This is a genomic window from Streptomyces sp. NPDC003943 (assembly GCF_053605265.1).
Window position 1 is genome coordinate 1 of the sequence record NZ_JBSGIW010000024.1, and the last position, 81366, is coordinate 81366.

Consider the following 81366-nt stretch of genomic DNA (forward strand, 5'->3'; position numbering starts at 1 on the left):
ATGGACCTGGTCGACTACCAGGAGTCCGTCTTCGCCGCCATCGCCGAGGAGTTCACCACCTACGCCTCCGAACTCGGCGTCCCGGAGATCACCGCCATTCCGATCTCCGCGCTCCTCGGCGACAACGTGGTCGAACCGTCCACCGCCATGGACTGGTACGCGGGCCCGACCGTCCTGGAGCACCTGGAGACCGTCGAGATCAACCACGACGTCGCCGGCCGGCCCGCCCGCTTCCCCGTGCAGTACGTGATCCGCCCGCAGACCGCCGAACACCCCGACTACCGCGGCTACGCGGGCCAGATCGCCGCCGGGATCCTCCACGTCGGCCAGGAGGTGACCGTGCTCCCGTCCGGCAGGACGTCGACGATCACCGCGATCGACCTGCTCGGCACGCGCGTGGAGACGGCCTGGGCACCGCAGTCGGTCACGCTGCTCCTCGCCGACGACATCGACATCTCCCGCGGAGAACTGGTCGTCCCGGCCGACGCCGTGCCCGACAGCAGCCAGGACGTCGAGGCCACCGTGTGCCATGTGGCGGACCAGCCGCTCACGGTGGGCCAGCGTGTACTGCTCAAGCACACCACCCGCACCGTCAAGGCGATCGTCAAGGACATCCCGTCCCGGCTCACCCTTGACGACCTCTCCCAGCACCCGAACCCGGGTCAGCTCGTCGCCAACGACATCGGCCGCGTCACGGTCCGCACCGCCGAACCGCTCGCGCTCGACTCGTACGCCGACTCGCGCCGTACCGGCTCGTTCCTGCTGATCGACCCGGCCGACGGCACCACGCTCGCGGCCGGCATGGCGGGCGAGTCCTTCTGATTCCGACCTGATCCCGACGTACCCGCCCTCGGACCGGGCGGCGAGCAATGAGCCGAAGGAGAGTGTGTGTCCAGGATCTTCGGGGCGTTCGGCGCACCGAACAGCGCGGTGGAACTGAACGCGGTCGCCGGGCGGCAACTGCACGGCGGCCGCGACGGCACCAGCGTGCTGCGCGGCGACACATGGTCCCTCGGCTGCAACAGGCTCGCCGTCCTGGATCCGTGCGGCGGGGCCCAGCCGTACCGGTGTCCGCGGCTCCCGGGCATCGCGGTGGTCTTCGACGGCGAGATCTACAACCACCACCAGCTGCGCCGCCGGCTGCGGGCCCGGGGGCACGTCTTCACCGACATCTGTGACGGTTCCGTCCTGCCGGCCCTGTACGCCGAGCACGGCACGCGTTTCGCCGAGCACCTGGAAGGCATGTTCAGCATCGCCGTGATCGACCTGCGCCGGCGGCCCCGCCTCGTGCTCGCGACCGACGACCACGGCATGAAGACGCTCTACCACCACACCGCTCCCGACGGTTCGGTGCGCTTCGCCTCCGAGCTGCCCGGCCTGCTCGCCTTCGGCCAGGTCCCCGCGGTGGAACGGGCCGCCGCCCTGGACGAGTACCTGTCCGTGGGCACGTATGCCGACGACCGCACGGCCCTGGCAGGCATCAGAACCCTGCCGCCCGGCACCACGGCCGTCGCGAACGGATTCGACGGGCTGCACCTGCACCGTCGTACGCCCCCGGCACCGGCCCCGGCCGCGGCGCAGCCCCCCGGCGGGGCGGCGGACCTCGGCGACATCCTGCGCGGGGAGATGGCCCGGCTCACCCGCGCCGACGTGCCCGTGTGCGGCGTCGTGACGGAAGGCGCGGACTCCCATCTCGTCAACGCCATGGCGACCCGCCAGCTCAGGGAACTGGACGGCGGCCCGCTGCACAGCTTCCACGTGGTGTACCGCGGCCGCTGGCACTCCTCCGTCTGCGCCGCGGCCCGGCGGAGCGGGACCCTCCATCACGACGTCGTCCTCGACCCCGACGAACTCGTGGAACTCCTGCCCCGCACCATCTGGCACCTGGGCCAGCCGCACGCGGATCCCGCGGCCCCCGGCCGCTACGCCCTCTTCCGGGCCGTCCGCGGCGCCGGCTACACGGTCGCGCTGACGGCCGCCGGAGCCGGCGAGCTGTTCGGCGCGCACGAGCGCGTGCGGCACGCCCTCATGACCCCACCGGGCCGGCCGTGGATCGGCCCGTACCTGGACTCCCTCGCCGGCGTGCCGCGCTCCCTCCGGACCTCCCTCTACAGCGCGGACTACCGCGACTACCTGCGCTTCCGGGGCACCGCCGCCGACCGGCTCGCCGAGATCCTGCGCGCCGGAGGCGAAGACCGGCTCGGCACCCTGGCCACCGTGGAGACCGGCTGGCGGCTGCCCGCCCACCAGCTCCGCCAGATCGACCATGTGAGCACCGCGTGGTCGGTGGAGGCCCGCTTCCCTTATCTCCAGCCCGCCGTCTCCGCTTTCGCGAGAAGCCTCTCCGCACACCCCGCAACGGGCGATGACCTGATTTTCCAGACAGCGCAGCGCTATCTTCCGGCGAGCACGCTCCGCCGCAGCGCGCGCAGCACCGACGTCAGCGCGGACGAGCTGCTGCGGCCCGGCTCCGCGCTGATGGACCTGGCCCAGGACATCCTGCGGGAGACCCATCTCGACGAACGCTGGGACCCCGCCGCCGTCTCGAACCTGATCTCCACCCAGGCGAGACACCCCGCCCCGGACACGGCCGCCGCCCTGTGGGCGGTCCTGGTCCACGAGCTCTGGCGCCAGGAACTCCGCGTCCTGCGCCCGGCCGCCGTGCACCACCGCGCGCTGCCGGAGCCGGTCGCGGCGTAGCGTCACCCGGCACGTTCCTCACGGACGCGATCGCCTGGCGTGCGGTCAGACGCCCGTGCCGTCCGGTTGCGTTGGGGTGCGGAGGGCGAGGATCGCCATGTCGTCGTGGCCGTCGCTGGGGTGGTGGTCGGCGAGGGTGTCGACGAAGTCCTGCAGGGGCAGGCCGATGTAGGTGAGGGCGAGTTCGGCGAGCCGGTCCAGGCCGTCGTCGACGGAGTGTGCCGGGTGCTCGGTGAGTCCGTCCGTGTAGAAGACCACGGTGGCTCCCGGCGGCAGGGCCTGAGTGTGGTCGGGGCGGGGCAGTTCCGTGCTCACGGCCAGCGGCAGGCCGGGCTCGGCATGGAGGTATCGCGCCTGCCCGTCCGGGGTGATCAGGAGTGGGGGAAGGTGGCCGGCAGTGCTCCATTGCAGCGTCCAGCCGTTCTGCGCGCGTTCGATGCGAGCGAGACAGGCCGTGGTGACGGGCAGGTCGGTGATGGCGTGGAGGGTGCGGTCGAGCTGGTGGAGGATGGCGCTGGGCGGCGTGAGCCGGTCGTAGAGCAGGGCGCGGAGCATGCTGCGGGTCTGTGCCATGGCGGCGGCCGCGTGCAGGTCGTGGCCGACGACGTCGCCGATGACCACGGCGCAGGCGTTGTCGGGCAGCCAGATGGCGTCGTACCAGTCACCGCCGAGGTGGCCGGGGGCGGTGGCGGGGCGGTAGACGGCGGCGCCGGTGAAGGGATGCAGGTCGGGCAGGGTGGGCAGCAGCAGGCGCTGGAAGCGCTCGGCGCTGCCACGGACCTGTTCGAGCAGACGGATGTTCTCGATCGCGATGCCCGCGGCGCCGGCCAGGGTGACGATGACGTCCTCGTCCTCGTGGTCGAAGGGCCGCCCGTCACCGCGTTCGGAGAGGTACAGGTCGCCGTAGATCGTGCCCCGCACGCTGATGGCGACCCCCAGCAGCGTGCGCATCGGCGGGTGACCGGGCGGGAATCCGACGGATGCGGGGTGGGAGGCGATGTCGTCGACCCGCAGCGGCTGAGGGTTGTGGATCAGGTGCCCGAGAACCCCGCGCCCGTGCGGCAGGTCGGTGCCGGCCAGGTCGGCGCGCTCGGATTCGGACAGGCCGACGGTGATGAACTGCTCCAGCGCCTCACCGGTTTCGTCCAGGACGCCCAGCGCCCCGTAGCGGGCACCGGTCAGGTCCATGGCGGTGGCGACGACGCGGTACAGCACCGCGGGCAGATCGTCCTCCCGGCTCAGGGCCAGCACCGCGTCCAGCAGGCCCTGCAGCCGGTCCTTGGCCGTGGCCAGCTCTCGCAGCTTCTCGGCGATCTCGTCCAGTTGAGCGTCCAGCCGTTGTCCGGGCGGCACGTCAGGAGTCCGCGCCTGCCCCGATGGCTCTTCGCCTCCCGCGGTCACGGGCGCCCGCCTGCCCCGTCTCCGGCCGCGGCGACACTCGGTACGGAATGCATGAGGAGCATCGTGCCAGCCCGGACCCCCGGGGCCGGGCGTTGGCACGAAGCGTGTCTCGGCGTGATCTCAGCGACGCCCTGCCGGAAGGTGCTGCGAGGCGCCAGGCGTGGCAACCTGGATACGGAGCCTCCGACCAGGTCGCCCGATGTGGCGACGGCGTTCTTCTCGAAGGAGCCCGAACCATGGCCAGCAACGTCAGTGCGCCGAGAGGGGCCCGGACCACTCGAAGGCCGTTCGTCACCGGCTGGACGGTCTTCGCAGCCGTCATGATGATCTTCGGTGGTGCCATGGCGATATTCGAGGGGATCGCCGCCATCGCCAAGGACGACCTGATCGTCATCACCCGCGACTACACCTTCAAGATGAACACCACCGGATGGGGCTGGATCCACCTGATCCTGGGCATCCTCATCGTCCTGGCGGGCATCGCCCTCTTCTCCGGCGCCATGTGGGCGCGCGTCGTCGGCATCGCCCTCGCCGGACTCGGCATGCTCGCCAACTTCCTGTGGATTCCCTACTACCCGTTCTGGGCCATCATGCTGATCGTCATCGACGCCATCGTGATCTGGGCTCTGTGCGCCGGAATGACCAGAACGGCCGGACACGACTGATGCGCAGCCGCCGGCCCGCGACGCACGGAACCGGCGGCGCTTGCCGGCCCATCACGGTGTCCCGGTCGTGGAGGAGTTGACGTACCGGAGGGTTCGCCTCCCCACGGACGCCACCGATTGGGCACCCGTCAGAACTCATGCGGCTCCTTCCGTCGTCGGCCCCTGGATCACGGCGTGCCGGCCGAAGCTCGGGCCTCCGGTGTCTCGGCCGGTCCCTCCCGGAGGCCGGGCCGCCGGGCGGCCGCCTTCCGGTGCCAGGCGCCGTACCGCTCCGCCAGGAAGACGGCCGAGCCACCGTGCAGCAGAATGCTCAGCGCGATCGTCACGGCGACCACTCGCCCGAGAAGCGGGACCCCCGGCACGTGCTCCTCCACCACGAGCAGCCCGAAGACCACGGAGGCGAGCCCGCGCGGCCCGAACCATCCGACGTAGGCGACCGTGGGGAGGGCCAGACCGCTGCCCGCCAGGGAGAGGGCGACCGGCAGCATCCGGACCACGGTGAGGCTCAGCAGGGCGTAGGTGATGACCCGCCAGTCCAGCTGCTCCAGCGCCGGACCCAGCAGGACGGCCCCGAAGACCAGGAAGCTCAGGCACGCGAGCAGCTCCGCGAGGTGGTCGCCCAGGTCGGCGGTGTCGTCCTCGGCGGGCGGCGGCATCGCCGCCCTCGCCTCCTGCCGGAGAGAGTCACCGAACGCGAAGCCGGCCACCCACGCCGCGATGAACCCGCTCCCGTCGGCGGCGACCGCGAGCGTGTACGAGCCCGCCGCCACGGCCAGGACGAACACCTGCCGCCAGCCGTCGTCGACCCACCCGTTCCTGCGCGCCCGGCGCAGCACCCACCCGCCGATGCCGCCGACGGCCAGGCCCAGCGCGGTGCTCAGGAGCAGCGCCCGCAAGAAGACCCCGCCGGTTCCCTCCTCCGCCGCCGTCGTGCCGGGCAGGCCCGCGAGGAACAGGACGAAGAAGGGCAGCGCCATGCCGTCGTTGAGACCACTCTCGACGTTGAGTCCCTTGCGGACGAGCGGCGGAACGCTCGGGCTGGAAACCGCCGTCTTGCCCAGAGCCGCGTCGGTCGGCGCCAGGATCACACCGACCAGGGCGAGTTCCCAGGCGGTCAGACCGGGCAGCAGAGGCCATGCCAGGAGCCATCCGGCCCCGATCGTCAGGGGGAGGCCGATGCCCAGCAGGCGACCGGGCAGGAACCCGCCGAGGCTCAGATCCCTTCGGCGCACCGACATCGCGTCGGTGAGCAGGACGAGCGTCAGAGTGGCCTCGACCAGGCTCAGCACGGGCCCCGCGTCGTGTCCCAGATCGAGAAGGCCGAGCCCCAGCGGGCCGATCGCCACTCCGCAGGCGGTGAACACCATCGGCGCGGACACGACGGTGGTGGCCAGCCGCCGTGAGACGAGCGCGTACGCGGCCGAGACGGCGGCCACGGCCGCACCGGTCCACGCGCTGCCGCTCACCTTGACCTCACCAGCGCCGCCGGGCACCGGTCCGGAGACGGCCTACGGCACAAGGCACCTGACACGGTCTCTGGCACTCGACCACCCATCGGTGAAGAACTCAGGAGGCCATTCATCATCGGACAGCGGCTGCTCCGCGCACGGCAGCGACATTCCAGCTCGGCGCGTCAGGTCTTCGCACCGTCCTCCACGGCCCCTGGTGCAGCCGACATGCGAACACTCGGCCGATCGGACCAACAAGCGCTCCGGCACCGGGCCGCCTCCGATGAGCTCTGGCAGAGTCGAAGGGTGTGCAGCGAACCCGGTGAACCGGGGAGATGCCATGAGTGAAGCAGGAGACGGCACCCGCCCGAATGGGGTCGCATGAGGCGGCCCGAGCAGCACGCCGAGGGCGCTGGACCGTTCACCACGCGGCTCACCTGGCGGCCTCCCGACGGCGGTACCGCAGTGTGGGAGTCCCGGCCCGCCCGGCGTCGCGGAATCATCGCGGTCCACCCGCCCGGAGCGGCCACCGCCCGGCACGCCGGCGCGGACGACACCGCGCTCCGCCGCCTGCGCAGGCTCAACGCCGTCGCCGCCACCGCCTTCGTCGTCGGCGGCATCCTCTTCGCGGCGGGTGCCGCCGTCGCCCAGTTCGGCTCCGGCGACGCCACCACCAGCGCCTGCGTCTACTTCGCCGGTGGTCTGTGCTTCAACACCGGCGGCTACGTGTCCCTGCTCCAGGTGATCAACGCCCCGCGCCACACCCCCGGCGGCGCAGGCGCCCTGGTCACCCCGCGCTGGCGGTGGTGGAGCTACGAGCCCGCACGGGTCGACTGGCTGAGCACGTTCGTCCTGTTCGCCGGCACCCTGGTGTTCGCCGTCGACCTGCTGGACTCCTTCCTGCAGGGCCTGACCGTGCAACAGATCAACCGGCTGATCTGGGCGCCCGACGTGATCGGCTGCGTGCTCTTCCTGATCTCCGGGCACCTCGGCCTCGTCGAGGTCTCCCACGGCCGGCCGCGTCTGCTGCCGCACGACCTCGGCTGGTGGATCGTCGCCGTCAACCAGCTCGGCTCCGTCCTCTTCATGGTCTCGGCGCTCGCCGCCTTCACCCGCCCCGCCACGGGCAGCCTGGTCAACGCCGACATCGCCAACTGGGGCACTCTCACCGGCGCCCTCTGCTTCTCCGCCGGCGGCGTGCTCCAGCTCTTCGAACGGCCGTGAGGCGTTGAGGTGACACGGTGACACGGTGACACCAACGACGCGTGACGCGTCCGCGCGAGGGTTTCCAGGCGATCATCGACCCAGGGTCATTGCCGGAAGGATGCATCATGCGGTCGAGGGGCAGATCCCGAGGTGATTCGGGCGACAACCACGTGCCACGGACCACCGCTGAGAGCGCGCCGCCGAGCAGGAACGCCCGGCGTACGCGGCGGGCCGCCGAGTGGGGCAAGGCGAAGTACTCCGGGTCCTGGGCGGAGAACCTGTGGCACCGGCTGGACGCGGTGGATTTCCTGAACCGGGCCATGCTGCTGGCGGCCACGCTGCTGTTGTGCGCTGTCCCCTTCATGCTGATCGTCGCCGCTCTGGCCGGGCGGTCGGCGGTGTCGTTCCTGAGTGAGCGGCTGGGCCTGAACCACGAGGCCGCCGCCGAGGTCGGTCACCTGTTCACCTCTTCCACGGCCACCACCTCGGCGGTGACCGGCATGTCGTGGGTCTTCTTCGTCCTCGGCGGCGTCGCATCAGCCTCCGCGTTCCAGATCCTGTACCAGCAGGTGTTCGAGGTCCGTCCGCACGGCGCACGGGACAGGCTGCGCGCGGTGGTCTGGCTGGCCGGGGTCGTGGCCTGGACCGCCGTCGGCACCACGGCCGGGCACGAGTTGCACTCCGCCGCACCGGCCGCGTGGTGGGTCGTCAGCATCGCCGCGACCATCGGATTCTGGTGGCTCACGATGTGGTTCCTGCTGGCCGGCGAGGTCGCCTGGCGCAGGCTGCTGCCGTGCGCCGTCGCCACCGGCGGGTTCTGGGTCGGCATGCTGGTGGTGTTCCACTTCGTCTTCTCCGGCATGGTCATCAGCTACGACCAGAAGTACGGGCCGATCGGGGTGGTCTTCGCCCTCATGTCGTTCTTCATCGCGATCGGAGTGGTCATCACCCTGGGCGCCGCCGTCGGCATGATGTGGCACGACCGCGGCCTGTCCTTCCGGGCCGCGCTCAAGAAGATGCGGCGGGCATCATGACCTCTGCCCCCGGCCCGGCGGGCCCGGCCCAGGCCGGCGCCCGGCCCTCGTTCCGCCGCATCACCTGGACCGTGCTCCGTGTCGTCGGCACGGTCGCGGTGCTGGTGACCGCGTACTACCTGCTGCCCCTGGACCGCGGCTCCATGGCCGCCGCCCTCGCCACCCTCCTGACCGGGCTGGCGGGCTTCGTCGTCCTGGTCGCCGTGCAGGTCCGATCGATCCTGCGCTCCCCGCACCCGGGGCTGCGCGCCGTCGAAGCGCTGGCGACCTGTGTCCCGTTCTTCCTGCTGCTGTTCGCGGGCGCGTACGTCGCGCTGGCAGCGCTGTCGCCGGGCAGCATCGAGGAACACCTCTCCCACACGGACGGCCTCTACTTCACCGTCACCGTGTTCACCACCGTCGGCTTCGGCGACATCACCGCCAAGAGTCAGGCAGCACGGCTGCTGGTCACCGTCCAGATGATCACCAACCTGATCGTCCTCGGCCTGGCCGTCAAGACCATTCTGGCAGCGGTCCGCCAGGGTCTGGACCGCAGGACCTCACCCCCGGACGGCCTCCAGGACGGGGGCAATGGACGCTGACGCCGGGTCCGGGCGCGGGTTCACGCCGGTCGCGACGGCGCTTTGGCAGTGCGCTCCCGCCGGCAGGGTGACCGCGAACGCCGCCGGCGACGGCCGGCCCCATGCCCCCTCCCCCCGTCGACGGATACGACTGGCGCCGGCGCCGGCCCGCGTCAGGCGCGGGCCCGGCGCCTGCCCCGGACGCGGCGCGGGTACGGGAAGAGCCGCGGCGAGCGCTTCGCGGCCACGTCCTCGACCCAGCCGAAGGTCAGCACCAGCAGTGCGATCAGTGGGATCGCCACCATCAACGGAAACCACTCGCTGGTCAGCAGCCACTGGAGGTGCTCGTAGAAGAAGCCGACGGACCAGAGGGGGTCGATCAGCGGGATGGCGGCCACCAGCGCGGTCTCGTGCCAGAGGTAGACGCTGACAGCGCGTGCGTTGAGCAGGCTGACCAGGCCGTTCCAGCGTTCCAGCGGTCGGGGCCACTGTTCCCAGGACGGACTGACGTGGAGCAGGATGGCGACGAAGCCGAAGGACCACAGGGCCTGGGCTATCGGCCAGCTCTCGATGTCGGTGGGGACGGTCGGATCGACCGGTCGGGTCTCCAGGTACCACAAGCCGGCCACCATGATCAGCGGCGCGACGGACGGCACGACGTACTGCGGGATCTTCTTGAGCAGGCCCTCCTGGTGAGCCATGCCGAGGACCCAGCAGGAGCCGAACGTGGCGAAGTCGCTGACGGTCTCCCAGACCCGGCTGTAGACGAACTCCTGGTCGACGAAGAACGTGTTCATGACGATCGCCAGCGCGAGCGGCACGAACAGCGTCACCACCGGCATCCGCCGCAGCGCCCACAGCATCAGCGGTGAGAGCAGGACGTACCAGAGGTACGCGCGGAGGTACCAGAGCGGGACGATGACCTGCACCGCCCAGCCGTGCCCCACAAGATGGTCGAAACCGTTCAGTGATTCGGCGTACGGCGGAGTGCTCAGCGGCACGAGCCAGAACAGCAGCTTGCCCCACCACCAGTTGGGGTGCCCCTCGGCGTCGGGTCCCCAGCCGTCGACGATCTCGAGGGTGAGCATGACCGCGCCGAACAGCCACATCGGCGGCAGCAGCCGACGCAGACGGCCCCGGATGACGCCCAGGGCGGGACGGCTGAGCGAACGTGCCATCAGCGACCCGGCCAGCGCGAACATCACTCCCATCGACGGGAAGACGATGGGCAGCCAGAACCAGCCGAAGTTGTGGTAGAGCACCACGCGCATCAGCGCCAGCGCGCGCAGCAGGTCGAGATAGCGGTCCCGGCCGCCCTTGCGCGGGGACGGTGGCGACGGCTCGGCCGCCGGCTCCGGCTCCGGCTCCCGTCGCAGAACGGCGGGGATGCGCAGCTGCACGGTGTCCTGGGTACTTCCGAACCCGAAGGATGCGGTCACGGTCGGGCCTCCACTGGTGCGGCGACCTCGCCGGTGCGCCGGAGCTTCTGCCAGCGCAGTCGGCCACCGGTCAGCGCCGTGATCGTGGACTGCAACAGGACGATGTACATCAGCTGCCGATAGACCAGCTGCTGGATCGGCAGGCTGATCAGATGCAGGGGCTTCTCGCCGTCGAGCCGGAAGGCGTACCAGGACAGCGCGGCCTGGAGCAGGATGAAACCGCCCCAGCTGGCGAGGGTGATCGGGGCGTCCGCGAACAGCACGCCGTACAGCAGGAACATGTCGACCAGCGGCGCGAGCAGCGGGGCGACCACGCCGAACAGCACGACGAGGGGCAGCCCGATCCGGCCGAAGCGCCCGGCCGGACCCCGGGAGGTCACGGCGCGCCGGTGCTTCCACATCGCCTGCATGCTGCCGTAGCTCCAGCGGTACCGCTGGGACCAGAGCTGCTGGATGCTGGCGGGGGCCTCGGTCCAGGCGCGGGCGCGCTCGGCGTAGACGATCCGCCAGCCGTCGCAGAGCAGCGCCATGGTGATGTCGGTGTCCTCGGCGAGGGTGTCGTCGCTCATCCCGCCGACCCGCTGCAGGGCCTCCTTGCGGAAGGCGCCGACCGCGCCCGGGATGGTCGGGATGACGTTGAGCATGTCGTACATCCGGCGGTCCAGGTTGTGGCCGAGGACGTACTCGATGTGCTGCCAGGCGCCGATCAGGCTGTCGCGGTTGCCGACCTTGGCGTTGCCCGCGACCGCGCCGATCCCGCGGTCGGCGAAAGGCTGGACCAGCTCGCGCACGGTGGACGGCTCGAAGACGGTGTCGCCGTCCATCATCACGATGATGTCGTGCGACGCGGCCGCTATGCCGGTGTTGAGGGCGCTGGACTTGCCGCCGTTGACCTTGCGGATCAGCCGGACGAACGGCAGGTTCATCTCCTCGACGATGTCCGCGGTGCCGTCCGTGGAGCCGTCGTCGATGACGATCACTTCGATCGGATGGTCACTGACGATCAGGGAGTTGAGGGTGTTCGCGATGCACTCGCGCTCGTTGTAGGCCGGGACGAGGACGGTGACCGGCTCGGTGACGGGTGGTCCCCCCGTGTTCCGCCGCCGGTGGCGCCGGGCGTGGAGCGGGGCGAGGACGAGCATCAGCGCGAAGCGGCCGAAGTTGAGGAAGCCGACGACGGCCAGCAGCGTGACCAGCACCGGCAGGGTGAGCACGGCGGCCTCGCTGGCCCAGATGAAGCACTTGCCCGCCCACAGCTGGTAACCGCGCACCGGCACGGTGGCGTTGGTGGCGCCGAGCGCCTCGGAGACGGTGGTGAAGCGGTATCCCTCGCCCTGCAGCTTCACGATGATCTGCTCGAGGGCGGCGATGGTCTGGGTACGGTCGCCACCCGCGTCGTGCAGCAGGATCAACTCGCCCGCGCCAGGCTTGCGCGGCATCGCCGCCTTGACGATCTCGTCGACGCCGGGACGCTTCCAGTCGTCGGTGTCGCGGTCGATGAACGCGGTGAGGTAGCCGTGCGCGCCCACGTACTTGATCACCGGGTAGTTCCAGTCGTCGAGCGCCGAGGCGTCGGAGGAGTACGGCGGACGGAACAGCGCGCTGTGGACGCCCGCGACGCCGGCCAGCGCCAGTTGCGTCTGCGCCAGCTCCCAGCTGATCCGGGCGTGGGACTGGAACGCCAGATCGGGATGGGTGAAGGTGTGCACGCCGATCTCGTGGCCGTCCGCGACGATCCGCCGGATCAGCTCCGGGTGGCGCGTGGTCATCGCGCCGGTCACGAAGAAGTCCGCGCGGACGTTGTAGGCCGCGAGCAGGTCCAGGATCTTCGGGGTCCAGTCCGGCGAGGGGCCGTCGTCGAAGCTCAGGACGACGGTGTGGTCGGGGATCCGATAACTCACCGGGCGCTCGTTCTTGGTGCCGCGCGCGTCGATGACCGGGCCGCCCTTGAGCAGGTTCTCCGGCACGGTCGTCTTGTCCACCGACGTCGCGATCCGGGTGTCGTGGAACGCCTCGTTGGTGGCGAGGCCGCGCAGCACGAGGAGTGCGAGCAGGCAGGCCAGCAGGGACAGCGGCATGAAGAAGCGCAGCGGCGGCGCAGCCAGTCGGCGCGGCCTCAGCAAGGACTGCCGACGACGCTGGTGGCGGGACAAGGGCGCTCCTGGAGATGGGTGGTGCGGACGATCAGGCACGCTCGGCCGCCCCGCAGGCGTTGCTCAGGGCGGCACGATGGTCGCGGTATGTCGTGGAATGTCGCGAGGTTCGGCGTGCTGGCCGAACTCTTCGCGTGAGGTGTCGCAGACCGCGCCCTCTAGGGCCAGGAGGGTGACAGGGGGCCCCTGGTGGGCAGGTACGAGGGTTTCGGCGGTATCCCCATCGCCGGGGCCTCCGACTGCATGCCGATCAGGCTGCTGCCCATGGCGGCCGCCAGGATCGCGCCGACCACGGAGACCGGCCAGCCGAAGCGCCGCAGCAGACGGCTGCGCAGACCCGACTGGTCGACGAACACCGGTGCCGGAGCAGGCTCCCCGTGTCGTGATTCGGCCATGCCGGGCTGTGCTGAGTAGACCGATCCACGCCCGGAGGATGTGGCGACTTGGCGCATGACTTGTGGCCTTTTTGTGCAGGGTGGGGAGACCGCTGAAGCGTAGAGCGGACCGTAGCGAATCGCCTGAATCGATTGGTGAGCGATGTACGTATTTGGCACAGTCCGATCAGACGTCGTAACCGGATCGGTATCTCAACGGTCCGTGCTGGACCCTCGGATGGCCGGGTCGCGAGCGCGAGACGGGATGGCTTGAATCCTTCGCTAGGATGACCGCTCGATTCATGCGATCAGCGATGGATCCGCATGCAACGGGCGTGTCCAGTCACCGCCTCTACGCCCCAAGGAGCCCGTGTGAGCCAGCCCCGCCGCACCTCTCGTCGCCGAGCGTGGACCGCGCTCACGCTGCCCGCCCTCCTGTGCGTACTCGCCGCGTGTTCCGCCGACCCGGCGACCGGCGGGGGCGCCGACGCCGCCGGGCCCGCGCGGGACGCCTCGCCGACGCCCACCGGACCGCCGGGAACCCTGTTCGACGACTTCGACTACACCGGCGCCGACGACCCTTCCTTCGCCGCGCACGGCTGGGAGGTCCGTACCGGCGGGGGCGGCCCGGGGATCAAGGGCACCTGGAGCGCCGACGGCGCCGCCTTCCCCTCCGACCCGACGGCCGAGGGGGGCAAGGTGCTGCGACTGCGTTCCTCCACCGACGGCACCGGGCAGGGCACCACGCAGGTCGAGGCGCAGACCACGAGCCGGAACTTCTTCAGGGGAACCTTCGCCGCCCGGGTCCACCTCAGCGACAAGCCCACGAACGGACGCGACGGCGACCACCTCGTCCAGACCTTCTTCCCGATCTCGCCGTCGGACTCCTCGGAGAACTACAGCGAACTCGACTTCGAGTACATGCCGAACGGCGGCTGGGGTTCGGTTGGTCCGCAGCTCGACAACGTCAGCTGGTACAGGGCCGACCCGCCGGACCGGGTTCACGACACCCTCAAGCGGCGCCTCGATGGCTGGCACACCATGATGATCACCGCCATGGACGGAAAGGTCACCTACTCCCTGGACGGCAAGGAGCTCTTCACCAGCTCCGGCAAGTACGTCCCGCGCGAGCCGATGGACATCCACTTCAGCAGCTGGTTCATCGACCTCCCCTTCACCGGCGGGCCGCGCGACTGGGACATGAAGGTCGACTGGGTCTACTACAAGGCCGACGAGGCCGTCTCCCGGGCGGACCTCCAGAAGACGGTGGACGGCTTCCACGGCACCGGCACCGACTACGTCAACACCGTCCCGAAGCCCTGACCCCACCTGCCGCACGGTCGTCGGGGGGGCGGCCATGTCGCTTCGCGGTGCGTGCCACCCCGGCCCGGTCGGCGACAACGAGGGGCCCCTGCCCTGACCTGCGGTCATGTTAGCGTCAGGCCGTAAAGCGAGGGGTGTTCTCAGCCGGGCGACGGTGTGCTGGGGGACCAGGCCGCAGGCCGCCCTGGAGTGATGTCATCCGCGCCCGAGCGGCCGACGCTCTCCCGGTGGCGACATTGGACGGAGACGAGTTGTACGGGCGTGATGGTGAACTGCGGTTCCTGTCCGACTTTCTCTCGCGATGCTTCGATGGGGCGGGTGACGCCCTGCTGCTGCGCGGCGAGGCCGGTATCGGGAAGACCGCCCTCCTCGGTGCCGTCAGGGACGTCGCCCTCGCACGTGGCGGCCGGGCCTTGTCGGCGCTCGGCGTGCAGTCCGAAGCCTCCGTTCCCTACGCCGGGCTGCACCAGCTGCTCGCTCCGGTCCTGTCCGAGCACGCTCCGTCCCTCCTGGAGCCCCAGCGGCGAGCCCTGTACGCGGCCTTCGGCATGAACGACAGCGCCGCCCCCGGGATGTTCTCCGTCGGGCTGGCCTCACTGGAGCTGATCAGCAGCCTGGCGGACGAAGCCCCCGTCGCCCTGCTGGTCGACGACGTGCAGTGGATCGACCGAGCGAGCAGCGAGGTGCTCGCCTTCGTCGCCCGCCGCCTTGAAGGGGAGCGGGTCGCCCTGCTCGTGGCCGTCCGTGAGGGCCACGAGAGCGTGCTGAACGACGCCGGCCTTACCGATATGCAGCTCCACCGGCTCGATGACGGCGCGGCGGCGGCGCTCCTGCAGGCACGCGCACCCGGGCTCGACCCTTCGGTGCGCCAACGGATCCTGGCCGAGGCCGCCGGCAATCCGCTGGCACTGGTCGAACTACCGACCGCGCTGCGCGGGGACGGCAGCGCCCCACCGTCGCTGCTGCGCTTGGTGCCGACCACGCGCCGCCTGGAGCGGTCCTTCCTCTCGCGTGCCTCGGACCTGCCCGAGCTCACCCAGACGGTTCTGTTGGTCACCGCCGCCGACGACGTCGGCGACCTCGCCGAGATCATCGAGACCGCGAAGGTCCTGGTCGGCGGTGACGTCTCGGTCGCCGCCCTGGAGCCTGCCGTCGACGCAGGGCTGCTCGAGATCCGCAGGCACGACGTGCACTTCCGCCACCCTCTGGTCCGCTCAGCCATCTACCACGCCGCCAGCCCCTCCCGTCGGCTGAGCACGCACGCGGCACTGGCGAAGACACTGGCCGGACAGCCCGAACGCAGGGCTTGGCACCGTGCGGCCGCGACCCCCGGGGTGGACGACGACGTGGCGCTCGAACTCGAACAGGCCGCCCTCAGGGCACTGACGCGAGGTGCCCCGCGTGCCGCGGCCGAGGCGCTGCGGCGGGCGGCACTCCGTAGTCTCCCCCAGACGCACAGGGGCCGGCTCCTGTTGCGGTCCGCGGAGATCAACTTCGAACTCGGCGAGGCCGCCACGGCACACCAGCAGCTTGCCGAGGCACAGTCGGCGGAACTGCGGACCGAGGAGAGGCTGCGCCTGATCCTGTGGAGCGAGGTACTGAACCACGAGAGCTGGCTCAGTACCGAGCGGGTGAGGGCGTTCGCCGACGTGGCGGACCAGCTGGCCGGTGCCGACACCGCAGGCGCCGCACTCGCGCTCAACGCGCTGTGGCCCCTGTCCATCAGGTGCTGGCACGACAATCCGACGCAGGAGACCCGCGACCTCTTCGTCCAGGCGGCGCGGCGGCTGCAGCGGCACGACAGCGACCCGATGGCCCTGTCCGTCGCCGCCTTGGGCGACCCCGTCGGTGAAGCGGCCCGGATCATCGACACGACCACCCGGATCGCTCCGGGGGTCGTGAACGACCCGGCCGAACAGCATGCCCTGGGCTCCTCGCTCACCGGGATCTGGGCGCTCGACCTGGCCTGGCCCTACCATGGCGCCGCCGTCGACGGCCTGCGCCGGCAGGGACGCCTGGGGCTGCTCGGCGAAGCCCTCGTGTGTCAGGCGTGGGCTGCGCTCCACCTCGGCAAGCACCGGCTGGCGCGCACTGCGGCGGACGAGTCCCGGCGGCTCTCCCGCGACACCGGCCGCCCCCTGTGGGCGTGCGCCGCCGACCTGGTCCTGGCCACCCTGGCGAGCGAACGCGGGGAGTCCGACACCGCGGACGAACTCATCCGGACGGCCGAGGCGGAACTGCTCTCCGCCGGAGCGCACTCGATGCTCGGTTTCGCGCAGTTCGCCAAGGGGCGCCACGCCATGGTCAACAAGCAGTACAACGACGCCTACGAGCAGTTGACGCGGGTGCTGGATCCGGCCGACATCACCTACCACCCGGTCCTGGGCGCCTTTGGCACCGCGGACCTCATCGAGGCCGCGGTCCGCACCGACCGCACCGACGAGGCGGCGCACCATCACGCCCAGCTCAGTGCGCTGGCCGAGAAGACGACCGCCTCGCTCCTGAAGGTCATGGCCATCTGCACCCAACCCCTGGTCGTCGCCCCCGGCCAGGCGGAGGCCTGCTACCTGCGGGCCCTCAACGACAGGCTGCTGGTCAACTGGCCTTTCCACCGTGCCCAGTTGCAGCTGTCCCACGGGCGGTGGCTGCGCCGCCGGCGCCGCATCCTGGAGGCCCGCCGACCCCTGCGGGCGGCCGTGGAGAGCTTCGACGCGCTGGGCGCCACCGTGTTCGCCCAGGACGCGCGGTCCGAACTGCGCGCGGCGGGCGAAGCAGTCCGCAGGGCCACACCGTCCACCGCGGACAGCCTCACCCCGCAGGAACTGCAGATCGCCAGGATGGCGGCGACCGGTATAACCAACCGCGAGATCGGGACCCGCCTGTTCATCTCCCACCGCACGGTGGGCCAGCATCTTCGCCGCATCTTCCAGAAGCTCGACGTCACCTCCCGCGGCCAGCTGCACCTGGCCGACCTCGGAGGCGAATAGCTCTCCCCCGTCTACGGGACCCGGTTGCGCCTCTCGGCCGCACACCGACAACACCGCGGAGCTCGTCGCCCCGCTATGCCGCCGGGCGCGGGAAACCGTGCCCGGAGTGCACGCCACTAAGCGTGTTGCGGTCGCGGCCACTCGTGATCACGACAGGTCCTGCCATTCGCGGGGACTCATACCGTATTCGTGCCGGAAAACGCGGCTGAAGTGCGAAGCGCTGGTAAAGCCCCAACGGTTCGCCACCGCCGACACGGTGACCCTTCGGTTCGGTGTTCGGGCCAGGTCGCGCCTGCAGGATTCCAGCCGGCGCTGCCGCAACCACTGACTCACCGTGGTGCCGTCGTGCTGGAAAATCCTGTGCAGGTAGCGGACCGATATGTGGTTGGCGCGGGCGATCGACTGAGGTGAGAGGTCCGGATCCGCCAGGTGATTCTGGATGTAGTTCTGGACCCGCGCGAGCATCTCGCTACGGGTGGCTGTGGTACCGGACAGGTCTTCTCGCTCCGTCGGGAGAAGTTCCATGACAAGAAGGACGAGCAGGTCCGCGGCTGTGCGGGTGAGCTGGTGGAGGACCCTCGGTCTGTGGCACTGCGCCCCGGTGACCAGCCCGGCCAGAAAGCCCGACACCAGAGCACCCAAACCGTCACCGCCACTCGAGGTCATCCCCGCGAGGCGATCCCGGTCCGCCTCCGACAGGGCCAGACAGCAGTGGGGCAGACGGAAGACGGTCACCTGGCCGTCATCGCCGAACCGCGGGGAGCGAGGCCGGCCTGGATCACAGAAAACGAGGTCACCGGCCTTCAAGGGGACCTCGTCCCCATCTGCGGTGATCAGCATCGTATCGGCGACCGTCAGTGCCAGATGGACGAATTCCTCATTCCCCGGAGACAGCGGGGAGACGGCCTGGATCTGCCAGGAAATCGTGGTCATGCGAGTTTCTCCGGTTGGTTCGAATCGCGGCCCGGAAGGAAGCGGGACCTGCACCGTTCGGTGCGGTCGAGGTCCGTTACCTTTCGGCGACCCCGTCGAGAATCGGTGTGACGGTGGGCAAGGCCTGCGGTCGTTCCCAGGATCAGGACACGCGCCACAGGCGGCCTCATGTCCTTCACTATGGCGGGAGCCTGACGTACAGGCATGCGTCACATGACCGTCGATACGACTACGCTCGTGGCCGCGTTCATCCACACCGAGACCGGCCCGGCCTTCGGCGGCCGCGGGGCGCAGAGCCCGCGGACAGGGCCGGGCCAGCCGCCTCGACGTAGACCTGCGCCAGTACCGGCCGGGCCAAGTGGACCCTCGACGTCACCGAGAGCTTGCGGAAGATCGACGTCAGATGCGTGTTGACCGTGTGCGGAAACACGACAAGGGGCGCGCACAGGTGGGCACGCCTTCGCCGCGCATCCGCGGGCCGGCTGCGCGGCGACGCGCAGGGGACCCGAGCCGCTCCATGATGTCGCCGAACGGTCGGCCGAGCCCGACGTCCGGCAGATCACCGCAGCCGGCGCCGCACCGGCCGGCCACCTCAGCGCGTTCCGTGCGCCCCGGCCCCTGCCGAGCCCGATCGTCATGGCCCGCTGACGCGGTCAAGGGGGGGTGATCCCCAAGTGGTCCCGGGAAACGATCAGGGGCCGTTTCAGATTGCTCTGAAACGGCCCCTGATCTGCGACTCTTTCGAGTCGGGACGACAGGATTTGAACCTGCGACCCCTTGACCCCCAGTCAAGTGCGCTACCAAGCTGCGCCACGTCCCGGTGCCCGTCTGACCTGGGGTTTCCCCGGCCGAACGCGCATGAGAACAATACCGCACTTCCGCGTGTGCTCACGAACCCGTTTACCGCCGGCCACTGCAGCGTGCGCCCGCGTGCACGCTCCGTGACATCGGCCCCTCACTCTCCGTAATACGCCTCCGCGCCACCCCCGCGCTCCCACGCGCCCCCGCCGGGCTTCCGACGAAGGATCCGCGGCCCCGGAATCCCCGCGGTTCCGGGGCGCGGAGGTCCGGGCACGCTTCCGGAATGCCACCCGTTCGGGTGATGAAGTGGCGTATGAGGCGACTGAGACGCCCTCGGCGCCATATGCCCAGGAATCTCTTGCCGTTGGCATGTGGCAGAAAGAAGCTCCTGGGGAATGCCCTTCCCGCCGGACCGAGCAGGCCAAGACCACGCGAAACACAGTCGGAATCAAACGTCAACCAGTCCTGTTTCGGACAACCTTGGTGGCGATATTGATCCGCCCCGTAAAGATCAACACCATGAAGTGTCGGCCTGTTCGGGACGGGACCACTGCCGATGCTCCACCTGCTCGGACCACTCGACGGGCAGGCATTTCGCAGGGGAGGACTCGAATGGACGGCTACTTCAGCAGTCGGCTGCATCATCAACTCCGGGAGGAGGTCCGCGACTTCGCCGAGCGTGAGGTTCGGCCACGGATACCGGAGATGGAAGCGTCGCGCACCGTGCACCACGAGCTGTCCCGGCTGATCGCCGAACAGGGCTGGCTGGGTGCGACGATCGGCCACGAGTACGGCGGCATGGGCGCGGGCCATCTGGCCAAGACGATCATCATCGAGGAGCTTTCCCGGGTCAGCGGCGCGATGGGCGCCATGGTCCAGGCCTCGCAGCTGGGCACCGCCAAGATCGTGCACTTCGGCAGCGACGAGCAGCGCAAGACCTGGCTTCCGGCCATCGCCGCCGGCGAGTGCCTGCCGACCATCGCGGTGACCGAGTACGAGTCCGGCGGCCACGTCCTCGGCATGGAGGCGAGCGCGGTCCGCGACGGCGACGACTACGTCCTCAACGGCCGCAAGGTGTACGTCGGCAACAGCCACGTCGGCGACCTCCACGGTGTCGTGGTCAGGACCGGTCCCGGTTCGAAGGGACTGACCGCCTTCCTGGTCGAATCCGATCGCCCGGGGTTCAGGACCGGTCCGCAGCAGACCTCGATGGGTCTGCACGGCTTCAGCTTCGGCGAGCTCATCTTCGAGAACTGCCGGGTGCCGGCCGCCAACCGGCTCGGCGACGAGGGCGACGGCCTCTCCGTCGCGTACTCCTCCAGCGTGCTCTACGGCCGGGCGAACCTCACGGCCGTGTCCCTCGGCATCCACCAGGCCATCCTGGAGGAGACCACCCGCTTCGCCACCGAGCGCATCCGCTACGGCGAGCCGCTCGCCGCGCTGCCCACCGTCAAGCTGAAGCTGGGGCAGATGCAGTCGCGCCTGATGACGGCCCGGCTCGCCGCCTACCACGCCGTGCATCTGCTCGACCAGGGCCTGTCCTGCGACACCGAGCTGATGAACGCCAAGCTGGTGAACGTCGAGTCCGCGATCGACTCCGGGCGCAACGCCATGGAGATCCACGCCGCCGCGGGCCTCTTCACCGACCGGCCCATCGAGCGCTACCTCCGCGACGCGCACCACATCTTCGCCCCCGCCGGCACCTCCGACGTCCAGCTCCTCCGCCTCGCCGAGGTCGCCCTCGGCCAGGACAAGGGCAGCTGGTCCGAGCGGCTCTCCGACCTGGTCCGCACGCCGGCCCCGGAGCCCGTCCACGCCTGACGGCCGCCCCTCGCCGTCAGCAGAAGCACCGTGCCCCGGAAGTCCGGCGACGAAGCCGAACCCCGGGGCACCTGTACGACGCCTGCGGGACAGCCTCAGATGAGGCCGTCCTCGCGGCGGTTGATCTGCTCCACCAGCTCCGCCGCCATCGCCTTGATCGTCTCGAGACCGGCCCGCCCCCACGGCCGCACGTCCGTGTCGACGACACAGATGGTGCCGAGCGCCACACCCGTGCGGTCTATCAGCGGGGCACCCATGTACGAGCGGATGCCGATCTCGTCCACGACCGGGTTGCCCGCGAAGCGCGGGTAGTCGCAGACGTCCTCCAGGACGAGGGCCTTGCGGCGCACCACCACGTGCGGGCAGTAGCCGTGGTCGCGGGCCATGAAGCGGCCGACGCCGCCGCCCGCCGCGTTGGCGCCGAGGTCGGAGCCCGAGTGCGTACCGGCCGGGGTGTGCAGGCCCGCGAAGAACTGCCGGTTCTCGTCGATGAAGTTGACCATCGAGTACGGGGCGCCGGTCACCTCCGCGAGGCGGTGGGCGAACTCGTCGAACGCCGGGTCCGGCTGCTCGCCGAGGCCCAGTTCGCGCAGCCGGCGCACCCGGGCGGGCGCGTCCTTGTCGATCGGGGTCAGCAGCATGTGGCCGGTCGGGTCGTAGGTCATGTGGTGACTCCGTAGCTCGGCACGGCGGCCGGGATGGTGGTGAGCAGATGCTGGACGAGGGTCAGCAGGGTGCGGATTCCGGAGCTGGAGATCCGGGCGTCGCAGAGCACGACCGGCACGGTGGGCTTGAGGTCGAGGGCGGCCCGTACCTCGTCCGGTTCGTAGCGGAAGGCGCCGTCGAACTCGTTGACCGCCACCACGAAGGTGATGCCCCGCCGCTCGAAGAAGTCGACGGCGGAGAAGCACTCCTGGAGGCGGCGGGTGTCGGCGAGGACGACCGCTCCGAGGGCGCCCTCGGAGAGTTCGTCCCACATGAACCAGAAGCGCTCCTGGCCCGGGGTGCCGAACAGGTAGAGCACGTTGCGGTCGTCGAGCGTGATGCGGCCGAAGTCCATCGCGACCGTGGTCGTGGTCTTGGACTCCACGCCCTCCAGGCTGTCGGTGGCCGCGCTGACCGAGGTCAGCAGCTCTTCGGTGCTCAGCGGTTCGATCTCGCTGACCGCGCCCACGAAGGTGGTCTTGCCCACCCCGAACCCGCCCGCGACCAGGATCTTCAGCGCGGTGGGGAAGGGATCGGCCGCGAAGCCGCCGGGAGCGTCGGGACCACGGTCGTGGCGCTCAGAGCCGTTGTCGTAGGCCATCGAGCACTGCCTCCAGCAAGGAACGGTCGGTTGGATTGGCGTGGAAGCGGGGCGCTCGGGCGGTGAGCGCCCCGCAGTCCACGAGGTCGGAGAGCAGGACCTTGGTGACGACGGCCGGGAGCCTTAAGTGCGCCGCGATCTCCGCCACCGAGGTGGGTCCGCCGCACAGCCCGAGGGCCAGGCTGTGCTCGGGACCCATGTGCGGCTGCGGTGCCGTGCCGGTCGCCATCACCATCGAGAGCAGGTCGAGCGCGGCGGTGGGCTTGGTGCGCCCACCGCTGACGGTGTAGGGACGGATCAGCCGGCCCGCCGCGTCGTCGAGCCAGGGTCCTTCCTGGTGGGACCCGATCGTCACTGTCCCGCGCCGCCCACCATGCCCGCGGCCTGCCGGGCCGGGGTGACCAGATACGGCCGGACGCTCTTGACGAGCATGGCCATCTCGTAGCCGAGGACGGCGGCGTCGGCCTCGCGGCCGGCGAGGACCGCGAGACAGGTGCCGGAGCCGGCGGTGGACACGAACAGCAGCGTGGAGTCCAGCTCGACCACGACCTGGCGGACCTCGCCGCCGTCGCCGAACCGCGCGCCGGCGCTGCGGCCGAGCGAGTAGAGGCCGGAGGCCAGTGCGGCCATGTGGTCGGCCGCGTCGGGGTCGAGGCCGTGGACGGACTTGACCAGGCCGTCGGAGGAGAGCAGTACGGCGTTGCGGGTGTAGGGGACTCGCTGGACCAGGCCGCTCAGCAGCCAGTCGAGATCCGCGGAATGGCCGTTCGGCGCATTGCTCGCCATGGTGCATCTACTCCTTGTGCGCGTCACCGGGACGCAGCGATTCGCGGGGGGCGGGGGGCTGGGATTCTGCGAGGCCGATACCGCGCTGGAAGGCGGCCATCAGACCCGGGTCGTGCAGGGCGTGCTCCTCGGGCTTGCGGACCGCGGGCTCGTCGCGCAGCTGCGGGACGAGGTGTTCCTGGGCGCGCCGCTTGGGGAGGTCGGGCCTGCCGGGTGCTCCGGAGCGCGGGGCCGGGGGGACCTCGCCGGGGGCCGGGGCGGGATGAGCGGTGCCGGGCCGGCTGGGCTCGGCGGGGGTGGGGGTGGGCTGGGACGGTACCCCGGACAGGCCAGGTCCGCCGTACGGGGAGCCGGCGTGGGCCGTGAACGGGGCGGTGAGCGGAGCCGCGGCGGGGGCGCCGGCCGGCTGGGGGGCCGGCGGGTGCGCGGGGGTGCGCGGCTGGTTGTGCTGGGTGTGCGACGGGTTGTGCGAGGTGTGCGAATGAGCGTGGACCGGTGCCGGCGCGTGGCGCGGGGCCTGCGCCGGCGCGTGGCTCGGTGCAGGCGCCTGCGCCGGTACGGGGTTGGCCGCGGGGGCGGCCGGGGCGGCGGGCGCCTGGGGTGCGGGCTTCGCGGCCGGGGCGCCGGCGAGCGGGACGGCCTGGGGCTGGACGCCCTGCATCTGCGCGTGCACCTGCGCCTGGTCCTGGGCCTGGCCCTCGCGGCGGGCGAGGCCCTCCGGGTCGGCGCCGAGCAGGCCCTGCGGCAGGACTAGCACGGCCTGCACGCCGCCGTAGATGTTCGACTGGAGGCGTACGGCGATGCCGTGGCGCCGGGCGAGGGCGGAGACGACGAAGAGTCCGATGCGGCCGTCCTGGAGCAGGTGCGCCACGTTGACCTGGTCGGGGTCGGCGAGCAGCGCGTTCATCTTGTTCTGCTCGTCGACGGGCATGCCGAGGCCGCGGTCCTCGACCTCGATGGCGAGGCCGGCCGTGACGTACTGGGCGCGCAGCAGCACCGTGGTGTGCGGCGCGGAGAACAGCGTCGCGTTCTCGACGAGTTCGGCGAGGAGGTGGATGACGTCGGCCACGGCATGGCCCCGCAGCGTACCGTCGATCGGCGGCACCAGCTTGACGCGCGGGTACTGCTCGACCTCGGCGATGGAGGAGCGCAGCACCTCGGTCATGGTGACCGGGTTCGACCACTGGCGGCGGGAGATGGCGCCGCCGAGGACGGCGAGGTTCTCCGCGTGCCGGCGGATGCGGGTGGCGAGGTGGTCGACGTGGAAGAGGCCCTTGAGCAGCTCGGGGTCCTCGACCTCGTTCTCCAGCTCGTCGAGGAGCTGGATCTCGCGGTGGACGAGGGACTGGAGCCGGCGGGCGAGGTTCACGAACACCTCGACCTTCTGCTCGTTGCCGACGCTGCTGGACAGCTGCGACGCCTGCACCACCGAGGCCACGGCGGCCTCGTGAGAGCGGGTCAGCTCCTGCGCCAGCTTGTCGAACTCGTCGTGGGCGCCGCCGGAGGGCAGCGCGGGCCGGGGCGCGAGGCTCTCGCCCCTGCGCAACTGTTCGACGATCGTGCGCAGTTCGCTCTGGTCGCGGGCGGTGGTGCGGCGCAGGGCGGTGGCCCGGTCGAGCACCGCCTTGGCGGCCCGGTCGGCGCCGAGCGCGGCGGCGGTCACCGAGGCGACCGTGAGCGCGGCGGCGCCGGTGAGCGCGGCCCAGAGGCCGGGCGTCAGGTGGGCTCCGGTGGACCGGATCGTGAACAGCACGGCGGCGGCGCCGCCGAGGGCCACCGCGACCGCCGGGAGGACGGAGGTACGCAGGAGTTGGGGGCGTATGCGCGCCTCGGTCGGAAGCGGCGCGGACTGCTGAGCGGGGCCGGCGCCGGTCGTGCCGGCGGCGGCGCGGGCGCCTGACCGGCCGTGCCGCCCGCCCTCGCGGCGGTCGGACCGCGCGGCGGGTGCGCGAAGTTGAGACATGAGTGTCCTTGGTACGTGCCCAGGATTCGGCGTACTACGGGGGTGCACTTCGGGGGAGGTGTCGTACGTGGGTGTGATGAGCCTACCGATGATCACCGAGCAGTCACTGTAGTCGTCAACCGTTCGGGTGCGGTGCGCAGTTGGCAAACTTACCCGTAGACGGCGGGAGTCTGGTATCACCAACCCCTCGCCGGTCCGAGAATGATTGGCCGAAACTCGCCGCCCCGACCCGCCCGCCGGCCTTCGCGGAACCGGAGCGGAGCCTCCTCCTACCGCCCGCACGCCGCCTCAGGGAAGCGCCGTCCCTCCTGAGCGGAATCCCCTCGCGCGAGCGTGCGCGAGGGCGCGCACCGCACCCTCGCCGCACGCCGCCCGGCGCCTTCGCGCCGCCTGTCCCCCCACCGCTCCCGCGCGTACGCGCGCGCTCCTTCGCGTTCGTTACGGACGCGCGGCGGGGCGGAGATCGGCCTTGCCGAAGAGGAGCGCGTAGCCGGAGGGGAGCTGCCGGATGACGCGGTCGGTGAGGTCGGGGCCGGCCAGGCGGGAGACGGGGGCGAGGACCGCGCCGACATCCCAGCGGGTCGTGGCGAGGCCGCCGCCGGTGCGCTCGGCGAGGTCCTTGATGAACTCCCAGCCGGTGAGCGGGGTGACGGCGGGGACCTGGGCGGTGAGGACCAGGGCCGCTTCGAACGGAAGCCGGGCGGCGAGCTCGACGCGCTCGTCGCCGACGAGCTGGCGTCCCAGCGCCGCGAGCACGGAGCGGACCGCCTGCTCGGCGCGTTCGCGGGTCGGGTAGGCGCCCTCGTAACGGACGCGTTCGAGCAGGCCTGCGTAGGAGGGTCCGCCGTGGCCGTTCACGGACACGGTGGCGGTCGTGGTCTCGGTCTGCGGGGTCATGGCGGTCAGTCGCCGTTCTCTTCGGGCCCGGCGGTCGGGGCCGGGCGGAGCGAACAGGTGTCGACGGGACGGGCCGGGCTCACCTGGGCAGGTTCGGCCGGCCGAAGAGGAGGTCGTATCCGGGTGGGAGCTGGAGGAGCACCCGGCCGGTGAGTTCCTCGCCGGCCGCGTCGGCGACGACGCTGAGCACGGCGCTGACGTCCCAGGCCGCCGTCCGTTCGGTGGCTCCCTCGATCCAGGCGGCCGTCGCGCGTACGAAGCGTTCCGGCGAGAGTGGTTCGCGGGCCTGGAGCGGGTTGAGCAGGATGACGGCGAAGGTCTCCGGCAGGCGGGCGGCCAGCGCGGCCCGCACGTCGCCGACCAGGTGGGCGCCGAGGAGTGCGAGCACGACCCGGGAGGCGCGCTCGGCCTCGCGCTCTGTCCCGTAGTCTCCGCGTTCCCGCACCTGGTCGAGGAACGTCTGCCATCGCAGTCTCATGACGCGGCCCCTTCCTCCGGGGGGTGACGGCCGGGGCGGAGGGACGGCGGAGGGGGAGACGACCGCCCTCCGCGCCCGGCCCGCTGTGTCGGCTCAGCCGCTGATCTCCCTGCGGCTGCCGCCGTCGCTGATGGTGATCTTGCGGGGCTTCGCCCGCTCCGCGATCGGGATGCGCAGGGTGAGCACACCCGCCGTGTAGTCCGCCGAGATCTTCTCGGTGTCGAGGGTGTCGGCCAGCATCAGCTGGCGCGAGAAGACACCGAGAGGCCGCTCGGACAGTTCCATCTGGACGTCGTCGCCCTTCGCGACCGGCCGGCGCTCGGTCTTCACCGTCAGCATGTTCCGCTCGACGTCGATGTCGATCGCGTCGGGCGAGACACCCGGCAGATCCATCATGATCACGTACGCGTCGCCCTCGCGGTAGGCGTCCATCGGGACGGCGGCGGGACGTGACCACGTGCCGGTCGTGCCCAGCATCTGCTGGGTCAGGCGATCGAGTTCGCGGAACGGGTCGGTGCGCATCAACATCGTGAAACACCTCCATAGGTCCGGGCTTTGTTGCCAATGCGCTTCACCTGACACCGTTGTAACATGTCAACGGATGGACGACAACTGGTGTCGTCAACGGAATGACGACGCACCCGGAGTGTGATCCGTATGACCGAAGGCGACGACCCCGTCACCTTCCGCGCCGCCCTGGCGGCCCTCGCCGCGATCGACGAGACCGTCCGCGCGGCCCGGTCCGCCGACGTCCCGGCCGCGTCTCCGAGCGCCTCCTCCGAGGAGGCGCTCGCCGCGCTGCTGCTCCTGCGGGAGCTGCGCGAGCAGCTCGCGAGCTGGGAGCCGGGCCTGATCGAGGCCGCCCGCGACGCGGGCGCCAGCTGGGCCGAGCTCGCCGAGCCCCTCGGCGTGACCAGTCGGCAGGCCGCGGAGCGCCGCTATCTGCGGGTCCGCCCCGGCCGCCCGGGCGCCACCGGCGAGCAGCGCGTCCAGGCGACCCGGGACCGCCGCGCCGCCGACCGCACGGTCACCAGCTGGGCCCGCGACAACGCCGCCGAGCTGCGCCTGCTCGCCGCGCAGATCAGCTCCCTCGACAACGTCGCCGGCGCCCTGAGGCGCGACCTCAGCCGGGCACTGGCGGACATCGACCCGGCCGGCCTCCTGGAACCCCTCGCCCGCGCCCACACCGCCCACCCCCCGCTGCCCCCCGACCTGGCCGCGCGCGTCGACTCCCTGACCCGCCGCACCACCGACCTCCGCAACGAGAGCGACCAGCGCCGCGGCGGCACCGCACAGCCCTGACCGCACAGCCCGCGCCGCGCCGCCGCGCGGGGGCCGCGTGCCACAGGGTTCTTCAGGCCTCCCGATCCTGACCGGAGGACCATGGGGGCATGAGGGGCCTCCGGGCGCCGATATGGCCTAATGGAGGGCATGACTCTGGACGAGGGCCGGCGCGTGCGGCTGACGAGCGAGCTGAAGCTGCCCCTGGCCGGCGACTTCGGCGGGCCTTCCTTTCTCCTCGCGGCGGGCAACGAGGGCACCGTCGAGCGCGTCACCGAGCACCTCCGCGAGGAGACTCCCGAGGCGCGCGAATACCTCCGGCTCGCCTCCCTCCTCGACGCCTACGGCGCCCAGATGCCGCCCGCCAGCAGGCAGCAACTGCAGGAACAGGTGGGGGCGCTGGAGCCGGATTGGCGCGCGTACGAGCAGCGCCGCACCCGGGTGACCGTGCGCGTCCGTCTCGACAACGGCTTCCTCCTCGACGACGCGGACGAGGAGCTCTTCGCCCCGCTCACGCCCTGACCCGCAGCCGCTCTACGCCTCCGGCAGGCCGGGCCGCGGGGCGGCGGCCCCGGGCGGCTCCAGCTGGCGGCGCATGTCGAGCAGGTGGTGGCGCAGCTCGTGGAGGGTGTGCACGGCGAGCCAGCGCACGGAGCGTTCCGTCGGCTCGGGGTAGGTGTAGATCAGCGTGCGCTCCCAGTCGGCGGCCGGCAGGCGGTCGAGGGAGTGGGCGAACAGCAGGGCCGCGTCCCGGAGCTGGCGGGCGACGTCGGCCGGCCGCTGCTCCGCGTATCCGTCGTGCTCGACGCGCTCGTCACGCCCCATGGGCTCGGCGACCGGCGTGTCGTACCGTCGCGCGGCCAGCAGGCGTTCCCGTTGCACGAGCAGCACGTCGCGCATGTGGCAGGCGTACTCGAGAGGCGCCCACACCTCCGGCGCCGGCCGCCGCCGGAGCACCGCCGGCTCCGCCCGCAGGAGCTCGGCGTACGCGTCCGCGAGGCTTCTGGCGAGCGCTGGGACCGCGGGGCCCTGGGCGAGGTCGTAGACGAAGTCGCATTCCGAGCAAGCCGTCACACGCCGACGTTAGCAAGCGGGGGAAACCCCCGAGGACCTTTCTTTCGCTCCGTCGGCCCATCAGGGACGATTCCCGGATGGCGCAACGTGCCGAACTGCGCAGTAGTGGTGTCCACGTGGGCGTTTCTTCGACGCGTCACGAGCCAGTCACGTTGGACGCCCTGGCTGGGTGTCCACGAACGGAGCACCACCATGACCCCCGACCTCTTCGACAGCGATCCCGCGGACCGCGGCCCCCGGCCGTTCCCCCTCCGCGCACCGGCTCCGACCTCCCCGACCACCCCCGCCCCGCCGCCGATACCCCCGCACCCGCCGGAGCAGGCCGCGACGGCCCCGGTCGAGTCCGCCCCGACCGCCTCGGCCACACCGGCCGCACCGGTCGAGTCCGCCCCACCGGTCGAGTCCGCCCCGACCGCGCCCACGGACGGCGCACCGCTGTCGGTCTCGCCCCTGCCGGCGGCCCCGTCGACGGCGGCACCGGAGCCCGTACCGCCCGCGGCCCCGCCTCCGGGCACGCCCGAGGCTCCGGCCCCGGCGCCCGCGACGCCTCCGAAACCGTTCCCGGGAGCGGCTGCGGAACCGACCGCTGCGGAACCGACCGAAGAGCCGGCGGCAGAGCCGGAGTCAGCGTCGGAGTCGGCTCCCGAGGGGGCGACCCAGGACGAGGACGGCGAGGAAGCCATCCACACGCTGCTGTGGACGGCGGCCACCGAGCGTCCGGTGACCGAGGTCGCCGCGCTCGTCGCCCAGCTCAAGGAGTCCGGTGAGGTGTCCTCCCCCGCCGACGTGGCGCTGCGCGCCGCGGCGGTCTCCCGCCCCCTCGACGAGGTGCGGCAGCTGGTCGTGCTGCTCAACGAGTCGGGCTACGACCTGCACCAGGCCGAGACCACGCTGCGCGCCGCGGCGCTGGGCCGGCCGATCGAGGACATCGTCGCGCTCGTGAACATCATCGGTGCCGACGGCAGCAGTTGGCGCGCCACCGGCACTGGGACCGGCGCAGGCACCGGCTCGGCCGCGGGCGCTGAGGCGGATGCCCCGGCGCGGGCGGCCGCCGGACCCGCCGGAGCCGAGCCGCCGGCGTCGCCGTCGGACGGCAAACCGGCACCTGGCACCGCCACGCCCACGAGGAGGGCGCGCAAGGCCCTGCTGTCGGCCAGATCGCCGCTGGACCACGCGCTGGCGGCGGGTCCGGGCAGCCACACCACGTCCCCCGCGCTGCGGTCGGCATTGCGCTGGCCGGCGGCGGCCGCGCTGTTCGCCTGCGGCCTGATCCATCTGCCGACCGACCTGGCCGGACTGCGCTCCGGCGGCACCGCGGCGATGGTGTCGGTCGTGGTCACCGCGTGCTGTCTGCTCGCCGCGTTGTGGGTGGCCGTACGGGACAGCGTGACCGCGTGGGCCGCGGCGGCGGCGGTCGCCGTCGGGATCGTCGGGCTCCACGCGCTGGCCGGCGTGCGCGCCGTCGACCTCCTCGCGAGCAGTCTCGGTTCCCGGTTCGCCTGGGCGCAGGCCCTGGCGGTGCTGAGTTCCGCGGCGGTGATCGCCCTGGCCGCCACGGCCCTGCTCCGTCATACGAGGACGACCGGCGCGGCCGACGGCACCTGACGGCCTCCCGGCCCGGACGCCCGGAGGCACCGGTCCCCTCGGGACCGGTGCCTCGCCGCACCCCGGCCCGCCCCGGCCGTACCTCGGCCCGCCCCGGCCGTACCTCGGCCCGCCCCGGCCCGCCCCCTCCGTCGTGCCTGGGCGGGCTGGGCGGGAGAATGCGGACCGTGAGGATCAGCGCGCGGGAACTCAACAGGGCCACTCTGCACCGTCAACTGCTCCTTGAGCGGGCCCCGTTGGGGGTCGCCGAGGGCGTGCGGCGGGTGGTCGCGTTGCAGGCGCAGCACGCCGGCTCGGCGTACGTGGCGTTGTGGAACCGGCTGGCCGGGTTCGATCCGGCGGCGGTGGACGCCGCGTTCGGGCGGCGCGAGGTGGTCAAGGCGACGCTGATGCGGATCACGCTGCACGCCGTGCACGCCCAGGACTACCGGGTGTTCCGGGAGGCGGTGCAACCGACGCTGTACGCGTCGCGGCTCGGCTCCCGGACCGGGTTGCCGCCCGCCGAGGTGCAGGACCTCGTGCCGGGGCTGCTCGCGTTCGCCGAGGTGCCGCGGGGCACCGCGGAGATCAAGGAATGGCTCGCGGAGCGGGTGGGCGAGGCGGCCCGGGACGGGGCCTGGTGGGGGCTGCGCGGGTACGCGCCGCTGCACCACCATCCGACCGGCGGGCCCTGGTCGTTCGGGGAGCGCCCGTCGTACGTGACGGCCGGGGGCGATCCATTGGCGGCGGGGCGCGAGGGGGCGCCGGGGGCGCTCCGGCAACTCGTCGTGCGGTATCTGGAGGGTTTCGGGCCGGCGTCGGTGGCGGACGTGGCGCAGTTCGCGATGGTGCGGCGGGGTCCGCTCCGGGAGGCGTTGCGGGAGCTGGACGATGCGGTGGTGCGGCTCGAAGGGCCGGACGGCGGCGAGCTGTTCGACCTGCCGGGGGCCGGGCGGCCGGCCGGGGACACGCCCGCGCCGCCGCGGCTGCTCGGCATGTGGGACAGCGTCCTGCTCGCGTACGCGGACCGGGGCCGGGTGGTACCGCCGGAGTACCGGCGGGCGGTGATCCGGGTCAACGGTGACGTGCTGCCGACGCTGCTGGTCGACGGATGGGTCGCGGGAGTGTGGCGGCCCGTCGAGGGCGGGATCGAGGCGACGGCCTTCCACGACCTGCCGGAGCCGGTGTGGGACGCGCTGGCGGAGGAGTCCCGGGCGCTGTACGCCCTGCTGGCGGCGCGCGATCCGCGGCTCTACCACCGCTACGCCCACTGGTGGCCCAAGCTGCCGGCGGGGCACCGGCGGATGCTGCCCGGTTGAGCCCCTTCGACCCGGGCACGTGGTTCCCTGGTCGTCCGGAACCACGAGTCCACGTCGTCCAAGTCGTCCAGCTCGTCCAGGTCTGAGGAGCAGCCCATGACCAACGTCCCTGTCCCGTTCCAGGTGTACGTGGCGGGCACCTACCTGCACGGTACGAAGGCCGATCTCGCGCCGGGCGACCTGCTGACCCCCGGCCGCTCGTCCAACTACGAGGAGGGACGCACCTCCCGCCACGTGTACGTGTCCGAGACCCTGGACGCCGCCGTGTGGGGGGCCGAACTGGCGGCCGGCGAGGGCCCGGGGCGGGTCTACGTGGTCGAGCCGACCGGTGAGCTGGAGGACGATCCGAACGTCACCGACCGCAAGTTTCCGGGCAACCCGACCCGCTCCTACCGCACCCGTGAGCCGGTCCGGGTCGTGTCGGAGCTGACGGACTGGGCCGGGCACTCGCCCGAACAGATCGAGGCCATGCGGAACGGCCTGGACGACCTCCGTCGGCGCGGGATCGCCACGATCCTGGACTGACCGGCGGCAGATCCGCCAGGAACGTGGCGAGCGCCTCGTGCGGTGAGCGAGGTGGACGGGTGCCGAAGCCGTGGAGGTCGAGGTACAGCTGTCCGTCGGGGAAGCGATCGCGCAGCGGGTGCGCGGCGTGGACGGCCAGTGCGCTCTTGCCCACGCCGCCCACGCCGGCGACGGTCACCGCGTGCGGGCGGCCCGGGTGGGTGTCGTCCGTCAGGGCCTCGCAGAGCCGGTGCAGCTCCAGCCTGGTGCCGGGCGTAAGCGCATGCCTGTATGCCGACCTCCGACGCACTGCCGCCGCACCGTAGTCCGCAGGATCGCCAACTCGGTACCGCCGAACTGGCACGACGGGCCAGGCGAGGATGGGAGAGACGTGGAGTGCAGGCTGGCGGACGAGCGTGAGCATTGGCAGCAGCTCCGGCCGGAGCGCCTCCCTGCAGGTCCAGGTGTGACATGTGAACGTCCGGCCACCAGCCCGGCAGCGGCCCATATTCCGTGTGGTTCTCGGACATATGTTGCTCCATCGAGCGCCAGAACCCCGGCCGCACGCCGCGTTGGCTTCTCGCGAACGACGCGATCGTTGCCGCCCAACGCAGGGAACGCGCCCGCATCCGCAGCGAGAAGGGCATCCGTTGGGGCAGACGCCCCCTCAACGCCGCAGCCTGGCCGGCCTCGAACCGCAGCCCCGGAGTGTCGAAAGGGACAAGTTCACGAGAAGAACAGCGACCGAGGGACGACTCAGGAGGGGAACGGCTCGATCTCCCCCGCGAAGACGATGACCTGGTCGATGAGGCTCCGCCGCAGATGTACGACGTCCGTTCCCGCCAGGCGGGGGCCTCCATCCGGCGTGGTGAAGACCCACTGGTACCGGGCCCACTCGTCAGGCATGTCCACCGCTGAGCAGCGCACCATCGTGCCGGTCCCCGCCGGGTGGCGCCGGATGTCCAGCACGAACCGCTCGACCGCCGCGATTCCCTCGCTGCGACCCAACGGCCCCCAGAAGACCACGTCTGAGGTCAGCGCCTGGGAGAGCAGGGCAGTCACATAGCTGTCGTCCGAGGCGTTGAACGCGGAGATGAACGTGTCGATCGCGGCGCGTGCCGTCTCTTCCTGCATGCCCCAGTAATACCAGCCGTTGCGCGTGCGCTCGTCCCGCGAGCCGCCTTCCGATCACGGTGGACCATCCCGGTCACGGCACTTGGATGACGGCGCCCCGACTGGAACCCCACGCCACCGGAGCTTCCGATGCCGACCTCGACGTGGCGCTCGCAACGGCGGCGCGGGAGCCGCCGTTGCGACAGCCGTCGCGGTCAGTACCAGCGGTCCCTTGGAGGCAGCGGTGCCCCAGGCTACGTCCGCGCAACACTGCCCCTGGATCTTCCGCCGACCCCGCAGTGGGGCCGGACTGGCAATGGAAGACGCCGATCCGGGCGCCCCTGACCGACACCGCGGCGTGACTCACCCTGCCGACCCCGGAACGCCGGCGTTTACCTCGTCACGTGAGGTATTGGCCGAGTGTTTCACCTGCCCAGTGCGAGGAGACGCACCGGTTCGTTGAGATACTCAAGGGCTTGCTCGAAGTCTTCGAGACCGTCGGGATTGTCTCTCGTGAAGTCGTTGAGTTCCGAGAAAAGCGCGGTGAAGGCTTGCCACACTGCGGCATAGCGAGAGCAGATAGGATCGGTGGTGAGGTCGGAGAGAGCGGTAAACCCGGAGGAGGCGCAGGCCTCGATTTTCCGACGCAGCTCGTTGCTGCGGCTGATCGGTGACGATCGCGCTTCTTCTTTCACGAGGACGTGAAGACGATGAAGTTCCGTGTCCAGGTGATGTGGAAAATCCCACAGCTTGTCACGGGTGTTGGCCGGTTCGGTCCACGCGTTGTCCGATTGATCCATATGAGAAGCGAGCAGTTCGTCGAACTCAGGGAGGGCTGCTGGTAGTTCGATACGCGATTGGAGTGCGGCGTCAGCGGCGTTCTGGACTTCCTCGAGGAGCTTCCTGCGGTTGAACCAGGTTCGCGCCTCGGCCGCCGAGACGGTGTCCACACGGTTCCACACTTGCAGTTCCTTGGCGAGCCACTCGCGGACCGTGTACAAGTTGGCGGGAGCCTGCATGCTTCTGCGGTGCCAGACACGCTCCATCACCGTGCCGATCTTCTCAAGGAGTTCACGGTCATAGGCCGCCATCTCGATATCGGTCGGTGCGGGCTGGGCCTTCCGGTCTTCCCCTGCGGCCTCTTCCTCATAGCTGGGGAGGTCGGGTAGCGGGTGCGGGAAGACTTCCCGGCCGAAGCGAACAAAGCTGTTCGTCTTCCGTAGCTCGGTCAGGTCCGGGTCATCGAACAGAAGCCACGTCCGCCGGATGGTCGTGTACCCGCTCTCCGCTCTACGTATGGCCTCCTTCAACTCGTGGCAGGCCTCGTCTGCGAGATCCTGCCGGTATTCCCTACTGCAGGTTCTCATTGCCACCGCGTAGGCGCAGGCTGCGTTGTAGCAGCCCTGCCATTCCTTGAAGCCGTAGCGCTTCGCCCTGCGCACGGTCTTCTTCAGGGCATTTGCATCGCCCGGTTTCTGGACCCATTCGCGTACCCGAGCGGCGGCTTTGTAGACGCCGTTGCGCCAGCGCAGGGCTGCCCGAGGAGGCAACATTTCGACCTGCACAGGCGCCGCCTGGCTCAGTCGCAGTGGTGCCCACACATCCCGGCTGATCCGCAGCGCGGAGCGGGTGAGAGACGTCTCGTCGTGGCGGAAGCGTCGGAAGATCCGTCCGATCGGGTAGTCCTCGGTCAGTCGGCACAACTCCAAGGCGCTTGCACGCTGGAAGATCAGCTCAACCGTCTTCCTCTGATTCTCGTCGGCAACCTCGGTGATCTTGAGTGTCTCGTCGAGCCAGGTCTTCACCTCGTCATCGGACCCGTCGGGGCGCATGTCTGTCACGGCACGCCAGTACCGCTCGACCAGCGCTGGCCTGAGGGTCTCTCGGATCCGCTGACGGGCCAAGGTACGCGCCTGCGAGGGGGTTTCGGTCTTGCACCACTGTTTGGCGGTCAGCTCCGACGTGCCGAGGACGACGGCAAAGCGGTAGCGGGCCTGCAGTGCTCCGGGCTGGCCCCACAGGAACCACTGATAGAGGATCCGGCGCCAGTTCCACGGCCCCGCCCAAAGCCGCGCGATGTCCTTCCTGCTGCCCTGCCGGCCGATTGCAAGAGCTCCGTGATAAGTCTCCAGCGCATCGAGGTACAGGCCCAGTTTCTCCTGAGTGGCGCCGATCTGGTTCCGTATCTGCACATTGGCCGGGTCGATGTGCACTGCTCGGTAGTAGCTCTCCAACGCGCCGTCGAAATCGCGCTTCTTACTGAGTTCGCGCGCCTGCTGGTAAGCGGCGAACAACTCGCGCGGAAGGTCGCGGCCGCGCCAGTCGCGCCACGGCGCTCTTCGGCCAGCCCGGGTCACCGGCAGTAGTGCAGAAACCACCCAGTAGCCGGCCGTTCGGGTCGCCCGCTCCCAGCTCGTGTCCCAGAAGGTCTCGGACCGACTGCCCCGGATCGCGTATGAGGTGAGGGTCACAGTGAGTCCGAAGCCGGGACTCTCGTCGCGAGCGGCCAGCACACCGCCGACCCGATAGGCGATCCGGGGCCGGATACGGCTGCTCAGTCTCAGCAGGCTCGTCGGCAGGCTCGCGGGTTCGAGACTGACGTCACCGAGGAGATCCAGGAAGTTGTCGGCCGGGGTCTCGGCAGGAAGATTGGTCGGTGCGTACAGTTCGGTCTTCGACAGCTGCATCCGGAACTGGGCAGTGAGATCCTCGACTTGAGGGCTCGGCTCCTTTTCCGGCGTACCGTTGACCAGGGTCTGAACGTCGACCGGACCTGGCTTGTACGCATTGCGCACGAACATCGCCCGGCGCCATACCCATAGAACCAGAACGAACCCGATCAGCCAAGCGCACCGGATCCCCCATAGTTCAATGCTGTTGTCACCGGCCACCAGCCGCCCGAGCCCGCCCACTCCCTGCGCGAAGAACCACGACAGCCACTGGCCCAACTTTGGCAATCCATTCGAGGTTGTCCAGGCGTTGTGGCCGTTCCCGATCCACCACAGCGATGCGAGCAGGCCCGTGGCCAGCACGAGAGTCGAGACGTACCAGCCCGCTCGGTGCGGGTAGGGGAGGGACGAGCGATCCGCTCTGCTCAGCCATCCGCGACGGATGGGGAACATACCCGATCTCCCTCCGCTTCCTGCGGATCCCGGATAACTCCACCCTCTCACTCCTTCGCCGCCGTGTCAGAACCTGACGGCTCGTGGGGCTACGCGTCCTGGAGGACCAGGTGCAGGTCCTGGCCCAGGCCGTCAGAGCATTGACCGAAGGGCTGAAGGACATCCCTTCGCAGGGCACCAAGAGGGAGATGCAGTCGTCTCACGGCGGCCGGCTGTCGCACGAACTGCTGCTGTCCCAGGGACCATACTGGCCCGAAGATGTTGCCCTATGGGGCGATGAGGCGTCCGGCGGTGTCCGCTTCCGCCGGGACACCGCTGCGAAGAGTCGCCCGAGTGATTGGCCGAGTACGGGGTCGGTTCCGTGATCGTCACCGAGGGAGAGGCCCTCCCCAGCATCGTCACCGACGGCGACCTCGCGCTGGCCGCACTCGTGCGGGGCCTCGACGCGGACGACGTGATCGATTCGCTGATGACCTCGCCCGTGATCACGGTGGACGTCACCGACGACATCCACGTGGCCTACCGGACCTTCCGCACGGCCGCGACCGCAGTCTTCCCGGCCGTTACTCCCCCCCCGTTACCTTTTTCGTGGATCCGCAATGGGGCCTCCGGCCTTCGGTTCCGGCATGACTTCCCCCCTTGTTGTCCATGATCCGGGGGGGGTGGTGTCACCGGGCCCGGAGGCATCGACAGACCGCTGAAGAGGGGCTTGAGCACCGGCTTCACCCAAGGCCGGAAGAGCTCTCCGTAACGTGGATGTGGCAGCTCGGTGCCCAGGCAAGGCCGGACGAAAGCGTGATGGAGGGGCCTGCACGTGATCGACACCGGCAACATCGACGTCTTCCTCGGCCTGGACGTCGGCAAGGGCGAACACCACGCCACCACCGTCACCCCGGCCGGAAAGAAGGCGTTCGACAAGCGCCTGCCCAACACCGAGCCCAAGCTCCGCGAGCTGTTCGCCAAGCACGGAACCGTGCTGGTCGTGGTCGACCAGCCGGCCTCCATCGGTGCCCTGCCGCTGGCCGTCGCCCGCGACATGGGCTGCCCGGTCGCCTACCTGCCCGGCCTGACGATGCGGCGGATCGCCGACCTCTACCCAGGCGAGGCCAAAACGGACGCGAAGGACGCGTTCATCATCGCCGACGCCGCCCGCGCGATGCCCCACACGCTGCGGGCCATCGACGGCGAGGACGAGACCATCGCCGAACTGGAGATGATCGTCGGCTTCGACGACGACCTGGCTGGCGAGGCCACCCGGGTCGCGAACCGGCTGCACGGCCTGCTGACGCAGATCCATCCGTCGCTGGAACGGGTGGGGCCTCGGTTGCAGCACCCACGCTGATGGAACGGTTCGGGTCACCGGCCCAGATACGCAAGGCAGGACGGCGGAGGCTGGTCACCCTGCTGCGGCCGAAGGCGCCGAGGATGGCCGAGCGGCTGGTCGAGGAAATCTTCGTCGTCACCGTTCCCGGCACCGAGGCGGCCGCGCTGATCGTCCCGAGCCCGGCCGGAACCCTGACGAGCCGCCCTTGACCGGCGGAAACTCCTGGCCGGGCGGATCGAGGACCTCCTGGAGGTTCACCCTCTTTCGAAGGTCCTGACGTGCATGCCGGGCATCGGCGTCAGGACCGGAGCCAGGATCCTGATCGAGGTCGGCGACGGCAGCACCTTCCCGACCGCCGGCCACCTCGCCGCCTACGCAGGACTCGCCCCTGCGACCCGCAGTTCCGGGTCATCGATCCGCGGCGAACAGCCCTCCCGGAGAGGAAACAAGCAGTTCAAACGAGCCTTCTTCCTCTCCGCCTTCGCCGCCCTGGGCGACCCGGCATCGCGGGCCTACTACGACAAGAAGATCGCCCAGGGCAAGCACCACACCCAAGCCCTGCTCTGCCTCGCCCGACGACGGGAAGATGTCCTGTTCGCCATGCTCCGCGACGGCACCTTCTACGAACCCCGGCCCACGGCCGCGGTCACATGACCAGCGGCTCAGCCAAGAGGACGACCCGGTCGGCCTCGACATCGAAGCCGAGTACCGGATGGCCGGCATCGCCCTCCGGATCCATCAGCACCGGCTTGCCCAACCGCCGCCCGATCTCCCGAAGGAAGCCGCAGAACACATCAAGCCGCTCCTGCCCCTGCAACTCCCGCACATCGACGTCGAAGTCGACTTCCTCCTCGACAAGGAACCGGAAGATCACCAGAACATCGGGAGCCGGCCAGACCCGCAAGTACGGGCACTCAGCGTCCGCCGGGCGGGACAGCACGGTCTCCGCCCGGGGCACCGGCAGCACCGTCGCCTCTTCGGAGTACTGGCACTTCCAGCCCTTCTCCGCGACAAGATCGAGGACGGCCTGCCAGTCCTCCACCGAGGCATCCGGGACCCGCACGTCCGGCAGCGACCCCATCAAGTCCGGATCGAAGAAACAGCTCACGTCATCCCACAGCAGATCAGCCACTCCGCCATGCTGCCCTGCCCCCGGCCCAACGCAGCCCCGTTTCCCTTGACCGAAGGGATAGGGGCACCCCCCGTCGAACTCCGGCAGCTAGCTGACAGCCGCCGACTGTCAGCTATCTCGGCGTCTCCGGCCGCGCCGCCAACACGGCCACTCCGGTGGGCACATATAGGGGACGTCACCCTGGCATCACCGCAGAGGACCGCACCGCCGAGGCTAACGCCCCGTTCAGGCCAGCCAACAGCCCGGACCGGCGTCCTCGACGCAGGAGACAAAAGGGCCAACCGTCCTGCTCGGTCACACGTTGCGACCGAGCGTTCGATCGGCTCAGTCCGGCCAGGTAGGAGCTCAACGATGCCTGCCGCAGCGGGCAGCTCGGCGCCCGAGACTCAGCGTGCGTCGTGCCTCCGCTTACGCCGTCCACGACAGATGCGGGGCGACGGCCACGGTCGCCAGCTGGCCGCCTGCGGTCCGGCCGAGCCAGACAGTAGTCGTGCCCGCTCCAGCACCGCTTCAGGTACGCGTGGATCATCAGAACGACACCAAGCCGCTCCCCCACAGCGAAGACGGCCGCCAGATAGACGGACCTCTCTGGTCCAGCCTCACTACGGCGCTCACACCTTGCCCAGATCCCCCTCCCGACGATCAGGGGCAGCCCCAGACGGCACGGCACCCAGGCCACGGCTCCCGGCCCGCTCCACGCAGCCGTCGAGTGCACCGGCCAACCACGGCGCTCAGTCACATTGCTGTGACGAGCAACGCCAGGTGCCCTCTGGACAACTTCGATGCTCAGGAGCCGCCCGTACGATCAGGATGTGGTGCCCAGAGGCACCACACGATTGCGCTCTTCGCCCGGAAGACGAGCCAGCAGTCGCGTGACCTGGCTGAGGTCATCCTCGTTCACCGTCACCTCTCACCCGCGAGGTCGAGATCACGCCTGGGGGCCTCGGCAGGATCCTGCGCCGGCTGGAGCCGACGCCACGGGTCCGCGATCGGATGGGACGCCTCGCGCCACCAGGCATCCGCGGGCACCTTCCCCGCCGGCTCGAACGGCTCACCCGGCCGCGGCAGCGCCACCGCCTGGCCGGCCTCCTCGGCCTCGTACTTCGTCCACTCCCCCGGCTCGGCCCACGGGTGCGGGGCCAGGTTGAAGGTGCCCCAGTGGACCGGCAGCAGCACGCCGTGCGGGCTGCCGCCCTGCAGGTCGAGGTGGGCGAGCAGGCCCTCGGCCGGGGTCATGTGGATGTCGGGCCAGTACTCGGAGTAGGCGCCGATCTGGATCATGGTGGCGTCGAAGGGGCCGTGGGCCGCGCCGATGTCCTTGAAACCGGAGAAGTAGCCGGTGTCGCCGCTGTGGTAGACGCGGTGCGCGGGGCCCTCGACGGCCCAGGAGGCCCACAGGGTGTGCTGCTGGTTGCGCAGGCCGCGGCCGCAGAAGTGGCGGGCGGGGGTCGCGGTGAGGCGCAGGTCGCGGACGGTGGTGGACTCGGTCCAGTCGAGCTCGCGGATCCGGGCGGCGGAGACGCCCCAGCGCTCCAGGTGGGCGCCGACGCCGAGCGGCACCGCGAAGACGGTGTCGGTGCCGGCCAGCGCCTTGATCGTGGGCAGGTCGAGGTGGTCGTAGTGGTCGTGGGAGATCACCACGACGTCGACCGGGCCGAGGGCGGCGAGCGGCACGGGGACGGGGTGCAGCCGCTTGGGTCCGACGAAGGCGAAGGGCGAGCAGCGGTCGCCCCAGACCGGGTCGAAGAGCACCCGGTGCCCGTCGATCTCGGTGAGGACGCTGGAGTGGCCCATCCAGGTGAGCCGCAGCCCGGTGGCCGGCGGCCGGGCGAGGTCGGCCAGGGTGGTGGGGTGCACGGGGATCCGGCCGGCCGGGGCGCGCTTCACCCGGGCCTCCTTCTCGAAGTACACCTTGGCGAACTCGACGGCCCCGCCGGACGGCCGGTGCCGGGCGGGCTCGGGGTTCACGAAGACCCCGTCGGCGAAGTTCGGGGAACGGAGGATGCGCTCCCAGCGCTCCCCCGCCGCGTCGGCGCCGAAGGCCGCGGGGCGCAGCGCGCGCAGCCGTGCCCGCAGCGTGTGGTCGGAGCCAGTGCCGGTCACGAGACCTCCTGAAGTCGAGGATCTCCCCATTATGAGCGGCTCGCGCCGTCCCGCGCCGGGGCCGGGTCCCAGTGGGGTGCCTTTCCGGGATTTGCCCTGGTCACGCGCTGTGCAGGGTTGTGCCGGAGGCGGCGAGGGCGCCGTGGGCCCTCGCCGCGAGCTCGGGCTGCCGTGACCGTCGTGGCGCGCGCGGGGTCGGCCCGGGGCCGTCGCGGCGCGAGGCCGGCTCGTACGTCCAGGAGCAAGCGGCGGGCCCCCTGGCCCACGTCAGCAGGCCAGCGCGAGCGGCGGGCGCCAGACGCGGCCGTCCCCCGCGATGCCCTGCGTCGGCGTGTACGACAGCGGTACGACGTGGGTGGCGGCGGCGGCCTCGTTGCGGGTGCCGAGCCAGAGGTCGATGATCTGCCACGGGCGGCCGTCGAGCACGACGACCGTCCTCGGCTGGCCGCCGCAGCTGTTGCCGTTGAAGATGCGGCGCCCGTACGCGGGTGCGTTCCAGCCGACGTTGCCGGGCGCGGTCCAGCCGGAGTAGAGCGAGGGCGCGGTGGCGTAGCCGATCGGGGTGCCGGCGCAGTATCCGCAGGCGGGATCGGCGTACGTGAGGACGTAGTGGCGCTGTACGGCGTCCCAGTAGCCGCCCGGCCCCTCGACCTGGCTGAGCCCGGCGACCTTGTGCACCCCGACGCCGTGGCCGCCGGTGCCCAAGAGGTCGACTTCCTCGATGTCGATCTGGGCGCTGCAAGCGTGCGTGCAGACGAGGGCGGGGCGGCCGCCGGGGGCGCCGGAGGCGATGAAGCCGAAGTCGCCGTTGCCGGTGCAGAAGGAGAGCGCGCGGGAGCGCGGCGAGGAGCGCGGTCGCGGCGAACAGGAGGCTGAGAAGGGCGACATGGGCGCGACGTACATGCACGAGTGATGATTATCAGACAAACCATCAGATTTCGTTCCGGACGCGCGTGTCGTGGGCCGCCGCCACCGTCCCCCCGGGGCCGCCGACGGGTGTTGTCAGTGCCGCTTGGTACAAATTCTCGCGTCAGCCGATCAACGCCGTCCGGCCTCAGGTCCGGTGTCTGGAGCAAGACATGACCATTCGGGATTACCTGCGCGAGTTCCACGGCCTGCCCGTGTTCCAGTTCCCCGTGCCCGGCGTGCCGGCCGAGCTGCCCGACCCCGACGCGGTGGCCTGGCGGCTGTTCGCGGCGACGTACGCCGAGGACGACGACGAGCTGTGGCAGCCGCTGTTCGAGCGCTTCCTCGCCACCGTCGACACCACGCGGGTGCGGGCGATCGTCGTCGGCGGCTGGGACGAGGCGTACGACACCTCCTCGGCCGCCATCGTCGAGGCGCTCGCGGGCGCGAAGGACCGACTGCCGGCGCTTGAGGCGGTGTTCCTCGGCGACATGCTCTCCGAGGACTGCGAAATCTCCTGGATCATGCAGTCGGACGTCACCCCGCTGCTCGCCGCCTACCCCGGGCTGCACACGCTCGCCGTCCGCGGCGCGAGCGGTCTGGAATTCCCGCCGCTGCGGCACGAAGGGCTGCGCCGCCTGGTCCTGCAGACGGGCGGACTGCCGGCCTCCGTGGTGCGGGACATCGGTGCCTGCGACCTGCCCGCCCTGGAGCACCTGGAGCTGTGGCTCGGCCGGGACGACTACGGCAACGACACCACGCCCGCCGACCTGGAGCCGATCCTGGCCGGCACCCGACTGCCCGCGCTGCGGTATCTGGGGCTGCGCAACAGCGACACCCAGGACGACGTGGCCGCCGCCGTCGCGAGCGCCCCGGTCGTGTCCCGCCTGGCCGAACTCGACCTGTCCATGGGCGTGCTCACCGACAAGGGCGCCGAGGCACTGCTCGCCGGCCAGTCGCTCACCCACCTGAAGCGGCTCGACCTGTCGCACCACTACGTCTCCGAGGAGACGGCCGAGCGGATCACGGCCGCGCTAGCGCCGCACGGCGTCGACGTGGACGTCAGCGACCGGCAGGTCCCGGACGAGTACGACGGCACGCTCTACCGGTACACCGCGGTCGGCGAATGAGCCCCGCCGCGAGCCTCCGCCCCGTCGTCGTCGGCAATCCCGGCAACCGTCGGGTCCGCCTCTTCCAGGACGCGGTGCGCGCCGCCGGCCTGCCCGCGGCGCGCGTCGTGCCCTGGCTCGACGTGCTGCGCGGCCGCGCGGGGTTCCGGGCCGGGGAGACCGTCCGGGTCGACACGCCCGGCGACGACGAGGCGGTCGACCGGCTGCTGCGCGGCGCGGACGACCCGGCCCGGGTGGAGGGCTCGCGGCGCTGGTACGAGCGGTTCACGAGCGAACTGTCGGCGCTCGCCGTCCGGGTGGGCGAGGCCGGGGCGGCCCTGGTGGACGATCCCGCCGAGACGGCCGTCCTCTTCGACAAGCGGCTGACCCATGGACGGCTGCGGGCCGCCGGGGTCCCGGTGCCGGACTCCCCCACCTCGGGCCCGGCGGCGCCGGCCGTACGGGGCTGGGCGGACGTGCGGGCGCTGATGGCCGAGGCCGGGCTGCGCCGGGTGTTCGTGAAGCTCGCGCACGGCTCCTCGGCCTCGGGCGTCCTCGCGGTCGAGACGGCCGGCGGCGGCCGGGTGCAGGCCACCACCTCGGTGGAACGCGACCCGGACGGCCGCCTGTTCAACTCGCTGCGGGTGCGGCGCTACGGCACCGAGGGCGAGGTCGCGGCGATCGTGGACGCCCTCGCCCCCGACGGCCTGCACGTCGAGCGCTGGCTGCCCAAGGCCGCACAGCACGGGCGCGCGGCCGACCTGCGGGTTGTCGTCGTCGACGGCCGGGCCACCCACGCCGTCGTCCGCACCAGCCGCTCCCCCATGACCAACCTCCATCTGGGCGGCGCCCGCGGCGACCTGGCCGCCGCCCGGGACGCGATCACCGCGGCCGGCGGCCGGTTCCAGGACGCGCTCGCGGTCTGCGAGGCGGCGGCCGCGGCCTTCCCCAGCACCGGCTGCGTGGGCGTCGACCTGCTGCCCGGCACCGGCTGGCGCCGCTTCGCCGTCGGCGAGGTCAACGCCTTCGGCGATCTGCTCCCCGGGCTCACGGGCCTGCCTGGCAGCGGCGCCGAGGGCCTGGACACCTACGCGGCCCAGGTCGCCGCCCTGCTCCGTACCCGATCCACAGAAACCAGCACGCCGTGAACACCATGAACACCACCGAGCGCGCCCCCGACATGAACGAGATCGTGGGCAGCCACGACCTGCTCCTCGTCACCCTCGACACCCTGCGGTACGACGTGGCCGCCGAGCTCGCCGCCGCGGGCCGCATACCGAACCTGGCCCGGCATCTGCCCGGCGGGGCGTGGGAGCGGCGGCACGCGCCCGGCAGCTTCACCTACGCCTCCCACCAGGCCATCTTCGCGGGCTTCCTGCCCACTCCGGCGGCGCCCGGCCCGCATCCGCGGCTCTTCGCGGCCCGGTTCGCGGGCAGCGAGACCACGGCGGACGGCACCTTTGTCTTCCACGACACGCCCGACCTGGTGTCGGCGCTCGCGCACGAGGGCTACCGAACGGTGTGCGTCGGCGGGGTCGGCTTCTTCAACGGGCAGCCGCCGCTCGGCTCGGTGCTGCCCGGTCTGTTCCAGGAGAGCCACTGGGAGCCGTCGTTCGGAGTCGCCTCGCCGACGTCCTTCGAGTCGCAGGTGGCCCGCGCGGAGGAGGTCGTGGCTCGGCTTTCCCCGGACCGCCGGCTGTTCCTGTTCGTGAACGTCTCGGCGCTGCACCAGCCCAACTGGTTCCATCTGCCGGGCGCGACCCGCGAGGCCGGCGACTCCCGGGCCACCCACGCCGCCGCCCTGGAGTACGTGGACCGGCACATCGGACGCCTCTTCGCGGCGATGAGCAGCCGCCGCGACTGCTTCGCGATCGTCTGCTCGGACCACGGCACGGCGTACGGGGACGACGGCTTCACCGGCCACCGGCTGGGCCACGAGTCGGTGTGGACGGTGCCGTACGCGCAGTTCACGCTCCCCGGACCGGCGACCGGTGACTCCGCTCGCGCCGGGGACGCCAGTCGCGCCGGTGACTCCGCTCGCGCCGGGGAGGAGGCCGCGTGACGACTCCGACCGACACCCCGCGCCCGTACCGCAGTTACGTCTACGCCTATCCGCACAAGACCGCGTACCGTCCGCTGCCCGAGCGGCCGCCACTGGCGGCGCTCTGGGCGGACGAGCCGAAGGACGCGCTCTCCCTCTACGCGCACATCCCGTTCTGCGAGGTCCGCTGCGGCTTCTGCAACCTCTTCACCCGGATCGGCGCCCCGGACGAGCTGACCACCCGCTATCTGGACGCCCTCGACCGGCAGGCGACGGCGGTGCGCGAGGCGCTGGGCGACACGGCGCCGGTGCGGTTCGCCACGGCCGCGTTCGGCGGCGGCACGCCGACCTTCCTCACCGCCGGCGAGCTGGAGCGGCTCTGCGACATCGCCGAGCGGCGCATGGGCGCCGACCTGCGGGCGGTGCCGCTGTCCGTGGAGACCTCGCCGGCCACCGCGACCGCCGACCGGCTCGCCGTGCTCGCCGAGCGCGGCGCGACCCGGCTGAGCATCGGCGTGCAGAGCTTCGTCGAGGCCGAGGCCAGGGCCGCCGTGCGCCCGCAGCGCCGGGCCGACGTCGAGGCGGCCCTCGGCCGGATCCGCGACACCGGCGTGCCGGTCCTCAACATCGACCTGATCTACGGGATCGACGGCCAGACCGAGGAGTCCTGGCGCCGCTCGCTCGACGCCGCGCTGGCCTGGCGGCCCGAGGAGCTCTATCTGTATCCGCTGTACGTGCGTCCGCTCACCGGCCTCGGCCGCGCGCAGGACCCGGCGGCGGCCGACCGGGAGTGGGACGAGCGGCGGCTGCGGCTCTACCGGCACGGCCGGGACCATCTCCTCGCCCACGGCTACGCGCAGGTGTCGATGCGCATGTTCCGGCGCGCCGACGCCCCGCCGCTCGGTCCCGACGACTACGCCTGCCAGACGGACGGCATGATCGGCCTGGGCTGCGGCGCCCGCTCGTACACCTCGGCGCTGCACTACTCCTTCGACTACGCGGTCGGCATGCCGGAGATCCGCCGGATCATCGACGCGTACACGGGCACGGTGGACTTCTCCAGGGCCGAGGTGGGCCGCCGGGTCGACGCGGCCGAGGCGCGTCGCCGCCATCTGCTCCAGTCGCTGCTCCAGGCCGAGGGCATGCCGCTCGCCGACTACACGGCCCGGTTCGGCGGCTCGCCGTTCGAGGACTTCGCCGACGAGCTGGCCCGCTTCGAGAAGTGGGGCTGGCTGGACACCGGCGCCCCGGCCGGGCTGCTGCGGCTCTCGCCCGAGGGCCTGGCGCACTCGGACGGGCTCGGACCGGAGCTGTTCTCGCCGGCGGTCCGGGCGGCGATGGCCGCGTACGAGACGAAGTGACCGGGGGACGCACGGCATGGACCTGACCCTGCTCTACCGGGGGCCGCTCGCCTCCTGCGACTACGACTGTCCTTACTGCCCGTTCGCCAAGCGGCGCGACAGCACGGAACAGCTGCGGGCCGACCGGGCGGCCCTGGAGCGCTTCGCCGGCTGGGCCGCCGGGCAGACCGGGGACCGGCTGCGGATCCTGTTCACGCCGTGGGGCGAGGGCCTGGTGCGGTCCTGGTACCGGCGCACGATCGTCGAGCTGTCCCGGCTGCCGCACGTGGAGCGGGTGGCGATCCAGACCAATCTGAGCTGCCGCACGGAGTGGCTGGCGGAGGCCGACCCGGAGACGGTGGCCCTGTGGTGCACCTACCACCCCGGGCAGACGCCGTACGAGCGTTTCCTCGGCAAGTGCCGGACGCTCGCGGCGCGCGGCATCCGCTTCAGCGTCGGCGTCGTCGGGCTGCCCGAGCACCGCGAGCACGCCCGCCGGCTGCGCGCCGAGCTGCCGGACGAGGTCTATCTGTGGGTGAACGCGGCCGAGGGCCACACCTACACCGACGCGGAGGCCGCCGACTGGACGGCGCTCGACCCGCTCTTCCCGTACAGCCGCCATCCGCACCGCTCGGCCGGGCTGCCGTGCCGCACGGGCGAGTCGGTCGTCTCGGTGGACGGCGACGGGACGGTGCGGCGCTGCCACTTCGTCCGCGCCGAGCTCGGCAACCTCTACGACGGCTCGTACCGCGCCGCGCTGCGCCCCCGGGCCTGCCCGCTCGCGCGGTGCGACTGCCACATCGGCTACGTCCATCTGGAGACGCTGCCGCTGTACGACGTGTTCGCCGGGGGCGTCCTGGAACGCGTCCCGGCGAACACGGCATGGCGGGACGCCCCCTAGAGGGGCGTCTGCAGCGGCATCAGAGCGGCAGCAGGTCGGGGCGCTTGGCCTCGACGTGGTCGCCGGAGCTCTCGCCGCGCAGCCGGCGCCCGATCCACGGGACCAGGTGCTCCTTGGCCCAGTGGATGTCGTCCTTGGTGACCTCGAGGGCGCCCCGCGGCGGCAGCGGCGGCCACGGCTGCTCCGGGTCGGCCGGCACCGGCAGGCCGAGGACCTGGGCGGCGCGCAGCGCGACCCGGGTGTGGCCCTCGGGCGAGAGGTGCAGCCGGTCCTCGTCCCAGGCGCGGCGGTCCTGGACGGACCTGAGCGACCACAGGTCGAGCACGGGGCAGCCGTAGCGGTCGGCGATGGCCCGGACGTGCCCGTTGTACGTGGCGATCTTGCCGCGCAGGTGCTTGAGGAGCGCCACTTCCTTGGTGTCGAAGCCGGTCGTCACCATGACGGTGCCGACGGCGGAGGTCAGGTCGGCGACGGCGCGCTCGAAACGCTCGGCGACGTCGTCGGGGTCGGTCCCGGGGCGGATGATGTCGTTGCCCCCGGCGCAGAAGGTCACCAGGTCCGGGGCGAGTTCCTTCGCCCGTGGGACCTGTTCCGTGACGATCTGGTCGAGAAGGCGCCCCCGTACGGCCAGGTTGGCGTAGCGGAAGGCGTCGTGCTCAGGCAGCTGGTCGGCGAGCAGGACCGCGAATCGGTCCGCCCAGCCGACGAAATTCCCGTCGGGCCCGGGGTCTCCCACGCCCTCGGTGAAGCTGTCACCGATCGCCGCGTACGACCCGAATGCGTTCTTGTCTCGTGATCTCGAATCGTCTGCCACGGGAACTCATCTTTCCCTTATGGATGTGACCTACGCGACCGTAAGGAGGGGTTGACGGCGGGTGACATATGCCACCTGGTAAAGATCGCGCCAATGAGGAATAAGCGAGGCCCCGGCACGTGCTCGTGCCGGGGCCTCGTCACTGACGTTTCGTCAGCGGCGTCAGATGTTGACGCCGTGCTGGCGCAGCGCGGCCAGCGGGTCGATGTCGGAGCCGTAGTCCGGCCCGGTGCGCATCTCGAAGTGGAGGTGCGGGCCGGTGGAGTTGCCGGTCGAGCCGGAGAGGCCGATCACCTGGCCGCCGGTGACGGTCTGGCCGGCGCTCACCGAGATCGAGGAGAGGTGGCCGTACTGGGAGAAGGTGCCGTCGGCGTGCTGGATGACGATCTGGTTGCCGTAGGCGCCGCCCCAGCCGGCGGAGTAGACGGTGCCGGGGCCGACGGCGTGGACGGCCGTGCCGGTGTCGGCGATGAAGTCGACGCCCGTGTGGTAGCCGGAGGACCACATGGAGCCCGGCTGCTTGTACGGGGTGGAGATGCCGCCGTTGAGCGGGACGACCCAGCCGGAGGAGGAGGTCGTCGCGGCCGAAGCCGGGGCGGCGGCCGGAGCGGAGGTGGTCGCGGCGGAGCGCTCGGCGCTGCGCGAGGCGCGCTGCTCGCCGCCGGCCTTGGCCGCGTGGGCCTTCGCCGGGTGGGCCTTCGCCGGGTGGGCCTTGGCGTGGCTCTTGGCGCCGAGGGTCAGCTTCATGCCGGGCAGGATCAGCGAGGGGTTCTCGCCGATGACCTGGCGGTTGTCGCGGTAGAGCTTGTGCCAGCCGCCGGCCAGGTGGTGGTCGGTGGCGATCTTCGACAGGTAGTCGCCGCGGACCACGGTGTACGAGACCGGGGCGGCGGCGTGGGCCTGGGCGGGAGTGACGGCGGCGGGAGTGACGGCGGCGGGGGCCACGGCGGCGACCCGCTGGGGCGTCACGGTCGGGGCGGCCTGCTCGGCGGCGTGGGCGCCGGTCGCGCCGATCAGCGGGAGCGCGACGACGGCGCCACCCGCGCCGGCGGCGACGAACCCGCGGCTGATCGGGTTGGCCTTGGGACGGCGGTGCTTACCCTTCGCGGGCATGGCGAGTTCCTCTCCGTCGCCTGCGAGGTGAGCTGTCGGGTTCGGACTGGAGATGTCCGGCCGCGTGGTCGCGGCTTCACCCCGAGCCGTCCTTCGTGGGTGCTGCATCGAGGGATCGGCAAAGTACCTGGGTCCCCCGCTCCTGCCTGACACGGATGGGTGCGGATTCCGGGCGGCGGCAGGATTCGGCGGTCCGTCCGGATTGAGCGCGACGCTAGACGAGCCGGGTCGACGGGAACAAGCCACGGTTTTTCGGCCACTCTTGATCGAGCGATATCCGGCCGGAATTCCGGTCACCCTGCGTCGATGACGGACCCTCGATTTCCCTTTCCGCGAGGGAATTTGAAAAAGACGATCAGCCACGGTCCGTCACGTTTATGACGCTGCTCACGCTCCGATTCCCATCTCCCCTGCAACCAGGGCGCGTTATCACCAAACCCGCAATACGGACAGATCGCCCATTCCCGCCCGAGGGGGTATGCCGGGGGCGGTCGACCCTGGATGATTGCCCCAGGAGCCGATCTCGAGAGACCAGGAGCAACCTTGACGCAAGCGACCACCGAGCCCGAGCTCGCCGGCGTACGCAACTTCCGTGACCTGGGCGGGCTGCCGACCACGGACGGCCGGGAGGTGCGCCCCGGGCGCCTCTTCCGCAGCGGTCACCTGGCGCACGCCACCCCGGAGGACACCGCGTTCCTCACCACCCTGGCCCTGCACACGGTGTTCGACTTCCGCAACGACGCGGACCGGAAGGTCGAGGGACCGGACGTGGACCTTCCGGGGACACGGAACGTGAACATCCCGCTGAGCGATCCGGCCGACGGCAAGGAGTTCTGGAAGCTGGTGCGCACGGGCGACCTGGCGCAGCTGCGCGAGCTCCTGGCGGACGGCAAGGCCGCGGCCCGGATGTCCGGTTCGTACCGGAAGATGATTGTCGAGAAGACGGCTGAGCACAGCCGGATCCTGCACGCGATGGCCGAGGACAGCGTCCCGGTCCTGATGCACTGCGCGGCCGGCAAGGACCGCGCGGGTCTGGCGATCGCGATATCCCTGCTCGCGCTCGGCGTCGAGCGGGAGGCGATCGAGGCGGACTACCTGAAGTCCAACGCCCCGCACCGCCGCTACAAGGTGCAGCGCAGCTCCACCGCCCCGGACGCCATGTCGCCGGAGGTGATGGAGCTGCTCGCGCCGCTCTTCGACGCGCGGGTGGAGTACCTGCAGGCCGCCTTCGAGGCGATCGAGGCGACCTGGGGCTCGGTGGACGCCTATCTCGCCGAGGGCCTGAAGCTGGCCCCGGAGACCCGGGAGCGGCTGCGCGAGCGGATGCTCACGGAGGCGTAGGGTCCGCGGTTCCGGTCCCGCTACTTCGCCCCCATCGCGAAGAGCAGGTAGAGGAAGGCGGCGAAGAGATGGCCGGCGACCAGATAGGCGAAGAGCCGGAGCACCAGGCCCTTGGGGAACTTGCCCTCACCGCGCTCCTCGCCGGTGACCGGTACGGACTTCTCGGACATGTCGGTCCTTTCTAGACCTAGCGGCGGTGCGGGGTCCCGTCGCCGAGGCACAGCTCGGCGACGGGGCTCTGCATCAGGGTGTGGACGAACAGCAGCTCCGTCCCGGCCTGGGTGGCGGCACCGATCCGGTGCGGGGTGAGCGAGTCGAAGTGGGCGCTGTCCCCGGGATCGAGGACGTGCACCGCCTCGCCGAGCGCGAGCCGCACCCTGCCTTCCAGGACGTGGATCCACTCCTCGCCGGGGTGGACGCGCACGATGTCGGCGCGGGTGGCGTACGGGACGTGGACCCGCAGGCACTGCAGGGCGCGCCCGGCGCCGCCGGCCTGGCGGTAGATCCAGCCGTCCGCCTCGACCGGCTCGGAGCGCCCGGCCCGGACGACCGGGTCGCGCTCCGGCGGCGCCTCGCCGAGCAGCTCGGAGACCGTCGTACCGTAGATACGGGAGAGCGCGAGCAGCATCGGCAGCGAGGGCTGCCGGTTCCCCGTCTCGAGCCTCGACAGATGGGCCGGTGAGAGTCCGGCGCGCTGGGCGGCCGCCTCCAGGGTGAGCCCGCGCCGCCGGCGCAGGGCCCGCAGCTGGGGGGCGACGTCCGGTACGGCGTCGGTGACGTGGTCCATGTGTCCATTGCGCCAGGCTTGTGCCTCTGAGGCAACTTTCTTGCCTCAGAGGCAAACCCCGCTCGACGCGATCCGGTCAGTGCCCGTTCAGCGCTGGGCCACGGCCTGCTTGACCAGCGTCTTTCCGAAGTCCCACATCAGTCCGCCGCCCCCGTGGGCGTCGTCCATGACGGCCGTGAAGGCGGTCACGAAGCGGTCGACGTCCGTCTCGTCGACGATCAGCGGCGGGATGAGCTTGATCACCTCCAGGTGGTCGCCGGACACCTGGGTCAGGATGTGGTGGCGCTGGAGCAGCGGCACCACGACCATCTGGGCGAAGAGTCCCTTGCGGGCCGCCTGGAGCATGGTCCAGCGGCTGCGCAGGCCCAGCGAGGACGGCCGGCCGAACTCGACGCCGATCATCAGTCCGCGGCCGCGGATCTCCTTCAGCAGCTCGTAGCGCGGTACGAGCTCGCGCAGCCGGGAGGCGAGCAGGTCACCCATCCGGCGGACGTGCGCGACGGTGTCCTCGGCCTCCATGACCGCGAGTACGGCGAGCCCGGCGGCCATGGCCTGCGCGTTGGAGCCGAAGCTGGCCGAGTGGACCAGGACCCGGTCCATCGAGGAGTAGACCTTCTTGAAGATCCAGTCCTTGCCGAGGGTGGCGCCGACCGGCACGTAGCCGCCGGAGAGCGCCTTGGCGACGCACACCAGGTCGGGCTCCACGCCGTCCTCGTGCTGGTACGCGTAGAAGTCGCCGGTGCGGCCGAGGCCGGTCTGCACCTCGTCGGCGATCAGCAGCGCGCCGTGCCGGTGCAGGAGATCCTGGGCGGCACGCAGGAAGCCGGGCGGCGCCTCCTGCACCCCCTTGCCCTGGATGGGCTCGACGACGAAGCCGGCCACGTCGCCCCTGCGCAGCTCCCGCTCCAGGGCGTCGAGGTCGCCGAGCTCGATCGCCGTGTCGGGCAGCAGCGGCGCGAAGCCGTCCCGGAAACCCTTCTCCCCGTTGACGGAGAGGGAGCCGGTGGTGAGGCCGTGGAAGGCGTGCGCGCAGTAGACGATCCTGGGCCGCCCGGTGGCGTACCGGGCGAACTTCAGGGCCGTCTCGACGGCCTCGGTGCCGCTGTTGCCGAAGAAGACCCGGTCCAGGTGCGGGCTGTGCGCGAGCAGCCGCTCGGCGAGCAGTCCGGGCAGCGGCGGGCAGTCGAAGCGGGTGAGGTCGGCGAGCTGGGCGTCGAGGACGTCGTGCAGCGCCTTGCGGACGACCGGGTGGTGCCGGCCGAGCCCCATGACACCGAAGCCGGCGAGCATGTCGAGGTAGTCGTTGCCTTCGGCGTCCCAGAAGTGCGCGCCCTCGGCCCGTACGTACGTCCGGTCGAAGCCGATGGTGTGGAGCATGCGCGGGAGCTGGTGGTTGAGGTGGCGGGCGTGCAGCTCGTAGCGCTCGCCGCCGCGCTCGGCGAGCAGCGCCCGCAGGTCGAACTCGCCGGTCATGAGGTGCTGTTCCCGTTGACGGTCTCGCGGATCGCGCGCAGCGACTCCTTGAGGGAGCCCATGGTGGCGAGGACGGCGGTGGGCTCGTAGCCGCAGTGCGCCATGCAGTTGGCGCAGCGCGGGTCCTTGCCGCGGCCGTACTTGTCCCAGTCGGTCTCCTCGATGAGTTCGCGGTACGTGGGGACGTAGCCGTCGCTCATCAGATAGCAGGGGCGCTGCCACCCGAAGAGGGAGTAGTTGGGGATCGCCCACGCGGTGCACGGGAAATCGGCCTTGCCCTCCAGGAAGTCCAGGAAGAGCGGCGAGTGGTTGAGCCGCCAGCGCCGCCGGTTTCCGCCCGCGAACGCCTTCCTGAAGAGTTCCCTGGTCTGTTCGACGCCGAGGAAGTGCTCCTGGTCGGGAGCCTTTTCGTAGGCGTAGGCGGGCGAGATCATCATTTCGTCGACCTGGAGGTCGTCGTTGAGGAAGTTGAGCACCTCGATGACGGTCTGCGGGGTGTCGGTGTTGAAGAAGGTCGAATTGGTGGTGACCCGGAAGCCGCGCCGCTTGGCCTCCTTGATGGCCGCCACCGCCTCGTCGAACACGCCCTCCTTGGCGACGGATTCGTCGTGCCGCTCGCGCAGTCCGTCGATGTGCACGGCGAAGGCGAAGTACGGGGAGGGGGTGAATTCGTCGAGCTTCTTGCGCAGCAGCATCGCGTTGGTGCACAGGAAGACGTACTTCCTCTTGGCTACCAACTGGCGCACGATCTCGTCGATCTGAGGGTGCATCAGCGGTTCGCCGCCGGCGATGGACACCATCGGCGCGCCGGACTCCAGGACGGCGCCGACCGCCTGCGCGACCGGCATCCGCTGCTTGAGCACGCCCGCCGGGTGCTGGATCTTGCCGCAGCCCTCGCACTTGAGGTTGCAGGCGAACAGCGGCTCCAGCTCGACGATCAGCGGGAACTTGTCCCGCTTGCGGAGCTTCTGTTCGAAGAGATAGGTCCCGACCCGGATGGACTGACGGAGCGGCATGGCCATGACTCGGCTCACCTCCTGGGGAGCAGCAAAGAACGGTGCCATTCGAAGAAAGCGGGAAGGACGGCACGGAGAACGCGGAACGCCGATATTCCCCCGCGTACGGTGCCGATCCGGACCAGTTCATGTTCTGGAGCGTCCACGACCACCCGGACGGCCGCAACCGGGCGGGCTCCGGCGCCGGTCGCGGCGCGCAGCGTGGCCGCGGACTCCATGTCGACGGCGATGGCCCCGCCGGCCCGTAGCGCGGCCCGCTCGGGGCCGCGGACCACGTGGTCGGAGCCGGTCAGCGGGCCGGTGTGGACGGTGCGTCCGGGCAGGGCGCGGGCGAGCGCCTTGACGAGCAGCTCGGTGCCGACGCAGGGCGTGGAGCCGTCGGCGTCACGGGTCTCCTCGGCCACGACGATGTCACCGGGGTGCATGCCGGGGGCGAGCCCCGCGCAGAAGCCGGAGGCGATGACGGCCGCGTCCCGCCAGGGCTCGCGGGCCAGCGCCCGGGAGACGCCCCGGCGCGCGTGCGCCGGACCCATCCCGGTCCGCACCACCGCGAGCGGCGCGGGCGCCCCGGCCCGGTCGCCGCTGCGCAGCGCCAGCTTCTCGATGCCGAGCGCACAGGCGACGACCAACGGCGGCACGACGAGCCCGGTCCGCGGCGCGCGGCCGCCCGCCCCGCTCCGTACGGGATCACCGAGCCTGGCCCGGACGGGGTCGCCGTCCCCGGCTCGTACGGGATCGCCGGCCTCGGCCCGTACGGCATCGGCAGCCCCGGCCTGCACGGGCTCGCGAACCCCGGCCTGCCCGGGATCGCCGGCCCCGGTCCCTGCGCCGCCGTCCCCGGCTCGTAGGGGATCGCCGGCCCCGGCCCGTACGGCTCCGGATTCGGCCCTGGGCCCCGGGGCGGCCTCGGCCGGTCCCGCGGCGCCCTCGGCGCCTCTGGGGCCCTCGGCGGCCGGGTCCCGGGCCATCAGGCGCCCTCCCGGCCGTGTGGGCCGGGCAGGCCGTGCAGGACGGGCTCGCCGTTCACGTAGCGGCCGAGCGCGGTGAGCGGGAAGACCTGCCGGTAGAGGTGGTAGTTGATGGAGAAGTCCCACGGGAAGCCGGTGCCGGTGAAGTACGGCTCGTCCCAGGAGCCGTCCGCGCGCTGCCGCTCGACCAGCCAGGCGATCCCGCGCCGGACCGCGTCGGAGTCCCGCTCGCCGGCCGCGAGCAGGGCGAGCAGCGCCCAGGCGGTCTGCGAGGCGGTGGAGGTGCCGTGGCCGATCCACTGCGGCATCCGGTACGAGCGGAGGTCCTCGCCCCAGCCGCCGTCCTCGTTCTGCACGGACACCAGCCAGCCGGCCGCGCGGCGGATCGCGGGGTGGTTGCGCGGCAGCCCGGCGGCCACGAGGGCCGGGACCACCGAGCCCGTACCGTAGACGTAGTTGACGCCCCAGCGGCCGAACCAGGCGCCGTTCGGCTCCTGTTCGGCGAGCAGCCACTCGACGCCGCGCCGGGTGCGCGGGTGGTCGGCCTTGCCCTCGTAGGCGAGCATCTCCACCACATGGGCGGTGACGTCGGCGGACGGCGGGTCGATGACCTCGCCGAAGTCGCAGAACGGCAGCCGGTTGGGGAAGGCGCTGGTGTTGTCGGCGTCGAAGGCGCCCCAGGCGCCGTTCTTCGACTGCATGCCGGCCGTCCACCGTGCGCCGCGGCGGACGGCCGCCTCCACGCGGTCCGGTTCGGGGTGCTTCACCCGGCGCAGCGCGAGGATGACCTCGGCCGTGTCGTCGATGTCCGGGTAGTTGTCGTTGTGGAACTCGAACGCCCAGCCGCCCGGCGGGAGTTCGGGCCTTCGCACCGCCCAGTCGCCCTTGCGCGTGATCTCTTCGCCGAGCATCCAGTCGGCGGCCCTGACCAGCGCCGGGTGGTCCGGCGGCACGCCCGCGTCGGCGAGCGCGATGGTGGCGAGGCAGGTGTCCCAGACCGGGGACTGGCATGCCTCGACCATGCGGGCGCCGTCCTCGCGGGTGACCGCGAACCGGTCGAGCGAGGCGAGCCCGGCCCGCATGACGGGGTGTTCCAGGTCGTAGCCGAGCAGGTGCAGGGCGATGACCGAGTAGACGGCGGGCGGCTGGATGCCGCCCCAGCAGCCGTCGTTCTCCTGGCGTTCGACGATCCAGCGGGCGGCCACGTCCATGGCGATCTTCCGCAGCCGGCGCGGGGCGACCTTGCGGTAGAGGTGCAGGCCCTTGTCGACGCGCTGGAAGAATCCGTCCCAGCTCGTCAGCGGGGCCTGCGGCCTGACCGGGTTCGGGCGGGCCGGGTCGGTGTGCAGTTCGTCGAGCGGGAAGGGGGCGGGGCGCACCGGCCGCTTGGCGGAGACGACGGTGAGCGGCACGATCGTCTGCCGGGCCCAGCAGCCGAAGTCGTAGAGGTTGAGCGGGAACCAGCTCGGCAGGAAGACCAGCTCGGGCGGCAGCTCGGGCAGGTCGTCCCAGCGCCACCAGCCGAAGAGCGCGAGCCAGATCCGGGTGAAGACGCGGGCGGCGGCGATGCCGCCCCGGTCGCGGATCCAGGCGGCGGCGCGGGCCATGTGCGGGGCGTCGGGGAGGTCGCCGGCGAGGCGCAGGGCGACGTACGCCTCGACGGTGGCGGAGAGGTCGCCGGGCCCGCCGTAGAAGGTGGCCCAGGTGCCGTCCTCCTGCTGCCGGCCGCGGATGAAGAGGGCGGCGGCGCGGGTGGTGTCGGGGTCGAGGATCCCCAGGAACTGCCGGAGCAGCAGGTCCTCGGCGTCCATGGTGACGTTGGTCTCCAGGTCGCCTTTCCACCAGCCCTCGGCGTCCTGGCGGCCGAGGAGGTGCTCGACGGATCGTTCCGCCGCCCGCTTGGCGGCCTCGTCGAGTCCGCCGGTGAGGGTGTCGGTGGTCGTGTCGCTGGCCGCGGCTGCCGCCCGGGGTCCCATGGCCCCGGCGCTTCCGTCGGTCGTCGCTGTCATGGCTTCCCCTTCATGCAGTCGGTAGTGCGTAACGCGTACTTCTGCCTTCTCGGGTCTGCCGTCGGCCGGTGCGGGCGGCACCGGCCGGCGACTGCGCAGCTATATCAGAGCGATGGTGATCATCTCTTCCGTACGACGACGAAATCGGCCAGTGCCGTGAGCTGGTCCCGGACCCTGGCCGGCATGTCGACCTCGTGCAGGGCCCGGATGGCGACGGCGTGCTGACGGCGGGCCTCCTGGGAGGTCCACTCCCGACCGCCGGCCGCCTCGATGAGGGCGGCGCGGGCGGCGAACTCCTCCTCCGAGAAGGAGTCGAAGTCCGTGCTCTTGGCGTCGGCCGCGAGCAGCTCGCCGAGCTCCTCGGAGGCCGGTCCGCCGGCCGCGAGGGCGGCGACGACCGGCAGCGACTTCTTGCGCTGGCGCAGGTCGGACCAGGTCTGCTTGCCGGTGGACTCCGGGTCGCCCCAGATGCCGAGCAGGTCGTCGACGGCCTGGAAGGCGAGGCCCAGGTGGTAGCCGTACTCCTCCAGCTTGTCGGCCGTCCGGTCGTCGCAGCCCGCGAGGACGGCGCCGATGGAGGCGGCACAGGCGAGCAGGGCGCCGGTCTTGTTGCCCTCCATCTCCAGGCACTCCTCGACGGTGACCCGCTCGCGGTGCTCGTAGGAGATGTCCTGCGCCTGCCCGTCGATGAGCTTGCGGTTGGCGGTGGTGAGGCGGCGGGTGGCGCGGCCGGCCTCGGCGGTGCCGAGTTCGAGCAGCAGCTCGTTGGCGAGGGCGGAGAGCGCGTCGCCGACCAGGATCGCCTGGGCGGGGCCGTGCACCTTCCACACGGTGTCGCGGTGCCGGCGCTGCTCGTCGCCGTCCATGAGGTCGTCGTGGAGCAGCGAGAAGTTGTGCACCAGCTCGACGGCGACGGCGCCGGGGATGCCGACCTCGGGGGCGGCGCCCGCGGCCTCGGCGGAGATCAGCGCGAGGGCGGGGCGGACGGCCTTGCCGCTGTCGCCCTCGGTCGGGTTGCCCTGGGCGTCGATCCAGCCGAAGTGGTAGGCGGCCACGGTGTTCATGGGCGGCGCGAGCCGGTCGACGGCCGCCCGCATGACGGGCGTGGACAGGGCGCGGCCCCGTTCCAGCAGTACGGCGACATCCGGGGTGTCGACGCCCGGATTCCCCGGGGGCACAGTCGGCACGGTCTCTCCTCTGGTTCCGGTACTCACACTCATGCCGCCTCCTGTAGCGGGTGGTCGTGGTGGCGGCCGAGTGCGGAGAGCGCGGCGCCCGCGGCGCTGAAGCCGCTGCGGACGGCACCCTCCATGGTCGCGGGCCAGCCGGTGGCGGTCCAGGCGCCGGCCAGGTAGAGGCCGGGGGCGTGGGTGCGGGCGCCGGGCCGGAGCCGGCCGACGCCAGGGGTCGGGGCGAACGTGGCGGTCCGCTCGCGCGTGACGAAGAAGTCCCGGACGCCGGCGCCGCGGGCGGCGGGCAGCAGCCGCTCCAGCTCGGGCAGGTAGCGCTCGCGCAGGGCGGCGACCGGCTCGTCGATCTCGTCGTGCGCGGCGGACTGCGAGAGGGCGAGGTACTGGCCGGGGCCGGTGAGCCCGGAGGAGTCGGTGCGGTCGAAGACCCACTGGACGGGGGTGCCGAGCGCGGCGAAGAACGGCCGGCGCAGCACCTTGCGGTCGTAGATCACGTGCACGTTGAGGATCGGCGCGGTGCCGATGTCGAGCAGCCGGTCGGGGTCGTCGAGCGCGCCGTCCGGCAGCAGCTCGCGGGTCTCGCGCTGCGGTACGGCGAGGACGACGGCGTCCGCCTCCAGCGTCTCGCCCGGCACCCGGACCGCCCAGCGGCCGTCGTCGGTGCGGGTGATCCGCTCGGCCTTGGTGCGCAGCTCGATCCGTACGCCCAGGTCGTGGAGGGCCTTGCGGGCGAGGTCGTCGTGGAGGTGGCCGAGCGGGACGCGGGCCCAGCCGATGTCGGCGGCGCCGTTCTCGGAGAGCAGCCCGGTCTTGAACACCTTCGCCGCGAGGCCCATGGAGGCGTGCGGCGCGAGCGCGTTCAGCGTCGCCACCCCGACCAGGTCCCACAGGGCCTCGACGGTGCGCGCGGACTGGCCGTGCCGGCCCAGCCAGGTGCCGAAGTCGATGCCGTCGAGCGCCGGGTCGGCCGGGTCCAGCTTCTTCAGCGCGAGCGCGGCGCGTGCGACGCTCGCCCGCTCGCCGGGCGACAGATGCGGATACGTCGCCAGGCTCCGCGCCAGGTGCAGCGGTACGGGCAGCGCGTCGCGCCGCAGCCGCCCGAGCCGCGGCCCGCGCGGGTGCGCGACGTCGAGCACGGGCACGTCGAGGCGCGGCTGCACGGGCGCCAGGTGGGCGCCGCCGACCCGGTCCAGGAACCAGCTGTACGCGGTGCAGCAGCGCAGGTAGACGTGCTGCCCGTTGTCGACCGTGAGCTCCCCGCGCCGGAACGAGGTCGCGAGCCCGCCGAGCCGCGGCCGCCCTTCGAGCAGCGTCACCCGCAGTCCGGCGTCGGCCAGCTGCAGCGCGCTGGTCAGCCCGGCGAGCCCGCCGCCGACGACGACGGCCCGCGGCCGCCGGTCGCCGTGCCCGCGCACGTCGGCCGCTCCCCCGGTGACCCGGATGTCGTCGGCGGTCATGCGGCCTCCTCTCGGAACGTCGTGTTCAGGGACGCGGGACGGAGACCGCGGGTTGTCCGGGTCGCCCCGGCCGGTCCGGCGGCGCGGGTCCGGCGCGCGTCCGCCCCGGCCTCGCGGCCGTCGGTCGGCAGCGTCCGCGGCGCGACCGCGGCGGAGCGGCAGGCGCCGGTGCCGGCCCGGGACGGGCGCGGCGCTCCGGGGATCGCCGGGCAGTCGCCCGGTCCACCCGTCACGGCGTGCCCGTCGTCGGCCGAGGTGGCGCGGTGGGGCCGGGCGCCGCCCGGGCGGGCCGCACCGTGTGCCGGCCGGCCGCCCGGCGCGCCGGTGCCGGCCGCCGGCGCCGTCCGGCCCGCACCGGAAGCGTCGCACGAAGAGCGCGCGGCCACCCGCGTCATGGCGGCGTACGAGGAGCGCGCGGCGGTCCGCGCCGTGGCGGCCGGGCTCACGCGGGCCTCCTCGTCGTGCGGCGTGAGATGTGGCGGGCGTCGAGGCCCGAGAGTCCCCGGACGGCGACGTACGCCTTCTCGCGGCCGGGGAGGGAGACGCGGCCGCGCAGGACGGCCTCGGGGTCGCGTTCGATGCGGTCGAGGAGGCGGCGGTAGATGCCGGCCATGGCGGCGACGCAGGCGCCGCTGCGGCGGTCGAGCATCGGGAGCAGCCGGTAGCCCTCGGCGAAGAGGGCGCGGGCGCGGCGGACCTCGAAGTGGACGAGGCCGGCGAAGTCGGCGCCCGGCGGCGGGGTGTCGGTACCGAAGCCGTCGGCGCAGCCGAACTTGGCGAGGTCGTCGGCCGGCAGGTAGGTGCGGCCGTTGCCGGCGTCCTCGCGGACGTCGCGCAGGATGTTGGTGAGCTGGAGCGCGAGGCCGAGGGTGTCGGCGTACTCGGCGGCGCGCTCGGAGCCGGCGGCGCCGGGCTGGGTGCCGAAGACGCCCAGCGAGAGCCGTCCGATGGCGCCGGCCACGCAGCGGCAGTAGACCTTGAGGTCGTCCCAGGTCTCGTAGGTCGCGCCGCGCACGTCCATGAGGACGCCGTCGATGAGCTCGTCGAGCCCGCCGAGCGGGATCGGGAAGCGGCGCGCGGCGTCGGTGAGGGCGACGGCGACCGGGTCGGTGTCGTCCTCCTCGATCCGGCCGGCGCGGACGCGGTCGAGGAGCGCCCGGGTGGCCTCCAGGCGGTCCGTCTTGTCGGCGGGCGCGAGCGGCCCGTCGCCGATGTCGTCGACCCGCCGCGAGAACGCGTAGAGCGCCGACATGGCCTGCCGCTTCTCGGTCGGCAGCAGCCGGATCCCGTACGCGAAGTTGCGCGCCTGCGCCCCGGTCACGGCCTCGCAGTAGCTGTACGCGGCCTGGACCGGCGCCGACGGCTGGGACTGTCCCTCCACTGTCCGGCTCACCCCTCTCTCCGCGCCGTGAGCAGGACGGCGCCCGCCCGGCGCATCAGACTCGGTTTGGCGGCCTTGGGCGGCCCGGACAGCACGTCGAAGCCGGCGGCTGCGATCGCGTCGAGCGCCGCGTACCCGCCGGCGGTGAAGCCGGCCAGGAGCAGCCGGAGACGGCCGTGGACGCTGCCGACGAGCGGGACGCCGGCGTCGAGCAGGCCCCGTGCCCGGTCCGCCTCGAAGGCGATCAGGGCGCGCACGGAGGCGCCGGCCGTGGGCCGGGCGAGGTCGTCCTCGGTGACGTGGAAGCGCTTCAGGTCCTCGGCGGGCAGGTAGATCCGGTCGCGGCCGAGGTCCTCGGCGACGTCCTGGAGGTGCTCGACGATCTGGAGCGCGGTGCAGATCTCGTCGGAGCGGCGGATCCGCTCGGGGGTGGCGGTGCCGGTGATGCCGAGGACGAGCCGGCCGACGGGGTTGGCGGACAGCTCGCAGTACGCCACGAGGTCGTCGTACGTCTCGTAGCGGCGGATCAGCTGGTCCTGGCGGTTGGCGGCGACGAGGCCGAGGAACGGCTCCGGGGTGAGCCGGCAGCGCTCGACGGTGGGGCCGAGGGCGCGGAGCAGCGGGTGCCGGGCCGGGCCGTCGGCCGGGTCGAAGACCCGCATGAGGTCGGCCTCGAAGGCGTCGAGCATCGCGAGCCGGTCGTCGGCCCGGTCGGGGTCGACGCCGAGGTGGCGGGCGTCGGCGCCGCCGGATGCGAGGTCGCCGTCGCCGATGTCGTCGACGAGGCGGGCGAAGCCGTAGACGGCCATGAGGTCGTCGCGCCAGGCGCGCGGCAGGAAGAAGGGGGCCACGGGGAAGTTCTCGCCCGCGGCCTTGCCGAGTGTGGTGCGCGAAGCGGCGTCATCGGGGCGCACCTGCCGGGTTCCCGTCACCGGCCGCTGCCCGACGCGGGGACGGCGACACCCTCGTGGAGCTGGAGATTCTGCGTCATGGCCGTCACATCTCCCGTTCTACACCGCGGATCCAATCCATCCTATTTCGGACACGCCGCCGACACTTGACCGTGGCTCACCGCCCGGCCGTGGGGGCCGCGGGGTATCGCCGGGGTATCGCCCCACTTGCCGCGAAACAGACCGGTCCAGCTTACGTTGCGCGAGGTGCTGTTCCGCGTCCGGGGGTCGGCACGACGCGACGAGGTCGCAGGGCTCGCCAACCCTGCCCCGGCCAGGGGAGGTTCACGGAACGCGGACGTTCGCTCCGGGGCGCTCAGCAGCCCCGGGTCCCGGAGACCACCATCGCCAGGGTGGACTCGACGACGTCGTCCCGGCGCTGGGCCGGCAGCCGCCGCAGCGGGTCCTCCAGGAGCAGCAGCGACAGTCCGTGCACGGCCGACCACGCGGCGACCTCGGCGGCGGGCCGGGCGGCGCGGGGCGGCCGGGCGGTCGCGGCGACGGCCCCGAGGGCGTCGGTGAGCAGGGTGAACGCCCGCAGCTCCGCCGTCCCCGGTCCCTCGGCGGTGGTCTCGGCGTCATCGGCGGGCGGGGTGGAGAAGGCGGACCGGTAGAGGCCCGGCTGGGCGACGGCGAAGGCGATGTAGCCGCGGCACAGGGCGGCGAGCCGGGTTTCGGCGGCGAGGGCGGGGTCGTCGGCGCCGGGGATGCGGGCGGCGGTGCGCTCCATGGCGTCGGCGAGGGCGTGGCGGGCGTGTTCGCGGACGGCGGCGAGGAGCTCGCCGCGGCCTTCGAAGTGCCGGTAGGCGGCGGTGGGCGAGACGCCGACGCGGCGGGCGGCCTCGCGCAGCACGACCCGTTCGGGGCCTCCTTCGGTGGCGAGGTCGACGGCCGCGCAGATGAGGGCGTTGCGCAGGTCGCCGTGATGGTAGGTCTTTCCTCCCGAAATCGCTGCCATGGGCTCATCCTGCCCGATGTTGACCGCATGAACATTCCGGGCGGGTCCCCGACGCGCGAAAACCGGACGCGCCCGGACACGAAACCGCCCCCGCCGATCGGATCGGCGGGGGCGGTACGGACGCTCGGGGCGGTCCCGGCGCGTGGGGCGCGCGGGAGGCTACTTGCCGGTCTCGCGCTCATAGGCGGCGATGACCTCGTCGGTCGGGCCGTCCATGAGCAGCTCGCCCTTCTCCAGCCAGAGCACCCGGTCGCAGGTGTCCCGGATCGACTTGTTGCTGTGGCTGACCAGGAAGACCGTGCCGGCCTCCTTGCGCAGCTCGCGGATGCGCTCCTCGGAGCGGATCTGGAACTTGCGGTCACCGGTGGCCAGCGCCTCGTCGATCATGAGGACGTCGTGCTGCTTGGCGGCGGCGATGGCGAAGCGGAGCCGGGCGCCCATGCCGGACGAGTAGGTCCGCATCGGCAGCGAGATGAAGTCGCCCTTCTCGTTGATTCCGGAGAAGTCGACGATGTCCTGATAACGGTCCTTGATCTCGTCGCGGCTCATGCCCATGGCGAGGCCGCCAAGGATCACGTTGCGCTCGCCGGTCAGGTCGCTCATCAGGGCCGCGTTGACGCCCAGCAGCGAGGGCTGGCCGTCGGTGTAGACCTTGCCGCTCTCGGTCGGCAGCAGGCCCGCGATGGCGCGCAGCAGGGTCGACTTGCCGGAGCCGTTGGTGCCGATCAGGCCGATGGCCTCGCCGCGGTACGCGGTGAAGGAGACGCCGCGCACGGCGTGCACCTTGCGCACGCCGCGCTCGCTCTCGCCCTTGCGGCCGCGGATGATCCGGCTCAGGGCGGCGGTGGCGCTGCCCTTGCCGCCGCCGGCGCCGTTGACCCGGTAGACGATGTGGACGTTGTCCGCGATGACGGTGGGCACTCGGCCCTGGGAGTGATCAGCCACGGCCGTACTTCTCCTCGGCCTTCCAGAAGTAGATGAAGCCGCCGATGCCGATCACCACGGACCAGGCGATGGTGACGCCCCAGACGTGCGGCGGGAGGTTGTGGGCTCCGTAGCCGTCGATCAGGGCGAACCGGATCAGGTCCATGTGCAGCGCGGCCGGGTTGTACTGGAGCAGGTCGGCGATCCAGGCCGGCTTGTCCGAGAGCATCACGGGGATGGAGAACATCACGCCGGACGCGTACATCCAGGTGCGCATGATGAACGGCATCAGCTGCGCGAGGTCCGGCGTCTTGGCGCCCCAGCGGGCCACGATCATGGAGAGGCCCGCGTTGAACACGAACTGCAGGGCCAGGGCCGGGACGAGCAGCAGCCAGCTGAGCGACGGGTAGCTGCCGAAGGCGATGGCGACACCGGCGAGCACGATCATCGAGAACAGCAGCTGCTGGAGCTGCTGCAGCGCGAAGGAGATCGGCAGCGTGGCGCGCGGGAAGTGCAGCGCCCGGACCAGGCCCAGGTTGCCGGAGATCGCGCGGACGCCGGCCATCACCGAGTTCTGCGTGAAGGTGAACACGAACACACCGGTCACGAGGAACGGGATGTAGACCGAGTGCGGCATGCCCCGGTCCGCGCCGATGATCACGCCGAAGATCAGGTAGTAGACGCCGGCGTTGAGGAGCGGGGTCACCACCTGCCAGAGCTGGCCGAGCTTGGCCTGGCTGTACTGAGCGGTGAGCTTCGCCGAGGAGAACGCCAGGATGAAGTGGCGGCGGCCCCACAGCTGGCGGATGTACTCACCGAGCCCCGGCCGGGCACCGCTGACCGCGAGACCGTGCTTCGCGGCCAGCTCGGCCGGGCTCAGGCCGTCGTCGGCGGACGGCCGGGTGCTGGTCATGACCCCACCGTCCTGCGTTGTGTCACTCACAAGTCGAAACTTTCGTGTTCAAGATGCGCGGCAAGTCGGGTACCACGATGTCAGACGACCGGCGGGCGTCCCAGCCGGGTCAGCCGCCATACCGTACGCCACCTCATGGGGCGCCGAGGTCCGCAGGGCACCTTCCACCCCTCCCGGAAACCGCCGAACCACGCCCTGAGCGCGGGGACCGAGGGCCGCCGGGCCAGCGTGAGCAGCAGCCATACGCCGAGATAGACCGGCACCAGGGGTGCGGGAAGATTGCGGCGCGCCAGCCACACGCGGTTGCGGGCCACGTTGAAGTGGTAGGTCGCGTGCCGGGACGGCGGGGTGGTGGGGTGCAGCAGCACCATGTCGGAACGGTAGTCGATCATCCAGTCGGCGTCGAGCGCCCGCCAGGCGAGATCGGTCTCCTCGTGCGCGTAGAAGAACTCGTCCGGGAGACCGCCGACCTCGGCGAACACCTTGGTGCGCACGGCGTTGGCGCCGCCGAGGAAGGTGGTCACGCGCGAGGAGCGCATCGGGTCCGAGGCGCGCAGGCGGGGCACGTGCCGGCGCTGGGTGAGACCGGTCTCCGGGTCGGCGATCCGGAAGCTGATGATGCCGAGCTTCGGGTCGGCGGTGAACGCCTGGCGGATCAGCTCGCCGGTGTCGGTGTTGGCGAGCAGTCCGTCGTCGTCCAGGAAGAGCAGCACGTCGACGTCGGTGCCGCCGGGCCCGAATGCCTCGATGCCGACGTTGCGGCCGCCGGGGATGCCGAGGTTCTCCGGCAGGGTGACCGAGCGGACGCCCGCGGGCAGGTCCGGGATCTCGACGCCCTGGCCGACGACGACGACCTCGATCGGGTCGCCGTCCTGCCGGGCGACCGAGTCGAGCAGCGCCCGCAGGTCGTCGGGCCGGTTGCCCATGGTGATGACGACCGCGCCCAGCTTCAGCGTTCCGGTCACGGTGGCGGCCCTCACTTGAGCCTGCTGGAGGCGAGGACCGACACCAGGTGCAGCAGGGTCTGCAGCATGGCGATGCCGGCGAGTACGGCGACGCCGAGCCGGGTGAAGAACAGGTCGCCGTGCCTCTGGTCGAGGACCGCGAGGAGCAGGATCAGCAGCGACGCCTCGATGCCCAGGATGAGCCGGTGGAACTTGAGCGCGGCGGCGGCCTTGCGGGCGAGCGCCACACCGGAGGAGCGCGGCTCGGCGGCCGACTCCTTGACCGGCTCCATCCCGGCCTGGTGGCGGGCGACGCCGACGAGGTCGGTCTCGGCCTTGATCAGAATGGCGCCGAGCGCGGCGAGGGTGCCGAGGAAGGCCCACAGCCAGTCGATCCGGCCGCCGCCCCACAGGTCCGCGGCGCGCAGGCCGAGGCCGACGAGGACGGCCGCGTCGCACAGGTAGGCGCCGACCCGGTCCAGGTAGACGCCGGCCAGCGAGTACTGCTTCTTCCAGCGGGCCAGCTCGCCGTCGACGCAGTCGAGCAGCAGGTACATCTGGACCGCGAGGACGCCGAGCACCGCCCCGGGGATGCCCGGGACGAGCAGGGCGGGCGCGGCGAGCACGCCGGCCAGGGTCATCAGGTACGTCAGCTGGTTCGGCGTGACGCGGGTGTTCGCCAGCTGGCGGGTGATCCGCAGCGAGATCTCCCGCATGTAGAGGCGGCCGCCCCAGTGTTCGCCGCTCCGCCGGTCCTTGACACCCGGAGGGTGCACGACCGGGCGGAGCTCAGCTACCGATGGCTTTTGCATAGTCGGCGTATGCGTCCCTGATCTCGTCGGTGGACAGGTCGAGGTGCTCGAGGATGGTGTAGCGGCCGGGCCGGGTCTGCGGGGCGAACTCCACGGCCTGTACGAACTCGGCCACGGTGAAGCCCATCTCCTCCGGGAGCACGGGCAGCCCGTGCCGGCGCAGCGTGGCGACCATCTGCGCGGACTCCTCGCGGGCCCCGCGCAGGTGCATGGCGAAGGCGGCGCCGAGGCCGCACTGCTCGCCGTGGCTGGCGGCGCGGGTCGGGAAGAGCAGGTCGAAGGCGTGGCTGATCTCGTGGCAGGCGCCCGAGGAGGGGCGGCTGTCACCACTGATCGACATGGCGATGCCGGACATCACCAGGCCCTCGGAGAGGGTGACCAGGAAGTCGTCCTCGCCGACGCCGCCGGGGTGCCGGAGCACCGCCTCGCCGGCGCTGCGGGCCATGGCGGCGGCCAGCCCGTCGACCTTCTCGCCGGTCTCGCGGTGGGACAGCTCCCAGTCGGCGATGGCGGAGAGGTTGGAGATGGCGTCGCCGATGCCGGAGCGGATGTAGCGGATCGGCGCGTCCCGGATCACGTCGAGGTCGATGACCAGCGCGATCGGGGTCGGCACGCCGTAGGAGCCGCGCCCGTTGTCGTTGTCCAGGGTGGAGATCGGCGAGCAGATCCCGTCGTGCGACAGGTTGGTGGCGATGGCCACCAGCGGCAGGCCGACACGGGCCGCCGCGTACTTGGTCACGTCGATGATCTTGCCGCCGCCGAGCGCCACGACCGCGTCGTACCGCTTGCCGCGCATGGCGTCGGCGAGCTTCACGGCCTCGTCGATGGTGCCGCCGGCGACCGGGTACCAGTCGGCGTCCGGCAGCTCGGGGGCGAAGCGGTCACGCAGCTTCAGGCCGGAGCCGCCGCTGATGGCGACGGCGATCCGGCCGTTGCTGGAGATCCGCTGGTCCGCGAGGAGCGCGGACAGGTCGTCCAGCGCTCCCCCGCGGATGTCGACGACGACCGGCGACGGAATGAGCCGGGTCAGTACTGGCACGCGATGTCACGGCCCTTCGCCAGGTCGTCGTGGTTGTCGATCTCGACCCAATTCACCTCGCCGATGGGCGCCACGTCGACGGTGAAGCCGCGGTTGACGAGCTCCTGGTAGCCGTCCTCGTAGTACAGGTCGGGGTCGCGCTCGAAGGTGGTCTTCAGGGCGTCGGCGAGTTCCTCGGCGGCCTCGGCCTCGATGAGCGTGACACCGATGTACTCGCCGGTCGCCTCGGCCGGGTCCATCAGCTTGGTGATCTTCTGGACGCCCTTCTCGGCGTCGACGACGACCTTCATCTCCTCGTCGGCGAGGTTCTTCACCGTGTCGAGGGCGAGGATGATCTTCTGGCCCTGGCCGCGGGCGGCGAGCAGGGTCTTCTCGACGGAGACCGGGTGGACCGTGTCGCCGTTGGCGAGGATCACACCGCGCTTGAGGACCTCACGCGCGCACCACAGGGAGTAGGCGTTGTTCCACTCCTCGGCCTTGTCGTTGTCGATGAGGGTCAGCGACAGGCCGTACTTCGCCTCCAGGGCCTCCTTGCGCGCGTACACGGCCTCCTTGCGGTAGCCGACGACGATCGCGACCTCGGTGAGGCCGACCTCGGCGAAGTTCTTCAGCGTGAGGTCGAGGACGGTCAGCGAACCGTCGCCCTCGCGGTCCACGGGCACGAGGGCCTTCGGAAGGGTGTCGGTGTAGGGGCGCAGACGCCGTCCGGCACCGGCTGCCAGTACGAGGCCAATCATGCTGTCTCTCCTTCGTCATGTACGGCGGGTGCTCCGGAGGAGACCCAGAAGCGGATGGACTCCACGAGCACCACGAGGCCCACGGCGGCCGCGAGCGCGGCGAGTGCCAGGGTGAAGTCGTCGCCGCGGTTCGCGAGGAGGGCGGCGAGGACGGCCACCAGGAGGGTGCGTCCCTCGTGACCGCCGATGGTGCGCACCAGCCAGGCGGGCGGCGCGCCGGCGTTGCCGCGGATGCGGTACACCGTGTCGTAGTGATGGTAGGCGACCGCCGCGACCAGCCCGAATGCGGCCGGGAGCGCGTGGGCGGCGCCGGCCTTGGCGGCGAGCGCGAGCACCGTGCCGTACTCGGCGGCCCGGAAGAACGGCGGGACCAGCCAGTCCAGGGCTCCCTTGAGCGGGCGGGCGGCGGCCAGCCCGGCGGCCATGACGTAGATCACGGCGACGGCGGCCAGGCGGGCGTCGCCGAACGGCAGGTACAGCGCGCCGGCCACCATCACGGCGGATCCGAGCGCGGCGACGAAGACCGGGCTGACGACGCCGGCCCGGCCGCGCAGCAGGCGGGCCTGGAGCTCGGCGAGCGGGCCGGAGTCCGTGAGGTCGGCGAGCGCCCGGGCGGCGCGGTCGCTGCGGGGGGTCCGGCGGGTGACCGAGCGCAGCACGCGGCCGGCGGTGGTGTAGCAGGCGCCGAAGGCACAGCCGACGATCAGCGCCCAGAAGACGATCCGGGGGCTGGTGGCGGCGGTGAGGACGGCGATCATCGCCCAGCGCTCGCCGATCGGCAGGATGATCATGCGCCGGGCCCAGACGGTCCAGCCGACGCTGTCGAGCCGGCTGGAGAGCGCCAGGCCGGTCTTGGCGGTGGCGCCGGCGCTCGCGGGGCCGGCGGTGTCGTCGGTGGCGTTCGACTCGTTGAAGGCGAAGTCCACGACGTGCCGGCAGGTCATCAGGACCATGGCGCCGAGCGCCAGCGCCCACACGTCGTCGCCGTCGCGTGCGGCGCCGAGCGCGAGACCGGCGTAGAAGGCGTACTCCTTGGCGCGGTCGAAGGTGGCGTCGAGCCAGGCGCCCATCGTCGAGTACTGCAGCGAGTAGCGGGCGAGCTGCCCGTCGGTGCAGTCGAGCACGAAGGAGACGAGCAGCAGCACGCCGGCGGCGACGTAGCCGCCGCGCTCGCCGGTGGCGGCGCAGCCGGCCGCGATCAGCGCGGTGAGCAGCGAGGCGGTGGTGACCTGGTTGGGGGTCAGGCCGCGGCGCGCGCACCAGCGGGCGATGTAGCGCGAGTACGGGCTGATGAAGAAGGTGGTGAAGAAGCCGTCGTGCGCCTTCACGGCGGACCGCAGCCGTACGGCCTCGTCGTCGACGGCCTCGACGGCGGCCCGGGCCTGGTGACGGGCCTCCGGGTCGGCGGGCACGGTCGCCACGAGCGTGCCGAGCTGCGGCCGGTGCACGGCGAGGCCGTCGGCGTCGAGCGCGTCGGCGACGGTGTCGGGGAGGCTGTCCACGACGTCGTACGCGGTGGGGCGGCCGGTCTCGTACGGCGCGGGCTGCCCGGCGGCGGCCAGCGCGCGGACCAGGGCCGGGCGGGCCTCCGGCTGCGCGGTGAGCGCGCCGGGGGCGGCGGCGGCCGGGAAGCGCGGGTCGGTCAGCGCGAGCCGCAGCGCGTGCGGGTGGCCGACGAAGCGCGGGTCCACCAGCGCGACCCGCTGTCCGGCGGGTACGCGGGCGAGCAGCTCCCCGGCCTCGTGGGGACCGGAGGCTGTCTCGACGTGGAAGCCGAGGGACCGCAGATCGGCGTCGAGCGACGATCCGGGTACCGGCGGACCGGTGAGGATGGCGGTCGACAGGACGAACTCACTCCTTGGAGCTGGCGGACGGGCCGGCGGGTGCCCGCGGCACGGCCCCGGGCGCTCGGATGCGGCCCGGCACCGGGCGACGGCACGTCGGCTGAGGCTATCGGATGACGGAAGCGCGAGTTCACCGAGGTTTCGCGGTACCGACTCCGCACGGCCGCCCCGCGTCCGTCCGGGTGAGTCCGGGCCCGCGGAGATCATCATGGGCGATCGGCCGCCCGGGCGACAAACGCTCCTCGGCCGCCCCTTGACCCGGTCGGTAAATCCGCAGGTCAGAGCATATGACAACGGTGTTCAGTACCGTGTTGCACATACCCCCCACCCGTAGTTCACTGGCGACTCGGGGCACAGAAGCAGCACTGGAGACGACACGACCGGGAGGCCTTGTCATGGGGGCTGGACACGACCACGGGCACAGTCACGGCGGGCCGCCGCCGACCGGCACCGCGGCCCTGGCGCACAGGAACCGACTGCGGATCGCACTCGGCATCACGCTCTCCGTGATGGTGGTGGAGATCGTCGGCGGAGTCGTCGCCGACTCGCTCGCCCTCATCGCGGACGCGGCGCACATGGCGACGGACGCCGTCGGCCTGGCGATGGCGCTGCTCGCCATCCACTTCGCCAACCGGCCGCCCGCCGGCAACCGTACCTTCGGCTACGCCCGGGCCGAGATCCTGGCCGCGCTCGCCAACTGTCTGCTGCTGCTCGGCGTCGGCGGTTACGTCCTCTACGAGGCGATCCAGCGGTTCCTCGAACCGGCCGAGACCCGGGGCGGCCTGACCATCGCCTTCGCCGTGATCGGCCTGGTCGCCAACATCGTCTCCCTGTCGCTGCTGATGCGCGGCCAGAAGGAGAGCCTGAACGTGCGCGGCGCCTATCTGGAGGTGCTCGCCGACGCGCTGGGCTCGGTGACGGTGATCGTCGCCGCCGGCATCATCCTGCTCACCGGCTGGCAGTACGCGGACCCGATCGCCTCGATCCTGATCGGTCTGATGATCGTGCCGCGCACGATCAAGCTGCTGCGGGAGACCCTCGACGTGCTCCTGGAGGCCGCCCCGAAGGGCGTCGACATGGCGGAGGTCCGGGCGCACATCCTCGCCCTGCCGGGCGTCGAGGACGTGCACGACCTGCACGCCTGGACGATCACCTCGGGCATGCCGGTGCTCTCCGCGCACGTGGTGGTGACGCAGGACGTGCTGGACTCGGTGGGCCACGAGAAGATGCTGCACGACCTCCAGGGCTGCCTGGGCTCGCACTTCGACGTGGAGCACTGCACCTTCCAGCTGGAGCCGGCGGGGCACGCCGAGCACGAGGCCAGGCTCTGCCTCTGACGGACCGGTCGCCCGGCTGCTAGCCTCGTCGGGACAGACGTGAGTGTGAGGGGAGCTGAGGTTGATGACCGTCGCGACGAAGGCCGCCCGCAGCGGCGGCGCCCGGTCGTCCCTCAGCCTCCGGGTCTCCGGCTGACCTGATCCCGGTTCTCACCGGTACGTCACGACGTCGGCCGGGACCCCTCACACAAGGGTTTCCCACGTTGTCCGACAACACCCGCAACACCCACGCCCAGGCGCTCCACGACGCCTTCTTCGCCCTGCACCACGGTCTTCCGCGGCAGGGCCCCGGATCCGACACCACCACCCGCCGGCTGCTCGCCCTCGCCGGGCGGCTGCCGGCGCGGCCGCGCGTCCTCGACCTCGGCTGCGGCCCCGGCCGCTCCGCGCTGCTGCTCGCCGCCGAGGCGGGCGCCGAGGTGACGGCCGTCGACACGCACGAGCCGTTCCTGGCCGAGCTGCGGGAGGCCGCCGCCGCCCGCGGGCTCGCGGGCCGGGTCCGTACCCTCCGTGCCGACATGGGCTCGCTCGACGCCCTGGCCGACGGCTCCTTCGACCTCGTCTGGGCCGAGAGCTCGGTCTTCGTCCTCGGCTTCGACCGGGCGCTCGCCGAGTGGCGCCGGCTCCTCGCGCCGGGCGGGACGCTGGTGCTCACCGAGTGCGTGTGGACCACCGACGCGCCCGGCCCCGAGGCCCGCGCCTTCTGGGACGAGCACTACCCGCTGCGCACCGTCACCGGGAACGCGGCGGCGGCCGTCGCGGCCGGCTATCACGTGCTCGGCACGGTCGCGCAGCCGGAGAGCGACTGGGACGAGTACTACGGACCGCTGGCCGGCCACGCCGACGCGGCGGACACCGGCGTCCCCGGCATGGCCGAGGCGGTGGCCGGGGCGCGCGCCGAGATCGCGCTGCGCCGGGCGCACGGCGCCGACTACGGCTACGCCGGCTTCGTCCTGCGGCCGGCCGACCCGCGCTGGCGCACCCGCGAGGAGACGGCCGGCGACATCCCCGCCGTACGGGAGATCAACGCGGCCGCCTTCGCGACCCCGGAGGAGGCGGGTCTCGTCGAGGCCCTGCGCGCCGACGGGGACGCCTGGCTGCCGGGGCTCTCGTACGTGGCGGAGGCACCGGACGGCACGGTCGCCGCGTACGCGCTGATCACCCGGTGCCGGGTCGGCGGTGTCCCGGCGGCGGCGCTCGGACCGGTCGCGGTGGCTCCGGCGCACCAGCGTTCGGGCGCCGGGCAGGCCGTCGTACGGGCGGTGCTGGACGCGGCGCGGCTGCGCGGGGAACGCCTTGTCCTGGTGCTCGGCCATCCGGAGTACTACCCGCGGTTCGGATTCGTACGTGCGTCCGCGTACGGGATCAAGCCAGCATTCGCCGTTCCGGACGAAGCGATGATGGCGCTCGACCTGGACGGTTCCGGCGCCGTCCGCGGGGGCACGATCTCGTATCCGGCGGCCTTCGGGGTCTGACGAGACGGCCGGTCCCACCGTGCCGGGGCGTACTCCGGTGCGGTGGGACCGGCCATGTCCGGCCGCCGAAGTACGGACAAGCCGGTTTTGTACGGCAGACTGAGCTTGCCCGTGAGGGAGAGGACCGAAGCGAAGGATGGGTATGCCGACCACACCAGCCACCGTGGCTCACCACTCGTCGAACGGTGTCCGGCCGGAGACGGCCGAGGCTCCGATCATGCTCGAACTTGTCGACGAGGACGGCGTCACGATCGGTACGGCGGAGAAGCTCGCCGCGCACCAGGCACCGGGGCAGCTGCACCGGGCCTTCTCGGTCTTCCTCTTCGACGAGGCCGGCCGGCTGCTGCTGCAGCGCCGGGCGCTCGGCAAGTACCACTCCCCCGGCGTCTGGTCCAACACCTGCTGCGGCCACCCCTACCCGGGCGAGGCGCCGTTCGCGGCGGCCGCCCGGCGCACCTTCGAGGAGCTGGGCGTCTCGCCGTCGCTGCTCGCGGAGGCCGGCACGGTCCGCTACAACCACCCGGACCCGGCCTCGGGCCTGGTGGAGCAGGAGTTCAACCACCTCTTCGTCGGCGTGGTGCAGGGCGCCCCGCGGCCGGACCCGGAGGAGGTCGAGGAGACCGCCTTCGTTACCGCGGCCGAGCTCGCCGAGCGCCACGCCGCCGCGCCGTTCTCCGCCTGGTTCATGACGGTGCTCGACGCGGCGCGCCCGGCGATCAAGGAACTGACGGGCCAGTCCGGGGGCTGGTGACCTGAGTGACCTCGGTGACCCCGGTGGCCGGGGCCACCGGTCCGGTCGGCGGCTGCCCCGGGACGAACGGGTTCAGGGGCAGCGCCGCCCAGATGATCTTGCCGCCGCCCGCGGTGTGCTCGACGTCGCAGGCGCCGCCTGACTCCCGGGCGATCTCGCGCACCAGGAGCAGGCCCCGGCCGCCGGTCTGGCCCCAGTCGGCCTCCAGGGCCTTGGGGCGGTAGGGGTGGTTGTCCTCGACGGACACCCGGATCCACTCCGCCCCGATGGCCACCTCGACCGCTATCTCCGGGGAGAGCAGCGCGGCGTGCTTCACCGCGTTGGTGACCAGTTCGGAGACGATGAGAAGCAGTCCCTGCACGGTGTCGTCGTGGACGGGGACGGCCTGCCTGATGAGAAGGTCGCGCACGGCGTGCCGGGCCTGCGGCACGGACACGTCGACCGCGGGAGCGGTGAAGCGCCAGACCCCTTCGTAGGACGGTGGCCGGGCGGGGACGCCCCCGCGGCTTCCCATCATCCGGCTCCCACCCTCGTGCTCGATTGTCGCCACGGGTCGAGTCTTGGGAATCCGCCGGGGCCCCTCCGGCTACTGACCAGAAGTCGACACGTATCGACCGACTTCTGATCGGGTGAGTATGCCAACGTCAGATGTTCGACTGTTCCTGATCCTCCGCTGACGTTTTCGGAGGGTGTGGCGTCGGTCTGACCATACGGACGGTACGGCGGCCCCCGACGCCCCCTTCCTGATCGTACGGAGCGGGTGCCCGGATAGCATCCGGCGCATGGAGCCGCAGCTGACCGTCAGCGTCGTCGACGAGGTCGCCACCGTCGTCATCGCCAACCCCGCCAAGCGCAACGCCATGACCGCCGGCATGTGGCGTTCCCTGCCCGGGCTGCTGGCCCCGCTCGCCGCCGACCCGGCCGTGCGGGCGCTGGTGCTGACGGGCGCGGGCGAGACCTTCTGCGCGGGGGCCGACATCTCCACCCTGCGCGAGCCGGGCGACGAGCAGCAGTCGCTCGCGGTACGGGCCGAGGAGGCGCTCGCCGCCTTCCCGAAGCCGACCCTCGCGGCCGTGCGCGGCTACTGCGTCGGCGGCGGCAGCCAGCTCGCCGCCGCCTGCGACCTGCGCTTCGCCGAGGAAGGCGCCCGCTTCGGGGTGACCCCGGCCAAGCTCGGGATCGTCTACCCGTCCTCCTCCACCCGGCGGCTCGCCGCCCTGGTCGGCCCCTCGGCCGCCAAGTACCTGCTCTTCAGCGGCGAGTTGATCGACCACGAGCGGGCCCTGCGCACCGGCCTCGTCGACGAGGTGCTCCCGGCGGGCGAACTCGACAAGCGCGTCGCCGAGTTCACCCGCGTCCTCGTCTCCCGCTCGCTGCTCACCCAGGCCGCCGCGAAGGAGTTCGCGAACGGGCGCACCGACCGGGACGCCCACTGGACGCAGCAGGCCCACGGCAGCGACGACACCGCCGAGGGCGTCGCGGCCTTCCTGGAACGCCGGCCGCCCCGCTTCACTTACGGGCGCTGAGCCCTCCGCGTCACGCCTCCCGGGCGGCCTCGGCGGTGGACCGGCCGCGCCAGTGGGCGACGATCTCGGCCGGGGCCTTCTCCGGCGAGCCCGCGTCGTACGGGGGCTGCGGGTCGTACTCGGTGAGCAGCTGGATGGTCTGCGCGGTCGCGTCACCCGCGATCCGGCCCAGCAGGTGCAGTGCCATGTCGATGCCGGAGGACACCCCGGCGGCGGTCACGTGCTTGCCGTCGAACACGACCCGCTCGCCGGTGGGTTCGGCGCCGAGCGCCCGCAGCTCCTCGTACGCGAGCCAGTGGGTGGTGGCCCGCCGGCCGGTGAGCAGCCCGGCGGCGCCGAGCAGCAGCGAGCCGGTGCACACGGACGTGGTCCAGGTGCTGGTCGCGTCGGCGGTGCGGAGCCAGTCCCGGATCTCCGGGTCGTCCTTGGCCGTCCGGGCGTCGGGGCCGCCCGGCACCAGCACGATGTCGGGACGCGGCACGTCCGTGAGGGCCTTGTCGGCGAGGAGGGCCAGGCTGCCCTGGTCGTTGCGGACGGGGCGGGCCTCCTTCGCGACGAAGACGGTCTCGGCGCCGGGGAGGCGGGCGAGGAGCTCGTAGGGGCCGACGGCGTCGAGGGTGGTGAAGCCGTCGTAGAGGAGAACGGCGATCTGCATGCCGGTCCTTTCGTCGTGGGAGATCGGTTCAGGCTGTTCGGTTCAGGGGCGTCGATTCAGGGCGTTCGGTTCAGGGGCCTCGGTTCAGGGCGCTCGGTTCAGGGGTGTGGAAGCGGCGGCGGTAGTCCGCCGGCGCGGTGCCCAGCGCCTTCACGAAGGCGCGGCGCATCGCCTCCGGCGTGCCGTACCCGGCGGCGCGGGCGACCTCCTGGACGCCCTGCGGGGACTCCTCCAGGAGCCGCCGGGCGTGTTCCAGGCGGACGCGGTCGACGTAGCGGCCCGGTGTCGTGCCGGTCTCCGCGTGGAAGGCGCGGGCGAAATGGCGGGGCGAGAGCCGGGCGCGGGCGGCGAGAGCGGGTACGGACAGGTCGTCCTCGGGGTGCTCGGCGATCCACTGCTGGACGTCCCGGAGCGGTTCGCGGCGGGCGGTCTGGGCAGCCAGCTGGGTGCTGAACTGGGCCTGGTTGCCCGGGCGGCGCAGGAAGACGACGAGGTGGCGGGCGACGGTGAGGGCGACGTCGCGGCCCAGGTCCTCCTCGACGAGGGCGAGCGCGAGGTCGATGCCGGCGGTGACGCCGGCGGAGGTGGCGAGCCGGCCGTCGCGGACGAAGATGGGTTCCGGATCGACCGTGACCTCGGGATGGCGGCGGGCCAGCTGCTCGCAGGCGATCCAGTGCGTGGTGACCCGGTGCCCGTCGAGCAGCCCGGCCTCGGCGAGCAGCAGCGCGCCCGTGCAGACGGAGACGAGCCGCTCCGGGGCCGGCGCGTGCGCCCGCAGCCAGTCGACGAGCGCCGGATCGGGCGTCCGGGTGCCCTCGCCGCCGGGTACGAGCAGGGTGTGCGGCGGGCCGTCGGCGACGGCCTCGGCGAGCGAGGTGTCCGGCAGGATCCGCAGGCCGCTGTGCGTGCGGACGGGGCCGCCGTCCAGGGAGGCCGTGCGGATCCCGTACGCGTCGGGCCGGCCGGCGGCTCGGGCGCCGCCGGTGAACACCTCCAGGGGGCCGGTGACGTCGAGGCTCTGCACGCCCTCGAAGAGGACGACGAGGACGGACCGGACGGGTCGCTGCGTCATGGTTCCATCCTTCGCGGGGCCCGAGGGTGTCCGCAATGACGAAGACCCCACCTTTCCTGCCACGTTCTCCGGCCCCGTTCTCCCGCCACGTTCCGCCGCGTTTCCAGGACGGCCCGCCCCGGCCGTTCCCGCCGTACCGACCGGTAGGTAAGGTGCGGCACCATGACGAATCTGCCGCCGCACGCCGTCCGCCACGTCGCCCGCCAGGTCAACCTGCTGCACGCGACCCTGTTCTTCTCGCCCGACCTGGACACCGAGTTCGGGAAGCTCGGCTTCACGGACCCGAGCGCGATGCGCCTCGCCGCGCGCAGCGCACCGCTCGGCGCGGTCGGCGCCGGCACGGTGGCGGCGACCTTCTACAACTACAACCACGAGCTGCTCGCCCGGCACCTGCCCGCCGTCTGGGAGACCGCCTCCCCCGCCGCCGTGCTCGACGCCCGGCTGCGGACCGTCGACGCCACCCTCCGCCGGCTGCTCGGCGACGAGGCGGTCACCTCGCCCGGGATGGCGGAGGCCGCCACGCTCGCCCTGCGCGCGGCCGAGGCGTGCACCCGGCACGCGCGCCCGCTGTACGCCGGCAACGCCGATCTGCCGGTGCCGGACGAGGACACCCCGCACCTGCGCCTGTGGCACGCCACCACCCTGCTGCGCGAGCACCGCGGCGACGGCCACCTGGTGGCCCTGCTCAGTGCCGGGCTCGGCCCGGTGGAGGCGCTGGTGAGCCACACCGCCACCGGCAAGGGCATGAGCCCGCGCTGGGTCCTCGGCACCCGCGGCTGGGGACGCGCCGACTGGGACGCCGCCGTGGAGCGGCTGCGCGAGCGCGGGCTGCTCGACGCCGACGGCGAGCTCACCGAGGCGGGCGTGGCGCTGCGCGAGCACCTGGAGGACGAGACGGACCGCCTGGACTCCGCCCCGTACGAGCACCTGGGAGCCGACGGCACGGCCCGGCTCACCGAGCTCGTCAAGGGCTTCCTGACGGCGGCGGTCGGCGCGGGCGCCTTCCCGGCCGACCTCAGCGGCAAGGCGTAGCCGGGAGGCAGGGCGGGTCGGTTGCCGCGTACGGGTGACCGACCCGGCAGAATGCATCCGCAAGCTTGAGGCACGAGAAGGCGGGTCGGGACATCGTGACGACGTCCATCGAGGCAAGGATCGCCGAGGAGCTCGGCGTACGCGAGCGACAGGTGAAGGCGGCCGTCGAACTGCTGGACGGCGGTTCGACCGTGCCGTTCATCGCGCGCTACCGCAAGGAAGCGACCGAGATGCTCGACGACGCGCAGCTGCGCACCCTGGAGGAGCGGCTGCGGTATCTGCGCGAGCTGGAGGACCGGCGGACCGCCGTCCTCGACTCCGTACGGGAACAGGGCAAGCTGACGCCCGAGCTGGAGGCGCAGATCCTGGCCGCCGACACCAAGGCGCGTCTTGAGGACATCTATCTGCCGTTCAAGCCGAAGCGGCGGACGAAGGCGCAGATCGCCCGCGAGGCCGGTCTGGAGCCGCTGGCCGAGGGGCTGCTCGCCGACCCGTCGGTGGAGCCGCAGGCCGCCGCGGCCGCGTTCGTGGACGCCGACAAGGGCGTCGCGGACGCGGCGGCCGCCCTCGAGGGCGCGCGGGCCATCCTCACCGAGAGGTTCTCGGAGGACGCCGACCTGATCGGCGAACTGCGCGAGCGGATGTGGGGCCGGGGCCGGCTGGTCGCGAAGGTGCGGGAGGGCAAGGAGGAGGCGGGCGCGAAGTTCGCCGACTACTTCGACTTCGCCGAGCCGTTCACCGCGCTGCCCTCTCACCGCATCCTCGCGATGCTGCGCGGCGAGAAGGAGGACGTCCTCACCCTGGACCTGGAGCCCGAGGAGCCGACGGACTCCCCCGTCTCCTCGTACGAGCCGATCGTCGCCGCCCGGTTCGGCGTGGCCGACCGCGGCCGCCCGGGCGACAAGTGGCTCCAGGACACCGTCCGCTGGGCCTGGCGCACCCGGATCCTGGTCCACCTCGGCATCGACCTGCGGCTGCGGCTGCGCACGGCCGCCGAGGACGAGGCGGTACGGGTCTTCGCGGCGAACCTGCGCGACCTGCTGCTCGCCGCGCCCGCCGGCACGCGCGCCACGCTCGGGCTCGACCCCGGTTTCCGTACGGGTGTGAAGGTGGCCGTCGTCGACGCGACCGGCAAGGTCGTCGCCACCGACACGATCTACCCGCACGTCCCCGCCAACAAGTGGGACGAGTCGCTCGCCAAGCTGGCCCGGCTCGCCAAGGAGCACGCGGTCGAACTGGTCGCCATCGGCAACGGCACGGCGTCCCGCGAGACCGACAAGCTCGCCGGTGAACTCATCGCGAAGCACCCGGAGTTGAACCTGACCAAGGTGATGGTCTCGGAGGCCGGCGCCTCGGTCTACTCGGCCTCCGCCTTCGCCTCGCAGGAACTCCCCGGCCTGGACGTCTCGTTGCGCGGCGCCGTGTCCATCGCCCGGCGCCTCCAGGACCCGCTGGCCGAGCTGGTGAAGATCGACCCGAAGTCGATCGGCGTCGGCCAGTACCAGCACGACCTGTCCGAGGTGAAGCTCTCCCGCTCCCTCGACGCGGTCGTCGAGGACTGCGTGAACGGCGTCGGCGTCGACGTCAACACCGCCTCCGCGCCGCTCCTTTCGCGTGTCTCCGGCATCGGCGCCGGCCTCGCCGAGAACATCGTGGCCCACCGCGACGCCAACGGCCCCTTCCGGTCCCGGCGCGCCCTGAAGGACGTGTCCCGGCTCGGCCCGAAGGCGTACGAGCAGTGCGCCGGCTTCCTGCGCATCCGCGGCGGCGACGACCCGCTGGACGCGTCGGCCGTGCACCCGGAGGCCTACCCCGTCGTGCGCCGCATGGTGAAGACGGCGGGCGGCGAGGTCGGCGCGCTCATCGGCAACACGGCCGTGCTGCGCTCGCTGCGCCCGGACGACTACGTCGACGACAAGTTCGGCCTGCCGACGGTCGGCGACATCCTCAGGGAACTGGAGAAGCCGGGCCGAGACCCGCGCCCCGCGTTCAAGACGGCCACGTTCAAGGAGGGCGTCGAGAAGATCGGCGACCTGGTGGCGGGCATGGTCCTGGAGGGCGTCGTCACCAACGTCGCCGCGTTCGGCGCCTTCGTCGACATCGGCGTCCACCAGGACGGCCTGGTGCACGTCTCCGCCATGTCCAAGAACTTCGTCAAGGACCCGCGCGACGTGGTGAAGCCCGGCGACGTGGTCAAGGTGAAGGTCCTGGACGTCGACATCCCGCGCAAGCGCATCTCCCTGACGCTGCGCCTCGACGACGAGGCCGCCGCCGCCACGGAGCCGGGCGCGCCGAAGCGCGAGCGTGGCGACCGGGGCGACCGCGGTGGCCGCCCGCCGCAGCAGCGGCGCGGCGGTGGCGGTGGCCGGGGCGGTGAGGGCGGCGGAGGCGGCAACCGCGACCGGGCCCAGGCCCCGGCCCCGGCCAACAGCGCGATGGCCGACGCCCTGCGCAAGGCGGGCCTGCTCAACGAGGGCGGCTCCCGCGACGGCCGCCGCGGGAGGCGCTGACGCGCCGGCCCCCGGCGGGAGGGTTCGGGGGCGGAGCGGGGTCGGGGTGACCCGGACGTGAAGCGGCGGAACTCGCGCGAAGCGCGGTGAGCCGCAGTCCGGCCGCCCCCGGCCCGGGCCCCGGCCGACCCCCGGTCCCAGGGGCCGGCATCACCGAGCCCGCAGCCCCCGCGCGCTGCCGCCGGGCGGCCGCACCGGACGCGCCAGGGGTACGGGCTCGGGGCCCGCGCCGCACCACGCCCGCCGGGCGGGGACAGGGGGCAGCCGCCCGCGTGGCGCTACGTGCCCGTCTGCCCCGCGAGCGTCGCCGCCCTCGCCTTCGCCGCGGTGCGGACGGCGGCGAGGTCGAGTCCGGCCTGTTCGCAGAGCGTGGCCAGGTCGAAGTAGATCGTCTCGCCGGCCATCAGGTCGTCGCTGAAGGGGACGAGGTTCGCGAAGGGCACGACGAAGGACCGGCCGGTCGGCGGGACGCCGAGCCAGTCGCCGCCGCTCGTGCCGCGCAGGGTGCCCCAGACGACGATCGTGTCGTCGCCGACGACGCGCCCGGCGTCGTCGGGGACCAGGTCCGGGAACGCCGTGAAGAAGCCCTGGTAGGCGGCCCTGGCGGCCGCGCGGCCCTCGCTGCGCAGGCCGAGCGGCACGGTTTCGAGGTAGCAGTCCGCCACGAAGGTGGCGAGGATGGCGTCGTAGTCCCGGGCGGCCTCGGCGGCCCTGTGGGTCTCGAACAGCCGGATCATCGCGTCGCGGTCCATGACTCGTCCCGTCGGAGCGTCGGAGAGCTTGGCCCCCGCCCCTTCCATCGTAGGAGCGGCCCCGTCGGCGCGGGCTCGCAACGGCACCGGGTGGCGACTCGGCGCCGCAGCGGTGCCGAGTCCCCCGTACCGGCAGGGGGCGGCCCGCAGAGCAACGGCCCCGACCCGCCGCAGACGACTTGGCGTCACCCCGGGCCCGTCCCACCGACCCGCGCGCCACAGCGGGCGCAGGCCCACGGCAGGGCGCAGCCCGCCGCTCGGCGGCCGTGCCGTCGGGCGCGGCGGGCGTAGGCGACGGACGGTGTGGGACACCGCTGAGCCTCACCCCGGCGGCGCCGGCACGTCGCGGCCCGCCCCCTGCAGGAGGCGGGGCGCGGGGCGTACCGCAACAACAACCCACCCCGACGGGCCCAAGCGCGGCCCCCCCGCCCGCCCGGGAGCCCCCCACAGGGAGGGGT

The 81366-nt window shown here is 72.0% G+C and carries 72 protein-coding genes, 1 tRNA gene, 3 pseudogenes and 1 riboswitch; of the genes and pseudogenes, 29 read left to right on the plus strand and 47 right to left on the minus strand.

Annotated features, from left to right (window positions below):
• Both ACWEV0_RS12955 and ACWEV0_RS12960 read left to right on the plus strand, forming a co-directional pair.
• Positions 1-822: elongation factor 1-alpha C-terminal domain-related protein (locus tag ACWEV0_RS12955; RefSeq protein ID WP_453149079.1), on the plus strand; the 822-nt coding region annotated here is incomplete at its 5' end.
• Positions 823-888: 66 nt separating this feature from the next.
• Positions 889-2700, plus strand: coding sequence for an asparagine synthetase B family protein (locus tag ACWEV0_RS12960; protein ID WP_453149080.1), 1812 nt, complete (start codon positions 889-891; stop codon positions 2698-2700).
• Between the two features lie 45 nt (positions 2701-2745).
• On the opposite strand, the gene ACWEV0_RS12965 is transcribed toward ACWEV0_RS12960, so the two are convergent.
• Positions 2746-4053 carry a PP2C family protein-serine/threonine phosphatase gene (locus ACWEV0_RS12965; RefSeq protein ID WP_453149082.1) on the minus strand — a complete coding sequence of 436 codons (1308 nt, stop codon included), beginning with the start codon at positions 4051-4053 and terminating at the stop codon, positions 2746-2748.
• Positions 4054-4337: 284 nt separating this feature from the next.
• Between ACWEV0_RS12965 and ACWEV0_RS12970 the strand changes: the two genes are divergently transcribed.
• On the plus strand, positions 4338-4766 hold the full coding sequence (locus ACWEV0_RS12970; protein ID WP_453149084.1) for a DUF7144 family membrane protein: 429 nt from the start codon (positions 4338-4340) through the stop codon (positions 4764-4766).
• A 167-nt stretch (positions 4767-4933) separates the two neighbouring features.
• On the opposite strand, the gene ACWEV0_RS12975 is transcribed toward ACWEV0_RS12970, so the two are convergent.
• The gene (locus ACWEV0_RS12975) at positions 4934-6232 is read right to left on the minus strand and encodes a cation:proton antiporter (RefSeq protein ID WP_453149086.1); all 1299 of its coding nucleotides are present in this window, start codon (positions 6230-6232) and stop codon (positions 4934-4936) included.
• A gap of 363 nt (positions 6233-6595) precedes the next feature.
• On the opposite strand from ACWEV0_RS12975, the gene ACWEV0_RS12980 reads away from it, so the two are divergent.
• From ACWEV0_RS12980 to ACWEV0_RS12990, 3 genes are all read left to right on the plus strand, one after another.
• The gene (locus tag ACWEV0_RS12980) at positions 6596-7438 is read left to right on the plus strand and encodes a hypothetical protein (RefSeq protein ID WP_453149088.1); all 843 of its coding nucleotides are present in this window, start codon (positions 6596-6598) and stop codon (positions 7436-7438) included.
• A gap of 152 nt (positions 7439-7590) precedes the next feature.
• Complete coding sequence (locus ACWEV0_RS12985; RefSeq protein WP_453149089.1) at positions 7591-8454, plus strand: YhjD/YihY/BrkB family envelope integrity protein; 864 nt, start codon at positions 7591-7593, stop codon at positions 8452-8454.
• Complete coding sequence (locus ACWEV0_RS12990) at positions 8451-9035, plus strand: potassium channel family protein (protein WP_453149090.1); 585 nt, start codon at positions 8451-8453, stop codon at positions 9033-9035. The genes ACWEV0_RS12985 and ACWEV0_RS12990 overlap by 4 nt, the downstream gene beginning before the upstream one ends.
• Positions 9036-9187: 152 nt before the next feature.
• Here ACWEV0_RS12990 and ACWEV0_RS12995 read toward each other — a convergent pair whose 3' ends face one another.
• The 3 genes from ACWEV0_RS12995 to ACWEV0_RS13005 form a co-directional block, all read right to left on the minus strand.
• Positions 9188-10453, minus strand: a complete 1266-nt coding sequence (locus ACWEV0_RS12995) for an acyltransferase family protein (RefSeq protein WP_453149092.1) — start codon at positions 10451-10453, stop codon at positions 9188-9190.
• On the minus strand, positions 10450-12531 hold the full coding sequence (locus ACWEV0_RS13000) for a bifunctional polysaccharide deacetylase/glycosyltransferase family 2 protein (RefSeq protein ID WP_453149189.1): 2082 nt from the start codon (positions 12529-12531) through the stop codon (positions 10450-10452). The genes ACWEV0_RS12995 and ACWEV0_RS13000 overlap by 4 nt, the downstream gene beginning before the upstream one ends.
• A gap of 233 nt (positions 12532-12764) precedes the next feature.
• Positions 12765-13001, minus strand: coding sequence for a hypothetical protein (locus ACWEV0_RS13005; protein ID WP_453149093.1), 237 nt, complete (start codon positions 12999-13001; stop codon positions 12765-12767).
• Between the two features lie 351 nt (positions 13002-13352).
• Here ACWEV0_RS13005 and ACWEV0_RS13010 point away from each other — a divergent pair, with 351 nt between their 5' ends.
• Positions 13353-14303: a glycoside hydrolase family 16 protein gene (locus ACWEV0_RS13010; protein WP_453149095.1), complete on the plus strand. Its 951-nt coding sequence runs from the start codon at positions 13353-13355 to the stop codon at positions 14301-14303.
• Between the two features lie 227 nt (positions 14304-14530).
• Entirely contained in the window at positions 14531-17290 is a 2760-nt protein-coding gene (locus tag ACWEV0_RS13015; protein WP_453149097.1) for a helix-turn-helix transcriptional regulator, read from the plus strand.
• Positions 17291-17437: 147 nt separating this feature from the next.
• Here the strand turns inward: ACWEV0_RS13015 and ACWEV0_RS13020 are convergent, their stop codons facing one another.
• The 3 genes from ACWEV0_RS13020 to ACWEV0_RS13030 form a co-directional block, all read right to left on the minus strand.
• Positions 17438-18223, minus strand: coding sequence for an AraC family transcriptional regulator (locus ACWEV0_RS13020; RefSeq protein WP_453149099.1), 786 nt, complete (start codon positions 18221-18223; stop codon positions 17438-17440).
• 247 nt (positions 18224-18470) lie between these two features.
• Positions 18471-18653: a LuxR C-terminal-related transcriptional regulator gene (locus ACWEV0_RS13025; protein ID WP_453149101.1), complete on the minus strand. Its 183-nt coding sequence runs from the start codon at positions 18651-18653 to the stop codon at positions 18471-18473.
• Between the two features lie 316 nt (positions 18654-18969).
• A tRNA-Pro gene (locus ACWEV0_RS13030) sits at positions 18970-19043 on the minus strand.
• A 593-nt stretch (positions 19044-19636) separates the two neighbouring features.
• Between ACWEV0_RS13030 and ACWEV0_RS13035 the strand changes: the two genes are divergently transcribed.
• The gene (locus ACWEV0_RS13035) at positions 19637-20845 is read left to right on the plus strand and encodes an acyl-CoA dehydrogenase family protein (protein ID WP_453149103.1); all 1209 of its coding nucleotides are present in this window, start codon (positions 19637-19639) and stop codon (positions 20843-20845) included.
• 95 nt (positions 20846-20940) lie between these two features.
• Here ACWEV0_RS13035 and ACWEV0_RS13040 read toward each other — a convergent pair whose 3' ends face one another.
• The 8 genes from ACWEV0_RS13040 to ACWEV0_RS13075 form a co-directional block, all read right to left on the minus strand.
• Complete coding sequence (locus tag ACWEV0_RS13040) at positions 20941-21510, minus strand: GAF domain-containing protein (protein ID WP_403789765.1); 570 nt, start codon at positions 21508-21510, stop codon at positions 20941-20943.
• Complete coding sequence (locus ACWEV0_RS13045; protein ID WP_453149104.1) at positions 21507-22151, minus strand: GTP-binding protein; 645 nt, start codon at positions 22149-22151, stop codon at positions 21507-21509. The genes ACWEV0_RS13040 and ACWEV0_RS13045 overlap by 4 nt, the downstream gene beginning before the upstream one ends.
• The gene (locus ACWEV0_RS13050; RefSeq protein WP_389210360.1) at positions 22129-22500 is read right to left on the minus strand and encodes a DUF742 domain-containing protein; all 372 of its coding nucleotides are present in this window, start codon (positions 22498-22500) and stop codon (positions 22129-22131) included. The genes ACWEV0_RS13045 and ACWEV0_RS13050 overlap by 23 nt, the downstream gene beginning before the upstream one ends.
• Positions 22501-22502: 2 nt before the next feature.
• Positions 22503-22937 (minus strand): roadblock/LC7 domain-containing protein, encoded by a 435-nt coding sequence (locus tag ACWEV0_RS13055; protein WP_403789762.1) that lies wholly within the window; start codon positions 22935-22937, stop codon positions 22503-22505.
• Between the two features lie 7 nt (positions 22938-22944).
• Positions 22945-24900: an ATP-binding protein gene (locus ACWEV0_RS13060; protein ID WP_453149105.1), complete on the minus strand. Its 1956-nt coding sequence runs from the start codon at positions 24898-24900 to the stop codon at positions 22945-22947.
• 438 nt (positions 24901-25338) lie between these two features.
• Positions 25339-25797 (minus strand): DUF2267 domain-containing protein, encoded by a 459-nt coding sequence (locus tag ACWEV0_RS13065; RefSeq protein WP_453149107.1) that lies wholly within the window; start codon positions 25795-25797, stop codon positions 25339-25341.
• 79 nt (positions 25798-25876) lie between these two features.
• Positions 25877-26275: a DUF2267 domain-containing protein gene (locus ACWEV0_RS13070; protein WP_453149108.1), complete on the minus strand. Its 399-nt coding sequence runs from the start codon at positions 26273-26275 to the stop codon at positions 25877-25879.
• A 93-nt stretch (positions 26276-26368) separates the two neighbouring features.
• Complete coding sequence (locus ACWEV0_RS13075) at positions 26369-26803, minus strand: Hsp20/alpha crystallin family protein (protein ID WP_453149110.1); 435 nt, start codon at positions 26801-26803, stop codon at positions 26369-26371.
• A gap of 129 nt (positions 26804-26932) precedes the next feature.
• Here ACWEV0_RS13075 and ACWEV0_RS13080 point away from each other — a divergent pair, with 129 nt between their 5' ends.
• Both ACWEV0_RS13080 and ACWEV0_RS13085 read left to right on the plus strand, forming a co-directional pair.
• A complete protein-coding gene (locus ACWEV0_RS13080) occupies positions 26933-27577 on the plus strand; it encodes a type III effector protein (RefSeq protein WP_453149112.1) in 645 nt (214 codons plus the stop codon).
• A 129-nt stretch (positions 27578-27706) separates the two neighbouring features.
• Positions 27707-28078, plus strand: a complete 372-nt coding sequence (locus ACWEV0_RS13085) for a hypothetical protein (RefSeq protein ID WP_453149114.1) — start codon at positions 27707-27709, stop codon at positions 28076-28078.
• 12 nt (positions 28079-28090) lie between these two features.
• On the opposite strand, the gene ACWEV0_RS13090 is transcribed toward ACWEV0_RS13085, so the two are convergent.
• A complete protein-coding gene (locus ACWEV0_RS13090; RefSeq protein WP_453149116.1) occupies positions 28091-28630 on the minus strand; it encodes a DinB family protein in 540 nt (179 codons plus the stop codon).
• A 192-nt stretch (positions 28631-28822) separates the two neighbouring features.
• Between ACWEV0_RS13090 and ACWEV0_RS13095 the strand changes: the two genes are divergently transcribed.
• From ACWEV0_RS13095 to ACWEV0_RS13110, 4 genes and pseudogenes are all read left to right on the plus strand, one after another.
• Entirely contained in the window at positions 28823-30235 is a 1413-nt protein-coding gene (locus ACWEV0_RS13095) for a hypothetical protein (RefSeq protein WP_453149118.1), read from the plus strand.
• 158 nt (positions 30236-30393) lie between these two features.
• Positions 30394-31533, plus strand: a complete 1140-nt coding sequence (locus tag ACWEV0_RS13100) for a winged helix DNA-binding domain-containing protein (protein WP_453149120.1) — start codon at positions 30394-30396, stop codon at positions 31531-31533.
• 96 nt (positions 31534-31629) lie between these two features.
• Entirely contained in the window at positions 31630-32058 is a 429-nt protein-coding gene (arr, locus tag ACWEV0_RS13105) for an NAD(+)--rifampin ADP-ribosyltransferase (protein WP_453149122.1), read from the plus strand.
• A 573-nt stretch (positions 32059-32631) separates the two neighbouring features.
• Positions 32632-32700 (plus strand): annotated as a pseudogene (locus ACWEV0_RS13110) (integrase); the annotation flags it as partial.
• 93 nt (positions 32701-32793) lie between these two features.
• On the opposite strand, the gene ACWEV0_RS13115 reads toward ACWEV0_RS13110, so the two are convergent.
• Together ACWEV0_RS13115 and ACWEV0_RS13120 are read right to left on the minus strand one after the other, a co-directional pair.
• Positions 32794-33171, minus strand: coding sequence for a nuclear transport factor 2 family protein (locus ACWEV0_RS13115; RefSeq protein WP_453149124.1), 378 nt, complete (start codon positions 33169-33171; stop codon positions 32794-32796).
• 404 nt (positions 33172-33575) lie between these two features.
• On the minus strand, positions 33576-36272 hold the full coding sequence (locus ACWEV0_RS13120) for a tetratricopeptide repeat protein (RefSeq protein ID WP_453149126.1): 2697 nt from the start codon (positions 36270-36272) through the stop codon (positions 33576-33578).
• Between the two features lie 361 nt (positions 36273-36633).
• Here ACWEV0_RS13120 and ACWEV0_RS13125 point away from each other — a divergent pair, with 361 nt between their 5' ends.
• Complete coding sequence (locus ACWEV0_RS13125; RefSeq protein ID WP_453149129.1) at positions 36634-36924, plus strand: hypothetical protein; 291 nt, start codon at positions 36634-36636, stop codon at positions 36922-36924.
• Between the two features lie 162 nt (positions 36925-37086).
• Positions 37087-38250, plus strand: a pseudogene (locus ACWEV0_RS13130) (IS110 family transposase).
• Here the strand turns inward: ACWEV0_RS13130 and ACWEV0_RS13135 are convergent.
• The 3 genes from ACWEV0_RS13135 to ACWEV0_RS13145 all read right to left on the minus strand — a co-directional run bounded on the left by ACWEV0_RS13135 (position 38243) and on the right by ACWEV0_RS13145 (position 41719).
• Entirely contained in the window at positions 38243-38728 is a 486-nt protein-coding gene (locus ACWEV0_RS13135) for a hypothetical protein (RefSeq protein WP_453149131.1), read from the minus strand. The pseudogene ACWEV0_RS13130 and the gene ACWEV0_RS13135 overlap by 8 nt on opposite strands.
• Positions 38729-39631: 903 nt before the next feature.
• On the minus strand, positions 39632-40831 hold the full coding sequence (locus tag ACWEV0_RS13140) for an MBL fold metallo-hydrolase (RefSeq protein WP_453149133.1): 1200 nt from the start codon (positions 40829-40831) through the stop codon (positions 39632-39634).
• A 267-nt stretch (positions 40832-41098) separates the two neighbouring features.
• A complete protein-coding gene (locus ACWEV0_RS13145) occupies positions 41099-41719 on the minus strand; it encodes a hypothetical protein (RefSeq protein ID WP_453149135.1) in 621 nt (206 codons plus the stop codon).
• Between the two features lie 191 nt (positions 41720-41910).
• On the opposite strand from ACWEV0_RS13145, the gene ACWEV0_RS13150 reads away from it, so the two are divergent.
• Genes ACWEV0_RS13150 through ACWEV0_RS13170 form a run of 5 tightly spaced genes read left to right on the plus strand, consistent with a single transcriptional unit; the run spans position 41911 to position 47128 of the window.
• Entirely contained in the window at positions 41911-42867 is a 957-nt protein-coding gene (locus tag ACWEV0_RS13150; protein WP_453149136.1) for an STM4015 family protein, read from the plus strand.
• Positions 42864-43994 (plus strand): STM4014 family protein, encoded by a 1131-nt coding sequence (locus tag ACWEV0_RS13155; protein WP_453149137.1) that lies wholly within the window; start codon positions 42864-42866, stop codon positions 43992-43994. The genes ACWEV0_RS13150 and ACWEV0_RS13155 overlap by 4 nt, the downstream gene beginning before the upstream one ends.
• 32 nt (positions 43995-44026) lie before the next feature.
• Positions 44027-44908 (plus strand): STM4013/SEN3800 family hydrolase, encoded by an 882-nt coding sequence (locus tag ACWEV0_RS13160; protein ID WP_453149191.1) that lies wholly within the window; start codon positions 44027-44029, stop codon positions 44906-44908.
• A complete protein-coding gene (locus ACWEV0_RS13165; RefSeq protein ID WP_453149139.1) occupies positions 44905-46248 on the plus strand; it encodes an STM4012 family radical SAM protein in 1344 nt (447 codons plus the stop codon). The genes ACWEV0_RS13160 and ACWEV0_RS13165 overlap by 4 nt, the downstream gene beginning before the upstream one ends.
• A gap of 16 nt (positions 46249-46264) precedes the next feature.
• Entirely contained in the window at positions 46265-47128 is an 864-nt protein-coding gene (locus ACWEV0_RS13170; RefSeq protein WP_453149141.1) for an STM4011 family radical SAM protein, read from the plus strand.
• Between the two features lie 19 nt (positions 47129-47147).
• Here the strand turns inward: ACWEV0_RS13170 and ACWEV0_RS13175 are convergent, their stop codons facing one another.
• Both ACWEV0_RS13175 and ACWEV0_RS13180 read right to left on the minus strand, forming a co-directional pair.
• Entirely contained in the window at positions 47148-47942 is a 795-nt protein-coding gene (locus tag ACWEV0_RS13175; protein ID WP_403789742.1) for an SGNH/GDSL hydrolase family protein, read from the minus strand.
• A 162-nt stretch (positions 47943-48104) separates the two neighbouring features.
• On the minus strand, positions 48105-49055 hold the full coding sequence (locus ACWEV0_RS13180; protein ID WP_453149143.1) for a M23 family metallopeptidase: 951 nt from the start codon (positions 49053-49055) through the stop codon (positions 48105-48107).
• A 4-nt stretch (positions 49056-49059) separates the two neighbouring features.
• Positions 49060-49227: riboswitch (cyclic di-AMP (ydaO/yuaA leader) on the minus strand.
• A gap of 329 nt (positions 49228-49556) precedes the next feature.
• Here ACWEV0_RS13180 and ACWEV0_RS13185 point away from each other — a divergent pair.
• A complete protein-coding gene (locus ACWEV0_RS13185) occupies positions 49557-50396 on the plus strand; it encodes a tyrosine-protein phosphatase (RefSeq protein WP_453149144.1) in 840 nt (279 codons plus the stop codon).
• A gap of 20 nt (positions 50397-50416) precedes the next feature.
• Here the strand turns inward: ACWEV0_RS13185 and ACWEV0_RS13190 are convergent, their stop codons facing one another.
• The 19 genes from ACWEV0_RS13190 to ACWEV0_RS13280 form a co-directional block, all read right to left on the minus strand.
• Positions 50417-50566, minus strand: coding sequence for a DUF6126 family protein (locus ACWEV0_RS13190; protein WP_389206824.1), 150 nt, complete (start codon positions 50564-50566; stop codon positions 50417-50419).
• A gap of 17 nt (positions 50567-50583) precedes the next feature.
• Complete coding sequence (locus ACWEV0_RS13195) at positions 50584-51183, minus strand: helix-turn-helix domain-containing protein (RefSeq protein ID WP_453149146.1); 600 nt, start codon at positions 51181-51183, stop codon at positions 50584-50586.
• An 87-nt stretch (positions 51184-51270) separates the two neighbouring features.
• Entirely contained in the window at positions 51271-52656 is a 1386-nt protein-coding gene (locus tag ACWEV0_RS13200; RefSeq protein WP_453149148.1) for an aspartate aminotransferase family protein, read from the minus strand.
• Positions 52653-53678: an adenosyl-hopene transferase HpnH gene (gene hpnH / locus ACWEV0_RS13205; protein ID WP_453149150.1), complete on the minus strand. Its 1026-nt coding sequence runs from the start codon at positions 53676-53678 to the stop codon at positions 52653-52655. Before hpnH ends, ACWEV0_RS13200 begins: the two co-directional genes overlap by 4 nt.
• A gap of 8 nt (positions 53679-53686) precedes the next feature.
• Positions 53687-54310 carry a phosphorylase family protein gene (locus tag ACWEV0_RS13210; RefSeq protein WP_453149192.1) on the minus strand — a complete coding sequence of 208 codons (624 nt, stop codon included), beginning with the start codon at positions 54308-54310 and terminating at the stop codon, positions 53687-53689.
• Positions 54311-54639: 329 nt separating this feature from the next.
• On the minus strand, positions 54640-56649 hold the full coding sequence (gene shc / locus ACWEV0_RS13215; protein ID WP_453149151.1) for a squalene--hopene cyclase: 2010 nt from the start codon (positions 56647-56649) through the stop codon (positions 54640-54642).
• 119 nt (positions 56650-56768) lie between these two features.
• Entirely contained in the window at positions 56769-57869 is a 1101-nt protein-coding gene (locus tag ACWEV0_RS13220; RefSeq protein WP_453149152.1) for a polyprenyl synthetase family protein, read from the minus strand.
• Positions 57866-59296: a hydroxysqualene dehydroxylase HpnE gene (gene hpnE, locus ACWEV0_RS13225; protein WP_453149154.1), complete on the minus strand. Its 1431-nt coding sequence runs from the start codon at positions 59294-59296 to the stop codon at positions 57866-57868. Before hpnE ends, ACWEV0_RS13220 begins: the two co-directional genes overlap by 4 nt.
• Positions 59293-59742, minus strand: coding sequence for a hypothetical protein (locus ACWEV0_RS13230; protein WP_453149156.1), 450 nt, complete (start codon positions 59740-59742; stop codon positions 59293-59295). The genes hpnE and ACWEV0_RS13230 overlap by 4 nt, the downstream gene beginning before the upstream one ends.
• Positions 59739-60689: a presqualene diphosphate synthase HpnD gene (hpnD, locus tag ACWEV0_RS13235; protein ID WP_453149158.1), complete on the minus strand. Its 951-nt coding sequence runs from the start codon at positions 60687-60689 to the stop codon at positions 59739-59741. Before hpnD ends, ACWEV0_RS13230 begins: the two co-directional genes overlap by 4 nt.
• Entirely contained in the window at positions 60686-61609 is a 924-nt protein-coding gene (gene hpnC / locus ACWEV0_RS13240; protein ID WP_453149160.1) for a squalene synthase HpnC, read from the minus strand. The genes hpnD and hpnC overlap by 4 nt, the downstream gene beginning before the upstream one ends.
• Positions 61610-61943: 334 nt before the next feature.
• A complete protein-coding gene (locus ACWEV0_RS13245) occupies positions 61944-62585 on the minus strand; it encodes a TetR/AcrR family transcriptional regulator (RefSeq protein ID WP_453149162.1) in 642 nt (213 codons plus the stop codon).
• Between the two features lie 159 nt (positions 62586-62744).
• On the minus strand, positions 62745-63530 hold the full coding sequence (locus ACWEV0_RS13250; protein ID WP_403789727.1) for an ABC transporter ATP-binding protein: 786 nt from the start codon (positions 63528-63530) through the stop codon (positions 62745-62747).
• The gene (locus ACWEV0_RS13255) at positions 63523-64452 is read right to left on the minus strand and encodes an ABC transporter permease (RefSeq protein ID WP_453149164.1); all 930 of its coding nucleotides are present in this window, start codon (positions 64450-64452) and stop codon (positions 63523-63525) included. The genes ACWEV0_RS13250 and ACWEV0_RS13255 overlap by 8 nt, the downstream gene beginning before the upstream one ends.
• Before the next feature lie 50 nt (positions 64453-64502).
• A complete protein-coding gene (locus ACWEV0_RS13260; RefSeq protein WP_453149193.1) occupies positions 64503-65348 on the minus strand; it encodes a glycosyltransferase family 2 protein in 846 nt (281 codons plus the stop codon).
• Positions 65349-65398: 50 nt separating this feature from the next.
• Positions 65399-66178: a CDP-alcohol phosphatidyltransferase family protein gene (locus ACWEV0_RS13265; RefSeq protein WP_453149166.1), complete on the minus strand. Its 780-nt coding sequence runs from the start codon at positions 66176-66178 to the stop codon at positions 65399-65401.
• Complete coding sequence (locus ACWEV0_RS13270) at positions 66156-67217, minus strand: iron-containing alcohol dehydrogenase family protein (RefSeq protein WP_453149168.1); 1062 nt, start codon at positions 67215-67217, stop codon at positions 66156-66158. The genes ACWEV0_RS13265 and ACWEV0_RS13270 overlap by 23 nt, the downstream gene beginning before the upstream one ends.
• Positions 67205-67954 carry a phosphocholine cytidylyltransferase family protein gene (locus tag ACWEV0_RS13275; protein WP_453149170.1) on the minus strand — a complete coding sequence of 250 codons (750 nt, stop codon included), beginning with the start codon at positions 67952-67954 and terminating at the stop codon, positions 67205-67207. Before ACWEV0_RS13275 ends, ACWEV0_RS13270 begins: the two co-directional genes overlap by 13 nt.
• A complete protein-coding gene (locus tag ACWEV0_RS13280) occupies positions 67951-69798 on the minus strand; it encodes a DUF5941 domain-containing protein (RefSeq protein ID WP_453149195.1) in 1848 nt (615 codons plus the stop codon). The genes ACWEV0_RS13275 and ACWEV0_RS13280 overlap by 4 nt, the downstream gene beginning before the upstream one ends.
• A 395-nt stretch (positions 69799-70193) precedes the next feature.
• Between ACWEV0_RS13280 and ACWEV0_RS13285 the strand changes: the two genes are divergently transcribed.
• From ACWEV0_RS13285 to idi, 3 genes are all read left to right on the plus strand, one after another.
• A complete protein-coding gene (locus tag ACWEV0_RS13285) occupies positions 70194-71135 on the plus strand; it encodes a cation diffusion facilitator family transporter (RefSeq protein WP_453149172.1) in 942 nt (313 codons plus the stop codon).
• A gap of 203 nt (positions 71136-71338) precedes the next feature.
• Complete coding sequence (locus ACWEV0_RS13290) at positions 71339-72610, plus strand: GNAT family N-acetyltransferase (protein WP_453149174.1); 1272 nt, start codon at positions 71339-71341, stop codon at positions 72608-72610.
• Positions 72611-72752: 142 nt separating this feature from the next.
• Positions 72753-73361 carry an isopentenyl-diphosphate Delta-isomerase gene (gene idi, locus ACWEV0_RS13295; RefSeq protein ID WP_453149176.1) on the plus strand — a complete coding sequence of 203 codons (609 nt, stop codon included), beginning with the start codon at positions 72753-72755 and terminating at the stop codon, positions 73359-73361.
• A 67-nt stretch (positions 73362-73428) separates the two neighbouring features.
• Here the strand turns inward: idi and ACWEV0_RS13300 are convergent.
• Positions 73429-73875: pseudogene (locus tag ACWEV0_RS13300) on the minus strand (ATP-binding protein); the annotation flags it as partial.
• Between the two features lie 268 nt (positions 73876-74143).
• Here ACWEV0_RS13300 and ACWEV0_RS13305 point away from each other — a divergent pair.
• Positions 74144-74887: an enoyl-CoA hydratase/isomerase family protein gene (locus tag ACWEV0_RS13305; protein WP_453149178.1), complete on the plus strand. Its 744-nt coding sequence runs from the start codon at positions 74144-74146 to the stop codon at positions 74885-74887.
• A 10-nt stretch (positions 74888-74897) separates the two neighbouring features.
• Here ACWEV0_RS13305 and ACWEV0_RS13310 read toward each other — a convergent pair whose 3' ends face one another.
• Both ACWEV0_RS13310 and ACWEV0_RS13315 read right to left on the minus strand, forming a co-directional pair.
• Complete coding sequence (locus ACWEV0_RS13310; protein WP_453149180.1) at positions 74898-75542, minus strand: DJ-1/PfpI family protein; 645 nt, start codon at positions 75540-75542, stop codon at positions 74898-74900.
• A 70-nt stretch (positions 75543-75612) separates the two neighbouring features.
• Positions 75613-76614, minus strand: coding sequence for a GlxA family transcriptional regulator (locus ACWEV0_RS13315; RefSeq protein WP_453149181.1), 1002 nt, complete (start codon positions 76612-76614; stop codon positions 75613-75615).
• A 162-nt stretch (positions 76615-76776) separates the two neighbouring features.
• Here ACWEV0_RS13315 and ACWEV0_RS13320 point away from each other — a divergent pair, with 162 nt between their 5' ends.
• Positions 76777-77646 (plus strand): SCO6745 family protein, encoded by an 870-nt coding sequence (locus ACWEV0_RS13320; protein ID WP_453149183.1) that lies wholly within the window; start codon positions 76777-76779, stop codon positions 77644-77646.
• Between the two features lie 95 nt (positions 77647-77741).
• Complete coding sequence (locus ACWEV0_RS13325; protein ID WP_453149185.1) at positions 77742-80156, plus strand: Tex family protein; 2415 nt, start codon at positions 77742-77744, stop codon at positions 80154-80156.
• Between the two features lie 278 nt (positions 80157-80434).
• Here ACWEV0_RS13325 and ACWEV0_RS13330 read toward each other — a convergent pair whose 3' ends face one another.
• Positions 80435-80908, minus strand: a complete 474-nt coding sequence (locus ACWEV0_RS13330; protein WP_453149187.1) for an ester cyclase — start codon at positions 80906-80908, stop codon at positions 80435-80437.
• Positions 80909-81366 lie beyond the last annotated feature (458 nt).

Bases quoted from the DNA above. Each gene is read 5' to 3' on its own strand.
- ACWEV0_RS12970 (WP_453149084.1), top strand. From the start codon at position 4,338: ATGGCCAGCAACGTCAGTGCGCCGAGAGGGGCCCGGACCACTCGAAGG.
- ACWEV0_RS12980 (WP_453149088.1), top strand. From the start codon at position 6,596: ATGAGGCGGCCCGAGCAGCACGCCGAGGGCGCTGGACCGTTCACCACG.
- ACWEV0_RS12990 (WP_453149090.1), top strand. From the start codon at position 8,451: ATGACCTCTGCCCCCGGCCCGGCGGGCCCGGCCCAGGCCGGCGCCCGG.
- ACWEV0_RS13000 (WP_453149189.1), bottom strand. From the start codon at position 12,531: ATGCCGCTGTCCCTGCTGGCCTGCCTGCTCGCACTCCTCGTGCTGCGC.
- ACWEV0_RS13005 (WP_453149093.1), bottom strand. From the start codon at position 13,001: ATGGCCGAATCACGACACGGGGAGCCTGCTCCGGCACCGGTGTTCGTC.
- ACWEV0_RS13020 (WP_453149099.1), bottom strand. From the start codon at position 18,223: ATGACCACGATTTCCTGGCAGATCCAGGCCGTCTCCCCGCTGTCTCCG.
- ACWEV0_RS13035 (WP_453149103.1), top strand. From the start codon at position 19,637: ATGGACGGCTACTTCAGCAGTCGGCTGCATCATCAACTCCGGGAGGAG.
- ACWEV0_RS13040 (WP_403789765.1), bottom strand. From the start codon at position 21,510: ATGACCTACGACCCGACCGGCCACATGCTGCTGACCCCGATCGACAAG.
- ACWEV0_RS13045 (WP_453149104.1), bottom strand. From the start codon at position 22,151: ATGGCCTACGACAACGGCTCTGAGCGCCACGACCGTGGTCCCGACGCT.
- ACWEV0_RS13055 (WP_403789762.1), bottom strand. From the start codon at position 22,937: ATGGCGAGCAATGCGCCGAACGGCCATTCCGCGGATCTCGACTGGCTG.
- ACWEV0_RS13060 (WP_453149105.1), bottom strand. From the start codon at position 24,900: ATGTCTCAACTTCGCGCACCCGCCGCGCGGTCCGACCGCCGCGAGGGC.
- ACWEV0_RS13065 (WP_453149107.1), bottom strand. From the start codon at position 25,797: ATGACCCCGCAGACCGAGACCACGACCGCCACCGTGTCCGTGAACGGC.
- ACWEV0_RS13070 (WP_453149108.1), bottom strand. From the start codon at position 26,275: ATGAGACTGCGATGGCAGACGTTCCTCGACCAGGTGCGGGAACGCGGA.
- ACWEV0_RS13075 (WP_453149110.1), bottom strand. From the start codon at position 26,803: ATGTTGATGCGCACCGACCCGTTCCGCGAACTCGATCGCCTGACCCAG.
- ACWEV0_RS13080 (WP_453149112.1), top strand. From the start codon at position 26,933: ATGACCGAAGGCGACGACCCCGTCACCTTCCGCGCCGCCCTGGCGGCC.
- ACWEV0_RS13085 (WP_453149114.1), top strand. From the start codon at position 27,707: ATGACTCTGGACGAGGGCCGGCGCGTGCGGCTGACGAGCGAGCTGAAG.
- ACWEV0_RS13095 (WP_453149118.1), top strand. From the start codon at position 28,823: ATGACCCCCGACCTCTTCGACAGCGATCCCGCGGACCGCGGCCCCCGG.
- ACWEV0_RS13100 (WP_453149120.1), top strand. From the start codon at position 30,394: ATGCGGACCGTGAGGATCAGCGCGCGGGAACTCAACAGGGCCACTCTG.
- arr (WP_453149122.1), top strand. From the start codon at position 31,630: ATGACCAACGTCCCTGTCCCGTTCCAGGTGTACGTGGCGGGCACCTAC.
- ACWEV0_RS13115 (WP_453149124.1), bottom strand. From the start codon at position 33,171: ATGCAGGAAGAGACGGCACGCGCCGCGATCGACACGTTCATCTCCGCG.
- ACWEV0_RS13120 (WP_453149126.1), bottom strand. From the start codon at position 36,272: ATGTTCCCCATCCGTCGCGGATGGCTGAGCAGAGCGGATCGCTCGTCC.
- ACWEV0_RS13145 (WP_453149135.1), bottom strand. From the start codon at position 41,719: ATGTCGCCCTTCTCAGCCTCCTGTTCGCCGCGACCGCGCTCCTCGCCG.
- ACWEV0_RS13150 (WP_453149136.1), top strand. From the start codon at position 41,911: ATGACCATTCGGGATTACCTGCGCGAGTTCCACGGCCTGCCCGTGTTC.
- ACWEV0_RS13155 (WP_453149137.1), top strand. From the start codon at position 42,864: ATGAGCCCCGCCGCGAGCCTCCGCCCCGTCGTCGTCGGCAATCCCGGC.
- ACWEV0_RS13160 (WP_453149191.1), top strand. From the start codon at position 44,027: ATGAACGAGATCGTGGGCAGCCACGACCTGCTCCTCGTCACCCTCGAC.
- ACWEV0_RS13170 (WP_453149141.1), top strand. From the start codon at position 46,265: ATGGACCTGACCCTGCTCTACCGGGGGCCGCTCGCCTCCTGCGACTAC.
- ACWEV0_RS13180 (WP_453149143.1), bottom strand. From the start codon at position 49,055: ATGCCCGCGAAGGGTAAGCACCGCCGTCCCAAGGCCAACCCGATCAGC.
- ACWEV0_RS13185 (WP_453149144.1), top strand. From the start codon at position 49,557: ATGATTGCCCCAGGAGCCGATCTCGAGAGACCAGGAGCAACCTTGACG.
- ACWEV0_RS13190 (WP_389206824.1), bottom strand. From the start codon at position 50,566: ATGTCCGAGAAGTCCGTACCGGTCACCGGCGAGGAGCGCGGTGAGGGC.
- ACWEV0_RS13195 (WP_453149146.1), bottom strand. From the start codon at position 51,183: ATGGACCACGTCACCGACGCCGTACCGGACGTCGCCCCCCAGCTGCGG.
- ACWEV0_RS13200 (WP_453149148.1), bottom strand. From the start codon at position 52,656: ATGACCGGCGAGTTCGACCTGCGGGCGCTGCTCGCCGAGCGCGGCGGC.
- hpnH (WP_453149150.1), bottom strand. From the start codon at position 53,678: ATGGCCATGCCGCTCCGTCAGTCCATCCGGGTCGGGACCTATCTCTTC.
- shc (WP_453149151.1), bottom strand. From the start codon at position 56,649: ATGACAGCGACGACCGACGGAAGCGCCGGGGCCATGGGACCCCGGGCG.
- ACWEV0_RS13220 (WP_453149152.1), bottom strand. From the start codon at position 57,869: ATGAGTGTGAGTACCGGAACCAGAGGAGAGACCGTGCCGACTGTGCCC.
- hpnE (WP_453149154.1), bottom strand. From the start codon at position 59,296: ATGACCGCCGACGACATCCGGGTCACCGGGGGAGCGGCCGACGTGCGC.
- ACWEV0_RS13245 (WP_453149162.1), bottom strand. From the start codon at position 62,585: ATGGCAGCGATTTCGGGAGGAAAGACCTACCATCACGGCGACCTGCGC.
- ACWEV0_RS13260 (WP_453149193.1), bottom strand. From the start codon at position 65,348: ATGGGCAACCGGCCCGACGACCTGCGGGCGCTGCTCGACTCGGTCGCC.
- ACWEV0_RS13265 (WP_453149166.1), bottom strand. From the start codon at position 66,178: ATGCAAAAGCCATCGGTAGCTGAGCTCCGCCCGGTCGTGCACCCTCCG.
- ACWEV0_RS13275 (WP_453149170.1), bottom strand. From the start codon at position 67,954: ATGATTGGCCTCGTACTGGCAGCCGGTGCCGGACGGCGTCTGCGCCCC.
- ACWEV0_RS13285 (WP_453149172.1), top strand. From the start codon at position 70,194: ATGGGGGCTGGACACGACCACGGGCACAGTCACGGCGGGCCGCCGCCG.
- idi (WP_453149176.1), top strand. From the start codon at position 72,753: ATGCCGACCACACCAGCCACCGTGGCTCACCACTCGTCGAACGGTGTC.
- ACWEV0_RS13305 (WP_453149178.1), top strand. From the start codon at position 74,144: ATGGAGCCGCAGCTGACCGTCAGCGTCGTCGACGAGGTCGCCACCGTC.
- ACWEV0_RS13310 (WP_453149180.1), bottom strand. From the start codon at position 75,542: ATGCAGATCGCCGTTCTCCTCTACGACGGCTTCACCACCCTCGACGCC.
- ACWEV0_RS13315 (WP_453149181.1), bottom strand. From the start codon at position 76,614: ATGACGCAGCGACCCGTCCGGTCCGTCCTCGTCGTCCTCTTCGAGGGC.
- ACWEV0_RS13320 (WP_453149183.1), top strand. From the start codon at position 76,777: ATGACGAATCTGCCGCCGCACGCCGTCCGCCACGTCGCCCGCCAGGTC.
- ACWEV0_RS13330 (WP_453149187.1), bottom strand. From the start codon at position 80,908: ATGGACCGCGACGCGATGATCCGGCTGTTCGAGACCCACAGGGCCGCC.